Raw genomic sequence first — 115,343 nt, 5'->3', positions numbered from 1 at the left:
TCCAACCTCCCCGGCAAATGGCTTCATGTAAGCAGGAAAGCCTACTTCGTTAAAAATCCCATCCCAATCCAACGGGTAAGCAAGATTGCTAAATGAATCAGCGCTTGTATCATCTGGCTTTTCATTAGATGGCAAAATAGCTGTCTTTGGTACCGGCACTCCTATCTGCGTCATCAGACAATTATTAAAATATTTATCATCGGCGCTCCACCAAAACGGATTATTAATCACTGCGGTGCCAGTAACGGCTGCATTCTTCAACCATGTTCTGTAAAAAGGGACGTCTTGCGAAATACGATCAATGATAACCGCATAACCACTGTGTACGCCCTGAATAGCCTTATCTATATGCACAGGCTCGGCCATTATGCCATCAATATTTTTACTATTTACTCTTTCAACGAAAGCTTGCGGGAACGACCTTTCCTTTCCATGTAGAATACCGATTTTTTCATCAGTTTGTTTTTATGTTTTTAATAGATCAAATGGAGCCATGATGTAGGCTTCATGTTTACTATTTATTAAGCAATACTTTAGTGCAGTTTGATCGATGTTTTTCAAGTGCGTATTTAATAATACTTTCTATCCAAATATATTTTTTAAACGATATAAACAAAAATTGTTTCTGTCCAATTTTAATATATCCTGAATTAATAATTAAATAATATTAAAAGCACATTTCATTATTTTTGGTTGAATGGAAACCACAGGGGAACTACAATTAGTACTAGATGCAATTACCTTACCATCAAAGCAATTAAAAAGGGATGTCGAATTACGGCTTTATCTTCCTAAAAATGTTGCTGATACCGCAAGCATGAGTTTATTGCTCATCAATGACGGACAGGACATGGCGGCAATGGGATTTGATAAAATACTAAACGAATTATACACAAACAAAGCGATAGAGCCTGTGTTGGCCGTTGCTATCACTGCCGGTAAGGATAGAATGCAGGAGTATGGCGTTGCAAAGAAAAAAGATTATCTGGGCCGGGGTGCGAAAGCAGGTGCATTTACTAAATTCATTTTGAACGAACTTATCCCTTTTGTAAAAAAACATATAACGTTCCGACATTTAAGGAAACAGCGTTTGCGGGTTTTTCTTTAGGCGGTTTAAGTGCTTTGGATATAGTGTGGAACCATCCAGACATCTTTTCAAAAGTTGGTGTTTTTTCAGGCTCTTTGTGGTGGCGAAGTCTGGACCAATCTGATAAAAAATATGATGACAATAAACATCGTATTATGCAACAGCAAATAAGAAAAGGAAATTTCTCACCTGATTTAAAATTCTTTTTCGAATGTGGTAAACTTGACGAAAGCGGCGACAGAAACAATAACGGCATTATCGATTCAATCGATGATACGCTGGATCATATTAAAGAACTATTTGACAAGGGTTACAAACCTACAGACATTACTTATCTTGAATTGGATGAAGGCCGCCACGATGTACAAACCTGGGGCAAAGCCATGCCCGTATTTTTAAAATGGGGATGGGGAAGAAATGAATGATAAAATGATGAATAATGAATTTATAGAATCCAGATTTTATTAACCCGGCTGAAGAATAGATGGCATCAGTCTTGCGTCGCACAGCTTCATCTTTAGTACATGTGGCATCCTACATATTCGTCGCTATCGTTACACATAAAGTTTAAAACTGATTGCAGAAAACTTCGTCCGATCTTTGTAGCTACATACATCAAACAAATTAAAGGTCAGATATGCCCAACGCACTTATACACGAATCAAGTCCCTATCTTTTACAACATGCACACAACCCGGTAAACTGGTTTCCCTGGGGCGAAGAAGCATTGCAAAAAGCAATTGATGAAGACAAGCCGATATTGGTGAGTATCGGCTATGCGGCCTGCCATTGGTGCCATGTAATGGAGCACGAAAGCTTTGAAGACGAAGCCACAGCAGCCATCATGAATGAACATTTTATCAATATAAAAATTGATCGCGAAGAGCGGCCTGACTTGGATCATATTTATATGGATGCGGTGCAGGCTATGGCCGGTAGTGGCGGCTGGCCATTGAATGTATTTCTTACACCCCATAAAAAACCTTTTTATGGCGGCACCTATTTTCCTCCAAAAGCGGTAATGAATCGCGCATCCTGGAAAGATGTGCTTGCTGCTGTAGCTGACGCATTTAAAAACAAAAGAAATGAGATTGAAGAGCAGGCAAACGGACTGACAGAACATTTGACGCAATCAAACAATTTTGGAATCAGTTCAACGCCGTTGGATTTTTCGTTACAACAAATTGATATAGCGTGCGACAATCTTTTAAAACAAGCCGACACACAATGGGGAGGCTTTGGCGCTGCACCTAAATTTCCACAAACATTTTCTATACAATTTCTTTTAAAATATTATCATCTCTCAACGTCTCCAATCAATTCGAGTCAAAACTCCCCTTCCTCCGGAGGGTTGGGGGAGGCTGCCTTAAAGCAGGCTTTGCTAAGTCTCGATAAAATGATCGAAGGCGGCATTTATGATCAATTAGGCGGCGGATTTGCACGATATTCAACCGATGCTGAATGGCTGGCACCTCACTTTGAAAAAATGTTGTATGATAATGCCTTGCTTGTTTCAACATTAAGCGAGGCTTATCAAATAACACAAAATGAAAAATATAAAACAACAATCGATCACACGCTTGAATTTATTGAAAGAGAATTGCTCGACAAATCAGGCGGTTTCTATGCCGCTCTGGATGCAGACAGCGAAGGTGTTGAAGGCAAATATTATGTGTGGCAAAAAGAAGAAATAGAAGCTATTTTTGGGTAGCGATGCTGAAGTATATTGTGATTATTACAACATATCTCAAAATGGAAATTGGGAACATACAAATATCCTCCGCATTTTAGAGCCGTTGCCCGTTTTCGCAGCAAACAGGCAATACAAAGTGGCAGATCTTCAGCAATTGCTTGATAAATGCAATAAAAAATTATTGGCAATTCGTGAACAACGCATACGACCAGCTTTGGATGATAAAATTATTTTGGGATGGAATGCTTTAATGAACACGGCTTATAGCAAGGCTTATGCAGCAACCGGTAATGAAGCCTATAAACAGCGAGCCATTTCCAACATGCAATTTATGATGAAGGCGTTTTCCGATAACACAGTTAATCTTAAACATGTTTGGAAAAATGGCGTCGCAAAATTCCCTGCTTTTTTAGATGATTATGCTTACCTGATACAAGCCTTGCTACAACTGCATCGCATTACAGCAAACACAGATTACTTAGCTAAAGCAAACGCATTCTGTGAAAAGGTATAACTGATTTCTCAGAGCCAGACGGTTATTTTTACTACACGCCACAAGAACAGCAAGATGTTATTGTTCGTAAAAAAGAAGTATATGATGGCGCTACGCCAAGTGGCAATTCTGTAATGGCCCAAAACCTGATGGAGCTTGGGCTTTTATTTGACAATACCGAATGGAAAGAACGTTCATATAACATGATAAATGGCTTGAGTACGGTTGCGGTAAAATACCCCACTTCATTTGGCGTATGGTTATCCTGCTTTTATCAGCAAATAACCGGAACAAAAGAAATTGTGTTGATTGGCGACTACGAAACTGCTTTTAAAGAATTACTGCAACAACCCTCATCACATTCTGTTATTATGGCTGCAAAAGAAGGGAATGACCAATTTCCATTGTTGAAAAATAAATTTTCGGATGAGTCTTTATCGATTTTTTTATGTGAGAATTACTCATGTAAAAAGCCGGTATATAACATAGTAGATCTATTCGCTACAATGTAGCTTTATCCAATAAATTTATGCGTACTCTTCTTTTTACACTCGCCTTAATCTCCTCAAGCTTAGTATATTCTCAGCATGTTAAAATAACTCTTGTAGATAGCCTGGGGAGAGAGCTACCCATTGACACAAGCAGATGGATGCCAAAATACCATCAAAATATACTTGCATCAATGCGGCTTGTCTACAAAAAAAGCGATCTTTTTAAAGAAGTGCCTGGTGTAGAATGTTTCAAAAACAATCCAAAATTAAACTCAATATTAAGTTGTGCAGGTAATCAGTTGCATTCAGCAGACGAGGAATTTATGGCATTTATTCCGGTGTACAAAACTCATACAGTAGTAGACTCTATCTCCCTAAAGAGGACATTTCCAGGAATGCAGATTGGCAATTTGAATAATCAGCATTGCGGTCAAATTAGAGCAAAGATTTTACTCGCATTAGATAAAGATGCGTCAATAAAAGGAGAGAATGCGAATTTTAATTGGAAGGTGTATGTGAATTACTATTCGCAAGATGATGCGAAGTTTAAATTCAATGCCGATACTGCAATTAGTTTCCCAATCCATCTTAAAGAAACCGAATATTATAAAGGGAAATACAAATATTTAAAAGCGTTATTTCTTCAAAAAAAGACCGGGGTTTTATTCACTTCTATTGTTTCTACACAGAGAAAGGAAAAAAGATTTACCCAAATATTGGAAAGAGATTGAAGGTATATTTAAATATGAAAACTAAAGTAAATCATCAATTCTTATTAAAATAATCCCAAACTACTTTTGCTTTAGCATTACCAACAACGCCGATATCTCCTGCAAAGTTTTTTCCCGGATATTTTTAACGGAACGAAATTGCTGCAAAAGCTGATCAGCAGTAGATTTGCCAATACCTTTGATATCTTCCAACTCATTCTTAAATGTGCCCTTGCTTCTTTTTTGGCGGTGAAAAGTAATCCCAAAACGATGCACCTGGTCGCGTATAAAACGTATAAATTTTAAACTGCTGCCGTTATATGGAAGTTTTAAAGATTCCTGATCGCCGGTAAAAAATAATTCTTCAATATTTTTTGCAAGTCCCACTAATGTGATCATTCCGTGTAACTCCAACTCTTCAATGGCTTCCATTGCAGCACTTAATTGTCCCTTTCCCCCATCAATAATAACCAGTTGCGGAAAATCTTCCTGTTCTTCCTTCAATCGCTTGTAACGCCGGTACACGGCTTCTTTCATCGAGGCAAAATCATTAATACCTTCAACCGTTTTCACGTTAAAATGCCTGTAATCTTTTTTGCTTGGCACCCCGTTTTTGAAACAAACCATCGCACTTACCGGATAGCTTCCCTGGAAATTGGAGTTATCAAAACATTCAATATGTACGGGCAAATCCTGCAATTGCAAATCAGTTTGTAATTGCTCTAAAATCTTTACCTGATCTACGTTCCGGTTAATCTTTAATCTTTCTTTGTTCTTTATTTCTTCGATAAAATACCCGGCATTTTTTTCAGAAAGCTCGATCAGTTTTTTACGATCGCCGCCTTTAGGAACAATCACTTCTGTATTTTCTTCGGGATAGTCTATTGGAAAAGGAACAACTATTTCAACTGCGTCGCTGTTAAAAGTGCTACGAAGATGCTGAATAGCATATACCAATATTTCTTCCACAGGTTCGTCTAAATGCGTCTCTACTTTATTCGTCTGCGTTTGTACAATGGTACCACTTCGAACCATTAAATAATTTACATAAGCAATGTCTTTTTCTTTTATAATACTGAACACGTCCTTATCGCCTCCTTTCATACCTGTCACAACTGATCTGGATTGATAGTAATCTTCCAGGTATTCAATTTTCTTTCTAATATATTCAGCTTTTTCAAATTGAAGAGCGGCTGCAAAGGTTTTCATTTCTTCTTTAAAATGACGGATTACCGGCGACAAATTCCCTTTTAGCAAATCCCTTACCTGACGAATATTGTCATCATAATCTTCTTTAGATTGGTAATTTTCGCAAGGTCCTTTACAATTACCTAAGTGATATTCAAGGCACACTTTAAACTTACCTTTTTCAATATTATTCTTTGTAAGATTGAGTCCACAAGTACGCAACGGAATCGCCCTTCTGATAAATTCCAGCAACTCTCTTACCCGAAACACTGAAGTGTACGGGCCCAGGTATTCAGAACCATCATTAACCGGCTGTCGTGTTAAATAAACACGTGGAAAGTTTTCATTTTTGATTACAATGTAAGGATAGCTTTTATCATCTTTTAAATTAATATTATAACGAGGCTGAAATTGCTTTATAAGCGAGTTCTCCAAAAAGAAAGCATCCTGTTCACTATTTACAATTGCAAACTCAATTCTGTCGATCCGTTGAACCAGCTCATGGGTTTTATAATTAGTAAATGTTTTATTGAAATAAGAGCTTACGCGCTTCCTTAAACTTTTGGCCTTCCCTACATAAATGATCTTATCCGTTGCATCAAAGTATTTATAAATACCTGGTTGCAATGGTATCGTGGGCGCTATTTTAGAGAAATCTTCCTGGTTCATATTAATCTTCCGTCATAATTAAATTATAAGCCACTTGTTTAAATTTAATATAGGGTTAATAGTAGGCTTATACTTTTGCCGCAATTCCACGCTAAAATTACAATCCATATCAACAGCAACTAAAAATAATTCATCATGTTAAAGCATCTTTTACTAACAGCATCATTGTTATATTGTTTAGCAGCCGCCGCCCAAAGCAAATTATCTGGTTATATTTATTTAGATGAAAACAACAATGCTCAGTTCGACAAAAAAGAAGCCGGACTGTCAGGTGTTTCAGTATCAAACGGAAAAGATGTTGCGGTAACTGACGCAAAGGGCCATTATGAGCTTTCGGTGGGTAATGACAACATCATTTTTGTTGTAAAACCTACAGGTTACCATTTCAAAAATAACAAATATAACCTGCCTGAATTTTACTATATCCACAAACCGCAAGGTTCGCCAGCGTCTTTAAAACACCAAGGTGTTAGCCCAACAGCACCGCTTTCAAAAGATCTTAATTTTGCCTTGTACAAACAGGATGAGCCAACCAATTTTTCGGTACTTGTGTTTGGCGATCCGCAGCCATATAACGAACAGGAACTGAGCTATTTTGCAAAAAGCATTGTTGATGATGTAAATACCACTAAACAAGTCAAGTTTGGTATTAGCCTTGGTGATATTGTAGGCGACGATTTAAGCCTGCACACACCTTACAAGGAAATCATGACCAAGCTAAACCTTTCCTGGTATAATGTAATGGGCAATCATGATATGAATTATGATGTAAAGACTGACTCATTATCAGACGAAACATTTGAGAAAAACTTTGGCCCGAATAATTTTTCGTGGAATTATGCTAATACGCATTTTATTATCCTGGACAATATTTTATATCCGGACCCGCGCGATGGACAAGGCTACTGGGGCGGCTTAAGAGCTGATCAAATTGAATTTATAAAAAACGATCTGGCACAGGTTGATAAAAACAAACTAGTCGTTGTGTCTTTCCACATACCTTTTTCTAATGAAGGTGGTGATGCTATCAGATTGGAAGACAGACAAGCTTTTTTGATCTGTTGAAAGATTTTGATAATTGTCTGCTACTATCAGCTCACACCCATTTTCAAAAGCAGATATATTATAAAGCAACAGACGGCTGGCATGGCAAAAACTCGGCATTGCATGAATATAATGTTGGTACAACCTCCGGGGACTGGTACTCTGGTGAACTTAATGCAGCAGGTATTCCTGACGGAACGATGAGAGACGGCACACCACGCGGTTATGCATTTTTGCAAATCAGTAATAACGATTATAAGCTTCGTTATAAAGTTGCAGGGAAAGACAGCAACTACCAGATAAAAATTTATGCGCCTAATATAGTTGAACACAATAGCAGAGGCGGCGCACCATTTTATGCTAATTTCTTTATGGGCTCAGAAAGCGATAAAGTGCAATACAAAATAGACAATGGCAAATGGAGTGACATGAAATATGAGCCGACATTTGATTATAGTTATTTGAAATTAGTTACAAAATGGGATGATACTAAAACGCTGTTAGAAGGGCGCAGGCCTTCAGCACCTGTGGCTTCAGAGCACATTTGGTCTGCCGCGGTGAATAAAAGACTATCGCCGGGAGAACATACCATTTATGTGAAAGTACAGGATAAATATGGCAATGTGCATGAACAAACACACACTTATAAAATCCAATAAATAGACAATAAAAATATTTTATAAATGAACCCGGCGCTATACGAAAGTTGCCGGGTTCATTTTTTATATTTATCAGTATGATTTTACAAATTGATGAAAACCTAAAGTTATTATTAAGCCATGCGAGCCATGCAGAACAGCTATTTGCTGCCGTCGATGCTAACAGAACACATCTTTCCGTTTTTCTTCCGTGGGTACCTGATATGAAATCAGTTGCCGATTTTAGTAATTACCTGCAAAACTGCGAAACGCTTAATGCGCAAGGTCTGGAATATAGTTTCAACATCTTTGAGAACAACAATCTCATCGGTCGTGTGGGCCTTAGTTTTATTAATAAAACAAACAGATCCGCAAATATTGGTTATTGGTTAGCGTCAGATGCGCAGGGCAAAGGAATCATGACCAAAGCTGTTAAAAGAATCATGGAGTTTGGTTTTGAAGAACTGAAACTAAATCGGTTAGAAATCAAAGCAGCGACAGGTAATAAACGGAGCAGCGCTATCCCTGAAAAACTTGGATTTACAAAGGAAGGAACTTTACGACAAGCCGAACGAGTGAACGAAGCATTTCTCGACCTGATACTTTATTCGTTACTTAAAGAGGAATACAAAAAATAAAACCTTCGAGGTTTTTAAAACTTCGAAGGCTTATATCCGTTTATGCAGGATGCCAAATGCAACACAATTGAACTGAGCGTAGCAATTTCGACGCCATATATTCAACTGCTGGCAGCATCATTCTTATGCAATTGTTGCTTTATCTACCAATACTTCGCCAGTCATTTGCGCAGGTATCGGCAATTTCATAAAGCTGAGTATTGTTGGGGCTATATCGCCCAGTTTCCCTTCTTTAATAGTACCGTTCCAATTATTATCAATAATGAACAATGGCACCAGGTTCAATGTATGGGCGGTATTGGGACTTCCGTCATCATTGATCATAAAGTCGGAGTTGCCATGATCCGCCGTCAGAAACACCACATAATCCTGCGCCAATGCTTCTGTTACAACACGCTCTACACAATGATCAACCGTTTCAACCGCTTTAATGGCCGCAGAAAAAACGCCTGTATGGCCCACCATATCTGCATTTGCAAAGTTCAGGCAAATAAAATCGGCTGATTGATTTTTAATTTCAGGCAGTAATGCTTCAGTAAGTTCATTGGCACTCATTTCGGGCTGCAGGTCGTAAGTTGCAACTTTTGGTGAAGGTTTTAAAATCCTGTTCTCTCCTTCAAAAGGCAACTCGCGGCCACCATTGAAAAAGAAAGTAACGTGCGGATATTTTTCTGTTTCTGCAATGCGTATCTGCTTCAACCCATTCGTGGCAACAACTTCGCCTAATGTGTTTGTAAGGTCTTCATTTCTGAAAATAGAATACACTGCTGTGTATTTGTGATCGTAAACCGTCATAGTTGTATAATCAAGATTCAAACGTTTCATGTTAAAATCTGAATTATCAGCCTGTGTCAACACTTCGGTTATTTCACGACAACGATCTGTACGGAAATTGAAACATAACACATGATCGCCTTCTTTTATAGTGGCAACAGGTTTATTTTGAGCATCAACTATTACGGTCGGATTAATAAATTCATCTGTGATATTTTCTTCATAGCTCTGTTTCACCGCGTCAACCGCAGTTGCCGCCGTATCGCCTACGCCATTTACCAAAACATCATAAGCCTTGTACACACGTTCCCATCTTTTATCACGATCCATTGCATAATAACGACCACTTACTGTTGCTATTTTACCAAGACCTATTTTGTCAATATGATTTTGCAGATCTTCTATAAAGTGTAAGCCACTTTTCGGATCCGTATCACGGCCATCGGTAAAAGCATGAATATATACCTCCTTTACGCCCGCATCTTTGCAAATATCAAGCAATGCCTTTAGGTGGTTGATATGTGAGTGGACACCGCCATCGCTTACCAATCCCATCAAATGCATCGGTTTATTATTTGCCTTTGCAGAATCGAGCGTTCTGATCAGTTCTGGATTTTTTGCCAATTCACCAGTTCTGATCGCCACATTAATTCTTTGCAATTCCTGGTAAACAATGCGCCCGGCACCTAAATTAAGGTGGCCCACTTCCGAATTACCCATTTGTCCTTCAGGCAAACCAACCTGTTCGCCAAAAGTAATTAAGGTTGTATGCGGATATTTTCCATATAAAGATTTGGTAAACGGTGTGTTAGAGTTCTGTATAGCATCAGCAGATGCAACTTTTCCTAAACCCCAACCGTCCATTATATATAAAATAGCTTTCTTTTGTTGTAACGACATTTTTTTTGACTATTGATTATCAGTGAATTAATATATTTAATCAAACTTTTTGATACCCGTAAAGGTAAAGAATGATATCTTAACAGAATGTTCGATTTGGCATATTTTTAGCACTTTTGAATAAATAAAAACAAACAGGAATGAAAAAGTTAATTGGTATCGCGCTCGTCACCGCTTCTATTTTCATTACATCCGCGTTATACGCTCAAAATATTGATGGCGTTGTTGCCGGAATAAAAAAGGCGATGCGGCGCAAATAACGAATAATGCCGGCCAAAGTTTTTCGCTTACTATAATGGACAAAAGCAACAATTATGACAAGGCGGAAGCGCTGACTGCCATTAAGAGTTTTTTCGCCAAAAATGCCGTTAAAGGATTCGATGTAAAACACAAAGGAAATTCTCCAAACGGGCAATATGCAATTGGCACATTGAGTACTGCGGGAGGTAATTTTCGTGTAAATATTTTTATGAAAAAGAAGGTGGCAAAGAAGTAATTAAAGAATTACGCTTTCAATTGATTGAATAAAATAAATATTTGTTATAGCAAAATGCCTCTCGTAACGGGAGGCTTTTTATTTTTACACAATTAATTTTTTGAACCAGCAATAAATATGATTCAACAGAATTGCGACGCTCCATTCATCAGTAGTACATGGATCATCTTATATATTCTTCGATTATGTCTGAATCATGATTTATAGGATTTATTTGTTTAACAATATTTATAAATATACGATGTACACAGATTTACTTGCGTAAACGTGAAACCTTGAACTTTCAAACTTCAAACCATTATCACATCATCACATTAGCTAATTTCTCAACCACATTCAACAATGAATAACGAGTTTCAACAAAAGCTACAACATTTAATAGACGAAGCGCTGAAAGAGGATATTGGCAGTGGCGATCATTCGACACTTTCAAGCATTAGCAGTGAAGAAGAGGGGCGTGCTGTTTTAAAAATTAAGCAGGATGGTATTTTAGCCGGTGTTGATGTGGCAAAAGCCATTTTTGAATATAAAGAGCCGGGCTGCAGTTTTGAGGCATTTAAAAATGATGGCGAACCCATGTACGCGGGTGAAAAAGCTTTTGAAGTGGCCGCTCACGAACATACCATCTTACAATGCGAAAGGCTGGTGCTAAACTGCATGCAGCGCATGAGCGGCATTGCCACATTAACCCGTCAATACACCGATAAATTAAAAGGTTATAAAACCCGCCTGCTTGATACCCGTAAAACAACGCCCAATTTTCGACTGTTAGAAAAAGAAGCCGTGCGTATTGGCGGCGGCGTCAATCACAGGTTTGGTTTATATGATATGATCATGCTTAAGGACAATCATATTGATTATGCAGGCGGTATTGAAAATGCCATCAACAAAGCATACGATTATGTTCAGCAAAATCAACTGGATATTAAAATTGAGGTAGAAACCAGAAGTATTGAAGATGTCAAAAAAGTATTGGAAATCGGTGTAGGAAAAGTTTTCCGTGTAATGCTTGATAATTATACGCCGGCTCAGATAACAGAAGCGCTACAATTGCTCGATGGTAAGTTTGAAACAGAAGCAAGCGGTGGCATTAATTTAGGTACTATTGAAAGTTATGCTGCCACAGGCGTAGATTATGTAAGCGTAGGCGGTTTAATACATCAGGCAAGAAGTTTAGATTTAAGCCTGAAAGCGGTGCTGTAAAGAATATTTAAAGTATCTTTACTCCGTGCAACGACAACAAATTATTACTGCCTTAAGCAGCTACAAACATAATGCAACGCAATACCCAATAGCAAGATTGGGTGTGTTTGGATCCTATGCGCGCAACGAAAATAAAGCTGATAGTGATATTGATATATTGGTTGAGTTAAATGGTGATATAGGCTGGGAATGTTTTGATTTGGCTTCAGATTTGAAAAATATATTTTCAGGGTACAAGGTTGATGTTGTAAGCCGAAACGCCATACCCGATTTATATTGGAACGAAATTAAAAATGAGGTGATGTATGCCTAAACGTTCTGACTTCATACTGTTAGCCGATATTATACAAAACATACAGCTTGCAATACACTTTTCCGAAGGTCTGAAACTTGAAATGTTCAAAAATGATTTAAAGACACAGCTTGCTACTGACCGTTGTTTTGAAATTGTTGGAGAAGCTGCACGAAACTTATCAACCGACTTTATCAATAATCACACGAATATAGAATGGCACAAACTCATTGCGTTTAGAAATGTATTGATTCATGAATACTTTCGGGTAGATAGAAATATTCAATGGAATATTTTAAAAACCGCTCTGCCTCCGCTTTTGAAAAACTAGAGGCCATTCAATTATAATTTTTCATCTGTTTGTTTTTCAGGTTTAAAGTTTGAAGAACGTTTCCTTTTGAACTTTCCAACCATTCAACTAATCAACTATTCAACTAAACCCACCATGTCTAAAAATAAATCAAGCAGCCCATTTGTTTGCAGCACTAATCCTGATTTTAAGCCAGATGACGGTGCAAGCGAATCGGTAACGCTTACACCGGCTGAACAGCGTTTACGCCTACAGCTCGAAACAAAGCAACGTGGTGGTAAAACAGCCACGGTTATTCTCGGTTTCATCGGTATTGATAAAGATTTGGAAGATCTTTCAAAAAAATTAAAATCTTTTTGTGGTACAGGCGGCTCTGCAAAAGATGGGGAAATCATTATCCAGGGCGATCATCGTGACAAATTGCTACAATGGTTTCTGAAAAACGGATATAAAAACGTAAAAAAAGTGGCGGTTAAGAAATAAATCCTGGCACGGATTTTCCATTGATATTTTAATTAAGTATTTTTACGAAAACGCACTTTCATGAGCAGCATGATATCAGCAGGCATAATGGTTAATGTTGAGGTTTTCTATCAACCAGAATACAGTAACCCGCTGCAAAACGAATATATGTTTGCTTATCGCATTACGCTTGAAAATTACAATGCTCACCCTGTTAAACTATTGCGACGCCACTGGAATATTTTTGACAGTAATGGCGTATACAGAGAGGTAGAGGGCGAAGGTGTGGTTGGTGTGCAGCCTGTATTACAAGCCGGAGAAAGCTATCAATATATGAGTGGCTGCAATCTTAGCACCGACATGGGTAAAATGAAAGGCGTATATGAAATGGAAAACCTTGACCTCCATAAAAAATTTCAAGTACTTATCCCGGAGTTTGAAATGATCGTACCATCTAAAGCTAACTAAGCAAGCCTCTCTTTCTAAATTCTCACTTGTTTTTCAATAACATATTGTCATCAAGTATCATTTTTTACTGAAGTGTAAAAATTTTACAGAAATACTAATATATTTAGTAATATTGTACTAATTATATTAGTAAATAAATTTTATGCTTTCTTCAAACACCATTCAAACACCGGCGTTGCTGAATACCTATTATTAATTGAACCCCGCAAAGACCTTAGCGATGCTATACGTGAGGTAAAGCAAACATTTTACGACAAATACAAAGCTCCTGAAGCCCTAAAGGGCAAACCTCATCTCACGCTTGTTAAATACGCACAGTATACAAGCTTTGAATCGCGTATCTGTCAAAGGATACGCAATGTAGCCATCCAAATGTCACCAATCGCTATCGATTTAAACGACTATGGATCTTTCCCTTCTCACACCATATTCATCAATGTTGTTTCCAAAACAGCCATCCAAACCCTTGTAAAAAATATCAGAACGCAATTGCAAAGTCATATGAAGCTCGACAAAGACAATAAACCTCATTTTATTTTAGAACCGCATATAACTGTAGCACGCAGGCTTAAGCCATGGCAATATGAACAGGGCTGGTTGGAGTACAGCAATAAAAGCTTTTCAGGAAGATTCATCGCCAGCTCAATGATTTTACTTCGTAAGGAAGAAGATGCGAAACGTTATGACTTAGTGGAAAGATTTGAATTTCAAAATTTAAATATCCATGCTTCGCAATCAGCGCTCTTTTGACCTCACCCCAACCCTCTCCTAAAGGTGAGGGAGTTAAACCCAATCATCATACTAATCATGGAAAAGAAATTGAAACAGGATCACTTTAAAGTTGCTATTTCAAAAAAGAAGAACAACAACAATATCTTCAAGGCCGCGGGGCTCAAATTAACACACCAAACAGGTTTTTAAAAAACCAAAAGGTAAAAGAACATATTGAAGGAATTGATGACTGGGACGAACCGAATTCATCTACAAACTATATAGAACAAGAAGCAAAGACAATTGTGAATAAAGTAGATAGCCCGGATGTTGGCATGGCTTATAGTATGAATGCTTATGCAGGCTGCGAACATGGCTGTATCTATTGCTATGCCCGAAACGTGCATGAATACTGGGGTTACAGTGCCGGGCTTGATTTTGAGAGAAAGATCATTGTAAAGAAAAACGCACCGCAATTGTTGCGCAAACAATTGATGCATCCCAAATGGGAAGTAATGCCCATCATGTTAAGTGGCAATACAGACTGTTATCAACCAGCCGAAAGAAAATACAGGTTGACGCGTGGATTGCTGGAAGTATGTAATGAGTTTAATCAGCCTGTTGGCATACTTACAAAAAATTCATGTATACTAAATGACAAAGATGTATTGCAGGAAATGGCAGGAAAAAACCTTGTAAGAGCGATGGTTTCGATCACATCCTTTAATGAAGACTTGCGCCGTGTGATGGAACCGCGCACCACTACAGCGTTGCAGCGTTTAAAAGTAATTGAAGAACTAAGCAAAGCTGGTGTAACAATGGGCATCATGATGGGACCTATGATTCCCGGACTAAATGATCATGAAATGCAACGCATCATGAAAGCCGCATCTGACGCGGGTGCTACGTTTACAGCATACACTTTTATCAGGCTTAATGGTGCTATCAAACTTTTATTTCACGACTGGCTGTACAAAAATTTTCCAGACCGTGCTGATAAGATCTGGCATTTGATAGAACAAAGCCACAACGGAAAAGTAAATGATAGCCGGTGGGGACTGCGCATGCGTGGCGAAGGTAGCATTGCAGAAATAGTAGCACAGCAATATGCCAAATACGGAAAATTATATAACATGAACGAAGGCCGTAGCGGCCTTAATCTTAGCAGTTTTAAAAGGCCGGGACAACAAACAACTTTATTTTAATATTATATAAATCAAATTCAAATAACAATAAATTAAACTTCGATTATAGCACAGCTTTCATAACTTAGAATAATAAACATAAGAACCAGGCTTCATTCACATACTGTGCATAAGTTTTTTTGTATTATGTCTATATAAAAAATAATGTTGTGAAACGCTAATTCCCATGCAATATCAAACAAAACAATGGAGGAAGTTGACGGGCGAGTACCTCAAAAGCTACATTGAAGATGAGGTGCAGGGCGCCATACTCCGAGAAAAAGAATTAGGCCATACGCTGAAAGTGTGTATTGGCACCGACAGCCAGGTTAAAGGCTCTCAAACAGAATTTGCAACAGTCATCGTATTTGTTCGAAAAGGGCGTGGCGGTTTTATGTTTTTAAACAATGAAACCACACGCGAAAAAATGAGCATTAAGCAACGCATGATGACTGAAGTTTCCAAAAGCATTGAAATTGCTTATCATTTAAGCAGTGTATTTACCAATCACAATGTTGACATGGAAGTTCATGTAGACATTAACACAAGTCCGCTTTACAAAAGTAACACTGCACTTAAAGAAGCCATTGGCTACATTACCGGAATGGGCTTTTCGTTTAAAGCAAAACCAGAAGCATTTGCAAGTTCGAGCTGTGCTAATAAAGTGGTGCAGTAGAACTGGGTTGACTGGTTAAAATGTTGATAAGTTGACAGGGAGATGCATCCATATCAACTTATTAACTTTTCAACTAACCTTGCGAAATTCCATACCAATCAATTTTTCTTGAGAAATACATCAATATTGCTATGATAACAAACAAGCCTATGCTGCCAAATAACAAAGCGTAATCCTGAAGTTGTATCAATATGAAGATGTAAGCATATAAGCCTCCAAGCGCTGTTGTAAATCCAAGCGCCACTTTTCCTTTTTAAAAATGCTCCAAACATATAAGCCTATTAGTATTACGGTTGCTGAAGCCGCTATAAAGTAAGCCGGGTTGAAGCCAAGATATTCTGAAATGGAAAGAAGCAACGTATAAAAAACGCACAATGAAAAACCAACCAGCAAATATTGCAGCGGATGTATTTGCTTTTTTGAAAGATCTCCAGAAAAAAGAAAACTGTAAATGTAAGTGCGATAAATAGTATGGCATACTTTACCGAACGTTCTGTTTTCGCATAGTTATCGGTAGGTTGAACAAGGCGAACACCAAAGGCTGAATTTTTCAAATTGTATTCGCCGCTAATCCAGGCCTGTGGATAGTTTCGTGACACTTGCAACACTTTCCATTGTGCCGAAAAACCGCTGTCCAAAACGGTATGAGCAGTAGGTAAATACTGGCCGTCAAAAGCCGGATGTTTCCATTTAGAAGAAATATCTACAAAGGATGTTTTGCCTACTGGTGTAAAATATAGACTTTCTGAACCTTTCAGTTTAAGCTCAATTTCAAATTGATTTGTAGATTCAGGCTTAAAAGCGATGGCAGAACCAAGGCCTTCGTTAACAATATTGTTAGACGGAATGCCGGCATCCATTGAGATAGCGCTCGTATTCCATTTCAGCGTAACAGCCTCTTCCAATCCTCTGGCATCATCTAAACCTAAAACGAGTTTGGCTTCATTCCACATTATGTTTTCACGTACCAATTGCAGCAACTTCAAATCTTTATCGCTAAACTCGCCACTGAGTTTTACAGAAGATCTATAAAGCGTTACATCATACAAACTTCTATGACGTACTTCAGGCAACAATGATCCGTTAACCTTTAACGTGCCGGGCAATAGAAAAATATTCTTTACAGCTTCGAGGCGTTGGCCATCTTTGGTTTTACTAAACTCTTTATACGGTATCATTAAAACAGGACCAACAATGGTTTGAGCCGAAGCCCATTTAGAACTGATTTCATGAATGACTTCGCTTTGGCGCTGTTCCCTTTCCCGTACCAAACCTTGCAGCAGCATTGCTGGAATAAGCATGAGTAGTATTAAAAAGCCAATAAGAAAACCTTTGATGATGGTTTTGTTTCTTTCGAAAAAGCTTTGCGGCATTTTTGTGTTTGATTGTGTATGTTCCATATTGTATATTTTAGAAAGCGCTTTGTGTTACAAAGCAATTAAACAAAAAATTTTTATCCTTTTAACAGTTTTTCCAGGGCATTAATATGCGCTTCAAAAGCCTGCCTTCCAGGCTTCGTAACTTTATAAGATGTTTTTGTTTTTTACCGACAAATTCCTTTTTCACTTCAATATATTTTTTCTGTTCCAAAGCATTAATATGACTGGCCAGATTACCATCAGTCACTTGCAAATGTTCTTTCATCTCCAAAAATTCAACCCACGTATTTACCACCAGCACAGACATAATACCCAGCCGCACCCTACTTTCGAAATCTTTATTTAACTGATTAATCAGGCTCATTATTAATAATCAATTTCACGCTATTCATACTTCCGATACATTACAAGACCATAGATAATATGCAAAAGACCAAAACCTACAGCCCAAAACAATAACCCATAACCCGGCAGGAATAATACAATAATTCCCAGCAAAATTTCACAATACCCTAAATTCTGAATATCAGAATAAGTGTATTTGGCTGCATTCACTAACGCCAAGCCGTAGAACACAAGCGTTGCAGGTGCGATTATTATAAAATAATATTGATATAAAGATGCTACGCAAAATAAGCCGCCCGCTATCAATGGCACGCCTAAAGCCATCAGAAGATGACGTGTTGTACTTGTCCAAATTTTCAAGCCCTTTCTCCTGCTTTTTCTTACTGTAAAAAATATTCCGGCTCCCACTGCGGCAACTAACACAATGATCGCTAAAACAAACAACTTTAAAATCATTTCGGGATTGTATATCTCAGGACGTCCATCAAAGTAATTGCTGCCATCCGCATCATAAATAAAATAAGCAGCCCCAGCTCCTAAAAGTGCAATAATCCCGGCTATTACACCCGATAATCCGCTTAGTGAAATAAACCGGGAAGACTGTTCCATCATCTTCCTGATATGTTGCAAATCATCTTTTACATTCTCATTCATAAAAAGCGCTTTGAATAACAAAGTAAAAATAAATTATTCATATTGCAAAAAATAAAAAGCCCTCTTAGGATGGCTTTAACTTAAATCAAAACATTTATTCATTACCTGCGACCTCTTCTTCCGCGATCGTGATCCCGATCATGCTTATCATGTCCTCTTCCCTTCCATTCTTTATGATTAGGATGATACCTGCTTTCATAATATCTATAATCCCTGCTGTCACGAATGACTACCTGATTATGCGAACTCCTGTATCTTCCGTAATTCATTACATCCCTTCTATTATCTCTATACGGTGCATAGCTTCTGTTTACTACAACTTTATGCGTATTATATAAATTGATCCTTCCATAAGATGATGGTAATTGTCTCGCTGTTACCCATCGATTTCTTTGCAAATACATAAACCTCGCGGCGCTAACATCGTAATATGCATTGGCCTCAGGTAAATAATAGTAACGGGCATAATCATATCCTACCGGGCCCCAGGCGGGTTGGCTTCCAATATTTATATTGACACTAACCTGTGCCATTGCATTTTGGGCGAAACCGAAACTTGCGATAATCACTGCGGCAATAATAAACTTCTTCATGGTTCTAAGTTTTTGACTGTATTAATAATTTAGAAGCGCTTTGTTTATAGACGAAAGATTATTTCCAAGTGGTTGCTATATTTTTCATTTTATCAAATTATTAGGAATTGGGGTTGAGAATAAGTTAATAGGCTAGTATGTTGAAAAATTAACAAGGGCAAACTACCTTATCAACATATAAACTTACTGTCTTCCCGGTTTCAGACTTCCCGACTTATAACTTACATTTGCTACTATGGCAAAAGCAAAGAAAGACAAACCGGTTATTCTTATAACTAATGATGATGGCATTACAGCGCCGGGTATAAAAGCATTGTATGAGGCCGTTAAAGATTTAGGGCAAATCGTGATCGTAGCCCCGGATAAACCTCAATCTGGAATGGGTCATGCGATAACAATTGGTCATCCTTTAAGATTACAAAAAACAGATTTATTTCCTGAAATAGAGTCCTACTCTTGTTCCGGCACACCAGTAGATTGCGTTAAACTTGCAGTTGATAAAGTATTACATCGTAAACCAGACCTGTGTTTAAGTGGCATTAATCATGGGCCTAATCATAGCATTAATGTTATTTATTCCGGCACTATGTCTGCGGCGATGGAAGCTGCAATTGAAAGCATCCCGGCTGTAGGATTCAGTTTAATGAGTTATAGCGCAAATGCAGATTTTTCTGCAGCACAACATTACGCACGTCTTGTTACTGAAAAAATGTTAAAAGATAAATTGACCAAACACGTATTACTCAATGTAAACATTCCCGACTATCCCTTATCAGAAATTAAGGGCTATAAAATTTGCAAACAGGCTTATGCCAAATATAAAGAGAGCTTTTTAGAACGCAAAGACCCCAGTGGTAAAAAATATTATTGGCTTACGGGTGAATTCATCAACTTTGATAATGCACGCGACAGTGATGTATGGGCACTTGCGAATAGCTATGTAAGTGTTGTTCCCGTTGAGTTTGATTTAACAGATTATGCCTTAAAGAAAAAACTCGAAAAGCAGTGGAAAGATAAAACTGATCGTAGTGTTAAGAAACCGATCAAGAAAATTGTGAAGAAATCGATGCGGAAATCGGAGTGAGAAAGTAGTGTTATGTTAAATAAAAACTGGCGTGTCAATGTCACCCTGAGCTTGTCGAAGGGGCGTTGAACGCTCGCCCAGATGATCGATCGGGGGCTTCGGCAAGCTCAGCCTGACAGTCATATTATGCTTAACATAACAGTAGTTGACGAGTTGAAAGATTGATGAAGAGTTCTTGTTAACATATCAACTTCAATATCGTTTATATAGGATGAGCAATGTACAAGTGTTGAATAGTGCGACGCAACGATGATCACCTTTATTCAAAGATGACATAATAAAAACTTTACTTATTAATAAGAAATACTACATAATAGCAGGCGAAGCGTCCGGAGATTTGCATGGAGGCAATCTAATTGCAGCCATTAAAAAGAAAGATGCTGGCGCTGATATTCGCGGCTGGGGCGGTGATAAAATGGAAGACGCAGGGATGAAGCTGGTAAAGCATTACAGGGATCTTGCCTTTATGGGCTTTATTGAAGTGGTAAAAAACCTGGGAACGATTTTAAAAAACTTAAAATATTGCAAGCAGAATATTTTAGATTTTAAACCAGATGTTTTGGTGTTGATAGATTATCCGGGTTTTAATCTTCGTATTGCCAAATGGGCCAAAGAGCAGGGCATAAAAGTGGTGTATTATATTTCTCCTCAGGTTTGGGCCTGGAAGGAAAACCGTGTGAAAATGATGAAACAATGCATTGATGAAATGCTTGTGATATTACCTTTTGAAAAAGATTATTTCAAGAACAAATGGAACTGGGATGTGACTTATGTTGGGCATCCGCTGATAGAAGAAATTGCTAAAAAACAAAACAGTATAACCGATTTATTAATCAAAGACTCGAAAGGTGAAATCAATCAGAAGCCAGTTATAGCAATGCTTCCAGGCAGCCGTAAACAGGAAATAGAAAAGAAACTTCCGGTAATGCTCGCAGTAAGCAAAGCTTTTCCTGATTATCAATTTGCAGTTGCGCAGGCACCTTCATTAGAAACGTCTTTTTACGAAACATTTACCAATCAATATCCTAATGTAAGTATTGTAAACAACCGGACTTATGATTTATTGATGCAATCGAGCGCGGCATTAGTAACATCGGGCACGGCGACTTTGGAAACGGCACTTTTTGGTGTGCCGGAAGTAGTTTGTTATAAAGGTTCTGAAATCAGTTACCAGATTGCGAAGAGAGTGATCAGCATTAAATATATTTCTTTGGTAAACCTGATTATGGATAAAGAAGTAGTAAAGGAGCTGATTCAAAATGAAATGAATGTAAAAAATCTTACAAGAGAGTTAGATCAATTGCTTAATGATCCGGAAAGGCAACGGCAGATCAGTGAAGATTATAAACAGCTAAAAAATAAGCTAAGCGCAGAAGGAACTGCTTCAGAAAAAGCGGCAGAAATTATTATCGCGTCAGCTTCGCAATAATTTAATCGCCAAAATAATCAGGCAGATGATAAAAAGAAAAAGGCTAATGCGATTGATATTGTGCATGTAGCCAACCCAACTGCTTTTGGGCCTGTCTGGATCTTTCTTTTTAAGAAATAAATATTCTGCTAATTGTTTTAGAACTCCCATGTCTGAACTATGATTTATGTGATTATAGGTTTAACAGGAACTCTCTTGATACCCCTTTCAACATATCAACTTTTAAACTTGCCAACCGCCGTCCTCTCAATACTCATCATCATACACTCCATATCTTTTCTGAAACAACCCAATATTTACACCTGCTCTTAATACAGGAACAATCCTGATGCGTTGGGCACCATTATCCGGATCAAAATCAACGTCAACATATGGGCTGTTTCTATCTTTTAACACATCTGCCAAAACCGAGAAATAAAAGAAAGTAGTGCTGCCTTTGGTTCTACCGGTAGAAAGTCCACCACCTAACAATAAGGATGTTGCACCAGCCCTGTATTTTTCATCAGGCCGTGCCGAACCCGAACCAGTATAATTTACATTTGTGAAATTATGCTCCAACTGAGCCTGCACAAACAAAAACGGTACAGGAAAAGCTCTGGCAAAAACACCGGGGCCAAATACATGTTGGCGATACTTATCATTGTATTCGTCAACATCTCTTGAACCATTATACACGTAATTTAAAACCACACCAGCATCCACATAATCGTTGAGCTTATAGCCCAACACAGGGCTTGCACCTAATACAGAACCTCCGGTAAAAAATGACGCAGTAACACCACCACCGGTAAATAAGTTATGTTTTTTAAAGCCTTTCTCTTCGATTGGTTCAGGATCTTCATTTGCGTTTCGTACTTTAACTTCCTCATCCTGCGCAAAGACAGTATTTGTAATGGTTAAAGCAAACAAAGCGTTCAATACGTAAAATAGTTTATGCATCTAAATCTGTTTAATAATTTTCTGTTGTGTAAAATTAGGAGATATTTTTTCAAACATATAAGGCAACAATTAATCAAATATTTTACCCATGTTTAAAATGCCATTAGGGTCAAATACTTTTTTATATCACGCATAATTTGCAACTGTCGCTCTTCAAACATAATATCCATAAATCCCTTCTGAATAAGTCCTATACCATGTTCACCACTTATAGTACCGCCTAAATTTTTTACCAGCACAAACAATTCGCGCACAATGCTATCCATCTCCGGGTTTTGATAGCTATCTGGTATGCCTTCCTTTTTTATTCTTATATGTAAATTGCCATCCCCTGCGTGGCCATAAGCAACCACATCAAAATCATGCTCTTTCCCTAAAGCTTTAAGCCCTTTGATCAACTTTGGTAATTCAGCTCTTGGCACTACTGCGTCTTCCTCAATGGTATACCCCACCATCTTTACATATTCGGCCACCTTGCGGCGCAGTTTCCACAACTCTTCTTTTTGGTGTGCATCTTCTGCAAACAGCAGTTCGCCAGCTTCATATTGCTCAAGTACGCCGGCTATTTGTTCCATTTCTTTTAATAAAACTTCGGTATCGTTGCCATCTACTTCAATTAATAAATGCGCTTCGATATCGTCATTAACCGGAACGGTATGGCTGTCAACCATGCTGCTTACTATTTTCAGCGCATCAATTTCCATTAGTTCCAAAGCACTTGGTGTATAGCCCGCCCTGAAAATAGCGCTTACCGCTTCACAAGCTTTTTCTAAACTTGCAAATGGCGCTAATATCAACAAATCATATTTGGGTAATGGAATAAGTTTTAATACGATTTTGGTTACAATACCTAAAGTTCCCTCGCTGCCTACAATCAATTGTGTAATATTATACCCCGTCGAATTTTTCAACACATTTGCACCTGTCCAAATAATTTCGCCGGTTGGCAACACCACTTCCAGGTTCAGCACATAATCTTTAACCACGCCATATTTAACAGCGCGTGGTCCGCCGCTGTTTTCAGCAATATTGCCACCAATAAAACAGGACCCTTTACTTGCAGGATCTGGCGGATAAAAAGTCCTTTCTCAGCAACAGTAGTTTGCAACACTTCCGTGATAACACCAGGCTCGGTTGTTACCTGTAGGTTGCGTTCATCAATGTCCAGTATTTTATTGAATTTTTCAGTTGAGATAACAACTCCGCCTAAATGCGGCAATGCCCCACCGCTTAGCCCAGTACCAGCGCCACGCGGCGTTACAGGAATTTTATACTCATTGCATATTTTTAAGACTTCACTGACTTGCTGCGCACTGCCGGGCTTTAATACCACATGAGGTTTAAAACTCAATGTTTCTGTTTCATCATGCGCATAATGCAATAATGATTCTTCATCTGCAAAAAAATTATCAATTCCGACAATATTTTTGAACGATTGTACTATATCTTCTGTTATGTTATTCTGTAGCTGTTCCATCGCTGTAAATATAATGAATAGTCAATAGTGAATGGTCGATGGATAAATTGTCGTTTATATAGGCTGAGTCATATTCATCAGTACAAGCGAGCGTGGCAAGATTGATGAAATATATTCATTGCTGACACAATAATTTATTAAACAACATTAGTCGATAAAATTAACATACTTATCTTTGAACGATCTTAAAAAAGCAAAATAATGGCCGGAATACTTGATCAGATAGGCAACACGCCCTTGGTAGAACTAAACAAAATCTCCGTAAACAAGAACGTAAAAATATATGCCAAGCTTGAAGGTAATAACCCTGGCGGAAGTGTTAAAGATCGCGCAGCTTATGGAATGATTAAAGGCGCATTAGATCGTGGAGAAATCAAACCCGGCACCAAACTTATTGAAGCCACCAGCGGTAATACAGGTATAGCGCTTGCTATGATCGCCAATTTGTTTGGCATTGACATAGAATTGGTAATGCCCGAAAGTGCTACCCGCGAACGCGTACTTACTATGGAGGCTTTTGGCGCTAAAGTAACGCTTACTTCTAAAGACAAAGGCATGGAAGGTTCGATAGATTATGCTAACGATAAACTAAAGAATGATGGTTACCTGATGCTGAACCAGTTTGGCAACCCTGATAACCCGGGCATGCATTATAAAACAACCGGGCCGGAAATATGGCGAGATACACAAGGTCAGATCACGCATTTTGTTTCGTCGATGGGAACTACCGGTACGATCATGGGCGTGTCTAAATATTTGAAAGAAGTAAATCCCGATATACAGATTGTAGGTTGCCAGCCAACGGATAATTCAAGTATACCGGGCATTCGCAAATGGCCGGAAGCTTATCTTCCAAAAATATTTGACAAAAGCCGTGTGGATAAGGTGATTGAACTTGACGAGCAGGATGCACGCATTATGGCGAATCGTCTTGCAAGGGAAGAGGCTATTTTTGCGGGAATGAGCAGCGGTGGCGCTGTACATGCTGCAATTGAGTTGTCCAAACAACTTGATTCAGGAGTTATTGTTTGCATTATTTGCGACCGTGGCGACAGGTATTTGTCTTCTGATTTATTTCAGCCTCTCCCCTGACCCCCTCTTCTGTTCTTCAAAAGTTATAACGCAAAGGCGCCAAGGAAATGCCTGTTCTTCGTAATAAGTTCGCAAAGGTTGCCTTCAGCAAATGTTTTGCAGAAACAAAAATTTGTGTCTTCGAGCCTTTGTGAGTAATAGATTGTATTAATGGAGTGCGCAACGCTCCTGTCTTTTAGAGAGAATTGGGTGGAGTGTTCAAACTCACTTTTTCTGTCTGCTCTTTTTACATACTAATTCATATGAATGGTCAATCCATTCTTTCAATTGTTTAAATGGAACAGAACCATCAACCGTTACAGTGTTCCAATGCGTTTTATTCATGTGGTAACCGGGAGCAACGCTGGGATAAGTTTCTCTTAATTCCAAAGCCTTATCTGGATTGCATTTTACATTGAACGAAAGCGGGTCGCTGTCCATTCCCATTAATAAAAAAATCTTTCCTCCAACCTTATAAACAAGTGTATCGGGGCCGAAAGGCAGCGTTTCTTCAACATCTGGTTTAGCCAAACAATAATTTCGAATATTTTCTATATCCATCAGAAATAAATTTAAAGCTATTAATATGCAAACGGTTGCGCTTGAAGCATATACATAAAAATACTAACTTGATAGCTTTTAACCAGGGTTATAATTTACTTAATCAAAATTCACTTCAATGCATGCCTTATATATTGTAACCAAATAAACCTTCAATGCCGATCATTCAAAAAATACTCATTTTCCTAATCGCCTCTGGCTTCTGTTCTGGCCAATTATCTGCACAACGCTACTTATATGTTTCTTTAAAAGGCAATGATAAGAATAACGGAAGCACTACTGCTCCTTTTCATTCTATTGAACGTGCTGCAACTTATGCCAGCACTTTATCGGGCGATATTGTTATACATATTGAAGGTGGCACATACTACTTAAACAAAACAATAGAAATTAACTCAGCAAATTTTAAGGCAAAATCGCTCACACTACAGCCTTCATCAAAAGGTAAAGTAATCATTAGTGCCGGTAAAAAACTGAGCTTAAAATGGACACCGTTTAAAAATGGCATTTATGTTGCCAAAGTGGATACTAAACTATCCTTTGAAAGATTGTTTTGCGATGATGCGTTGCAGGTTTTAGCGCGTTATCCAAACTATGATTCTACGGCTCGTGTATTCCACGGCACCGCTGCCGATGCTATTTCACCAGAAAGGGTGAAGAATTGGTCAAATCCAAAAGGAGGTTATATACATGCGTTACATCCTGGAGAATGGGGAGGCTTTCATTATCAGTTTACAGGAATTGATAAAGATGGCAACCTGCAAATGGAAGGCGGCTGGCAAAATAACCGGCCTAATAAAATGCACAAAGATTTAAGATTTGTGGAGAACATTTTTGAAGAACTTGATGCACCAGGCGAATGGTATTTTGACAAAGGAAAAAAACTCCTTTACTTCTACCCGCCCCAAAACGTAAACGTACAAACAGCTACTATTGAAGTTGCGCATTTAAAAGAAAGTTTTGTAATACAAGGTTCGCTTAATACGCCAATACAAAATATCATTTTTTCGGGCCTGCATTTTACCCATAACAAACGAACTTTCATGGAAACGAAGGAGCCATTACTTAGAAGCGACTGGACATTCTACCGTGGAGGCGCTTTACTTTTTGATGGAACCGAAAATTGCAAAGTCTCAGATTGTGTATTTGAAGGTTTAGGAGGCAATGCAATAGTGTTCAGTAATTATAATAAAAATAATGTAGTAACTGGCTGCCATATCTACCAAATTGGAGCTAATGCCATTTCTTTTGTTGGTGATATAAAAGCAGTAAGAAGTCCATCTTTTGGTTATGAAAATTATATTCCTTACTCAGAACTTGATAAAACGCCGGGGCCGCAAAACAATAATTTTCCCCAACAATGTATAGTAGATAATAATTTGCTCCATGATTTGGGCCAAATTGAAAAACAAGCGACAGGTGTTCAGATAGAAGTAGCATCGGAAATAACCGTTAGCAGAAACAGTATTTATAACGTGCCCCGTGCCGGTATTAATATTGGCGACGGATGTTTTGGAGGCCACATTATCGAATACAATGATGTGTTTAACACAGTATTGGAGACAGGAGATCACGGGTCTTTTAACTCATGGGGAAGGGATAGGTATTGGTCGCCGAACAGAAAATATATGGACAGCCTTGTAGCCGTACACCCTGAAATAATTTTACTGGATGCTCAAAAGACAACGGTAATACGCAACAACCGCTGGCGTTGCGATCATGGCTGGGATGTAGATCTGGATGATGGCTCTTCTAATTATCATATATATAACAACATCTTTTTAAATGGTGGCCTAAAATTTCGGGAAGGATTTTATAGAAAGGCGGAGAATAATATTATGGTAAATAATAGCTTTCATCCACATGTATGGTTTAAAAACAGCGGCGATGTATTCAGACATAATATTGTTATGAAAGGATATGCGCCAATTGGAGTGAATGATTGGGGTAACGCTATTGATCAAAATTTTTTCCAGATGCAATAGCTTTACAGGCAGCTCAAAAAAATGGAACGGATAAAAACAGCCTGGCCGGAGATCCTTTATTTATTGATCCGTCACATGGAAACTTTAATGTAGATCAAAATTCTCCCGCACTAAAGATCGGATTCAAAAATTTTAATATGGATAGCTTTGGTGTGCAAAAACCATCATTAAAAAAACTAGCACATCAACCTGCAATACCTGCCTTAACAATTATGACCGGAGATGTTTCAAATATTAAACCAGTTGATTTTCTGGGTGGTTTGATCAAGTCAGTCGACGGACTTGGGGATCGTTCGGCGTATGGCTTGCCAGATGAAAATGGTGTAATTGTTATTAACGAAGGCAAAGGCTTATTGGAGCAATCGAAGCTCCATGCAAAAGATGTAATACTTATGGCTGATGGGAAAAAGATCGAAAGTGTTAAAGAGCTTTTGGACATTTATCATACTTTAAAAAACTTCAACAGTATCATAAACTTGTCCATTATTCGTGGGCAGCAGCAAATGGAAATTAAACTAAAAATTAAATAAAAGAAGTTCTTACTGAAATAAGGAATACTGTTGTACAATAATAGATTTAAAATCTTAATAGAATAATCCATTAAAATTAAAGTTTAGTCTATTGCTTATGAGTATATGCTTACCTAATTTCATTATGTGACGAGCATCTTGCATTCGAAAGGAAGATAATTGTTGAAACAGGAACTAAAATAGAGCACTCTAATTCTCATGGCTCGCTCCTATTACATTAAGTCGAAAAAAAAATAAAAATTTAAACAAGATCCATATAAAAATGCTTAAATCATCTGTATTAGTATTATTGCTTGTAGCCGCAAGTGTAACGACGGCCAAAGCACAGTTAAACGCTACTCATAATTTAAACTTTAATCATTTAGCACAAAAGTGGGATGAAGCCATTCCCTTGGGAAATGGCATGCTGGGTGCACTAATCTGGCAAAAGAAAGGCCAGTTAAGACTTTCGTTAGACAGGGCTGATCTTTGGGATGAAAGGAAAGCATTAGATCTCAGTAAATTTACTTTTAAAGATGTTGAACGCTGGGTTCTTAATAAGACATATGATTCTGCACATAAATATGGCGATGCACCATATGATCAAACGCCTTACCCAACCAAACTTCCAGCTGCAGCGATGGAATTTAATATAAACACACTTGGCAATGTTGTCTCGAATGTATTAGATATTAAAACGGCTTTAAACACAGTTACTTTCGAAAACGGCGCAATGTTTAAATGCTACATACATTCCACTCAAAATATCGGCTATTTTTCGTTCGAAAATTTACCTGCAGCTAAACTGAACGATGCTGTAAAATCGTTATCGCCACAATTAATAGTACACAATTACGCCAATACTAATGCCAATGCGACAAATGATAATAGCCACGCAGGACAGGGCCTACAAAAATTAGGTTATATGAAGGGAACGGTAAATCAAACGTCAAACAGCATTTCTTACAAACAACCTACTTACGATGATCATTACTACGAAGTAAAAATTCAATGGAAAAAATTTCCTGGCAATAAAATAATCGGAAGCTGGGTTATCGAAAGCGATAAACCCGGTGTTCAGCCTGTGCTAAATACTGCAAAAGAAACAACAGCGTGGGCTTCGCATATTTCCCGGTGGAAAAACTTTTTGGTCTAAATCTTCTGTCAATCTTCCTGACAGCATCATCGAAAAACAATATTACTTAGAGATGTATAAACTGGCGGCAACATCGCGCCCCAATGCACCTGCCATAACATTGCAAGCAGTATGGACAGCCGATAACGGCAGCCTACCACCATGGAAAGGCGATTTTCACAACGATCTTAATACACAATTAAGTTATTGGCCTACCTATACCGGAAACAGGTTGACCGAAGGGGAAAGTTTTATTAACTGGCTGTGGAATCAACGCGTGAAAAATAAACAGTATACAAAACAATATTTTGGTGTAGAGGGCTTAAATACTCCTGGTGTAGCCACTCTTAGTGGCGATCCAATGGGAGGCTGGATACAATATTCTTTGGCTCCGACTGTAAGTGCCTGGTGCGCACAACATTTTTACTGGCAATGGAAATATTCAATGGATGAAAACTTTCTTAAAACAAGAGCTTATCCATATATACACGATGCTGCAGTCTTCCTGAAAAATATTACAAGATTAAAAAATGGTAAAAGAATGTTGCCGCTAAGTTCCAGTCCTGAATATAACGACAATAGCATCTCCGCTTGGTTTTTGAACTGGACTAACTATGATTTGTCTTTGGCTAAATTTCTTTTTACTGCCGCCGCCGAAGTAGCTAATGCAAGCAATAAACCTACCGAAGCAGCTCAATGGCAGGCAGTATTAAAACAGTTGCCGGATTATGACACCAACGAAACCGGATTAACCATTGCACCGGGGCAAAACCTTGACGGATCGCATCGCCATATTGCACAAGCGATGGCTATCTATCCCCTTGCATTGTTAGATGTTAATAAAAAAGACGATGCTACTATTATAAAAAATTCATTGCGCCGTATTGAAGAAAAAGGAACGCGCGCCTGGTGCGGTTATTCGTTTAGCTGGATGGCATCAATTTATGCAAGGGCTTATGAAGCTGATAGCGCTGCCAAGCAATTAAAAATTTTCGCAACAAATTTTTGTTCGCCCAACAGTTTTCACTTAAACGGAGACCAAAAGGGAGGACAATATTCCAACTTTACATACCGACCATTTACACTAGAAGGAAACTTTGCATTTGCACAAGGCGTACACGAATTGCTATTACAAAGCAGGGAAGGTTATATTGAAGTTTTTCCGGCTGTGCCAAGAAGCTGGAGCGAAGTTTCTTTTACAAATCTCAGAACCGAAGGCGCTTTTATTGTTTCTGCAAAAAAGAAAACGGCGTTCCAACAACTATTAAAATTGTTGCAGAGAATGGCGGAACTTTAAATATCAAATTGCCATTTAAAACATGGCTTACTAAAAGCATTCCTATGTCATCTTTTAAAAGAAATGATAACGGAATCGTTTCAGTTAAACTAAAAAAGGGGCAAACAATAGTTATTGAAAACGGGTATGAGTAAACCCCCACCCCCTGAAGGGGAGTACGGGTTTTAAGTTCCAGGTTTCATGTTGTAATAAGCAACCTGAAACAAAATATAAAGTACATACAAATGAAATCTTATATAAAAAATATGGCGCTGGTTATGTTGTTGATAACAGCAACCGCGGCAAAAGCGCAAACCATTACGCAGGCTAATCGTGCGGACTGGTTTAAGGAGGCGAAGTTTGGCATGTTCATTCATTGGGGGCTTTACAGCGTTTTGGGCGGAACTTATAATGGACATACTTTACCCGACAAAAGTTTTAAAAATGGCGAAAGCTGGTATGCCGAATGGATACAACAAAGGCTGGAAGTGCCAGAAAAAGAATACCGTGCATTGGTAAAGCAATTTAACCATGTGAACTTTGATGCAGATGCGTGGATCAAAGAAGCGAAAAATGCGGGCATGAAATATTTTGTCATCACATCCAAACATCATGATGGTTTTGCGTTGTGGGACTCAAAAGTTTCTACCTACGATATTGCCAGCACGCCCTATAAAAAAGATATTTTGGGTGAACTGGCAAAAGCCTGTAAAAAATATGGTTTGAAATATGGTTTCTATTATTCGCATTGTGAAGATTGGGAACATCCGGGAGGAGCCACGCCGCATTGGACTCCGCAAAAAACAGATGCGCAATTTGAAAAATACTGGAGAGAAAAATGTTTGCCGCAGGTTACAGAATTGATACAACGATACAGCCCTGATTTGTTTTGGTTTGACACATGGGGAGATGAGCAGGAAAAGATTTTTATATCGGATAAACGCAGAGACGAGTTGATCGCACTTATCAGAAAACAAAGCCCGAAGACCTTAATCAACGGGCGTATATCCTGGCTTAATCCCGGAAATGATATTGACTTTTTAGAAATGATGGATAATGATTATCCTTCGGAACTGCAACATCGTCCCTGGCAAACACCAGCAACAATGGTGCATTCATGGGGTTGGCATGCTAAAGATTATAACTGGAAAACTGCAGCTGAGATGATTGGCTATTTGGTAAACAATGTTTCAAAAGGGGGTAATTATTTATTGAATATCGGGCCAAAACCAGACGGTACTTTTCCGCCAATGGCGATCAGGCGGCTTAGAGAAATGGGGGCTTGGATGGTAACCAACAGCGATGCGGTTTATGGCGCAAAGCCTTTAGTATTAAAGGTTCCAAAAGAAATTTGCCTGACTCAAAAAACTATAAACGGCAAACAAATAATATATGCCAGCATTATAAATCCTTTGGCAGGAAACAAATTGTCTTTGCCTTTAGATTTTAGTAAGATCGCTTCTTGCAGCATGTTTGATACACAGATGCCTTTAAAATATGAAGGTGCAGCCAGTGACGTTACAATTTCATTACCTGAAAACATAGCTGCTATGCGGGATGAGGTTCAGGTGATACAAATTGAGATGAAATGATTTACTTGGGAAGCAGAGAATAGCAAGTGGCGAGTAGGAAAACAACGCATCGTCATTGTGATCGTAACGCAGTAAAGTGGAGCCATCTTCGTGTTGTGCAAGAGATTCCTTCACTCGTTTTGCTTGAGGCAAAACTTAGGCCGGAACGAGGACAAAATCTCAGCTTCGCCACAAAATGACGAACTACTTTACAAATTTTTAAAATAACAATTAAATGAGCTTCAACAAGTTTATTATCTATAGCTTTATATTTGCTGCAATCCTTACCAGTACTGCATTTGCGGAAATCCGATTACCGAATATTATAGGTAGCAATATGGTGTTGCAGCAAAAAAGCGAAGCCTCAATTTGGGGTTGGTCTGATCCATCAGAAAAAATATATATTACCACTTCGTGGGATGATAAGAAAGATTCAGTTGTGGCTGATGGAAATGCGAAATGGAAAATAAAGGTCAATACTCCGGCAGCCGGCGGTCCTTACACGATTACATTGAAAGGGACCAATACGATCGTTCTCGACAATATTATGATTGGTGAAGTGTGGGTGTGTTCAGGACAGTCAAATATGGAATGGAGCAGCGATCAAAAGCTAAAACAAATATTGGATGAAATGCCCAATAGCAGCAATAATAATCTGCGATTGTTTCAGGTTCCAAAAACAACAGCCGTTTATCCGCAAGACAATCTTGAAGGAAGTTGGAAGGTATCGGGCCCGGATGCTTTAAAAGGATTTAGTGCGGTAGGTTATTTCTTTGCTAAAGAGTTGCAGAAAAAATTAAACGTTCCTGTTGGTATTGTCAACTCAAGTTGGGGCGGCACGCCGGCGAAACCTGGACGCCAGCTGATGTTTTGCAACAAGAGCCTGATTTACTAAAAGCTGCGGCTGCACAAAACCCCACGCCATGGTGGCCCGTAAAAACAAGCTATGCTTACAACGCCATGATAGCACCACTTACCAATTTTAGCATTGCAGGTGCCATTTGGTACCAAGGCGAGAGTAACGTAATGACGTACGGAACGTATAGCAATCTTTTTACAACAATGATAAAAGCATGGCGCAATATCTGGCAAAAAGATTTTCCTTTTTATTTTGTTCAGATAGCTCCTTTTAATTATGGGAATTATAATGTAGGCAACCTCGTTCGAGAGCAGCAAACACAATCGCTAAACCTTGAAAACACAGGAATGGTGGTGATTACAGATTTGGTTGATGATGTAAAAATATTCATCCTACCAATAAAATTGATGTTGCTTTACGATTAGCTAAATATGCATTAGCCGAAACCTATAAACAGGATGTTGGCATTTATAAAAGTCCGATGTTTAAGCGTATGGAAGTGAATGGCAGCAAAGTGAATTTGTATTTTGATAACGCACCAAACGGATTTAAATTAAACAACGGTAAATCCGCAACAGAATTTTACATTGCCGGTGCTGATAAAAACTTTTTACCAGCAACCGTTAAAATAGAAAAAGAGAAACTTGTTGTTTTTAATTCAAAAATAAAAGATCCAGTTGCAGTGCGCTTTTCATTTAGCAACACCGCCATGTCAAATATTTTTAGCAAAGAAGGACTGCCTGTTGCGCCTTTCAGGACAGATGATTGGGGGTGGATACGAGTAAAGTGAAGTAGGAAAGACAATAATCCATCGACTATCAACCATCGACTTTCCTCCCCCTACACCCCATCCACATCAGGAATTACCACAACAGATTTGTATCTTTTTTCCTGGTGCAATATTGCGATTTGATCTAAAATATCTTTTTTGCATTGCGCTAAAATGCTTCCGCTTCGCGGCAGCTTTAATAAAAGTTCCATCAGGTAATTATTTCTTACCCGATTTACAACAGGTTCGGCGGGGCCGGTAATATTGTTTACATAACGATTTGATAAAGCATTCGCAAAAATTTTTGCAGCATCATGCACCACGTCTTTTATCTTATTTCTGAAAGTGAGTTTTATAATTCTTGAAAATGGCGGATAAAAAAATTGTTCGCGCCTTATTTTCTCTTCATTGTATAAGGCATCATAATCATGTTGTTGCACCTGCATCAAAACCGGATGTGTTGGCTGAGCGGTTTGTACCAATACTTTTCCTCTTCCGTGTTTTCTACCAGCACGGCCACTTACCTGTTCCATCAATTGATACGCTCTTTCGTTTACCCTAAAATCTGCAAAGGATAAAATACCATCGGCATCTAAAATGCCCACCAGATCTACATGTTCAAAATCCAGGCCCTTAACAACCATTTGCGTTCCAACTAATATTTCAATCTTTTGTTGTTCAAATGTTTGTATTAACTGATCATGTGCGTTTTTGCCTCGCACCGTATCCATATCCATCCTACCCGTTTTGGCCTCTGGAAAAAATTCCTGTAAAGCTTCTTCTATACGTTCTGTCCCAAACTGTCGGTGTACAAAATCATGGCTGCCACATGCGGCGCAGGTATGCATAGGTGGATAAGTAGTGCCGCAATAATGACAAGCCAATTGGTTTCTGAACTTATGAAAAGTAAGCGATACATCGCAATACTTGCATTGTGGCACCCAACCGCAAACATTGCATCGCTGATAAGGTGTATAACCGCGTCTGTTCTGAAAAAGAATTACTTGCTTTTTATTATCTAAAGATTGCTGAATGGCATCACGCAAGGGTTGCGTAAGAATAGTTTCATTCTCAGTTTTAAAACGAAACTTGCGCGTATCAATCATTTCAAGCGATGGCATTTCAATGTCTCCGTATCGTTGTGTTAATTTTACCAGTCCGTATTTTTCTTTTTTAGCATTATGATAAGACTCTAAAGAAGGCGTGGCACTTCCTAATAAAACTTTGCAACCATCAAACAATGAAGACATATAAATGGCAGCATCCCGCGCATGGTAACGTGGCGCAGGTTCCATTTGTTTGTAAGAAGTATCATGTTCTTCATCGCAAATAATAAAACCAAGGCTTTCAAAAGGTAGAAACATGGCGGAACGTGCTCCCAATACGATCTTCAGCTCCCCGTCTTTTACCTTATTCCATATTTCGATTCTTTCATTCTGTGAAAACTTAGAATGATATACTCCGATATGTCCGCCAAAATGTTTTTGTAACCTTCTGATAGTTTGAGATGTGAGTGCAATTTCCGGCAACATATATAACACCTGCTTTCCCCCTTCAGATATTCTTCAATAAGCCGTATATATATTTCCGTCTTCCCGCTCGACGTAACACCATGTAATAAACAGATTTCTTTCTCTATAAAAGATGATCGTATTTCCCTTAAAGCCGCGTCCTGCGCCGATGACAGCTCAAAATTAATATCAATGCTTTTTGCCGACTGTTTGATGCGATCAACCGTTCGTTTTTCTGTAAGTAAAATACCTTTGTCAACAAGGCCTTTTAACTGCGCATCAGAGGCTCCGGACTTTTTAAGCAATGCGGATTTGGTTATCTCGCCTTCTGTTTTTTGAAAATGCAAATACGCAAGTAATAATTCCATTTGTTTTTCGGCGCGTTGCAAGCGCTTGTCCTCGTTCAGTAACTGTTCCAAAGACGCTTCAGTAGTGTATTCCGGACCGAGCTGAATATACGTTTCCTTTTTAGGCGAATAGGTTTCCTTCAACGCTTCCCACACATAACAAACCTGTTTTTTTATCAATGAATTGATTACAGGATACACATGTGACGAATCCAAAATCTGCTGCACTTCGGCCAGCTTTAATTCTTTTTTATAAGCAAGGCTTCGGCCACCAGGTATTCTTCATTGCCCAAATCCGTAAAATCTTCGCCAGCCTCTTCGTTAAAAACCAAAATGGTTTCGCTACTTAATTTGAAATGAGCCGGTAAAGCTGCCGCCATTACTTCCCCTTCGGTACACATGTAATATGCCGCTATCCATTGCCACAAGTCCAATTGTTGCTGATATACAACCGGCTCAACATCCAATATGTTTAAAATTTCTTTTGGCTCGAAAAGATCTGGTGCATTTTTATGTAAGCGCTTAATGACTCCAGCATATCTTTTACTTTTTCCCAGGTTCACCTCTACCCTGCATCCCACTTTAACTGTATCTAATAAATGTGGAGGCACCACCCAGGTATAGTTTAGCGGTAATGCAAGTGGCACAATCACTTCAGCAAAAACGAACGCATCTTGAGCTGAATTATATAGATCCTGTTGGTGTGGCATGTGTTGCAATATAGTTACTGTTTTGAAATCCAGGACGCATTATGCGCTATGAGGGCCTTTTCCATTTCCGAAAACACCTTATCTCGCAATGCTGAAACATCATGCATGGTTAATCCGTCCACAGATATTTCTTTTAAATATACTACTCTGCTTTTACCAGGGTTTAATGAAAAGACAGTACCATAATGCATCCTGTCAAAAGTATCTAAAAACAGAACCGGCTTAACAGGAGTTTGTGTTTCAATAGCCAACTTAAAAGCACCATTATAAAATTCCTTCAACGCCTGGCCGGTTTCATTAAATGTGCCTTCCGGAAAAACAAATATTGAAATGCCTTTGTTTAGAATAGATCGCATCAATCTTAAACTAAGCGCACGGTGTTGAGCGTCGCTTCGATCAACGGTTACAATAGCGTATTTATAAATAAAACCGAATACAGGGATTTTCGTCATCTCTATTTTTCCCAATGGGCGCAAAGGCTTCCTGAAAACTTTTACCAGCATGGGTATATCGAGATAAGAAATATGATTGGCGACAATGATATATTTTTTGGTATCCTCAAACGGCGCTTCATAAATTCGCCTAACAAAAATAAAAGTCAATGCAAACCAAATGTCGGACCATAAAGTGCACAAACGATAAATAGCATTACCACCCTTTATTCTGCCAAAAAAACTGGCGACGATTACAAAAGGAAAAATAAGCAGCATTGACGCAACAAATATGATGGCGGCGTATATACTATATAAAAATCGTAGCACTTTCATTCCAGAAGCAAATGTAATTGATATGTTGAAAGGATAAACTAATGAAACTTCTGCCACGAATGCACGAATATGCGTTAAAGGCATATTTGTGTATAATTTTGGTATCACACTGTCTATATTTTTTCAACTCAAGAGTTATTTCTAATAGAAAAACGATTGACACAGAACCATTTTCTATATTTCTATGCGATCAATAAGCGATTTATTTCAGCATCAAATCATTTATATATTCGTGCATTTTGTGGCAAAAAATTGATGTATTTTACGTCGTATATTACATGCCGTTTATGTAGGATGAAATATAGTCGGGACGATAAACTGAGCGTAGCAATACCGATGCTCTATATTCAAATGCTGGATTCATAACATATTTTATTATGAGAAAAATTTTTACCTCAAGCTTGATTTTATTATCTGTGTTTGCGATTGCACAAAACCAACAATCTCAAAAGCCCAATATTCTTTTTGCCTTGCCGACGACTGGGGCTGGCCGCATGCGGGTGTTTATGGAGATAAAGTGGTAAAAACACCCAATTTTGATAGGGTTGCTACAGAAGGGGTGTTGTTCAACCATGCATTTGTTTCAAGCCCTTCTTGTACGCCAAGCAGAAATGCCTTTATTACTGGAAAATATTTTTGGGGGCTTGGTTCGGGCGCGAATTTGTGGAGCACACTTCCCGAAAAACATCAAAGTTTTATTCATCTTCTAGCTGATGATGGATACGTAACCGGAAGAACCGTAGCCAAAACCTGGGGGCCGGGAAACTTAGATAACTGGATGGCGCATCATGGCGCGCATCCTTCGGGCAAAGCGTATAAAACTTTTGATCAGTTTCTTGACAGTACGGACGCTAAACAAAAACCTTTCTTTTTCTGGCTGGGGACAGCCGATCCGCATAGACCTTATGAAAAAGGAACGGGAGCAAAAAGTGGTATGGATATTTCAAAAGTTCATCTTTTTGAGCATTATCCAAAGTCGGATGTAGTACGCAGTGATGTTGCCGATTACTACTTTGAAGTGCAGCGTTGGGACAGGCTCGTTGGATCAGCAATTGCACAACTGGAAAAACATGGTTTGCTGGAGAATACCATTATTATTATAACCGGTGATCATGGAATGCCGTTTCCACGCGGCAAGGGCAATTTGTACGACTCGGGCGTTCGGGTTCCATTTGCTATTCGCTGGGGAAGAGAAGTGAAATCGGGAAGGATCGTTGAAGACTATATTTCATTTGCGGATATTGCTCCCACCTTGCTGGAGACCGCCGCTGTAAAGATCCCGAATGACATGAATGGCAAAAGTTTTGCAGCTGTGTTGAAGTCAGAGAAGTCGGGCTTTGTAGATCCTGAAAACCGTTCTGATATTGTTTTTGGTAGAGAGCGCCACACTATTGCTCAGGATAAACCAAGCAGAAGTGGCTACCCATCGCGCGGATACAGGAATTCAGATTTCCTGTATATCCGGAATTACCAACCTGAATTGTGGCCTGCAGGTACAGACAAACGTGATTCCAACCGCAAACTAACACCGTTTTCTGATTGTGATGGCGGGCCTACCAAAAATTTTATTGTCACTAATAAGGATAAAAATGATGAGCTGCTACGGACATTTCAGCTTGCCTTTGCTAAAAGACCGGCTGAAGAACTTTATGATTTAAAGAAAGATCCCGGACAGGTAAATAATATTGCGAATGATAAAGCCTATGCAAAGGTTTTAAAAACGATGAAAGATAAATTACAAAGAAGGTTAACGGTTCTTAATGATCCCAGGGCAAAAAACCCTGACTATGACGGGTTTTACCAATATCCTTATTTTGGAGAGTGAGTTTAGCAAGTGGTAAATGGCAAATAGTGAGTAGCCAAAAGATGTAACAATAAGCGCGTGCTTGCTACCTACTTCCTATGACCTACTTACTACTCGCTATTAGCTTTTCACCATTCAATCAAAAAAACTACCTTTGCAGCCTTATGCAGGGCGCAAAATCAGTAGCTTTTCACACATTGGGATGTAAATTAAATTATTCCGAAACCTCTTCCATTTCACGGCTGATGGAAAATGAAGGGTTTGTGAAAAAGGAATTTACTGAGGCCGCCGATGTTTACGTGATCAACACCTGCTCTGTTACCGAAAATGCGGACAAAGAATGCCGCCAATTGGTGCGCCGTATTCAAAGGAAAACACCCGAAAGCATTGTGGTAATTACCGGCTGTTATGCACAGCTAAAACCTAAAGAAATAGCTGAAATTCCCGGAGTAGATTTGGTATTAGGCGCTGCGGAAAAGTTCAATATCACAAAACATATCAAAGAAATATCGAAAGGAGATTCGGCTAAAATATGCAGTTGCGATATTGAGGAAGTTACAGGTTTTAATACATCATTTTCAATAAACGACAGAACACGTACTTTTTGAAAGTACAGGATGGTTGTGATTACAACTGCTCATTTTGTACAATACCAATGGCACGTGGTAAAAGCCGAAGCGACAGCATTGCCAATGTGGTTAAAAGTGCTGAAAATATTGCTGCAAGCGGCGCTAAGGAAATTGTACTTACAGGAATTAACTTGGGCGATTTTGGCAAAGGCCCGGATGGAAATGCGCCTGTTTCTTTTATGAACAGGGAAGAAAATTTTTTCTCTTTAATAAAAGAATTAGATCAGATCGATGGCATCGAACGATTTCGGATATCATCTATCGAGCCCAATTTACTTACTAACGAAATTGTTGAATTTGTAGCAAACAGCAGGAAATTTATGCCGCATTTTCACATCCCATTGCAAAGCGGAAGCAACAAAGTTTTGGGTATGATGCGACGTAGATATAAAAGGGAATTATATGCAGAACGCGTTGGTTTAATAAAAACGCTAATGCCGCATTGCTCCATTGGTGTTGATGTGATTGTTGGTTTTCCCGGAGAAACAGAAACCGAGTTTAAAGAAACCTATGATTTTTTACACGCATTGGATATTTCTTACCTGCATGTTTTTACTTATTCCGAAAGAGATAATACGCATGCTCTTTCTTTAGGCCCTGTGGTACCAATACATACGCGTCATGAAAGAAACAAAGCGCTTCGCAATCTATCTTACATGAAAATGCAATACTTCGAAGCGCAACATGCAGGGCAAACACGCAAAGTGCTTTTTGAAAATCATAACAAAAACGGAATGATGGAAGGTTATACAGATAATTATATCCGTGTAAGTGTTCCTTATAAAACTGATTGGGAGAACAGTATTATTGAATGGGCTTTGTAGGCTATTCTTTTTTACTGGATGAGCTGTATTGTTGATTTAGACCTTTAAGTACTTCACTGGTTATATCATTAGCCGGATTGCTGTAATAGAAAAAGCCTGGTTCATAAGAAAAGATGAATGAATAGGTACCATCTGCATTAAACTTCTTCAGATAATCTTGTATGTCCTTCATCAAGCTTAAGTTTTTAGAACTCGCCCATTGCCCGAATTCTTGATCTAACGCCTGCCTTTTCTCCATCATAGTTCTTTGCGTTGACTCCATATCCTCTCTTGCGGCTATAGCCTGCTCTTCGGTCATTGTTGCAGCTCTTTGCTGATATCCGTTTAGTTTTGAATTATACGCAGCCTGCATTTTATCAGCCTCGTTGTTAATGGCGTCCCGCCTTTTTTCTACTTCCGAAGTTACTTTCTTTGCAAGCTCATACTTGTTCTGAATCGAATCCATATTAGTAAGCGATAAGCGTTGTCTTAACAGAAGTCGAATCGTTACTTTTTAAATTTCTGCCCGCAATAACAGCCGAATCGGAACTGTTTGTAAACTGCTTATATAACAAATACGAAACCGCAATCACCAATAAAGCATTTACAACTAATAACGCTTGCTTCATAAATCACAAATAGTTTTAAACTGCAATATAATAATCAAATAAAGAAAAAAACCTTGTTAACCTCTTTCTTATGAAAGGCTTAACGGAATAAGAGCCAAAAGTTAAGTGTTAATAAATAAATCTCCAACTTTATTAAACAAAAAAGGAGCAGTAATACTGCTCCTTGCGTTTCTTGTTATAAATAAAACTAGTTATTCTTCTTCGTCGAAAGCCATTGCTTCCCGTGTTGTTTGCAACAACTCGTACTCTTCTTTGCTTCCTACGATCATATTTTCAAACTCACGAAGACCTGTACCTGCTGGTATGTGGTGACCGGTAATAACGTTCTCTTTCAAGCCCAGCATATCATCTGACTTACCGTGTATAGCGGCGGAAGACAATACCTTGGTTGTTTCCTGAAACGATGCAGCCGAGATCCAACTTTGTACACCCAACGACGCTTTGGTAATACCCAGCAATGTTGGAGCTGAAGTTGCAGGTTGTGCATCTCTAAACTCAACAGGTTTTTTATCATTGCGGCGCAATACAGAGTTTTCTTCTCTTAAATCACGCAAGCTGATAATTTGTCCTGCACGAAGTTTGGTAGAATCTCCTGGTTCGGTAACTACTTTCTTCTCGTACACATAATCGTTCTCGTCTACAAATTCAAATTTATCTACCAAGTCATCTTCAAGGAAACGAGTATCTCCTGGATCAACAATGCTTACTTTACGCATCATCTGGCGAACGATCACCTCAATGTGCTTGTCATTGATTCTTACACCTTGTAAACGATACACTTCCTGAATCTCGTTCACTACATACTGTTGTACAGCGAAAGGACCTTGAATAGAAAGAATATCCTGAGGAGAAACCTGGCCATCACTTAACGAAGTACCGGCTTTTACGAAGTCGCCATCCTGAGCCAGTATTTGTCTTGTAAGAGGTACCAGGTATTTTCTGGTTACACCATCTTTAGCTTCAATAATGATCTCGCGGTTACCACGTTTGATAGCACCCATTGTTACCACACCGTCGATTTCAGAAACTACAGCAGGGTTACTTGGATTACGTGCTTCAAACAATTCTGTTACACGAGGCAGACCACCCGTGATATCTTTCAGTTTACCTAAAATACGTGGAATCTTCACTAACACCTTACCAGCTTTCACTTCAGATCCTTCATCCAACATGATATGGCTACCAGTAGGTAAGTTGTAAGACTTCTCTGTTTTTCCTTCTAAAAGAATGGAAGGTATTTTAGTTTTATCTCTTGTTTCAATTACCACTTTCTCACGGTGACCCGTTTGCTCGTCAGACTCTTCACGGTAAGTTACACCTTCAATTACATTATCAAACTTAAGAATACCATCTACCTCTGCAACGATAACGTTGTTATATGGATCCCATGAACAGATCGCATCCCCTTTAGAAACTTTCTGTCCGTCTTTCACCAACAAGGTAGAACCGTAAGGAATATTATTTGTAATTAATAACCTGTCGGCTTTAGTATCAATGATACGTGCTTCACCTGTACGGCCAATTACCACTTTTACATCATCGCCTTCTGCATTTGTTGTTACAACAGAACGTACGCCATCAAACTGAATGGTACCATCAAATTTTGCAACAAGCTTAGATTCTACCGAAGCAGAACCGGCAACACCACCTACGTGGAAGGTACGAAGTGTAAGCTGTGTACCAGGCTCACCAATCGACTGTGCAGCAATGATACCAACGGCATCACCTCTTTGTGCCAATATGCCTGAAGCCAGGTTTTTACCATAACACCTAACGCAACATCCGCGCTTGCTTTCGCAGGTTAATACAGAACGTATTTCTATTGACTCGATACCAGAATCTTCTATTTTTTAGCAACAGAAGCAGAAATCTCTGTACCAGCTTCGATGATCAATTCTTCTGTTAAAGGATTATATACATCATGCAATGAGGTACGGCCTTCGATCCTGTCTGATAATGGTTCAATAATGTCTTCATTATCTTTTAATGCTGAAATATTGATGCCACGTAATGTACCGCAATCTTCTTCGTTAATAACCACATCCTGCGATACATCCACCAAACGACGTGTTAAGTAACCTGCATCAGCCGTTTTTAACGCTGTATCTGCAAGACCTTTACGTGCACCGTGTGTTGAGATAAAGTAATCCAATACATTCAAACCATTTTTAAAGTTAGAAAGGATCGGGTTCTCAATGATCTCAGAACCTGTAGAGCCTGATTTTCTTGGCTTCGCCATCAAACCTCTGATACCAGCCAACTGTTTGATCTGCTGTTTGGAACCACGCGCTCCAGAATCCAACATCATATAAACAGAGTTGAACCCTTGTTTGTCAGTCGCCAATTCACGGATCAAAGTTTCTGTAAGCCTTGTATCTACACGGCTCCAGATATCAACGATCTGGTTATAACGCTCGTTATTGGTGATAAGACCCATGTTATAGTTCTCCCAAACCTCATCAACTTCAACTTTCGCATTATCCAGTAATTCCTGTTTGATTTCTGGGATGATCAAATCGTTAATACTAAACGATAAACCACCCTGGAAGGCTGTGCGGAAACCTAATTGCTTAATATCATCTAAGAACTTAGCAGTTTTAGGTACATTGGTAATTTCAATGATATCACCAATAATTTCACGCAGGGCCTTTTTTGTTAATAGCGCATTTACAAACCCTACTTCTTTTGGTACGTGCTGATTAAAAATCACACGGCCAACGGTAGTTTCAATCAGCTTATTTTCTATTTCACCAGTATCGTTGTTACGTACATTAGCTTTCACTTTAATATAAGCGTGAAGATCAACACGCTTTTCATTATAAGCAATAACTACTTCTTCCGCAGAATAAAAAGCTTTGCCTTCGCCACGTACAGGTTCTTCTTCAGTAGATTTTTTACCTTTTGTAATATAGTATAAACCAAGTACCATGTCCTGAGAAGGAAGGGTGATTGGTGTACCATTTTGTGGGTTCAAAATGTTGTGAGAAGCCAGCATTAATAACTGTGCTTCCAAAACTGCAGCATTGCTTAAAGGCACGTGAACCGCCATTTGGTCACCATCGAAATCGGCGTTGAACGCTGCAGTAACCAATGGGTGAAGCTGAATCGCTTTTCCCTCGATCAATTTAGGCTGGAAGGCCTGAATTGATAAACGGTGCAGTGTTGGGGCACGGTTTAACATGATCGGGTGGCCTTTCAAAATATTTTCAAGGATATCCCAAATAACAGCTTCTTTTTTATCTACCAGTTTCCTTGCAGATTTTACTGTTTTTACGATACCTCTTTCAATTAATTTACGAATGATAAATGGCTTGAACAGTTCCGCAGCCATATCTTTTGGTAAACCACATTCGTGCATTTTCATTTCAGGACCTACCACGATAACCGAACGACCAGAATAGTCTACACGTTTACCTAATAAGTTCTGACGGAAACGACCTTGTTTACCTTTTAATACATCGCTCAAAGATTTTAATGCACGCCCGCCTTCTGCTTTTACAGCATTAGACTTACGGCTATTATCAAACAATGAGTCGATCGCTTCCTGAAGCATGCGTTTTTCATTACGTAAGATCACTTCCGGTGCTTTAATTTCCATCAAACGTTTCAAACGGTTGTTACGGATGATAACGCGACGGTATAAATCGTTCAGATCAGAAGATGCAAAACGGCCACCGTCCAATGGAACTAAAGGACGAAGTTCTGGAGGAATTACAGGAATATATTGCATTACCATCCACTCTGGGCGGTTCGTAATACGTGTATTCGCATCGCGGAAAGCTTCCACAACACTCAAACGTTTTAAGGCGTCTGCTTTACGCTGCTGAGAAGTTTCAGTAGCCGCAGAGTTTCTTAAATCGAATGACAACTGATCCAGATCAATTCTTTGCAACAAATCATGAACCGCTTCAGCACCCATCTTAGCAATGAATTTTTGCGGATCATCATCAGGCAAATACTGGTTGTCTTTTGGTAAGGCGTCCAGTATATCTAAGTATTCTTCTTCTGTAAGTAAATCACCGTAACCCTGGCCTTTGTCTTCGCGCACACCGGCTTGTATTACCACATAACGTTCGTAGTAAATGATGGTTTCTAATTTCTTAGAACTCATTCCTAACAAGTAACCGATTTTATTAGGCAAAGATTTAAAGTACCATATATGCACCACCGGAACCACTAATTTAATGTGGCCCATTCTTTCGCGACGCACTTTCTTTTCAGTTACTTCAACACCACAACGGTCGCACACAATGCCTTTGTAACGAATACGCTTGTACTTGCCACAAGCACATTCATAGTCCTTTACAGGACCAAATATTCTTTCGCAAAACAAACCATCACGTTCGGGTTTGTAAGTACGATAGTTAATTGTTTCTGGCTTCAATACTTCACCAAAACTTCTTTCTAAGATTGTATCTGGTGATGCAAGGCCAATGGTTATTTTCGAAAACGCTGCTTTTGGACGATTTTCTTTTTTGTAGCCATCTTTTTATTTCTGATTTAAGATGTAGGACTCTTGCTGCTGCTCAAATCCTACATCTCGTTTTAAAAAGTTTTTATTTAGTCAACTTTTGTGCTTCTATCATCTTCGTTCCGCCAACTGGCGGACTCTTCAACACTTGAATATAAATCCTCTGTCTTTCGGTCTTACCGACTTTCTGACTTCCCGACTTACTCAAACGTAAGATCTAAACCTAAGCCTCTCAACTCATGTACTAACACATTGAATGATTCAGGAACACCGGCGCGAGGTACATTTTCACCTTTTACAATACTTTCGTATGTTTTAGCGCGACCAATGATATCATCAGACTTGATTGTTAACAACTCCTGAAGAATGTTAGATGCACCATAAGCTTCCAATGCCCAAACCTCCATCTCACCAAAACGCTGACCACCGAACTGAGCTTTACCACCCAGTGGTTGCTGTGTAATTAATGAGTATGGTCCGATAGAACGTGCGTGCATTTTATCATCCACCATGTGGTGAAGTTTGATCATATAAATAACACCTACAGTTGCTTTCTGGTGGAAGCGATCTCCGGTTTCTCCGTCATACAGGTAAGTGTGTCCAAACTTAGGTATACCTGCATCGGCACAATATCCTTCAATTTCTTCGGTAGATGCGCCATCAAAAATTGGCGTAGCGAATTTCACACCCAGTTCTTTACCAGCCCATCCTAAAACAGTTTCGTAAATCTGTCCAAGGTTCATACGAGAAGGTACACCAAGTGGATTCAATACAATGTCAACAGGAGAACCATCTTCTAAGAAAGGCATGTCTTCCTGACGAACAATTTTTGCTACGATACCTTTATTACCGTGGCGACCCGCCATTTTATCACCCACTTTCAGCTTACGCTTAACAGCAAGGTAAACTTTAGCCAGCTTCAACACACCTGCAGGCAATTCATCACCTATAGAAATATTGAACTTCTCTCTTTTATAACGGCCCAATTCTTCGTTGAACTTGATGTTATAGTTGTGCAATAAAGTATTTACCTGATGGTTGATCTTTTCATCAGAAGTCCAGTTTAGCGGATTGATGTTTGCGTAATCAAGAGAAGCAAGATTTTTAGCGTTGAATTTTGAGCCTTTACCAATCACCACTTCATCGAAACTGTTCAATACACCTACAGAGTTTTGATTCTCTAATAAAGTACCCAGTTTTTCCAAAAGCACATTTAATATATCCTGCTCATTCTTCTCGTGAATTCTATCTAACTTTTCAATAGCTGCTTTTTCTCTAACCTTGCCGTTTTTATCTTTCTTAGCGCGTTGAAACAATTTCTTGCCAATTACCACGCCTTCTACTCCGTTCGGCGCTTTTAAAGAAGCGTCTTTTGCATCACCGGCTTTATCACCAAAGATGGCGCGAAGTAATTTCTCTTCCGGAGTTGGATCGCTTTCTCCTTTTGGAGTGATCTTTCCGATTAAGATATCGCCTTCTTTAATTTGCGCACCAATGCGAATGATACCGTGCTCGTCAAGGTCTTTGGTAGCTTCTTCCGAAACGTTAGGAATATCAGCAGTTAATTCTTCTTCACCTAATTTAGTATCGCGTACTTCCAATTCATATTCAGAAATATGGATAGAAGTAAACATATCTTCTTTTACTACACGCTCGCTAATTACGATCGCATCCTCAAAATTGTAACCTTTCCAAGGCATGAACGCTACTTTTAGGTTTTTACCTAAAGCCAGTTCACCATTTTGAGTTGCATAACCCTGAGTAAGAAAATCTCCTGTTTTTACTTTTTGCCCTTTTTTCACAGTTGGCATCAGGTTAATACAAGACTCCTGGTTGGTTTTGATGAATTTAGTCATCTTATAAACCTTCAGGTCTTCCTCAAAGCTTACCAGCTTTTCATTTACATCTCTATCGTAACGAACATGGATTTCATTTGCATCTACAAATTCAACCACACCATTTCCTTCTGCATGAAGTTGGATCCTTGAATCGCGAGCTGCTTTTCCTTCAAGGCCTGTGCCCACAATCGGAGCATCGGGACGCAATAACGGAACTGCCTGACGTTGCATGTTTGATCCCATCAACGCACGGTTGGCATCATCATGCTCCAGGAAAGGAATCAGGGAAGCACTCAAACCTACAATCTGGTTTGGCGCTACGTCCATATATTCAACTTCGTTTTTATCAAGTATCGGGAAATCGCCCGTTTCGCGACTTGCTACCCTATCATTTACAAAACTTCCGCTATCATCCAGCGGCGCGTTTGCCTGTGCAATTTTCGCTTCATCTTCTTCTTCCGCGCTTAAGAAATTAAGCTTTTTCATATTCACTTTACCATTTTCTACTTTATGGTAAGGTGTTTCAATAAAGCCCATCTCATTAATCGTTGCATGAACGCAAAGAGTAGAGATCAAACCAATGTTTGGACCTTCGGGCGTTTCAATTGTACACAAACGACCATAGTGCGAATAGTGTACGTCACGAACCTCAAAGCCCGCACGCTCGCGGCTTAGACCACCTGGCCCGAGCGCTGAAATACGACGTTTGTGTGTGATTTCAGATAACGGATTGGTTTGATCAAGGAACTGAGATAATTGAGAAGTACCAAAGAAAGAGTTGATCACTGAAGAAAGTGTTCTTGCATTGATCAAATCTACAGGGGTAAATACCTCATTATCGCGAACGTTCATTCTTTCACGAATGGTACGGGCCATACGAGCCAGACCTACACCAAACTGAGCATACAACTGCTCTCCTACTGTACGTACACGACGGTTGCTTAAGTGATCAATATCATCGATCTCTGCTTTACCATTTGTTAGGCGAACCAGGTATTTGATGATCTCAATGATATCTAACTTAGTTAAGGTTTTTTGTACCAAAGGCGCATCAATATTCAACTTTCGGTTGATTTTGTAGCGACCTACTTCTCCAAGATCGTAACGTTTATCACTAAAGAATAATTTATCGATAATACCACGAGCCGTTTCGTTATCAGGAGCATCAGCACCGCGTAATTGGCGATAGATAAACTGAACCGCTTCCAGCTCGCTGTTAGATGTATCCTTATTTAACGTATTATATATAATAGCGTAATCTCCACCCACATCTTCCCGTTGAACGAAAACGCTCTTCACTTCCATATCGGCGATAGTGTCGATCGCTTCTTCGTCCAACACGGTATCCCGCTCCATCACAATTTCGTTACGCTCGATAGAAACAACTTCCCCAGTATCTTCATCCACAAAGTCTTCAACCCAGGTACGTAACACACGAGCAGCCAATCTTTTTCCGATGTATTTTTCCAAAGCCTTTCTTTCGCCTGCTACTTCATCTGCCATACCAAACAGCTCAAGAATATCCTTGTCCGTTTCGTAACCAATAGAACGCAATAATGTAGTAACCGGGAATTTTTTCTTACGATCAATATACGCATACATTACATTATTAATGTCTGTAGCGAACTCCATCCATGCACCTTTAAAAGGAATGACACGCGCAGAGTAGATTTTGGTACCATTCGGGTGAACCGACTGGCCAAAGAATACGCCAGGAGAACGGTGTAACTGAGAAACCACCACACGCTCAGCACCATTGATCACAAAGGTACCACGAGGTGTCATGTAAGGAATATTACCCAGGAACACATCCTGAACGATTGTTTGGAAGTCGACATGCTCTTCATCGTTACAGCTTAAGCGTAATTTAGCTTTAAGCGGAACGGCATAGGTTAAGCCACGCTCCATACATTCGTCGATAGAATAACGGGGCGGATCGATAAAGTAATCTAAGAACTCCAGCACAAAGATGTTCCTTGTATCCGTAATCGGAAAGTTATCCTTGAACACACGGAATAAGCCTTCAATGTCGCGCTTATCGGGTGTGGTTTCCAATTGGAAAAACTCTTTGAAAGACTGGATTTGAATTTCGAGCAAATCGGGTGTTTCAGCTAAGTGCTTGATTTTACCGAAATTAACTCTTGATTTTACGCTTGTAGCAGACATAAATATTACACCGGTTTTAATGATTGAACCATAGAAATGCCAAAAAGGAAGACTTTTATCTCTAAAAGAAATCCCGTTGAAATTCAATTACTTGAATACATTTCGTAAGTAAAAATTTTATTGGCCAAAATAAAAAGGACTGCAAAGTTAGTGGAAAAATAATTAGGAAAAAAGTTATTAGCAATAATTTTGCCAAATTTAGTTTTGAAAGGAGGTTGTATAAATCGTAAATTTATGAAAACTGCTAACTATGGGACTGAAACACACCATAAAAGAGTTATCCACTTTTTCAAAAAAGGAACGTATTGCCATTATAATCATACTATTTATCGTTTTGATTGTGGCTCTTTTGCCTTTTTACAATTTCGGCTCGCAGCGTTCAAACGAAACAGTTTTGGACTCCTCATTGGTTGCTGAAAGTCATAAACTGAAAGAACCGTCGAATGAGAATGATTCAATTTTAGAACCAGGGGTGAGCCCCACCAATTATCAAATTGATAAAGCGGAAGATGCTGACGGCAACTCATCAAAAATTGTTCTTTTTACTTTTGATCCTAACATCTTAGATTCAGATGGATTTAAGAAACTCGGGCTTCGGGACAGAACCATAAAAACAATTTTAAATTACCGGAACAAGGGAGGAAACTTTCGTAAACCTGATGATTTTAAGAAGATATATAACCTACGGCAAGATGAATTTGAGAGATTGAAGCCCTATATTTCTATCGAAAGTGCAAACCATTCAAAATCGAATAGTAATGTAAAATATCAGAAATTATCAACTACAAATGCTGTCATTTCGGAAAACAAACCGAAATACCAGCGTAAAATAATCGAAATTAATATGGCCGATGCTGCGGCATATGAATCTTTATATGGCATAGGCAATAAGCTTGCTTTGCGGATTATCAATTTTCGTGAAAAACTCGGTGGCTTCTATTCAATAGATCAAGTTGGCGAAACTTACGGAGTACCTGATTCCACTTTTCAAAAAATAAAATCGCAATTGAAGCTAAGCTCAACTTCAATAAGAAAGATAAATATTAACTCCACCAACTATGACGAATTGAATGGCCATCCGTATATTAATAAGCGGACAGCCTACCTTATTTTAAAGCAAAGAAAAGAGAAGGGCAACTTTCAATCTATCGAGGAGGTCAGAAATATAGTTTCCCAAACAAATGACAGTTTTGAAAAAATTGCGCCTTATATTAAAATTGATTAACGGTTTATTACTTTCACAACCTTGCTGTAAGTTTGAGATCCATCTTTATCTACTTGTTTTATCCTTATAAAAAGTTGACTATTTTCAGTTTCCTGCAAACCGGCTTCGCCCTTAGTGCAGGACGCAGTTCCTACTGAACTAATAACCATAACAGCGAGGAGAAATGATGGCCATGATTTCCTGCGCCATGAGAAAAATAATAAGATGACCAAAAATGGTATTCCAAGCAAAATGGTTGTCCCGCTCATAGAAATAGTCGTATCATAATGTTGAGGCATTTCACTGTTGCCGTTTTTAGACTGGACGGTTTTTATAGTTTCAAAACGAACACCATTGCGGGATAACTGAACTTCGAAGTAATCATTGTTCGTTTCTTTAAAAGTTGTCCATCCAATGTTCATTTCTCCATGTTGCTGAACAGCCTGAATTTCTCCAAAATTTATGGGCAAAGGAGTATCAGATATTAAAACAATATCGTCTATCCCAAAACTCCCTGAGTTGGGGTTAACACTGGAATTTAAAAACTCAATGTTCATAGCGCTTCCCGTCGGAATGGTAATCGTTGATTGAAAATAATACCAGCCAGTAGTTCCGCTGCCAGAAGGCAGAATGGGAGAAAAGGTTACTGTATTTCCATCGACGGTTACGTTTACTATTAAAGAGCTACCGTCTTCCATAGTTCTCGCTTTCCTAACGCCAAAAGCAAGCTTGATATTCGTTGCTCCGCGAATATAGATTTGATTAATCCGTAAATAAGACGCACTGTTACCACTAATGTTAACATAATTACCGCCAGATGCGCTTGGATAGCCGGACGAAGTACTAGAATTGTCTTTGATTCTAGTAGTGCTGCCTGTTGGTGCTTCAATTTGAATATCCCTTACTCCATAGTTTTGAAATCCGGTATAAGTGCGCGCAGTTGGCTCGGAAGTGCCGACCGAAGTTTCACCTATATTTTCCATAAAAACAGTTTGCTGCGAATTAGCGTGTAATACTGACAAAAACACGAAGGCACCTGATAATGCCAAGGAGGTTAGCTTTTTCATAAGTGTTAGCGTTTGGTATCCTAAATATAAAAAAATCCATAAAATTTTTATGGATTTTTTTAGCTGATTGGAAATCTTATTTGTAAATAATCTTTTCAACTTTTGAATAGTGAACTGTATTATCGGCATCAATCTGGCCAATACGAATGAACTTTATCATCTCCTTGCTAACATCTACCTGGACATCAGTTTTTTTGCAGGAAATGATTGTAATACCGATTAGTACAATCACTAGCCGCAGCATTGAGAATGTTTTCTTTCTCTTTATTGTCGGAAACAAGGCCAAAAAGACAATAGCTAATGCGAAAAAAGACAATAATGAAAATCCAGCCATAGCAACGTTTTCGAACATTTTTTCAAAACTATATTCAAGTGGTTTATCCGAATTGCCATTCCTGGCGCCGGACATCACGGTGCCAATTTCCATCCAGCTTTTTCCGTCAGCAGAACCTTCAATTACAAACTCTTTGTTATTTGTTTCGAAGAGCGTCATCCAATTTACTTTCAAAATATTATGCTGCATCATTGCGCTTATAGGTCCATAATTAACAGGTAGCGCATCGTTTGATGCAACAAATGCTTCAAATACCTGCAATTCATTTCCAACACCTGTAAAATTACCAACCGTCAGCTTCACTTCATCAAAATCTTCGGTGGTAGCGAAACCAATAATACTCATAGTTCCGGTCGAGGTCATTCCAGATAGCAACTCTGAACTTAAAGCGCTTAGATTTATCAAATCACTATTTGATATAGTTTCGACCAATACACCATTATTATATGTAGCTATTTCAATTCCAGTAAGTGCTCCGATATCAATCAGGCCATTGTCTCCTTTTACAATAAACCCCACGTATTCATCGTTCGTGAATGTATGAGCAGGAGTCACAACTGCCAACGAAGCAGAACTTGCTGCACTTGCACTAATTACAGAATTATTGATCGCCACATAATTAGTATGATCGCCATCAATTAGATTATCCATCGATTGAGAATACTCTAAAATACTGGCACCAATCAAACCGGTATTATCTCCGCTAACGGCAACACCCATATCATTGCCATGGTCATTGGCCAAATGAGTATATTCTGTCAGTACAGGATTTGGTGCGCAAAAGCCCTTAACTACTGCATTATAAATTAGAACTGAGCCAATATTGGCCTCAAGGAAACCTTCGCTAAAGTCAATTTTAATTTCATCAAATACTGTCCCCGCTGTTACTAAAAAACCAATTGTTTGCTTTGCGGTACCTGAAATCACAGCAGTCTCAATCAGATCAAGACCTGACTTCGCTTGAACTAATGTTCCATTATTCAGTACCGATATTGTAATATTATTAAGTATACCAAGATTAATTAATGACACGCTTTCCATTTCAAAACCAGCAAAATAGCCTTTAGGCAAACTTCCTTCTGATAGGCTAACAGAAAGATATGCGCCCCCGACAACATTCAGCGATGTGTTTATAGTTGCAAAATCGGAAGCGATGCTGTTTACAATATTTTCTGAATTTGATACTGAAATTAAACCTACACTACCCGTTGTGCCAAAACTTACATTAGCCGGATAGTTATTTTGGACTAAAGGTGTCATTACATTACATGTAACTGTTTGCGCATAGACGATTGTGTTGGTAATAAAAAATAACAAGCCAAACAACAGCTTCAATGCAGGGCTTCTTAACTGAAAGATAGAACCAATTTTCTTTACATAGAATAATGGTGGTACGATGAGGTAGGTGCTTTTCATAAAAAAATTTTAGAGGTGATGAAATAAGTGTCTTTACATTAGTGTGTGATTTAGCTGAGAAAGGTGTTTCCGAAAGTTCCTCAGAGTTTGGACAACGTTGCTTGAAAAGGAGTGGTGTTTTTTACAAAAGGGTGCTTTCAATGGTTAGCAACGGCTGTTCGTGAGATACAGTAGAAATAAATTGATACACAACTAAGTAAAATCTAATAGCGAGACAGACTTTGCCTGATACCGCTACTCTTTTTAAGAGTGGTTTAAAAAACAGGGATTTCTGCTATAAAATTGATCTTAATAATCCGCTCTATTGCGAAAATGATCTTAGCGCAATATAAGAGAGTAGAAAAAGATAATGGTAAAAATGAGGTTAGCATTTTTACAATAAGTATGGCATATACATTTCATAAGCTATGCATTTATCCTCTAGGCTAAGAAGCGCAAGAAGTATTAAAAAATAAGCCGGTATTAGCCGCAGAGGTTATTTGTTATGCACAATAGGTTAGAAGTTTTAGTATCGCTTATCAGCCAACTCAAACGCTAATAAACAGCTTCATTTGTAAACATCTGCCTTTTAACAAGGGTAATTATAGGCTTGCAACAATTCCTTATAAATATAATACATTTTTTTCAAATAAACAATATGTTGTATTTATTTTTATCATACTTTTAATTGTCAGTTAGTCAATTAATTGCATTGATAAAAAGGAATTATCAATTGATAGGATATTTTAATATTTTCTCGAATCAACCTACTTCAACCAGATAATAATTTTTCTTTCCCTTCTGCAGTAAAAGATATTTTTCGTGTAACAGAAAACCAAAGTCAATTGATTGTTGTATGTCATCCATTTTTTTACGATTAAGTTGTATGCCTCCCCCTTGGATTAACTTGCGCGCCTCTCCCTTGCTGGATGCTACATTGGTCTCGGCTAATAGGCTTACGATATCAATACCTGCCTCTATCTTTTCCTTTTCAATGTTTGATTTGATCACGCCAGCCATGCTTTCCAGATCGTCAATGCTCATTTCATCTGCAGGTTTGGATTGATTCGCAAAAAGCTTCTCTGTAGTTTCAATTGCTTTTTCATATTCAGACTGGCCGTGAACAAACAGAGTTATTTCTTTGGCCAGTGTTTTTTGCAACAATCTTTTTGAAGCATCGTTTCGATGATCTTCAATTAGCCTGGCTATGGATGATTCATCTAAAAATGTAAAAATTTTGATCCAGCTTTCTGCATCAACATCGCTGGCGTTTAGCCAAAACTGGTAGAACTGAAAAGGGGTGGTTTTCTCAGGGTCTAACCACACATTGCCTTGTTCTGTTTTTCCAAATTTGGTGCCGTCCGCTTTTTTAATAAGCGGACAGGTAAAAGCAAAAGCCTCACCATGCGCTTTGCGACGCACAAATTCTGTTCCTGTAGTAATATTGCCCCATTGGTCGCTGCCGCCCATCTGAAGCTTACAATTGTTCTCTTTGAATAAATGATAGAAATCATAGCCTTGCATTAGCTGATAAGCAAATTCTGTATAGCTGATACCCACTTCTCCGTCAAACCTTTTTTCACACTGTCCTTCGCCATCATATAATTCACAGTAATGTGCTTGCCCGCATCCCTCAAAAAGTCAATAAATGAAATCTCTTTAAACCATTCATAGTTGTTGACCATCAATGCTCCATTAGGTTTTGACTGATCAAAATCCAGATATTTTGCAAGCTGGGCTTTAATGCCAGCAACATTTTCGGCTAATTGATTTTCATTAAGCAGGTTCCGCTCTTCACTTTTGCCGCTCGGATCTCCTATCATTCCGGTGGCACCGCCAACAAGCGCTATTGGCCTGTGCCCTGCCCTTTGCATATGTACCAGAAGTAAAATAGGGACAAGGCTTCCGATATGCAGGCTCGTTGCCGTTGGATCAAACCCTATATATCCAGAAGTAATTTCCTTTTTCAATTGCTCCTCAGTGCCAGGCATTATATCCTGCACCATTCCGCGCCATTTTAATTCTTTTATCAAATCCATGGGCGCAAAAATAAGTTTTTACGGCGTTGATCGAATATTCTGGCGTATTTGTCTAATTCTATTGCAACTTTCATCGATATTGTTAATTTTGTCAAAACGTTTTGTATTTGTCTCGTGACGGGAGGCAGAAAGTTGAATTGATTATATCCCTAAAAACTTTTCAACAGAAGGAATTAATTTTAACTGCCCCAATGGCTGACCAACTTTAATAATAACTGTTTAGTGAAAATAAAAAGCTACATACCTTTTGCTAGTATATTTATAATGCTGCAACTTGGGCATCAAGCGTCCAACGCTCAATTTCGAAAATATTCTAATGAATTCCTGAACATTGGTGCAGGAGCGCGCGGCCTTGCCATGGGAAGCGCCCAGGTTGCATCGGTAGCAGATGGGACAGCAGGCTATTGGAATCCAGCAGGGCTTGTAAATGTACAAGGCCACACGCAGGTGAACCTGATGCATTCGGAATATTTTGCAGGTATTGGGAAATATGATTTTGCAAACGTTGCGCTTCCTACAACGAACGAAAAACGTGTTTTAGGTTTAACAGCCATGCGATTTGCAGTTGATGATATCGCGAACACATTATTTTTGGTTAATCCGGATGGCTCGCTTAATTATAATAATATCCAAACCTTTTCTTCAGCAGATTATGCCTTCCTTTTATCATACGGGCAAAACCTAAAGAAAACAGAAAACACTACAATCAATTTTGGCGCAAATGCTAAAGTTATTTATCGCAACGTTGGGAAATTTGCCCAGGCATGGGGTTTTGGTTTGGATGCAGGTTTACAGATTTATAAAGACAAGTGGCGGTTTGGTATAGTTGCAAAAGATGTCACAAGCACATTCAATACATGGACTTTTAATTTTTCAGATAAGGAAAAGGAAGTATTATATCTAACTAATAATGATATACCAGTAAGATCGACCGAGCTTACATCTCCAAGATTGACCATTGGCGCGTCAAGGCTTTTCAATATCGGCAAAACATCTACAATCTTAGCCGAAACAGATTTCGATCTGACTTTTGACGGCAGGCGTAATACTGTTGTAAGTAGCGACCCTATCAGCATTGACCCAAAGGTTGGACTGGAATATAGTTATAAAAATATTTTTTTGTAAGAGGCGGTATCAATAATTTTCAACAAGGTCTGGCAGATGGGGATACACTAAACCAAAAACGAGTGTGGATCTATCAGCCCAGTGTTGGCGTGGGATTCAGGGTAAAATCTGTTGTGATAGATTATGCATTTGCAAACCTGGCTAATCAGTCAAATCCTTTATTTACGCATGTCTTTTCGTTAAGACTTGATATTGATCGCAAGAAGAAATTGTTACCTTTTGAAGTTGTAAAACCATGATAAAACGGCTGTTTTTTTTATTGTCAATTTTTTGCACGCTGTCCGCTGCTGCACAACAGTTCAATAACGAGTGGATCGACTACAGCAAAACTTATTATAAGTTTAAAGTAGGTTCTAACGGACTTTATCGAATACCGCAATCTGTTTTGGCAGCAGCGAATCTATCTAACACCAATGTTGCTGCTTTTCAATTGTGGCGCAATGGGCAGGAAATTCCTATATACACGTCAAGCCAAACAGGAACTTTACCCGCTGCAGGTTATATTGAATTTTGGGGAGAGGCCAATGATGGTAAGCCGGACCAGATTTTGTATCGCAACCCTAACGATCAGATCAACAATAGCAAAAGCTTGTTTACAGATAGCGCTGCCTATTTCTTAACTGTAAATCTTAACGGTGGCAATAAGAGACTGACACCTGCAGAAAACAATATACCAACAGGTGTTGCAGCGGAGCCTTATTTCATGCATAAAGAAGGAATTTATCTTAACGAAACAATTCATCTTGGCCCTTATTCCGGAGCAGTTTCCGAAGCGGCGTATTCGGCATCTTACGAAGTTGGAGAGGTTGGACTTCCAATGAAATAAAAGAAAATACAACAAGAAGCTTATCAAAAACAAATCTTTTTCCATTTCAAGGCAGCGGAGCTCCGCAAATGCAGGTAAACATGAACATAGTTGGCAATAGCCCCAACAACAGAAATGTTCGTATGCAACTCAACAATGTGGAGGTATTTAATAATGCATTAAATAGATTTGAATATGCAAAATTAACAGCTAATTTACCTACGTCAAATTTAACAGGAACCACAGAAAGTATTACCGTTACTAACACTTCAACAACTGCCAATAACAGAATAAAAATTGGGTTGATTGAACTTACTTATCCACGTGCGTTTAATTTTGGCGGAGCCAATAATTTTCGCTTTACGCTGAGCGGTAGTGCCTCTCAAGGGAAATATCTTGAAATTTCTGGATTTACCTACTCAGGAATACCGGTTTTGTATGACTTAACAAGCGGACGCCGTTACGAGGCAAATGTTTCAAACCCTTCTTTAATTAAAATATATGTGCAGCCATCTACCACATCTCACGATGTAGTTTTAGTTAACACAGCAACTGCTAATATCAAAACTATCGCCGGTTTAGAATCAAGAAATTTCATCAATTATTCGTTGCAGGAAAATCAGGGGAATTATTTAATAGTAACTCACCCGGCAATAATAAATGGTGCCAATGGCGCACAGCCCGTAGAAGAATATCGCGCATACAGAAGTTCTGCCCAAGGTGGTGGCTACAACGCAAAAGTGTACCTGATTGACCAACTCACAGATCAGTTTGCTTTTGGTATAAAGCATAACCCGCTGGCTGTAAGAAATTTTTGCGCATGGCTAGGAGTAAGTTTTCGGCTCCTCTGAAAAGCGTATTTTTAGCTGGGAAGGGTGTTTCTTATACTTCGTCACGTACCAACGAATCTTCTCCGGTAACTGATCGCCTAAACCTTATTCCGACTTTTGGAGAGCCAACTTCTGATATGTTGTTAGCAGCAGAAGGCAACAGTTCCATTCCTTTAACACCTATCGGTCGAATTGCAGCTGTAAATGGAAATGAATTAGCCATTTACCTGGAAAAAATTAAACAATATGAACAGCAATTTACGCCAGCAGCAGGAATTGAAGCAAGTGCGTGGAAGAAGAACGTGATACACATGGTAGGTGCAAACGATCAATATTTGAAAGACTTATTATACGGTTACCTGAACGCACACAAGGCTTTTATAAAAGATACTTTTTATGGAGCAGAAGTATCAGACTTTGTAAAAAGTTCTTCGGCGGGAGGAGAACAATCAGCAGCAGATCGGATAAAAATCCTCCTGAACGGCGGTGTGAATCTGTTAACTTATTTCGGGCATTCATCTGCCCAAACATTGGGATTCAATATGGAGGATCCTGTTAATTATTCTAACCAGGGAAAATATCCCGTTTTTCACATGATGGGTTGTAACGTGGGTAATATTTTTATCTGGGATGCAAACCGATTGTCGACTATAAGCACAATATCTGATAAATATGTATTCGCAAAAGAGCGGGGCTCTATCGGTATGATGGCAGGAACAAGTTTTGGCTACGTTTATCCGTTGCAACAATACAATGGCGCGCTATACAAACTAATGGCAAACGAAGGTTACAGGCTTACGCTGGGTGAACTCATGCAAAAAGCTATCATTAATTCATTTGCCATCGCTGGAGGCGAAACAGACTTATTTGTAAGGGCCCAAGCTGAGGAGTATTTATTGCATGGCGATCCGGCTGTTAAATTATATCAATTTGAAAAACCTGATTATGCCGTGGAAGATGAACTGGTATCGATAGATCCGGGGTTTGTCTCCGTAGCCGAAAATGATTTCAAAGTAAATGTGAAAATGATGAATCTTGGGAAAGCGATAAGCAGAAAACTGATCGTTCAGCTTACAAGAACTTTCCCCGACCTTACCACGCAAGTAATACAACGCGATACTATTGAGGGTATAAGATATGCAGATTCTATCACCTACACTGTTTCTATTGATCCTATAAAAGACAAAGGGCTTAATAAGATAACGGTAACTATAGATCCTGAAAACAACATAGATGAGCTGTTTAAATCTAATAACAGCGTTGTAAAAGAGGTGTATATTTTTGAGGATGAGTTGCGGCCCGTTTATCCTTATAACTACGCCATTGTCAATAAAGCATCAATAACTTTTAAAGCGTCTACAGCTAATGCCTTAGCCGCTACGAAGAATTATATGATAGAAGTAGATACAACCACGTTATTTAACTCTTCACTAAAAGTAACACAAACAAAAACCTCACCAGGAGGCATAGTAGAGTTTAATCCGGTTGTTAATTTTAAGGATAGTGTAGTGTATTACTGGCGCGTAGCCAGCGCTCCTGCACAAAACGAAGAGCCGCGATGGAACACCGCTTCGTTCGTTTATATCAATGGCGATGAAACAGGATTTAACCAATCCAACTATTATCAAATGTTGAATAATACTTATGATAATATAAATTTAGATGCGGCTCGTAGTTATAACTTTAATGAGTTTAACTCAACAATTAATATAACATCTACAATTCATAGAAGTGGCATAGGAGCATCGCAAACTCAATTAACTGTTGGTGATGTTGTTTCTCAAAGAGGGATGTCAAAAGCTAGTTACTGGAGGAATTCTTTACGCTTTTATGTTATTAACAACAAAACAATGAAACCAGTTGCCAATATAGACTTAGGCAGCTCAGGACTATATGGAAGTTATCGGCCTCTTCCCTGGGAAGGATTTGCAACCAATAATTATGCATTCTTTACTTTTGATATTTCTACAACAGCTGCCAGGCAAACGGTGATGAAATTTTTAGATTCTATTCCTTCTGACTTTTATTTTGCAGTAACTAACGGAGGCACTATGACGGCGTTTCCCGAAACATGGCAGGGAGATACCGCTACTTTAGGAACTAATAATTCACTTTACCATAAACTGAAACAAATGGGATTCAGCTATCTGGATTCTGTCAAGTCCGTTGTTCCTTTTGTTTTTATCGGTGAAAAGGGAAGTTCTACCGCACTATCTCAAAGTGTAGCAAATAGCCTTGCTGAAACCATAAATCTTAATGCGACTGTAAAAACACATGGCAATAGCGGGTATATTACATCCCCCATTTTGGGCCCTGCAACAAAGTGGAACCATTTAAGATGGGACGGAAAGAAGCTGGAAACGCCCGATGGCGACAACCCAACACTTGATATAATAGGCATAAAAACAGATGGTTCGCAAACCACCGTTTTGAGTAATATCCAACCAAGTGTAGGAAATATAGACGTATCTGGTATCGACGCCAAATTATATCCAAGCCTAATATTGCGGATGCGTAATGTAGATTCTACAAATTACACACCCTATCAGCTTAAATACTGGCGTTTATTTTATACTCCGGCTCCTGAAGGGGCAATAGCTCCCAATACCTTCTTCCAGTTTAAGGACACATTGGATGCAGGTGAACCGCTTGACGTGGGAATAGCATTTAAAAATATCAGCGAAAATGCTTTTGACAGCGTAAAAGTAAAACTAACGATACGGGATAAAAATAACAGAGAGACAACCCTTGCTGTATCCCGTCAGAAACCTATTATCGCAAACGATACGATCAGGCTACAGATTCCAGTAAGCACTGTCTCGTTCACAGGAACTAACCAGTTATACCTGGAGTTTAATCCTGATAAAGACCAACCGGAACAGTATAATTTTAATAATTTTCTTTATAAAAATTTCTACGTACGGGCAGATAGTCTTAACCCTTTCATGGATGTCACTTTTGATGGGCTACATATTCTCAATCGCGATATTGTATCCAGTAAACCTGATATACTAATTAAGTTAACGGATGAAGCTAAATATCTGTTATTAAATAATTCCGATCTGATAAAAGTACAGCTAAGGCATCCAAATGGTTCCGTTAGGGATTATCAGTTTAATAGTGATACGCTAATATTAACTCCACCCGGACAAGGAGGTAATGATGAGAATACGGCAGCTGTAAAATTCAAACCACATCTTTTGGAAGATGGAGAATACGAGCTTATTGTTAGTGGGAAAGATCAAAGCGGAAATACAGCAGGCAGCATTGATTACCGGATAGCTTTTCAGGTAATTAACAAGCCAATGATCTCCAATTTATTGAATTATCCAAATCCTTTTACAACATCAACAGCATTTGTTTTCACATTAACAGGTTCAGACGTTCCACAGAATATCCGTATTCAAATACTAACTATTACCGGCAAAATTGTGCGTGAAATTACTAAGTCTGAGTTAGGGCCATTACGCATAGGCAGAAATATAACTGAATTCAAATGGGATGGAACGGATCAATATGGACAAAAACTCGCAAACGGCGTTTATCTATACCGTGTATTAACTAACTTAAACGGAAAGAGCCTGGATAAATATAAAGCGGCTGACGATAATACCGACAAGTATTTCAATAAAGGTTATGGAAAAATGGTATTGATAAGATAACTTGCGCGAAGCCTTAAAAATCTATATGTGAATAAGCGCATCGTATTTACTATTACTGGTGATATGCTATACGATCAGCGCATGCAAAAGGTTTGTGGCACTTTAGCAGATAGTGGCTATGATGTGTTGTTATTGGGTTTTAAAAAAACAGGCCATTACAGCCACTTACCGAACGAAAATTTCAACAGGTAAGGTTGCCACTTTTATTCTATCGCGGACCGCTATTTTTTATAGAGACTAATCTGCGTATCTTACTTTATTTACTGTTCAGAAAATTTGATGCAATATGTGCCATTGATCTGGACACTATTATTCCCGGTTATCTGCTCTCCGTTCTAAAAAGGAAGACAAGAATATTTGATGCGCATGAGCTTTTTTGCGAAACACACGATCTGGTATTAAAACCCGGAATCAGAAAAGTATGGCTATTTATTGAACGCTTTTTTTACCAAAATTTAAACGTGGTTATACAGTTAATGAAAGCCTTGCGGCTGAATACAAAATTCTATATGGGCTAGATTATGAAGTTGTAAGGAACTTGCCTGTTACGCAAAATACACAAGAAGCAAATGTGACCAAGCAAAATAAAAATATACTTTATCAAGGTGTGGTAAGCCGCGGCAGAGGAGTTGAATATTTTATACCCGCCATGCGTCATGTTAATAGCCAATTGATCATTTGCGGTGAAGGTGATTTTTTTGATGAAGCAAAAGAGCTTGTAAAAAATACAATTTAAAAGACAAGGTAGAATTAAAGGGGCTCGTATCTCCTGACCAGCTAAAAAAAATTACCGCATCCTCTTATATAGGATTAAATACCATTGAAAATAAGGGCAGAAGTTATTTTCTTTCACTATCAAACAGAACGTTTGATTATATGAATGCGGTAACTCCACAAATTGCTATGAATTATCCTGAATATGCTGCTATTAATAAACGATATAAAATAGCCGAACTTATTGATCAACTTGATGAACATTCGATAGCTATTGCTATTAATAAATTACTTGATGACGAAAGTTATTTTCAACAACTACAACAAAATTGTTTAAGAGCCCGACAAGAATTGAATTGGGAAAATGAAAGACTTAAGCTAATTGAATTTTACAAAAAGCTATTTATTACTATTTAGTAAAATTCGAAAAACCTCGTCCCATCCATTTGCCGTAGTCATTAGTGTTGCTGGAGTCTTCGACTTCTTTTGATACGCTAATTGTTTTTTAATGGCATCTTCCATTAACGTAGCTAACTTTCTATAATCAGAAGGAGGAAAATACGCAACTTTATTATAATCCCCAATCGTTTCATTTGCATACAAAACATCTGCGGCTAATATTGATTTATTAAAGGCCTGAAATTCACGTAGTGGTAAGCCCCAACTTTCTGCCAGAGAAGGGAACAATAAACAGTCACTCCTTTCATACAACTCATACATTTCTTTTTTAGAAACAAAATTTATAAAAGTAATTTTTAAGCCCTCGGCTTTTGCTCGTAAAGAGCGCGCGTATTTGTTTTCATTGCCAGAAATAGTAAACAAAATTTCAATATTGTTTATGCCTTTGTTTGCTAATAATCTAACAGCTTTTATAACGGTATCATGATTTTTGTAAACAAACGCTGTTGCCGGATATAGAAATAGAAACGTATCAGATGTTTTATTTTCAACCAAAGGGGAATAATCTGTATTTGACAATTCTGGTGGCGCAATAATAAATTTATCGTGGCTTACTTTATATTTTTTTGCCAGAAAATTACCCAGCATCGCTTGCTGAACAATTATATGATTGTTTTTTCGAATGAATAAGGGATAGATATATTTAGCTAAAGTATGATAAGCAAAGTACGACGGTTGCCTAAAAAGGTATTTGAGTTTTAGTTTACCCATTAAGGCCGGATTGTGAATATAGACAGCCCTGATCGCCGCATTTACAGAAGGTGTACTATCTTGTAATGATAGCCAAAGATATGGATGGTACTTTGTTGATACTTTTTTGAATTGAAAATACTCGTAATAAAGTCTTAATAAAAAATGCCGCCTTGCATTTGGATATTCAATGAACGTGACATTTTTAATATCAGGATATAGTTCTTTTTTAAAAACCAGAGCTTTGATTTCAAATTGCTGAGATAGATTTTCCGAAAGAAATTTAAGACAGTCATTTACTAAAATCAATGCGCCGCTTTTCATAAATAACCTTTCAGCGGAAATGACGATTACAGGTTTCAAATGATATTTTTTAGTTTAGGCCTATTTCCCCGCTCCTCTCACTTTCATCTTCAGCGTATAAATGCTTTTTCCGGCTGTAATAAAAATAAAATTCCTTTTCTTTCCCGCAAAACATATATTGCCCGTCCACTTTTCCGGTACAGGAATATGTGCAACTTTAACACCATTCCTGTTATATACTGTCACACCATGTCCGGTAAGATAAAGATTGCCATTTTCATCCAGCGTCATCCCGTCCGATCCTTGTTGCACAAACAAGGCTTTATTGCTCAGGCTGCCATTTTTGTTGATTGTGTACTTATATGTTTTATTATCACCAATATCAGCAACAAATAAATTGTTACCATGGCCGATGATACCATTTGGTTTTACTATTGTTGAATCCACAACAACTGGTTGGGTACTGCCCGCCGCAAGATAATAGACTTTCTGTCCCACAATTTCAGGCTTTTGCCGCGTCCAGTAATCCCGCTGATAATAAGGATCGGTGAAATAAATTCCTTCTTTTGCATCTATCCAAAGGTCATTAGGTCCATTCAGCCTTTTTCCATCAACAGCCCCTAACAATATTTTTACTTCGCCATTTTTATCAATACTCCACAATTCGTTGTTTTCGTCGGCACAGGCTATAATATTTCCCTCTTTGTCAATAAAAAGGCCATTTGCTCTGCCCGCATATTTTTTAAACTCGCGCAGCTTTTCGGTTTTTGCATTAAAAAACCATATTTTATTATTCGGCTGATCGGTAAAATATACATTCCCGCGTTTATCAGCCGCCGGGCCTTCCGTAAAACTAAATTGGCTGCTGATTTTCTTTACCTGCTGATTTTCACTAATAATTCCCAGAGAATCAAAAAATTGCGTGGACTGGGCGAAGCCGATAATGCAGAAACCAGACAATAAAACAAGCAATAGAAATTTCATTCGCTAAATTTAACAACTAAGTTTTTAAATCATACGTTGCTCCTAAAGAAACGAATCAAATTTTTACATTCAAAATTTAATATTCAATATTTTCCATTTCCCCTTACCTTTGCACCCCCAATTAGTTCTTTTAGATGTTGGTTTCACACAAGAATACGGCGACAACAACGTTATGTTCTTTGTATTCGTTGTTCGCTTTGTGTGAAATAACAGAGGAATTTGGGAGCTCGACCCGAAAAAATCGGAAGAGCGTTTGAACCAATAAATCATTTAAAAAATGGCAAAAGAAATCTCCGGCTATGTAAAGCTGCAGTGCAAGGGTGGCCAGGCCAATCCTGCACCTCCAATCGGTCCGGCGCTAGGTTCCAAAGGTGTTAACATCATGGAATTCTGTAAGCAATTCAATGCGCGCACACAGGACAAACCAGGAAAAGTACTTCCTGTATTGATCACAGTTTATTCTGACAAAAGTTTTGAATTTATAATTAAAACGCCTCCCGCTGCTGTGCAGTTAATGGAAGCCGCTAAAATTCAAAAAGGTTCTAAAGAAAGCAATCGTGTTAAAGTTGGTAAAGTATCATGGGATCAGGTAGAAGCTATCGCAAAAGATAAAATGCCCGATCTAAACTGCTTCACTACCGAAAGCGCTATGAAAATGGTTGCCGGTACAGCACGCAGCATGGGATTAACTGTAGAAGGTAAAGCCCCTTGGGAAAACTAATCCATTAAAGAACTTTTAAAAGAATTACAATGGCAATTACAAAGAAAAGAAAAGTTGTAAACTCCAAGGTGGATGCCAACAAAGCTTATACGCTTAACGAAGCCTCTACATTGGTTAAAGAAATAAATGTCGCAAAATTTGATGCCTCAGTTGATTTACACGTACGTTTAGGTGTAGATCCTAAAAAAGCTGATCAGGCCATCCGCGGCACCGTTACCTTACCACACGGTACCGGTAAAACAAAAGAGTATTGGTGCTTTGCACTCCCGACAAAGAAGCAGCTGCAACAGAAGCAGGAGCCGATCATGTAGGTTTAGACGAGTTTATCCAAAAAATTGAAGGCGGTTGGACAGACGTTGATGTAATCATCGCAACCCCTGCTGTTATGCCTAAAATTGGTAAGTTAGGTAAAGTATTAGGTCCACGTAACTTAATGCCAAACCCCAAAACAGGTACTGTAACCAACGATGTTGCAGCAGCAGTAAACGAAGTAAAAGGTGGTAAAATCGCGTTCAAGGTAGATAAAGCTGGTATCATCCATGCTTCTATTGGCCGTGTAAGTTTCGCTCCTGATAAATTAGCCGCCAACGGACAAGAGTTCATCAACGCTATTATCAAGGCAAAACCATCTACCTCAAAAGGTACCTATTTAAAAGGCATCAGCATGGCAAGCTCAATGAGCCCCGGCATTGCTTTAGACACTAAAGGTTTTGTTCATTAATAGTTGTTTGATACCAGCTGCAGAATAGATGGCATCGATCTTGCGTCGCAATCACTTTATCTGTAGAATATATGGCATCAGCAACCGGCAACAATTTTAAACACAGTCAAATCGAAATAAAATGACTAAAGATCAAAAAAACGAAGTAATTGAAGTATTGAAGGGCAAATTCTCTCAGTACGACAATTTCTACATAACCGACACAGAATCGCTTACTGTAGCCCAGTTAAGCAAATTACGCAGCGCTTGTTTCAACAAACAAGTAGAAATGAAAGTTGCTAAAAACACGCTTATTAAAAAAGCATTAGAATCAATTGATGCTGAAAAATATGCAGGTGTTTACGATTCTTTACACAAAGTAACAGCTTTAATGTTCTCCGAAAATCCGAAAGAACCAGCTGTTATCCTTAGCTCTTTCCGCAGCGAAGCAAAATCAGAAAAACCAGCGTTGAAATTAGCTTTCATCAATGGTGACCTGTATGCAGGAGACAACCAATTAAAAGCGTTAACTCAAATCAAAACTAAAAACGAATTGATTGGTGAAGTTATCGGCTTGTTGCTTTCTCCAATTCAAAGAGTTATTGGTGCGTTGCAAAACAAAGAAGCAGCAACAGGTGCAGAAGAAGTTGCAGAGGCTCCGGCCACTGATGCTCCGGCAGCAGCAGCAACTCCTGAAACTCCGGCTACGCCTGAGGCCCCAGCGGCAGAAGACAAACCTGCAGCTGAGTAAGTTTAGTCGCAGCATCGTCATTGCGAGCGTAACGAAGTGAAGTCGAGCAACCTCCATGTTATTTAAGAGATTCCTCCACTCACGGCTTTCAGCCGCTCGGTCGGAATGACGATGGAAACAACTTAGGATTTAGTTCTTTACATAAATCACCCTTATATTTCCGCTTACAGCGGATTAAAGGATTAAACAAATTTTTTTAAACCGCCGTCGGATCCTACATTTTAAAATGGAAATGAAGACGGTAAAAATTAAAACAAACAAAATGGCAGACATTAAAAATTTAGCAGAAAGCCTGGTAGGTTTAACTGTAAAAGAAGTTCAGGAATTAGCTGATTTCTTAAAAACTGAATACGGTATCGAACCAGCTGCTGCTGCGGTAGTAGTTTCTGGTGGTGGCGATGGCGCAGGCGCGGCTGCTGAAGAAAAAACAGCATTCGACGTTATCTTGAAAAGCGGTGGTGCTTCTAAATTAAACGTTGTTAAAATCGTTAAAGACTTAACAGGTTTAGGTTTGAAAGAAGCTAAAGAATTAGTTGATGGCGCTCCAAAACCAATTAAAGAAGGTGTGAGCAAAGCTGAAGCTGATGAAATCGCAGCTAAATTGAAAGAAGCTGGTGCTGATGTAGAAGTAGCTTAATTCAGTAAGCGAATAAATTTTAAGAAGCCGCCTCAAATTATTTTGAGGCGGCTTCTTCTCTTTAAAAGCAACATGCCGTCAGATGTTATCTTTTCAAAAAGATAAATATGGCGCCAACAAATGTCATTGCTATAATCAATTTTCTATAGCTATTATCTTTTATTAAAGAAACCACCTTTACCCCAATCAGGAAACCGATCAACAAAGCAGGTAAAAGCACCGCGTCTGTTTTTAGCGTTTGAAACGTAATATTCTTCCAATAAAAAATCTGAAACGGCAGCTTAAAATAATTAATAGCTAAAAACACCCAGGCGGCAGTTCCTATAAAATTATTCTTTGGCATGCGCATAGCCAGAAAGTAAATATTCGCAAATGCCCCGGCCAGATTTCCAATCATCGTTGTAAAGCCCGACACCAGCCCCATTCCCGATACGAACAATTTATTATCAGGAACGATTATCGTTTTTCTGATTTCAAGATAAAGCATAATCACAACTGTAATAACAATAATCGTAGCCATAACTCTTCTGAACAAAATCTCATCCATTTCCTGTCCGGCAAAAACACCCACAATAACGCCCACAACCATCCATGGAATTAATTTCCAGAAATGCTTCCACTCAGCATGACGATGATAATATTTAACGGCCAGCAAATCGGCCACACACAGCAAAGGCAAAACCACACCTGTAGAAGCTTTTCCACCGAGAACGATAGCCATTATCGTGACGTTGAGCATATCAATACCTTTAAGACCGGCCTTCGAAAGACCGATAAAAAAAGCTGCCAACATCAGAAGGATCCAGTTAGTTATAGAAAAGTCTTCAAAAAAGCTTGCAAAAAAATCTATTTAATTTTTTTCACCGCGGTCCACATATCCTGCGCTACCAGCAGGTTTCCGGCATTGTTCAAATGCACCCGATCGGTAGTAAGAATACCCTTTTCTTCATTTTGTGGATTATTTTTATCCAGGTAATCCATAAAAGATTTTCGAAGATCGATCAATGGAATATTATTTTTAGTAGCATATTCACGAATCCATTTAGCATAAAAATTAAGATCACCGTCCTGCAAATTAGTATCATCATTAAACTCGCCAATTACCGACGGCGTACACATAACAGGTTGTATGCCACGCTCCTTCATCTTGTTGATCATTTTATCATAAAAAGCCCCAAACTTTTTATACTCGGTTCCTGTTCCGCTAGTTGTTTTATGCCATACGTCATTTATTCCAATATACACCACTACAATATCAGGGTTTTGATCTAACACATCTTCCTGAAAGCGATAGAACAGGTCATATACCCTGTTTCCGCCAACGCCTTTACCTACAAATTCAAAATCATTTTGCATCTTATCCGACCTGCATAAGCTATCAACCTTAGAAATATAGCCATTGGGCCCGGCGCCTTGCTGAGTTATAGAATCTCCGAAAAAAATTACTTTCTTTTTCTTAATGGGCTGAAAGGCAAAAAGAGCAAGGACTGCAATCGTTACAAAGTATTTCATTAATTATGTTTTTGGTAATTAGAGAGTGCAAGTTTAATCAAAAAATGTAGCATTCATTTATTGAACTATTGACTTATTGTATTTTTATTAATCAGCAATAAACAAAAGGAATCGAAATTGCTACGCCCGCCTGAATGAATTCTTTCGGGCAGGCTCAGTTCAATTGTGGTGCATCATTCATCATCCGTATTCTTCGCAAGCCGAACGCTACGCATCCGTTATTATAATTCAGCCCTTCAGGTTGCCCGCCATTCACCATTCATCACTGATTATTTACTATTGATTATTCACTATTCACTATTCACTATTCTCCATTCACAAACAGCTTCACCTTAGCCGGATATCGTTTTGCATAGTTAAAAAGCATGTTAGTTATAACACTGTTCTCTTTATAAGGAGTTACCAGGTCCTTAAATGTCTCCGCATGTTCTACCGTAATATCAGTAGGAATAAAACCCATACCATAAAATTTCCCTTGCCAAACTAATATACATGAATGTTCTTCACGTGTAATTCCATTGTCAATAATAGCAAAAGATGGAAGGTTTCTTAATTTCTCCAAAGCCTTTGCTACGCGTGCATTGTAACCAATTTCAGGCTCTTTTTTATCGCAAGCCCCTTTACACAAAATAGCATGTAATTTCTCTTCATACAATTTCTCGTTTATAAAACACATACGTGGACATAAATCAAATTCATGTACCAGTTGCCGCAACGCTGCATTAGCATTTTCCAGATGATGAAAAGAACTTACAATTTCGTACCTGCTATTTACTTTATCAACCGCTAATCGCAAGTATCCGTTTTGATCGTGATAACAAATAATGCCATACACATCTTCCCTTCTTTTTTGCGCTGCATTAAACTTAGGCCACAATCTTTTTATTTCAGAAGATTCTTTAACAGCGGCCATGAGTTCTGTACCACATTCTTCAAAACTTATGCGATGCACATACCGCATAAAATTTTGCTTTTGCCTGGTAGTAGCATTATTACTAAAATGGCTGCTCACCCGATAGCGCATATTTTTTGCTTTACCAACATATACCACTTTTCCTTTTTCATCATGAAAGTAATAAACGCCAGCCGTGTAAGGCAACTTTTCAAAATCAGTTTTGGGAACATTGGGCGGCAGCACATGTTCTTTCGAAGTACGCTTAAGGCTTTTAATAATATGTCCATCAGAATCGTTAGCCAGCAGCATTTGGAAAAGAGCAGCTGTAGCATCCGTATCGCCACCTGCACGGTGGTGATTAATATGTTTTATACCTAAAGCATAACAAAGCTTTCCAAGGCTATACGACTGATGGCCCGGAAGTATTTTCCGACTGAGCCTAACCGTACATAATTTATGAGCATCATACTCATAACCGAAATGACGCAATTGGCTATGAATAAACGAATAGTCAAAATTTACATTATGGGCTACAAAAATCTTATCCTTAAGTATCTCAAAAATTTCTTCTGCTACGTCTTCGAATACAGGCGCTTCGGCTACCATTTCATTGGTAATGCCCGTCATTGCCTGTATATATGGCGGTATGCGGTGCAACGGGTTGATTAATGTTTCGTAGCGTTGAACAATTTTCTCGCCATCAAACACAAGAATGCAAATTTCCGTTATACCATTTGCTGCAGCGTAAGAGCCCGTTGTTTCTATATCTACAATTGCGTAGTTGATTTTTGAAAAGTTGAAAGTTGACCGTTGAAAGTTGACAGGCTAAAAGGAAAAAGAAGCTCAACGTCTTGTAAATTTTTCAACCTTTCAACTTGCGCAAGCGCTAATTTCGTGAAAAATATTGTATTGATGAATGGATCAGATAAATTCGAAATGTTTAAAAACCGTTTGACAAAGGTTTTCAGGCATTTACAAAAAACAGCACGAAAACAAAATATAAGTTCTTACCGGATTTATGATCATGATCTTCCTGAATTCCCGCTTATCATCGAAAAATACGAAGACAAGCTTCATGTATCAGAATATAAAAGAAATCACAGCATGGACGATGAGGCACATCAATATTGGCTTCGACAAAGTCGTGATGCTATGTCGGAGGTTTTAGAAGTGCTGCCAGATAATATCTTTATCAAACTCAGAAAAAGAAAAGCCGGACGTGAAGATCAATATCAGAAAACTGATAATGCCAAAAGCGAATCTATCATTGAAGAAAATGGGTTAAAGTTTATTGTAAATCTTACAGATTATTTGGATACAGGCCTTTTTTTAGATCATCGCATCACAAGAAAAATGGTAATGGAACAAGCAGCTGATAAACGGGTACTAAATCTTTTTGCTTACACCGGCTCCTTTTCAGTTTATGCCGCTGCGGGCAGCGCCAGCCAGGTTACAACAGTTGATTTATCGAACACTTATATCAATTGGGCAAGGAAAAATATAGAAACTAATGGATTTAACGATGCTGAAAAATATCAATTCTTAGTAGCAGATGTATTGCAATATTTAGGCACCCTGTCAAAGAATTCGTTTGATATTATTGTTATGGATCCGCCTACTTTTAGTAATAGTAAAAAAATGAACGATATTCTGGATATTCAAAGAGACCATGTTAAATTAGTCAATCAATGTCTTGATGCGTTGTCCGAAAACGGCTCACTTTACTTTAGTAATAATTATACCAAATTCAAACTGGATGAAAGTTCCATAAAGGCGTCTTCCATTAAAGATATTACAAGATCCACCACTCCTTTCGATTTTGAAGGGAAGTTAAACAGAAGTTGCTTTTTGATTGGTAAATAATTTTGGTATTGAGATATTAGTACGTAGATACTCTTGCGAAAGTCTCAAGATTAATATCTAAGTACTAAATTCTAAACATCTTAAATCTTACCTTCGCCCCATGTTTAAAAATGATGACCTGCAGATACGCTGGTGGAACCTGGAAGCAAAGCTGGTAGAACGTTTCGGCAAAAAGCCAGATATGGAAGCTATACTGTTTTTGATTGGTATACAGGAATTGGGAACGCCAGCAGAAAAATTTACAAAAGAACAAAAACAAGATCTGATGCATATCGCTGTTTGTCGTTTATTAACGCCCAGCGGCTATTACGAACTGGAAGATAAAGACCCCGATGGATGGCCACATTACAAGCAGTTAAAACCTATGCCCGATTTCAACCCAATAGAACAGGAAAATTTCCTGAAAGACCATGTACTGCTGTATTTTGAAGAAAACGGAATTTAAACCATTAAAATAAGACCAGCCGATAAAGGTGTGGTAATTAAAAAGCCAAGCTAATTAAGCGGAAATCCTTAGCCAAAAATAATTTAAGAATATTCCCGATTTCGTAAACACCACATCTCAAAGTGAAAATAACTTCGCCGCCTAATAATTTTTTAGGTATGAAGCATATAAAATCCTCTAAGTACTTTTTTTATCATTCTTTTTTCTATTTACCAGTTTCGCAATATTTGCCCAAAATACCGGCAGCATAAAAGGTAAGGTAACCACGTCTGACGGGCAGCCTGCTGAATCGGTTTCTATCACATTAAAAGGAACGGCCAAAGGCGCTGTAGCCAATAAAAACGGAGCTTTCGAAATAAAAAACATTGCTCCGGGCACCTACACTTTGTCTACTTCATTTGTTGGATTAGTTAATCAGCAACAGGAGGTTGAAGTAACTAACCAAACCACTACAGAAGTTTATTTTGTTTTGAATGAAAATAAAGAGCAACTGGAAGAAGTTATTATTTCTGGTCATAAAAGCAAAAATGCAACTACAACAACGGTTGCAAAAATGCCTCTCAAAAATTTGGAAAACCCGCAGATATATTCCAGCATATCAGCAGAGCTGATGAAAGAGCAGGTGATTAGCAACTATGATGATGCATTAAGGAACGTTCCGGGATTAGCGAGGAGCTGGGAGTCTACCGGCCGGGGTGGTGATGGCGGCGCGTATTTTTCTTTAAGAGGCTTTGAAGCTCAGCCAGCTTTGGTTAACGGGCTGCCCGGATTGGTAAGTGGCAACCTTGACCCTGCTAATGTTGAAGAAATACAAGTTATAAAAGGGCCATCAGGAACATTGTTTGGAGCAAGCTTCTACGGTTATGGTGGCATAATCAATACCGTTACCAAAAAACCTTATTATGATTTTGGTGGTGAAGTGGCTTACAACATTGGTAGTTTTGATTTACACAGATTAGCTGTTGATATCAATACACCGTTAAGTAAAACAAAAAAATTGCACTTCGATTAAATACCGCCTTACATACTGAAAATAGCTTTCAGGATGCGGGATTCAAAAAGTCATTTTTTATAGCACCGACTTTGGCCTACGAGGTAAACGACAGGCTTTCGTTGTCTTTACTGGCAGAAATTTTAGAAGAAAAACGTGCAGTTCCTCCGGTGTTTTTTAACACAGACAGGGCAAGCGCCTTAGACTTTAAAACTATAGAGGAATTAAACCTTAATCCTAAATTATCTTTTACCAATAATGACCTGACAATTAAAAATCCAAGAAAAAACTTACAGGCACAAGCATTATACAAAATTAATAACAACTGGAGTTCTCAAACGGTAGTTTCGGCAAGTAATATAAAGTCTGACGGAATTTATACCTATATATATGGCGTGGATCCGGAAGAACCTACACAGCGAAATTATTTTTTCCAGGAATTCAGCAATCAGGATTACAACACTACCACTTTTGATGCACAACAAAATTTTAATGGCGATTTCAAAATCGGTAATCTTAGGAACAGGGTGCTTTTTGGACTAGATTATTTTACACGAACAGTAAAAAACAATAGCTCCGGCAGCCTTGTTACAAGAAGAGTAAACCCTCAGGGTGATGTTATTTCCGCTGACCCATCAAACCCCGATGGTTTGGATCAATCATTCATTGAAAATGGGCTGGCTGCTACTGAACATTCGGATACCAAAATTACAAACAGCGCATACAGTGCTTATGCGTCTGATGTAATAAATATTACTCCTGCTTTGTCTGCATTGGTTGGCTTAAGGCTGGATTATTTTGAAAATAAGGCCAATGTAGAAACTGACGACTATGATCAGCTGACATTCTCACCAAAATTTGGCTTAGTATATCAACCCATTATTGATAAGCTCTCTCTTTTTGCAAATTACATGAATACATTTTATAATGTGGCACCATCAGAGATCTTTGATGAAGATGGAACTAGTCTGGGTGTAAAATCATTTAAACCCGAACAAGCTAATCAAATTGAGGTGGGGGCCAAAGCTAATTTATTGGCGAACAAACTTTTTGCAACTCTTTCTTTTTATAACACTAAAGTTGCGAATAGGGTTTATTATTTGCCAGACGGCAACGGCATGCAGGGTGGAAAAACGCAAAGCAAAGGCTTCGAGTTGGAACTCACTGCTAATCCTTTACCGCAGCTGAATTTTATCGCAGGATTTAGTCATGGGAAAATCAAAGTAATAGAGGGTAATACAGGAACTCCAAATGATTTTTACAACGAAATCGGCAGAAGCCCTGGGGGCCAGGGTCCGCAAACATTAGCCAATTTTTGGGGAACTTATAAATTCAATTCCGGTAAGCTCAGGAATTTCGGATTAGGATTCGGCGGTAACTACGCTGGTGTATATAAAGTAATTGACAACAGCGTTACCGGAGTATTTAACTTACCCAGCTATACACTTTTAAATGGATCTTTATTTTATAATGGCGAGAGGTTCAGAATTTCTGCCAATGTAAATAATCTTACAAACGAATCCTATTATATTGGATACTGGTCGGTAAATCCTCAAAAGCCAAGAAATTTTACAGCCAGTGTAGCTTACAAATTTTAGGTACATTTTTAAAACTTACATTAAGAGCAGCGGTCCATTTGGATCGCTTTTTGCATAATACCTTGCAAGCTATTTCTCAACCAGATTTGTCGCTTTTTAGTCCTTAATTGTCGCATACACACTGCAACTAACATTATAATGTTGCCGAGATTTGTATTGTAACAAACCACATTGTAATGAATAAGCATCTTTTTACCAGGTTCTATTTTGCACTTTTAATTATGGCTGTATCCTGCCAATCAAGCTCAAAGGAAAACAGCAATGATTCAGCTTCGTCAAATGACTCAACTAATGGCCAGTCTATAAAGCCAATTGAAAGTAGCTATGCAGATGTAAACGGGCTGAAAATGTATTATGAAGTTTATGGCAAAGGCAAACCTATTGTTTTGCTACACGGCTCGTTTATGACCATTCCCTTAAATTGGTCGCATATTATTCCACTTTTTGCCAAACATCGAAAAGTAATAGTAGCAGAAATGCAAGGCCATGGCCGCACCAGAGAAATAGACCGCCCATATAGTTACGAAGGTATGGCCGATGATGTATCTGGGCTACTTAAACATCTCAAAATAGATAGCGCAGATATTCTGGGTTATAGTATGGGCGGTGGAATTGCCTTCCAAATGGCGGTACGCCATCCTGAACAGGTACGCAGGCTTGTGGTACTATCAGGCAGCTATAAACACGATGGTTGGTGGCCTGATGTAGAAGCCAGTTTTGCAACGATCAATGCAGATATGTTCAAAGGTTCTCCTATAGAAAAGCAATACGATAGTCTTGGAAATGATCCTAACCATTTCCAAGAATTTGTAAAGAAAGTTATGAGTATTGATTTGAAGCCGTATGATTGGTCAAAGGAAGTGATAAACATTAAGGCTCCGATGTTTATAGCAATTGGCGATGCCGACGGAATAAAGTATGAACATGCGCTTGAGTTATTTCGTGCTAAGGGAGGCGGAAAAATGGGTGATATACATGGTATGCCTAAATCCCGCCTGGCCATTATACCTGGCACAACCCACATTGGGATGATGTATCGAACCGATTGGCTGATCCCGATGATCACCGATTTTCTGGATTCAGATCTCAATACAACTCCTCCAACATTTTAATGGTTTCGACTGCAATTACATGACAAGTTCTGGAGATTGCATTTTAAAGAACTCAAAATTAAAGCGGCCTTGTTGAGGCCGCTTCGCAATTATTTTATTTCTTTGAGAAATCAATTTTCAACAAAGATCCTTATTTATAAACCTGTAACTGATCAACATTTTACTAAGTATATCTTCTGTTCCCGATGCCATTTCAACAATAGCATATTGAAGCCCGGCGTTTTCCTTTTCAGTAAAAATAGATTTAAAAGCTACAAGGCCATTACCAATGGTGGTTGATTGTTTGGTTTTATCAATATCTCGCAAATGCCATAATGGAAAGCGTTGCGGGTGCTTCGTAAAATAATCAACAGGATTTGCATCTGCATAAATCATCCAGCCCAGATCGGGTTGGAAGGCTACAAGATCGGGTACTGTATTTTCAATCAAAACATCGAAAGGTATTTTTCCGTTGAGATTTTCAAATTCGTGTGCATGATTATGATACGCCAATTGAAGCCCATAACTTTTTGCTACTTCCCCCATTCTATTTAATTGTTCAGCGGCTTTCTGGTACGATTCTATATTCTGGTCTATCTGATCTTTAAAGTAAGAATGCACGATGTATTTCATGCCAAGCTCTGAAGCAACTTCACAAGCTATTGTTGCATTACCCAGGTCAAAATAAAAATGGCCACTTACAATATCAAGGCCATAAGCATTGGCCAATTTTTTCAATTTGGAAGGAGTAAAATTTTGTACGGTACGGTTTTGAACATCAAACCCAGCAGGTTCAATAAACGAATATCCGGCGGTTGCAAGCTTCTCTAATGTTGCATCTGCATTTTCCTGCAGTAAATTTCGTAATGCCCAGACTTGCGCGCCCGTTTTAATTTGCATATTGGAAATTCTTATGAGGTAACAATTTACTGATGATTGGTGATATACTTTTTACTAGCTAATATGTAGGCTGAATTATATACTGCTGTTGAACGGAGCGTCGCAATTCCGATGCCATATATTTATTGATGGGTCAATAAATATATCATGTATTTTAAACTTGAGAAATTAAACCGTGGGTTTTAACTGTTGCAACAATTGTTCAAGTTCCTGTATTCGTTTTTCGAGTTCAGGCAACTTGCGGCTCAGCGCCTGGCTCCTCAATGCAGATGTATATTCGTGTGCGGGCGATCCGGTAACCGCTTTGCCTGGTTCAAGGTTTTTACTAACGCCGCTTTGTGCGTTTATTTTAGCGCCATCGCCAATATGCAAGTGACCAACTATACCAGCCTGCCCGCCGATCATTACGCCATTGCCGATTTTTGTGCTGCCACTAATACCAGCCTGGGCGGCAACCACCGAACTATAACCTATTTCTACATTGTGAGCAATTTGAATAAGATTGTCAAGCTTGGCTCCTTTTTTAATAATGGTAGAACCAATTGTAGCGCGGTCGATGGTAGCATTAGCGCCAATTTCTACATCGTCTTCTACAATTACATTTCCAATTTGCGGCACTTTGGAAAAACTTCCATCAGCCTGAGGAGCAAAACCAAAGCCATCGCTACCAATTACAGTACCAGCATGTACAGTTACATTATTTCCGATTTGACAACTGTGCAATATTTTTACACCTGGATGCAAAGTTGTATTGTTTCCAACCACAACATTATCGCCCAAATACACGCCAGGATAGACTTTCGAGCCGTTGCCTATTTTCACATTTTCACCAAGGTAAGCAAAGGCGCCTATATAAACATTGTCACCATAAGTGGCAGATGCTGAAATATGAACTGGTTGCTGAACACCTTTTAACTGTTGTTGCTTTAACTCCTGGTATTTACCGAGTAATGTGGCAAAAGCACTATATGCATCTTGAACACGTATCAATGTAGCTTCAACGGGTTGCTTTAATTCAAGCGACTCGTTTACGATAATGATACTTGCTTTGGTTGTATATAAGTATTCCTCGTATTTGGGATTAGCTAAAAAACTTAAATGGCCCTCGCCTGCTTCTTCAATTTTACCAAAAGACTTAACAGCGGCTTCGGGATTTCCATCCACTTTGCCATTAATTAAAAGTGCGATTTGCGATGCAGAAAAAACCATTTTAAGGATCTTTAAATTTTTAGTTAGGAGTCGAAAGTATACAAGTAAAAAATATTAAAAGTTAAACTTTTGAACTTTAGACCCTCAAATAGCAAAAGTAGTATTTTTTAACAGGCTCGCTAATTTTTACATCAATTAGCGGATTATCAACCTGAGAAATATCTTTTAATGAGCCGTCTTTGTGCAATATATTAATGCTTTCATTATTAATATTATAAAGCAGGTTGGTTGCTTCTCCACCAAAAGCAAGATAGCTGGCATCAGCCTCATCAATACCTACAATGCCTGCAACCTCTTTTTTCTTTTGCTCCTGAAAATCCATATCAATAGGTGTGGACTGCAATTTAATATGCATTACTTTTCGATGAATGATGGCTTTGCATAATACCGACAGTATTTTATCGGGGTGATGGCACCAATTCTTTACGGTTGCCATTACATCATGATCATCCATATCGCAAAAATCATCTAATAAAGATTCTATAGTAACTTCAGAACCGCTACTTTGTAAAAATTTATCAATTGCGCTGGTTGCACCAATTGTTTCTATGCCCGATGCAATCAAAGCTTTTGCCCTACGCAGTATCATGATCAGCATTTTTTCAGCGGCTACCACCGTTTTATGGAGGTACACTTGCCAATACATTAATCTGCGGCTCAATAAAAATTTTTCTATAGAATAAATAGCTTTTTCTTCTACCACCAAATTTCCGTCTTTTACAGCCAGCATTTTTATAATACGATCGTAGCCAATAACACCTTCTGCCACTCCTGTAAAAAAACTGTCGCGGTTCAAATAATCCATTCGGTCAACATCCAACTGTCCGGAAACCAGCTGATGCAAAAATTTTTTCGGGTGTTGGTCAGTAAAAATATCAATAGCTGTTTGCAGTTGTCCGCCAAACTCTTCATTCAGCTTTTGCATGATCAGCAATGAAATGCTTTCGTGATGCGCATCTTTTATTAATTCATGTTCGAGTGCGTGTGAGAATGGACCATGTCCAATATCGTGCAGTAAAATCGCCAATTTAGCACCTAATTCTTCGGCTTCCGTTATGTCGGTTCCTTTTCCTTTCAGTTCGTTAAGTGCAGTGCACATCAAATGATAAGCGCCTAACGAATGATGCAGCCTGCTATGCACAGCACCGGGATACACCAAATGTGCAAAAGCCATCTGGTGAATATTTCGTAATCTTTGATAGCAAGGATGGGAAATGATCTGTAAAAGTAGCGGATGGTCGATTGTTATAAACCCATAAACAGGGTCATTAATAATTTTGCGTGCTTTGGGCATAGATACAAATGTAGGAATTATGGTCGATGGACAATGGACAATGGTCGATGCGCAATGAACCATTATCTTTGCAATAGCTTTTATATTATGATTAAGTACACGCAAAATACATTAGATAAACTTGAGGCGATACCCGAACAATGTGGCTATATTTTAAGATACGAACGGGGAAATTTTCAGAGTGGTTATTGCATACTTGACGACAGGAAAGTTGTGGTGCTAAATAAGTTTTTACAAATTGAGGGGCGTATTAACACGCTTATCGAAATTATACCACAATTAAATATTGAAGTAGCGCTGTTAGATGATAACTCGAAAAAGCTATTTGCCGAAATATCAGAAAATAGTGAGCGTAAATCAGAAGAGAGCGAATAATAACACATTACTCTAAATTCTTCATTCTATATTTTACATTTAATTTGCCTTACCCACCTTTACAAATAACTTTTTTAGGAACCGGAACCAGCTCTGGCGTGCCAATGGTAGGCTGCACTTGCGGAGTATGCGCCTCAACAAATAATAAAGATAAAAGGCTGAGATCAAGTATTCTGCTACAGTCTCCTGAAACTACGATTGTAATAGATTCCGGTCCGGATTTTAGGCAACAGATGCTTACGCATAATGTAAATAAGCTGGATGCTATTTTGCTAACCCACTCTCATAAAGATCATATCGCAGGGCTGGATGATGTAAGAGCATACAATTACTTTCAGAAAAAACCGATGGATGTTTTTGCAACGGAGGCAACGTTAAATCGTGTAAAAGTAGAATTTGATTATGCTTTCGCTGCCGTAAAATACGCAGGAGTGCCGTCCATTCAACTTCATACAATCAATAGCGATGATGAGTTTAAGATTGCTGATCTGAATATTATTCCTATTCCTGTTTGGCATATGTACATGCCCGTTCTGGGTTTTAGATTAGGTGATTTTACCTATATCACGGATGCTAATCGAATTGATGATATCATCAAAGAAAAAATAAAAGGCTCAAAAGTGCTTGTTTTAAACGCATTGAGAAGAGAAAAACATATTTCCCATTTTACTTTGCAGGAAGCATTGGACCTGGCCGATGAGCTTGAGGCGCCAGAAGCTTATTTCATTCACTTATCACATCAAATGGGCTTGCACGACAAAGTATCTGAAGAACTACCACCAAACAGGTATTTAGCTTTTGACGGATTACAGATAAAAATTCCCTAACATTTGTTAGTTCATTTAAATCACAAATCTTATTTTTACAAAGACATCTTTCTTTAGCTTGTCAGAATATATATCATGAAGTTTTTCCGCCGTGCCCATCGCATGGCGGTTTTTTTAAAGAAAAAGCGGCAAAAAATGCCGCTTAATCATTTAAATATTTTCTTGAGGCTTTTGAGGAGCAACTGTGTCTTTTATATTTTGGGGCACTTTCTCCCAAATATTTTTGCCCGCTTCAGAAACTTTACTCTTAACGTTTTCCTTTTGCTGCGGAGTCATCTTATATTTCCAATAAGCCCAGGCCGCAAGGCCTAATGCTATCAATCCAGAACCTTTTTTCATAGCAATTTTTTTAGATTTTACTTAATTATATAAGTGTAATCACTAAAAACGTGCCATACGAAAAAAGAATACGTTAAAAGGTCGACAAGTAACAAACTTATTTTTCTTATGTGGCAAGATTTAAACCCTAACAGCTTCACTTACAATCTCTCCAATCTGTTCAATAGAAATTCTTTCCTGCTTCATCGTATCGCGATAACGTATGGTAACCGTATTATCTTCTTTAGTTTGATGGTCGATCGTTACACAAAACGGAACACCCAAGGCATCCATCCGGCGATAACGCTTACCAATAGCATCTTTCTCTTCATAAAAGCACTTAAACTCGCTGCGATATTTTGCCATTATTGCTGCCGCTATTTCAGGTAAGCCATCTTTCTTTAACAGCGGGAAAACCGCCAGTTTTATAGGAGCCAGTTTTGCAGGGAACTTCAACACCACACGGCTGTCTTGCTTTTCCGTAGTACTTAAATCTTCTTCCGTATAAGCTGCGCAAACCATTGACAGGAACATACGGTCTAAGCCAATAGATGTTTCAATAACGTATGGAATGTAGTTCCCATAAGGCTTTCCAGTTTCAGGATCAACATCATTATCAAAATACTGCATCTTCTTTCTGCTGTATTCCTGATGACTGCGCAGGTCAAAATCAGTGCGGCTGTGAATGCCTTCCAGTTCTTTAAAGCCTATCGGAAAATTATATTCTATATCACAAGCTGCATCAGCATAATGCGCCAACTTTACGTGATCGTGAAAGCGATATTCCGAATCGGGAACACCTAATTCTAAATGCCATTTTAAACGAGCTTGTTTCCAGTATTCATACCATTCTTTTTGAGTGCCAGGCCTGATGAAAAACTGCATTTCCATTTGCTCAAACTCTCGCATCCGAAAAATAAACTGACGTGCTACAATTTCGTTGCGAAATGCTTTACCAATCTGTGCAATACCAAACGGAATTTTCATACGCCCCGTTTTTTGTACGTTCAAAAAGTTTACAAAAATTCCTTGCGCTGTTTCCGGGCGCAGATATACTTTATTATTTTCATCTTCTGATGAAACTGTTGAGCCAAACTCGGTCGAAAACATCAGGTTAAATTGACGGATATCTGTCCAATTGGCTGTGCCGCTTACCGGACACTTGATTTTATTATCGTCAATAATTTTTTTCAGTCCCGGCAAATCGCCCGCTGCATCGGCCTTTTCCATTTCGCTGATAATAGCCGCGGCTTCATCTTCTTTACCCTCGGCTTTTAGCTGATCGGTAAACGTTTCAATTAAATGATCAACGCGGTAACGCTTTTTGCTATCCTTATTATCAATCATCGGATCATTAAAACCGTCCACGTGGCCACTGGCTTTCCATGTAGTAGGATGCATAAAAATAGCCGCATCGATACCAACAATATTGTCTTGCATCTGCGTCATCCATTTCCACCAATAATCTTTGATATTTTTTTCAGCTCTGCTCCCCACTGACCGTAATCGTACACAGCCTGCAAGCCATCGTATATTTCGCTACTCGGGAAAATAAAACCGTATTCTTTACAATGCGATATAATCGCCTGAAACCTTGTTGTCTCTGTTGCCATAGGGCGCAAAAATAAGGCAGGAATTTCGATTTCTGATTTAGGATTTCTGATTTGAAGTTTTTTATGAGCCCAGCTTAGAATATGTAGCAACTTTGTTGCGTCGCACTCTTGTTTTGTGGTACATAAATCATCCTACATATTCTTCGCCAAATACCCACAAGCTTTGCATCGGCTTATTTCAATTCAATCCTTTGGGCTGCCAACTTTCATCCGTCAACTTTCATCACAATCTCACACTTTCCCTTTGTGAAAACGTATCATTTGCCCGTAATCCATCTTATTAGTAAGTCCAAAAATGGCTTGTGCTATACGCTTCACTTTTGTCTGGTCGGTTTTGGCTTCGTCAATCCATTTACTAAAATAGTTTTGATGAGACGGGGTTAATGTTTCAAAAAAACTTTTGCCGCCGGGTCGTCAGCGAGGCAGGCCATAAATTCTTCATTCAATTTATATTTATTTTCATCAGCAGAAATAGTTAAGGTTACCATGGCACCTTGCTTTTTAGCAATCCCTTTTCTCATCGCTGCATTTATTGCCAATAAAAAATCACCAGCTCCCATTGGCAACAATGTCACTCCAAAAATTGGATGCTTGTCTATTTTACCTTTTATACGAAATGCTTTTTTATTATTTGGTTTTAGTTGTTGCGCCAGTTCAGCCGGCACTTCAATATAAGTCCAACCAGTTTTATCGCCGTTTGATGCGAACTTCTTCAAAGTAGCAGTGAAGCTGATTGCAGCCATTTCGATTGATTTTGAAGTTTCCGTTTTCAAGTAACCTGCAACCAGTAACTTGTAACCTGTATTTCCCTACTTACAACTACGGCGTTTCAACCTTTCCAAAAATCTCTACAGGTTTAATTCTGATGCCAAAATTGTAGGGCCTTATATCCAGGCCGCGCAGATACATGCCTTTAAATGCATACGAGCCGTATAACCTTATAACGCCCAGGTTCACTTCTGCTATGTACGACAACTTCCAGGGGCGCATGTCGAAATCACCGCGTGTTTTTATTTTGCCATCGTCAGAATTGACAAATTTATTTCTGGCCGAGTAAAGATAACCGGCACTGATACCAGCACTTATTTCGAAAGGGTATAGCCGATAAGGAGTCAGGTTAAAATTGAGCATTACCGGTGCCGTAATATAATCTGCTGCCAGTTTGTTTTTCTTATAAGTTCTGTTCAGTGTTTCATCTAAATAAATAACAGGTGCATTTTCAACAGCCGGTGTTTGAGCCTCATAACGTATAGGTTGGTTATAATGATAATTATTGAGCTCAATACCAAGCCCGTACTGGAAATTTACATAATGATTAATGAGATTGAACTGCTGCGTTACCAGCCATATATTCACATTACGTGATTTGAAAGGCTTTAATTCCAACCATTCGTCATTAGCTTCAGGTGCATAATTCTGCGCATCAACGCTGGTATAATTGGTGTTATCTACATAGTTGGATACGCCAATATCCACAATAGCCCATTGTGTTTTTATTTTCTTAGGATTGGTTTGCTGCTCAGTTTTTTCAGGAAGCCTTTCTTTTTAGTATTTGTGTAAGCACCTTGATCATTGTCGCGAATAATGGTAATGCCGCCAATTTCAAGTGTGTCAGGCTTGGGGTGATCCTGGGCCATGCACCACATAGTACAGACCGAAAGGAGTACGGAAAGCAATAATTTCATCATTCCGTAAAGATACATTTTAGCTTAAATTGAAAATCAAAACTGTGTTATTATTGCTATTAACATTTTAGAACCTGATACCAACATTGTAAGGTGTTATATCCAATCCATCCTTAAACATACCCTTCATAGCGTATGAACCATATAAACTAAAATATCCGAGATTGATCTCTGCCACGTAAGATAACTTCCATGGATTAAGATTAAAATTATCTTTCAATTTTTGTTTGCCTTCATCTGATGTAATAGTTTTATTACGCGCGCTGTATAAATAACCTGCGCTGATACCTGCGCTGAAGCCCCATTCGCGTGAAAAGCTATTGTATTTTATTTTTGATTTATTTCCACCAATTCGCCGTTTTACTGATTGTCCTTTTCCAAAATCAAAATTCAGCATAACAGGAATGGTTACGTAATCTGCCGCCAGCTTATTTTTGGTATACACGCGGTTTCCCGTGTTATCCCATCTTACGTAAGGAGCATTTTCATCAAAACGAATTGGGTTTTTAAACCGGTAGTTGTTTAGTTCTAGGCCCAGCGCATATTTCAGGTTAACATTATGATTGATCAGATTAACTTTCTGGCTAAAAATCCAAAGATTAAAATTTATTGATTTGCCATTTCTAAGGTCAAAAGATGCAGCGTCTGCGCCTGGAGCAAAAGCCTGTGCGCTCGCCGATGCATAGTCGGTATTGTCTACAAAATTGGCAAATCCTAAATCGAAGCCACCAATCCAACTGGTACTAACATTTTTGCGTTTCGTTGTTTTTTGCCACACATCTCCGTCAGCATCAACTATTACTTTTTTATTGTCTTTATCAGTTATAACCTGCACGGTTACAGAACTCGTATCATCTTGTCCGTAAGCAGCCGCAGTCATAACAACACATAAAGCGGTTGGTAAAATTTTGCGTAACATATGTATCTGTTTTTCTTGTAAATTTTATGTTTGTTAGTTGATACAGAAAGACTTTTCGATAAAAATCACCTGTCAACATTAATAGCGAAGCCAGCAACATTGATCTTATCAGTTCCGTCTGACAATATATCCAGTGCCTGGTCACCGATCTTTTTTCAATTTTTTTAAAGAAGGATTTCTTTTTTTCTTTCGCAGGCGCATTTTCAAAAGCAGTCTGAGTTTTAGATTCAGCTACAGGTATTTTTTCTATACCCTGTTTAGCTACAACACCTTTATTATTTGTATTAATAGATTCGTTTGGCTTAATCTCATCGCCGATTTTGTCTACAACTTGTCTGTTTATTACAGTTTCTGCTTTCTCAATCTCATTTTTACTAACCTCTTTATTTTGAGGTTGAACAACTCCCTTATCCTTCTTAATAACATTCGTTACACTTATTTCAGGTTCATCCAACAAGCCAGGTGTTGTCACGGTTTCTTCGGAAGATTGCGGCATTACGCTATCTGTTTTTATCAATGGTTTTGCCTCCATTTGTTGTTGAGTCGTATCTATCTTCGCAATCGGAACGTACACATCTTCCTCGCCTTTATATAAAAACAACCAGGCACTTACACAAATTAATAAGGATGCTGCTATGGCCATCTTCCTCCAGTCCATTCTTCTTACCGGAACATGCTTATATAAATCATTTTTGCGCGGATATACATATTCGTCATCGCCAGACAGATATAATTTTTCAAGCTTGCTTATTTGTTGTTTTAGCGCATCGTCATGTTGAAGGCTGGTTTCAATTTTACCTGCCATCTGTGCATCAGCCTCACCGTTTAAATAGGTAAGCAGGTCTTCCTCGGTAAATGATATACTCTTCATCAACTTTTCTTTGTTCCTAAATTGAATCGTCTCATCAGCGCCCGATACTGTTTGCTTCAGCATTTCCAACTCTTTAGCCAGTTTAGGATTTTGCCTAACAAACGCATCTACCATTTCCTGTTGCTGTAGCGATAACTCATTATCTACATACATCAAAAAGAACGCTTCATAATTATGTTGGTTAATTTGCATTTACTTTTTTAACTATACCAAATTCTCAATTTTTACCAGATACGCTTTCAACTGTAATCTTGATCGATGCAGGTAAACTTTTACCTGCGATGGATTAAGCCCGGTTATTTCTCCTATTTCTTCATAATTATAACCTTCATAATCCTTTAATAATACAAGCGACCTGTTTTGTTCTGACAACCGACCCAAAGCTTCTTCCAAAATGGATTTCAGGTTGTCTCTTTTTTCTTCTACTCCTTTGTCAAGGTATTCCAATGTTTCGTACAGTTCTGTCCGGTTGCTCTTTCTAAAATGATCGATCATTTTATGATAAGCCACTTTAAATAAATACGATTTAGCCGTTTCAAATTTTATTTCAAGCCTGTTCTGCCACAAAACCTCGTAAGCGCTTTGTACCATATCTTCCGCATCTGCGCTATGTTTCAAAGACTTAATCATGAACCGATACAATGCATCGGCATGGTTTGTTACACAGTCATTATATTCTTTCTCCGTCATAAACAGCCGAGGACTTAGTGATAAATCGCTATTATTATTATTATTGAATCAGCTATTGAACATTACCCATCGATCTTGTGTCACTCCCTTCATTTGTGGTACAAATCTCATCTTACAAGTACACAATAGCATTCATCCATATTTGTTATACGGACGTGAAAACGAAAAGTTACAATAATTTGAAAAAAATTTAACGCAATACCATTTGCCGGTCAGCATCCAGCCTGATCAGTATAAAAAGCATTATTGTGAAAGTAAGCAAAGAGGTTCCGCCATAACTTATAAGCGGCAGCGGGATACCAATTACAGGTGCTAGCCCAATGGTCATTCCCAAATTTATAGATATATGAAAAAGAAAACAGATGCTACGCCGTAAGCATAACATCGGCTAAAGGCACTTCTTTGTCGTTCAGCAATGGTTACTATTCTAAACAAAAGCAGCAAATACAGGCCTAACAGCACAAAACTGCCTACAAAACCAAACCCCTCACCAATTGTGTCGAAAATAAAATCGGTACGTTGCTCTGGCACAAAACCATACCGGGTTTGAGTGCCGCTTAGCAAACCCTTACCAATAATGCCTCCGCTTCCTACGGCAATCTTTGATTGTTTTACGTTATAATCGGCAGTGTTCTTTTGTTTGCCTTTTGAATCAAGCTTTATTTCTCCTTCTATGTATTCTTCGGGAATGTCTTTTCCAATGGTGCTGAAAATACGCTCTACCTGATGTTTTTCAAAAACATGTGTGAATAAAAAGGCACGCCAAACCGCTGTACACCAACGCATAGCAGCCAGATTAAAATAATTTTGACAAGCAGCCCTTTATCTCTTTTGATCTGCCTTTGGCTAAAAAATATTACAATGGCCGTTATAACGGTCAAAATAATAGCCAGAATATTTTTATCAACCAGTAATGTGGTAATTACCAATGCAGCTGCTACAAAGCCAATTACAATGTATATGGGAGGCAGCCCTTCCCTGAACATCACTAAAAAGAACGCAAAAAACACTAATGCTAAACCTGTTTCTTTTTGCAATACGGTTAGTACCGCCGGCACAAGAGTTATGATTGCAGCAATTAGCTGAGATTTTGGTTTACTAAAATCCATTTCGGGCAATGAAAGATATTTTGCAAGTGCGAGCGCCACGCTTATTTTGCAAAACTCAGCCGGTTGAAACTGAAACCCACCTAAACGGATAATAGACTCTGTTCCTTTTACTGCTGAGTGAAACGGGAATACAAGCAATAAAAGTAATATACCTCCAGCATACCACAGATTAGCAGTTGCAGGAAAGAACTTACTATCTGTAAGTATAATGAACAGTCCCAAAATCATGGCTACACAAGCATAATAAAACTGCTTGCTATAATCTGTTTTATATCCTATAAAGCTTTGCAGCACCGGATCTCCATCCTTATAGGTAACAGCAAAAATGGCTAGCAGGCCAATTGCCAGTAAAATAAAATAGACGATTATCAGAATATAATCGACGCCTTTTGAGATTTCTGTTTTACGCTGGTTCATGCTAAATATTCGCTGCTTTGGGGATATTCTTTTTATTATCAGTTATTGCCCAGTACTCTTTTCGTTCGTTAACCTTTTTATTAGCTGGTATCTTAGTAGTCTTTAAAGGTGTCACAACTTTACTACTATCTTTTTTAACCGGTTTATCTCCTCTTAAGTACTTCCAATAATTAGTGCTGTCTTTTCTTAAATTGGCATAAAACGCGGCACTTGTTGAGTCCATTATATACTGTTCGCGAGGTATAAAGGCAGGAATAATTTTCGTTTTTGAAATAGATTCGAGATCTGCCTTGCTCTTGTCTGTTAAGCTGTCTAATAAATATTGTTCCATCAATATCCTCGACATCCTCCCTGCCCATGTTGCTCCATAACCTCCATTTTGAACAACGATGGCAATGGCAATTTTAGGATTTTCCTTTGGAGCAAAACAAACAAAAACAGAATGCTCTTTTTGTTCTTTACCTCTGTGAAAATTTTGTGCAGTACCTGTTTTAGCACATACATTTATACCGGGTATTTGTGCAGTTCTTGCAGTACCTATCAACACCACATCTTCCATTCCTCTGATAATAGCATTATACGCAGTATCTGAAATATGGGTTAACACTGAGTGTTTCTTTCTATATCGTGATAAAAAAGCTGTATCAGCAATAGTTTCATTTTCTATACTATCTACAAAATGTGGTGTATAATAGTAGCCTTTGTTGGCTATAATGCAAACAGAATTAGCTAATTGTAACGGTGTGGCTAACATCTGATCCTGACCAATACCCAATGTCAGATTGGTACAAGAGTTCCAGCTATTTTTATATATTTTGTCATATCGGGCAACTGTGGTTACATTGCCATTATCCTCGCTGGGCAGATCGACACCCAAACGCACACCAAAACCGAAGTTGTGCATGTATTCTTCCCAAACGGCATAACCTTTCTTTACACTACCGTATTTGGGATTGTCAACAACCTTGCGATAAATATCAGTAAAATAGGAGTTACAGGAATTGGCTGTTGCCAATCTCAAATTAGCTGCATGCCCCGCGTTAGAATGCGTACAAGCTGGTTTGCCACCTCCACAACCATAATAGCGGCCTCCGCACGCGTATCCGTAAGAGGGTGTAATAACGCCTTGGTCTAAAGCAATTAAACCCCCGATAGGTTTAAAAGTGGAGCCCGGCGGATATTCTCCCTTTATAGCTCTGTTAAGTAAGGGTCTTGTCGCAAGCATCTGTAGTTCGCCATAATTCTTCCTAAAATCAGGACCTGTGAGATCGTTAGGATTAAATGTAGGTCCGGAAGCCATCGCCAGTATTCCCCCTGTTTTAGGATCAATTGCTACAACCCCACCTAATTTATCAGTAAATAATTTTTCAGCAAGTTGCTGTAACTCCACGTCTATAAAGGTTTTCAAACCTCTTCCGGCTGTGGCAGTTGTATCAAATTCACCATTTTCGTAATGACCAACCAATCTGTTTTTATTGTCCTTGATCATATATTCAACACCACGTTGTCCCATCAATACACTTTCGTAGGTTCGCTCCAATCCATTCTTGCCAATGTAGTCGCCCATGCGATAATACTTTGACGAACGTTCAATTTCAGTCGGGCTTACTTCGCCAATATACCCCAATACCTGTGCACCGACGTTAGAAGGATAGGTTCTTACTGGCCTGGCTTGTAAATTAAAGCCGCTAAATCGCCAGTTGTTTTCCTCAAACCTGGCCTGCATTTGGGGCGTAAGCAGTGAAATAAAAATGGAAGGCCGTACGCGCGAGTTCTTAATGATTGCTTCGATGATCCTTTCTCTAAATTCTGTCGTATCAATATTCATCAATTTACAAAAAGCTACAGTATCGATGTTTTTAACTTCTGCAGGTGTTACCATTAAATCAAACATAATGGTATTATTAAGAATAGGCTTTCCGTTCCTGTCGAAAATGATTCCTCTTTCCGGATATACTATTTTTGCAAAAACAGCATTATCTCTCGCCAATTCATGGTATTTTCTGCTAAATATTTGCAGATTCACCAATTGCCCCAGTATTACTAAAAATACTGCGAGGAAGATGGCGCGTATGATATAACTTCTCGATTGATTAAATACGGACATTTGAAAAGGGAAACTTTTTTGGTGTAATTACTTTGATATGTAAAAGTACAAACAAGTAAGTGTGACCCATTAAATTTTTGAAAGAAATTTTACTACTGAGCTTGTTGAAGGGTTGTTGAATATGGTTTAATGATTGTTGATTGATTTCATAAATGTTCAACTACGTTCATCAATACTCAACTATCTTCATCCGCATTCAGCTATGCTGTGTTAGATCTAAACTTAAGTTTACGCGGAAATATAAGTTCAGCAATTACGATCATTAACATACTGATTGCTGTTGTTATAATGATCTTCATAAGAAAGTGAATAAATGAACCGAACGATATCCATTCTAACAATAACAGGTAGGCATTGTGGCAAAAGGAAAGTATCAATGCATATAACAAGTAGGCTGTCCATCCCATTGCTTTTGGTGAAGGCTCTTTGTAACTAAGTTCTGTGGCGTCTTTGGGTGCAAAAAGATTAATGACAATTGGCCGTAGAAAAGCAACCAACACACTTGCCGCCGCATGAAGGCCCGGTGTCATTGTGTAGTAGTCTATCGACATACCCAGTAAAAAGCCAAGGATAAGCACCCAGCCCTTTTTTATGTAAAACGGCAACCACAAAATGAAAAGAAAATAAATATATGGCGTTATAAGTTGATGTAAATGGGGCATTACATTGAGCACATATACCTGCAAAAAAACAATCAGGAAAAAACGAATGATATTTCTTACAAGATCACTCATTTAGAGCCTCCTTTTTTTCAACCATATCCTGTGTTTGTTTGTCAAGTTCCTTTTGTACCTGTTGGTTAACATTTTCAACAATAAAAACCTGTTGTAGGTTAGTTAGATTAGCTGTGGGTTTTATTTTTAGAATAAAAAAGTTACTTGCCTTATCTCTCAAAACTTTAGAAACAGTACCCACCAAACGTCCCGGAGGATAGCTTAATGAGTAATTACCTGTAACGATCGTATCACCTCTTTTTACAGAATCTGTTTTCGGTATATTTTTTAACGTAAGTTCCTGCGGCGATTTTCCTTCCCAACTCAACATACCAGCGCTTCCGGTACGTTTTAGCTGAACACTCATTTTGTTGACTACGTTAAGCAGGCTTATTACTTCGCTGAAATTTTCGCCAGTATTAATCACTTTTCCTACCAGGCCTCCGTTTGAACTAAACACCCCCATATCATCGCCAATACCAGTGCTGCTACCGCGGTTGAGTTGTAGATAATTTTTGTCGCTGCTAGCAGTGCTGTATAAAACCTGGGCGCTGCGCCAAACAAACCTACGCATGTGCCCGGATGTATCTTTGTTAAGTGTGTCCAGCGCCATTGTAGCACCAGAATCTACTATAACGAAGTTTGTATTTAATAAATTCATCAACGAGTCGTTAAGCTTATGTACCCGCCTGTTTTCTTCCTGCATCGTTAAAAAATTTTCCAGCAGGTTATATTTACTATTAAAGTAAGAAGTTATTCCACCCGCAAAGCCCAACCCTTTTGCCCGATGGGAACGATTATAAGTAAAAAGAAAGTACAGGGAAACGATCTGTAAAATAAGAAACAGAATAAAAACAGAGAATCGCCGGATGAACAAAAATATATTACGCACTTGGAATAATAAATAACGAATATTGAATAACGAATATTGAATATTGAACATTTAATATTCTACATTCAACACTCAACCGCTTTATCTCATAACAAATGGATATCTGTTATAATTCTGCAGGGCTATACCAGTTCCTCTTACCACACTTTTAAGCGGGTCATCAGCTATATGAACAGGAAGCTTTATTTTTTGGCTTAACCTTTTATCCAGCCCTCTCAATAATGCGCCACCACCTGTTAAATAAAGGCCGCGTCGATAAATATCACTTGCCAATTCTGGAGGTGTTTGTTCCAGCGCTTTCAATATAGCTTCTTCAATTTTGAAAATACTTTTATCCAGCGCCTCAGCTACTTCCTGATAGCTTACTAATATTTGTTTAGGAATACCTGTAACAAGATCGCGCCCATTAACAGGAATATCATCTGGTGGATTATCCAGATCTTTCATAGCAGCGCCAATTTGTATTTTGATCTGCTCGGCAGTACGTTCACCAATTAAAAGGCTATGATACCTTCTTAGCGCTTCCATAATATCGGCGTAAATTCATCCCCTGCAATGCGTATACTTTGGTCGCAAACAATCCCCGCCAGTGCGATCACGGTAATGCCAGTTGTTCCACCACCAATATCGATAATCATATTACCAACGGGCTCTTCTACATCAATACCAATACCCAAAGCCGCAGCCATTGGTTCATGAATCAGATAAACTTCCTTAGCACCTGCTTGTTCTGCACTATCTCTAACTGCACGCTTTTCCACTTCTGTAATGGAAGAGGGAATACATATCATCATTCTCCAGCTTGGTGGAAAAAGAGGTTTTTTGGGATATACTAATTTGATCAGTTCCCTGATCATTAATTCGGCAGCGTTAAAGTCGGCAATTACACCATCTTTCAACGGTCTTACCGTTCGGATGCTTTCATGTGTCTTCTCATGCATCATCAATGCACGTTTACCCACCGCAAGAACCTCCTTTGGGTTGTTACGGTTTAAGGCTACTATACTTGGCTCGTTTACAGCCACTTCATCATTATGTATAATGAGGGTATTTGCGGTACCCAAATCCATTGCTATTTCCTGAGTAAACCAGTTAAAAAGTCCCATTCTCTATATATTCAAAATTGTGTTGGCAAAGGTGAAGAAATTACCCGAAAGTAACAAAGCAAATGCATAAATACGGCTATTTTTAGGCTTTAGGCTATTATTAACAGATTTTATATCAAATATCTTTTTATCAATATTAGCTTTTGAAAGAACACAGACTATATCTATGATTTCTTGACTATTGGCCATTGACTTTTTTCAGTACGTTTGCCGGATAACAAAATTTTAAACCAAAAGAAATGGCTTTAAAAGACATTCAATCAACAGGAAGTAAAGATACCCGAAGCGGTTTCGGCGATGGTATTGTAGAAGCTGCACGTAAAAATGAAAATGTTGTTGCACTTAGCGCTGACTTGCTCGGCTCGATGAAGTTGAACAGCTTTATTAAAGAATTCCCAGAACGTTTTGTACAATGCGGTATTGGTGAAGCCAATATGATGGGTATAGCCTCTGGTCTTTCTATTGGAGGTAAAATACCCTTCACAACAACGTTTGCCAATTTTAGCACTGGCCGTGTTTATGATCAGATTCGGCAGTCTATTGCATATAGCGGTAAAAATGTAAAAATTTGCGCTTCACATGCTGGTGTTACTTTGGGTGAAGATGGAGCTACACACCAAATTCTTGAAGATATTGGTTTAATGAAAATGTTACCGGGCATGACCGTTGTTGTGCCTTGCGATTATACACAAACAAAAGCTGCAACGCAGGCCATTGCTGAATATGAAGGCCCCGTATACTTGCGTTTTGGCCGACCAAGCTGGCCTATTTTTACAAAAGAAGAAGATTTTCAAATAGGTAAAGCGCAGTATTTTTCTGAAGGGACCGATGTAACCATATTTGCTTGCGGCCACTTAGTTTGGAATGCAATACAGGCTGGTGTTGAACTTGAGGCTAAAGGAATAAGTGTGGAAGTGATCAATATTCACACTATTAAACCATTGGACGAAGAGGCTGTAATAAAATCAATTAAGAAAACAAAATGTGCTGTAACAGCTGAAGAGCACAATATAATTGGAGGATTGGGAGACGCCATTGGGCAATGTGCTGCTAAAAATTTCCCTATTCCTATTGAGTATGTTGGAACTAAAGATACTTTTGGCGAAAGCGGAACTCCAAAAGAACTGCTGAAAAAGTATGGTATGGATGTATCTGATATTATTGCAGCTGCAGAAAAAGTGATGAGCCGCAAGAGTTCTTAATTATTTACTTGAAAATAATAAAAAAATAGCCGACGGTAAACCGTCGGCTATTTTTTTCGGCGTTAAAGTGAGCTGCCACATATTCTACAGTTGAACCGAGCGTGGCAATACCGATGCCATATATTTACTGCTGGCTAAGTAAAATTGGTATTTATCATTTCAGTTAATTTTGGAGAAGAACCAGATTATTTTAATTAGTTTAAACCTCTAAACTATTTTTAAGTCATAATTATTGTTTGATGGAGCGCCCCGATATTTCTGATGAAGAACTCTTATTGCTTTTTCGTGCACCTGATACGAAGCAGCAGGCGTTTTCGCAAATCATCAACAAATACAAAGAAAAGCTTTACTGGCACATACGCCGGCTGGTGGTAGTACATGAAGATGCTGATGACGTGCTACAAAATGTTTTTATTAAAATGTGGAAGGGGCTTGACCGGTTTCGGGAGGAAAGCAAATTATACACATGGCTATACCGCATTGCCAGCAATGAAAGCATTACACATCTTGAAAAACAGAAAAAGATAAAGCGTGTTGAATCCAGCGGTGAAAGTGATGCTTATCTGGCCGAAAAGATAAAAGCTGATGACTATTTTGATTCATCAAAAATTGAATGGAAGCTGCAGCTAGCTATACAAACGCTTCCTGAACAACAAAAACTGGTATTCAGCCTTCGGTATTTCGATGAAATGCCTTATAATGAAATGAGTGAGGTTTTAGGTGTTTCAACAGGAGCGCTAAAGGCAAGTTATCACCATGCTGCCAAAAAATACATAGTTACCTTATTAACGAATTAAACTTTTAATTAATTTAATAGTCCGAGGAAGGTCATGAGCGACGACAAAAAATATTGCATACATTAAATGAGGACGATCACATCTCGAATCCGTATATCGTTCCTGAAAATTATTTCAATACGCTGGAGCAGCGCATAATAGATCAGATCGGGCAAGAACACTTTTTTGATTTGCCTGATGTGACGCAGGATGCAACATTTAGGGCTCCTGCCGGTTATTTCAATAAACTGGAGACCTCCATTTCTTATAAAATAGGACAAGGAAAAGCTACAAAAAGAAGAATATTAAGCTGGTATAAAGTAGCGGCAGCTGCTATTATAACAGGCATTATTGCTTTTAGCGCGCTGCGTTTATTAAATAACAATACACACTCACAACTAGCAGAAAAGACTATGTCGGCGAGCGACATACAAAAGGTAAATAGCAGCGAACTTGCTGAGTTTGCGGAAGTAGGGGAAGAAAATTTGGCCGGCACAACTGTTGGTAAAAAGTCCATTGATGCCAATCAACTTTTTAAGGGCGTTAGTAACCAGGAACTTCAAAATTTTTTAAATGAAAATGCTGCTAATGACAGCGATCTATTTTAAGTTATCCATGAGAATTAGCAGATACATATTACTCTTAATTTTAGCAGCGCTGGGTTTACAGATCAGCATGCATGCACAGCAAAAAAACCTTCAAAAATCAATGATATTTTCTTTCAATATGTAGCGCAAACGCTTAAGCTAAATCCTTCACAAGCAGCACAGATGCGGCCTTTGGTAAAAACGTATCTTACTGAAAGAAAAAAAATAACGGCCAGCACAAGCGATCCGCTTGAACGCGAAAAACAGGTGCTGGCTTTAAAAATGGCCTCCAGAAAGCAAATGGCAAAAGTGGTCGGTATGAAAAAGGCCAATTCCTTCTTTACAAGTGAGCAAACCTTTCGCCGAAAGGTTCGGGATGAACTCAAAAATCGAAAGCAGGAAGAGAAGAAAAATTGATGTTTAAACTTTTTTGTTTGTGATTTTTTTTTTTGTCTGAATCTATTCCCTATTTTTGCACTTGGTGTTTTTCATAGGTTAGCAACGGCCAGCTCTTTTTAGGGCAGGCCTTTTTTATGCTCCGGCTTCAGCTCCGAATTTTTTGACAGGGGTCTTTATATCGTGGTAAAATAGAAAATCCCACGCTTTGCCTTCTTCCAGCCATTGCTCGCGCAACTGCATGGCTTTCTTTCCATCATAATCATACTTAGCAGCAAACCTGGTTTTCATTTGTGACAACTGTGGCGCGTCATCCGCACCAAAGAATAGCGTGCCCTCTCCTTCTTTGATCCAGATAACCCTGTGATATTTAGAATGGGCGCCAGTAACCTGGTAAGTTATACCCTCTGCAATCGTTCCCTTTTCATCCTCAGAAAAGATTATGTTGTCGGCTGTTTGCAGTAATTCAAGCATATCGGCATTGTAAGATGAAGAGCCGACTTCGAGCGCATAATCCAGTTCTTGCTTCTGTACAAAATAAGTAGCGTTCTCAAAGCTTAAATGTTTCGTGAAAGGATTGATCAAACCGCCCGCATGATCTTTATGCAGATGGCTCATAATAACTTTTGTAATCTCGCTAGCATTGATGCCATGTTCGCGCAGATTTTTGTATAACTGAAACTGACCGTTTTCATCCATCAAACCAAGACCTGTGTCTAATAAAATAATATCGTCGTTTGTTATTACAACAAATGGCTGAATCTCTACTAAAAGACTACCTCGGTTCCGGTCGGACAATTCATCTTCGGTTGGTTTAAAAGGCACAAATTGTTTTGAGCCATCTACCGTGAAGCTGCCTTCGGATAGGGAATGATTTTCATAGGCACAAATGTAATTTTTATTATTGACCCAGCTGCTGAACATAACTCAACAAAATTGCGTCGCACTCTTGTACTGTTGTGTATGGCTCAACCTATTTATTCTTCGCCCCTTCCCGGAAGCTTCGCATCTGGCTATTTATATTCAGCTCCTTTGAAGCTTAACCTGAAACTTGTAACTTGTAACACGAAACCTGAAACTTTGAACCTCCACACTACATACTCCTTCTATACTGCCCACCTACCTCATATAAGGCATGCGTTATTTGCCCCAACGAACAATACTTTACGCAATCCATCAATTCAGTAAATAAATTTCCGTTTTGTAATGCAACAGCTTTTAGTTTTTGCAAAGCCTCTTCAGACGAATCTTTATTACGTTCATGAAACGCATTCAAATTTTTTATCTGTTGCTCCTTTTCATCATTCGTGCTGCGTATCACTTCCATCGGCAAAATCGTTGGGCTTCCTTGCTTATTTAAAAATGTATTGACGCCAATTAAAGGTAATGTGCCGTTGTTTTTCTGCATTTCATAATACATACTTTCTTCCTGAATTTTATTGCGCTGATACATTCTTTCCATGGCACCCAACACGCCGCCGCGATCGTTCATTCGCTCAAATTCAGCCAGCACAGCGGCTTCTACCAAACTAGTTAATTCTTCAACGGCAAAACTTCCCTGTAAAAAATTCTCCGATTTTGCACTACCTAATTCTCTATTAATAATCAACTGAATGGCCATTGCGCGGCGCACACTTTCTTCGGTTGGTGTCGTTATTGCTTCATCATAAGCATTGGTGTGTAAAGAATTGCAATTATCATAAATAGCATACAGGGCTTGCAAAGTGGTGCGTATATCATTAAAATCAATTTCCTGCGCATGCAAACTTCTTCCTGATGTTTGAATATGGTATTTTAGTTTTTGCGATCTTTCATTTGCTCCATATTTTTCTTTCATGGCTTTAGCCCAGATGCGGCGCGCCACACGCCGATTACACTATATTCAGGATCCATTCCATTGCTAAAAAAGAAAGAAAGATTGGGAGCAAAATCATCAATGCGCATACCGCGACTTAAATAATATTCAACATAGGTAAATCCGTTAGCCAAGGTAAAAGCCAGCTGTGTTATAGGATTGGCACCCGCTTCGGCAATATGATAACCGCTGATGCTAACGCTGTAAAAATTGCGCACATTATTGCTGATAAAATATTCCTGCACATCGCCCATTAATTTTAGAGCAAACTCGGTAGAAAAAATGCAAGTGTTTTGTGCCTGATCTTCTTTTAAAATATCGGCCTGCACCGTGCCGCGAACCTGCGCCAATGTTGACAATTTGATTTGTTCATATACATCTTTAGGCAATACTTCATCGCCACTTAAACCCAGCAATTTTAAACCTAAACCATCATTGCCTTTTGGTAAGTTGCCAAAATAGAAGGGCGTCGCTTTGTTTTTAAATTTCTCTTTAATTAGCCCATCAACCATTGTCCATTGACCATTGTCCGTTACCCACTTTTCACATTGCTGATCAATTGCTGCATTTAAGAAGAAGGCCAAAATAATTGGTGCTGGACCGTTGATCGTCATAGACACAGAAGTTGCTGCATCACAAAGATCGAAACCGCTGTACAATTTTTTAGCATCATCAACCGTGGCAATGCTTACACCACTGTTACCTACTTTTCCGTAAATATCTGCACGATGCGCCGGATCTTCTCCATACAACGTAACGCTGTCAAATGCAGTGCTGAGGCGCTTTGCAGGCTGATCTACACTTACATAATGAAAACGTTTGTTGGTTCTTTCCGGACTGCCTTCACCTGCAAACATTCTTGTAGGATCTTCCCCTTGGCGCTTTAATTCAAAGACGCCGGATGTATACGGAAATTTTCCGGGCAGGTTTTCCTGGAGCTGCCATTTTAAAATATCGCCCCAATCTTTATAAGAAGGCAGACTGATTTTTTTAATTTTTATTCCACTCAATGATTCGAAAACAAGTGGCTGTTTAATTATTTTATCACGAACCCTGTACTCAAAATAATCATTATTGTAAGCCTCTATTAAATTCTCCCAATTGTCTAATAACTTTTTATTGTTGCTATCCAATTGAGTTGAAAGCTCCTCTATCTTTTTATTGATTTCATTATGATTATCTATTAATAATTGTTTCGATCCATCTAATTGATATAGCTGTGATGCAATACCAGCCTGCGTTTCAACATGCTTATCATAAGCTTTGATACTTTCAACAATTTCAGATAAATACCTGACTTGTTTGGAAGGAATAATTTGAGATTTGTTAGTAGTGTCTTTTATATGCGGATGATGTATTACCGGTTCTCCAAATTCAATTCCGGTTTTCGATTCGATAACTTCCATAATGCGCTCGAATAATTCGTTCACGCCTGCGTCATTAAACTGCGCAGCAATAGTACCAATTACAGGAATATCATTATCGCTTGCCGTCCATAATTGATGATTGCGTTTGTATTGCTTCTTTACGTCTAATAAAGCGTCTAAAGCGCCGGGCTTGTCAAATTTATTAATGCAAACAATGTCGGCATAATCCAGCATATTAATTTTCTCCAGTTGAGATGCAGCACCATATTCAGGCGTCATCACATACATACTTACATCGCAATATTCAACAATCGAAGCATCGCTTTGGCCTACGCCTGCGCTTTCTAAAATAATTAAATCAAAGCCTGCGGACTTGCAAATATTAATGGCTTCGGTAGCGGTTTTGCTCAATGCCAGATTATCATTGCGCGTAGCCATGGAGCGCATATATGCTCGCGGATGCGAAATCGCATTCATGCGGATACGATCCCCCAACAATGCACCTCCCGTCTTTTTTCGGGAAGGATCAACAGAAATTACAGCAATAGTTTTATCATGATAAGTAGTTAAAAATCGTCTAACCACTTCATCGGTAACGGAAGATTTTCCTGCGCCGCCAGTGCCGGTGATGCCAAGGACAGACCCCACCCGGCCTCCCCGGTGGAGGAGGAGTATTTATTATTTTCTGCAAGAGTTATAGCCCGTGCGATTTTTCTAATATCCTTAACCTCTCCTAACGGTGGCTGGCTACCCCAACTTTCAGTAACTTTAAAATACTCAGCGTCTTGCCCTGTCCCTGCCCCGCCGGGGGAGGTTAGGTGGGGGCTACATCTTTCCAACAAATCATCAATCATTCCTTCCAAACCCAGGCTGCGCCCATCATCTGGCGAATAAATACGTTCAATTCCGTAAGTATGCAAAGCTTCAATTTCCGCAGGCAAAATAGTACCTCCACCGCCGCCAAATATTTTAATATGCGCACAACCCGCATCTTTCAACATATCAAACATGTATTTAAAAAACTCTGTGTGGCCACCCTGATAGCTGGTAATAGCAATAGCGTGCGCATCTTCTTCAATCGCACATTCCACAATTTCGTGTACGCTTCGGTTATGTCCCAGATGAACTACTTCTACGCCCTTGCTTTGCAAAATGCGGCGCATGATATTAATAGCGGCATCATGCCCGTCAAATAAAGAAGCGGCGGTAACAATTCGTATCGTTGTATTCTGTGCGTTATTCATATAGGCACTGATATAGACAAATGTAACTATTATTATGCACCCTTTTTTAGAGAGGAAAAAGCAATAATCTTGACAAGAAAATATTCAAAATCTTTGTGCGTAAGCCGGTCAAGATAAGTACGATTGCGGAGGTTTATTATGTATATTTAAGGCGCGTTTACTACTTTTTGAACACCTTTTTTAAAATAAAAAGTTTGACAAGCGTACATTAAAATACCTCCTCAATGTTTACCATATCACAAATCCAGGCAGCACACAGCAAAGTTAAATCAGGCGCAGATTTCCCGGCTTATATTCAGGATCTTAGAAAATTGGGAGTTATCTTCTACGAGACGTTTGTTATGGACGGACACACAATTTATTGCGGCGAAAATAATTACAAAACTATTTCACCTGCAAAGTATGAAGCTTTAATAATTGCTCAATCGTCTGATCAGGCTCAATTCAAAGCCGACTTGAAAGCACATCAACAGGGTAAAACGGATTATCTGACTTTTTGTAACGATGCAGCAAAGTCAGGAATAGAAAAATGGTCAGTTTCTATGGATGCGATGACGTGCACGTATTATGACATAGCAGGTAACGAAATTCTAATTGAGAAAATACCAAATTGAACCTTTAAATTTACCTGTTTACGGAAACAACGTTCAGGGTTAATGATAAAAAATCTATCTAAAAAGAATTCATCCCTGAAAATCCTCAATTTATTGACAGGAAGAATTGCCATATCCAAAAAAGTTATTTCAGTTATACTCTTTCTATTCTTACTTATCACCGTTTTATTTTTTAGCTGCGCAAACAAATCAGAAAATCAAGAACAAATCAACTCCCTAAAATCCATCGATTATATAAAACAAATACCTGGTAAAGATGATAGCATTCCTGTTAAAATAGCACAAAAAGGAAAAGTATTGATCAGCTATTCAGATTGCTTTACTTGTCACAAAGAAGATGAACGATCTGTAGGTCCGGCTTTTAAAGACATTGCCAAAAGATATCCTGCAAACAAGGCCTATATTGACTATTTAGCCAAAAAAATAATTACTGGAGGAAGCAGAAGCTGGGGTTACCCGGTAATGACGCCTCATTCCGAACTTTCGATGGATGATGCCAAAATGATGGTCACTTATATTCTTTCAATAAAATAAAACATCCGTCATTTCTTACCTTCGCGGCGATGAACCAACGTGAACTTTTTTTACGCCATGTAGCGCAAACTTCAACCGCACCTTTGGCGCTTGAAATTGTAAAAGCAGAAGCATGCACTTTGCAGGATGCGGATGGAAAAGAATATATTGATCTGATAGGAGGTATTAGTGTAGCTAATGTCGGCCATCGCCATCCAGAAGTATTGAGGGCCATTCACACACAACTGGATGCTTACATGCATGTAATGGTGTACGGCGAGTTTGTACAATCTCCGCAAGTGCAATATGCTCAGTATCTCGCGCAGCACTTACCAGCTTCACTCAATGCGGTTTACTTTACTAACTCCGGCGCAGAAGCCGTAGAAGGCGCTATGAAGTTGGCAAAGCGGGCCACCAGTCGCACCAAAATCATTGCCTGCAAAAATTTTATCATGGCTCTACACAAGGTGCGCTTAGTATAATTGGAAGTGAGTATTGGCGCAATGCATTCCGTCCTTTGCTTCCCGGCATTTTACACTTACAATACAACAGTCAGCAACTGATTGATGAAATTGATGGCAATACCGCCTGTGTTATTCTGGAAACTGTACAAGCTGAGGCGGGTATTCTCGCGCCCTCTGCGGAGTGGCTACGGGCCGTGAGAAAGAAATGTACCGAAACCGGAACGCTTTTGATACTTGATGAAATTCAAACAGGATTTGGACGCACGGGCAAGCTTTGGGGCTTTGAACATTTTAATGTAATTCCTGATATTTTGTTATTAGGAAAAGCATTGGGCGGCGGTATGCCTCTGGGTGCATTCATAGCAGATAAGAATTTGATGCTTCAACTGGCAGACAATCCGGTGCTGGGTCATATTACTACTTTTGGCGGCCACCCGGTTTGCTGTACCGCCGGGTTTGCAGCTATGAAAGCGCTGGTTGACGAAAAAATGTATGAGCAGGTTCAGCAAAAAGAGCAACTTTTTATTTCCCTGTTGCAACATGAGGCGATAAAAACTGTGCGGAGTTTCGGTTTGCTAATGGCAGTCGAGTTCGATAGTTTTGAGACGAACAAAAAAGTGATTGATGCGGTGATCGAAAAAGGAGCAATTACAGATTGGTTCTTGTTTGCATCCCATTGCCTGCGCATTTGTCCGCCGCTTACCATCAGCGAAGCAGAGATAAAAAAGGCTTGTAAAATTGTGTTGAATGTGTTGGAAGGTAGATAAATATCTTCTCAAAAATTTTATTATCCAGCAATAAATAGGTAGCATCGAAATTGCTACGCTCAGTTCAATTGTAGAATATGTGGCATCCTATTTAAACGATGCTTTTCATCTTTGAAAGTTAATGGTCAGACGGAGACCGTCAGACCAAGGTTTTATTGAACAGGCTCCACAGGATTAATACCTAATAAATTAAGGGCAGTATTTGCCGCAATTTGCGAAGCATCTTTTTTATTAAAGGCGCTGCCTTGTGAAATTGTTTCGCCATCTACAACAGCAGCAATGGTGAATAAGCGCCGCCCGCTTTCAATTTTTTCGCTTAAGGTCACAAACTCCAATGTTTTACCGTTTTTGTTGGCCCAACCGTATAATTTGTTTTTATGATTAATCTCCAGGGTTTCCAGTTCATCCATGAACATGTGAGGATTGATCAGATAATCCGTTACCCAGCGGCAGGTACGCTTATAGCCGTAATCGAGGTATATAGCGCCTACAAGCGCTTCTAAAGTATTACCAAAAATATGGCTGGTTTTAAGGCAGTTGTCTAGTTTGTTGAATTTTGATATCTTTTTAAGACCCATTCTTAAAGCCACCTCATTCAGTTGCTGGCGGTTCACCATTTTGCTGCGCATTTCTGTAAGAAACCCTTCACCATGATAAGGGTAACGTCTGAAAAGATAATCCGCAGTAATAGCACTCAGGATCGCATCGCCCAAATACTCCAGCCTTTCATTGTTTTCGTCTACACTTTCGCTTACGGAGCGATGGGTAAGGGCAGTTTTATAGAGTTCGAAATTATCAGGTGCAAATCCTAATATATTCCTCAACTCTTTTTTCAGAGAAGCGTCAGAATTTCTGGTAAAAAGGTCTCTAATGAAACTCACCAAATTATGTGTATTTCTTTACAATGACACAGGCGTTGTGCCCTCCAAAACCAAATGTGTTGCTTAAAGCAGCATTAACAACCCTGTGTTGGGCCTTATTAAAAGTAAAATTCAATTTTGGATCAAGCTCCGGATCATCAGTAAAATGATTGATAGTTGGCGGAACAATATCATGCATCACACTTTTGATGCACGCAATCGCTTCGATCACGCCTGCCGCGCCCAGGCAATGACCGGTCATGCTTTTTGTAGAGCTTATATTGAGTTTATAAGAATGTTCTCCAAAAACATCAAGAATAGCTTTTGTTTCAGCAATATCACCTAACGGCGTAGATGTGCCGTGTGTGTTAATATAATCAATATCAGTAACCTGCATACCGGCATCACTTAATGCAGCCAGCATCACATTTTTAGCTCCTAATCCCTGGGGGTGGGGTGCTGTAATATGATGTGCATCTGCGCTGGCGCCACCACCTACAACTTCGCAGTAAATTTTAGCGCCTCTTGCTTTTGCATGTTCTAATTCTTCAAATATCAAAATGCCTGCTGCTTCACCCATTACAAATCCATCTCTGTCCTTGTCATAAGGGCGGCTGGCAGTTGCAGGCTCATCGTTACGTTCGCTCATGGCCTTCATAGCATTGAAGCCGCCTACGCCTGCTTCACTTATCACCGCTTCGCTACCACCTGTTACAATAATATCAGCCTTGCCCAGTCTTAAAAGGTTTATAGCATCTATCATAGCATTGGTGCTGCTGGCGCAGGCACTGGTTACAGCATAATTGGGCCCACGTAAATTGTGCCTGATGCTTACTTGCCCGGCAGCAATATCCAAAATCATTTTAGGAATGAAGAAGGGATTGAAACGGGGTGTTCCATCGCCTTTGGCAAAATCCATTACTTCATTCTGGAAAGTAATAAGGCCGCCTATGCCGCTACCCAGAACAACACCAACCCTGTCGGGGTTAATATTTTCCTTGTTAAGACCAGCATCTGCAAAAGCCTGATCACTGGCGACTAAGGCAAGCTGTGAGTAACGATCAATTTTACGGGCTTCTTTCTTATCAAGAAAATCGGTGGGTTCAAAATTCTTAACTTCACAGGCAAAGCGGGTTCTGAACTTTGAAGCATCAAATTGAGTAATTGGGGCGGCGCCTGATACGCCATTAATTAAGCCGTTCCAATATTCATCAACTGAATTGCCCAAAGGTGTCAAAGCACCCATGCCAGTAATAACAACCCTTTTAAATTCCATAAGCTACGTAGCGATACGTTAAAAAAACCGCCTTTGTATGGTTAACCACTTCAAAGGCGGATATAAATTTAGCTAATTATTTGCCCAATTAAACAATCGGCAACTGAAGCATTTGTTTTTAAATTATTACTTAGCGTGCTCATCTAAGTATGATACAGCCTGACCAACAGTGGTAATTGTTTCAGCCTGCTCATCAGGAATAGAGATGTTGAATTCTTTTTCAAATTCCATAATCAACTCAACGGTATCCAGAGAATCCGCGCCCAAATCGTTGGTAAAAGATGCTTCGGTAGTTACTTCTGCTTCGTCAACGCCTAATTTGTCAACGATGATTTTTTTACTCTTGATGCAATGTCTGACATATCTGATTGTTTTTGTTTGTTGAGTGCAAAAATAGAGTTTTTGCCCAAATAACTATACTAAACAAAAAAAATGTAAAAATGTTGGTATGTCCTAAACTATTTGATTTTAAGACGAGAAAAATTGGTATTTTACGTTGCCCGTTTTAATACAAATTATCAGCGAAACTTGAACGTCCCATGGCCTTAAAAATAATAGACTACGGTACTATAGAATATCAGCAAATGATAGAATTGCGCAATGAAATATTGCGAAAACCCTTAGGTATGCTATTGGAAGGCAACGATATTGCTGCAGACCAGGAAAATATTTTAATAGGCGCCTTCGAAGACGAGAAAATGCTGGGCTGTTGTATGCTGGTGCGTGAAGGAGCCAGGGGCGTATTACTGAGACAAATGGCCGTAAGAAATCAATTACAAGGCAAAGGTATAGGCCGCGCTTTAATGGAGTTTGCCGAAACAATTGCCAGGGATATTGGCTATCGCGAAATATCAATGCACGCCCGAACAAGCGCTACCGGGTTTTACGAGAAGATGGGTTATGTCACTACCGGTGATGAGTTCCTGAAACTCTCCATTTCACATGTACTCATGGTAAAGCGAATCTCATAAGCTCATTTATATTTTATTCTTCAGCATTTCTCTAAGGCTTTGCATCTCCTCAAGATCTTTAAACGCATCTTTAGGGACCAGTAAAAAAGATCTTGTATCAAAGTACAGATGAAAAAAATTGGGTGTTTCTTTAAAACTTTGTAACGCTGAATAAGGCCAGCTTCTTTTCCCATGTTCATGTTCTAATGTAAAATCATCTGCATTAAAATGCATGGCAAAACTGTGTTTAAACGTTTCTGCTTTTTTGTAAACCACAGAAGGTAATATAAACCACAAACTGACCATTAATATGATCCACAAAAAAGAATAAGTAAGAAAAGCGGTAGGTGTTATCTTACCAATCGTGTATAATATCAACGACAATATAGCAAAGGCATTTACAAGAATCACCATGATCCTAAGCTCTGTCCTTGAAATAAAATGATAGCGTAACGCCTGTATTACCTGCTTTTTATTATAATCGAAAGTTATTGTCATCGTATCCTTTTTAACGAGAGCGCACTTATCTAATGTGTAACACAATAAAAAAGCGAAGCCTTTATTTAGCTTCGCTTTAAATATTTAACGGCTGCCAAGCAAGCCTTTTCTTTTACTTGTTCATCATCGATTTTGCTTCGATACTTAGCGTAGCATGAGGAACCGCACGTAAACGTGCCTTATCTATAAGATTACCTGTAACACGGCAAATACCATATGTTTTATTTTCAACCCGCATTAAAGCTTTTTCCAGGTGATCGATAAATGTAATCTGCCGACTTGCCAATTGGCTAAGTTGCTCGCGCTCCATACTTACGCTACCATCCTCCATGGTCATGTAACGTCCTTCGTCCATATCGCCACCTTCGTCACGACGGGTAATAAGCCCTTGCAAATAAGCCAGCTCTTTTTTTGCTGCGTCTAATTTTCTTAGGATAATTTCTTTGAACTCCTGTAAATCACTGTCCGAATATCTTACTACTGATTTCACTTTTTCGTTTTTAGGGGTGTCTAATATACTTTTTGTAAAATCCGGCTGGTACTTCACTGCACTTTTAGTAGAGAGTTTTGGTACAACCGGCGGTTTTGAAGGCTGTTCTTTTTTGGGGGTAACTTTAGCTGCAACTTTTTTACCAGCCTTAACTGGCGCAGGCGCTGCTTTTTTGCAGGAGCTTTAGCTGGAGCCGTAACTTTACTGGCTTCCACACGTGTTGCCTTAGGCGCAACCTTTGCAACGGTTTTAGCCGGTGCTGCTTTTTTAGGCGCTGCTTTTACGCTTTTTAAAGCGGCTTTTTGGGCGCCGCCTTAGCTTGTGCAGTTTTTTTAGGCGTTGCCTTCGCCGCTACTTTAGAAATTTTCTTTGCAGGCGCTGCTTTCTTAGGTGCAGCTTTTGCAGGCGTAGCTTTTTTGGCTGCCGCTTTGGGAGCCGGTTTTACGGCTGCTTTAGTTGGCTTTTTAGCCGGTGTTGCTTTTTTAGCTGGTGCGCTTTTTTTGTAGCCATTTAATTACCCTTTTTTAGAAACAATCGTTTGTAAAATGTTATCATTAACATCAATTTCTATACCACTACCTTCTGTAATCGCCTGAAAATATAAATTTTCTGCGAGAATTTCCGCGCAAATATAATCTTTATACGTTGTTAGCGAGTTTTTTAATGTCTCCGAAGTGTCAATTACAACATTTATCTTATCCGTAAGTTCAAAACCGCTGTCTTTTCTTATTTTTTGGATTCGGTTTACGAATTCACGGGCATCACCTTCCTGCTGTAATTCGGGAGTGATGGTAATATCCAAAGCCACCGTCAACGCACCTTTTGAAGCCACCGTCCAACCAGGAATATCTTCACTGCTGATGTCCACTTCATTCACTTCAATCGTAACGGATTCGCCATCTATATTTAACGAATAACTTCCTTCTTTTTCTAAATTGCTGATATCTTCCTGCGTAAATTGTGCTAATGCCGCCGAAACAGCCTTCATTTTCGAACCTAATTTTTTACCAAGTGCAACAAAATTAGGTTTGATTTTCTTCTTGATAAAACCTTCCGTGTCTATAAGATAAGAAATCTCTTTTACGTTAACTTCTGATTTTATTAGCTCTTCTACCTTTTCCAATTGATCTTTCATAGCCGGATTTAACACCGGAATCAATACTTTTTGTAAAGGCTGGCGCACTTTGATATTGACTTTTTTCTTAAAGAAAGAATCAAAGAAGAAGCGTCCTGCGCTAATTGCATCCTTTCTTCGAGCGACTGGTCAATCAACGCTTCATCTGCTTTAGGAAAGAAGGCATGATGAACAGACGCTACTTCATGACGCTGTGCGATATTATTTAAGTTTCTAAAAATAGCATCGCTAAAAAACGGAGCTATTGGGGCAATTAACTGGCAAATGGTTTCAATACATTCGTACAATGTTTGGTACGCTGAAATTTTATCTGCCTCGTACTCCCCTTCCAGAAACGACGGCGGCAAAGACGCACGTACCAGTTGCTCAGGTGCTCATCCACAAAATCTTCTATTAAACGGCCAGCCTGGGTTGGCTCGTAATCGTCCATCGCAGCTGAAACATTTTTTACCAATGTATTCAAGGAAGAAATAATCCACCGGTCAATTTCCGGCCTTTCGTTCATTTGCATGTATGGCTCCTTAAATGTAAAGCCATCAACATTGGCATACAAAGCAAAGAACTGGTAAGTGTTATATAATGTCCCAAAGAATTTACGTTGTACTTCTTTGATACCATCGATATCAAATTTCAGATTGTCCCACGGTGAAGCATTGGTAATAAGATACCAACGGGTAGCATCAGCGCCAAATTTGTCGATGGTATCAAACGGATCTACAACATTGCCTAAACGCTTACTCATTTTGTTGCCGTTTTTATCCAGCACCAAACCATTGCTCACAACTGTTTTATAAGCTACGTTTTCGTACAATAAAGACGCGATTGCGTGCAGCGTATAGAACCATCCTCGGGTTTGGTCAACACCTTCACAAATAAAATCGGCAGGAAAATTATTTTCAAATGGTTGATTGAATGGCATCGGATCGCCAGCTTTCAATTTCTCATGATCCAGGCCCCACTGTGCATAAGGCATAGCGCCGCTATCGAACCAAACATCGATCAGGTCTGGCTCTCGGTGCATGGGTTTTCCGGTATCACTAACCAATATAATCTCATCTACATAAGGCTTATGTAAACCTATTTCTGATTTCTGATTTCTGATTTCTGATTTGTTAAGATCCCCAGCCTTTTCTATTTCTTCTTTCAACTCTTCAATCGAACCAATGCATTTCCTTTCTTCACCATCATCTGTACTCCAAACAGGCAATGGCGTTCCCCAAAAGCGGCTGCGGCTCAGGTTCCAGTCTACCATATTTTCCAGCCAGTTGCCAAAGCGGCCTTCCCCAGTTGATTTGGGTTTCCAATGAATGGTTTTATTTAGCTCAACCATTTTATCGCGTAGCGCAGTGGTTTTAATAAACCAGGCATCCAGCGGATAATAAAGAATAGGTTTATCGGTACGCCAGCAATGTGGGTAATTGTGTTCGTATTTTTCTACTTTGAAAGTACGGCCTTTCAATTTCAGATCTACGGAGATGTCTACATTCACATCTACATAATCTTTTTCGTCTTTGTAATTTTTTACAAAGCGGCGCTGTATTCGCCAACACCGTCAATAAATTTTCCTTCTCGATCTACTAAGGTTACAATTCCCAGATTATTCTTTTGCCCAACTTTATAGTCATCGGCACCAAATGCGGGCGCAGTGTGTACAATACCGGTTCCATCTTCTGTAGTAACAAAATCGCCTACAACAATTTTAAACGGATCTGCATCGGGTGTAATAGCCCTGACAGCCTCTAAGCTATTTGCTTCGAAAGGCATTAATTGCTCATAGCGTAAACCTTCCAATTCTTTTCCTGAATAAGTAGTTAATACTTTCCAAGGTATTATTTTATCTTCCTTCTGATAAGATTCAAGATCTTTATCTCTGCCATCTTCTTTGAAATACTTATGTAATAATGCAGTAGCAATCATTACATTTTGAGCCTCATGCGTATAAGGATTGAATGTTTTTACCAGGCTATACTCAATATTTCCGCCTACCGTTAAACCCAGGTTGGAGGGTAAGGTCCAGGGAGTTGTTGTCCAGGCCATTAGAAAAACTTCTTCAGCAGTATCTTTTAAAACACCTTCATTAATAGCTTTGAACAAAACCGTAGCACTCGTATCTTTTACATCTTTATACGTTCCGGGTTGATTTAGTTCATGAGAACTTAAACCTGTTCCTGCCGCTGGCGAATAAGGCTGAATGCTAACGCTTTTATACAGCAACCCTTTATTAAACAACTGCTTCAATAAATACCAAAGCGTTTCAATGTATTCGTTTTTAAAAGTAATGTAAGGGTCATTCAGGTCAACCCAGTAACCCATTTTACGGGTCAGGTCGTCCCACTGACTTTTGAAGCGCAATACGGCTTCGCGGCATTTTTGATTGTATTCTTCAACAGTAATTTTCTTGCCTATATCTTCTTTAGTAATACCTAATTCCTTTTCAACGCCAAGCTCCACAGGCAGCCCATGCGTATCCCAGCCGCCTTTGCGTTTTACCTGAAAACCCTGCATGGTTTTATACCGACAAACCAGGTCTTTTAAAGTACGGGAAATAACATGGTGAATACCAGGCATACCATTGGCACTTGGCGGACCTTCATAAAACACGAACGGCTCAGCGCCTTCGCGAATGGAAACGCTTTTTTCAAACGCCTCGCTTTTTGTCCATTCCTTTAAAATCTCCTTTTCGATAGCGGGTAGATTCAAACCCGAAAACTCCTGATATTTTGCACTCATAATTCGCTAAAAAATGAGTGCAAAGGTAGGGAATATAGGGGGTTTTGTGTAAATGCTGTGGCATATTCAAAAATGTATCTTTAAAAATATTTATCTTCCCTGCTTAGCCAGCATAATTACATTTTATATATGATCAATCGTTTTCTTTTAGATTATCCGGTTTTTATGACGCTCCTATTTTGCCTGGGAATTAGCAACATGGCAAACGCTCAGGTCAAAGTAGAACATTTAACCTGTGAATTTCAGGTGCAACCATTGGGAATGGATGTGTCGCGACCTCGATTGGGCTGGCAGATAAATAGTGAAAAAGCAGAGAAACAAACCGGTTACAGGGTTTTAGTCGCCACCGATAAAAAAATCTGAAACCTGGAAAGGCAGACGTGTGGGATAGTAAACAACAGCAATCGGATCAACAACTCATTTATTTTAATGGCAATACATTGAGTTCGCATAAAAGATACTGGTGGTGTGTTGAGTTGCAAACAAATAATGGTACATATACATCGCAGCCAACCTGGTTTGAAACAGCCAAGATGCAGCCTGCCGATTGGGTGGGACAATGGATCACAGATGAATATGATATTGAGTTTGCGCCATCGCCAATGTTTAGAAAGTTATTCAAAGCAAAAAGCAATATCCAGTCAGCAAGGTGTTATATCAGCGGCTTAGGTTATTATGAGCTGCATGTTAATGGAAAGTCTGTCAATCCATTAACGCTTGATCCTGGATTTACTGATTATAGTAAAAGAATTCTTTATAAAACTTATGATGTTACTGATAAAATCAAAAAAGGAAGCAACTGCATCGGCATACAATTAGGTAATGGGTGGTTTAATGAACAAACGCCAACCGTATGGAATTTTCATCAAGCTCCGTGGCGCAAACGACCGCAAACAATTTGTGAGCTACATATTACATATACCAACGGAACATCGGAAATTATCAAAACCGATGAAAGCTGGTCAACGGCTATTGGCCCGCTACAATTTGATAATATCCACGCAGGTACCACTTATGATGCGCGCCTGGAACAACAAGGCTGGGCAACCCATTCTTTCGATGACAGCAAATGGAAGAAAGCGAAAACCACAAAGTCCACCGCAGATCTTTTAGAAACGCAGGCAATGCCTTCGGTAAAAGTGACGGATACTATTGATGCAATTGAGGTAAAAAAATAAACGACACCTGTTATGTGTTTGACATGGGTATCAATTTTGCCGGTGTACCACAATTAGAAATTTCAGGAGCGAGCGGAACTACCATTACATTACGTCATGCGGAAATGACGGATTCTTCAGGTCATATTGATCAGCGAAATATTAATATGCACCTGCGTCCAAGAAATGCGAGAGATGTAATTCAAACAGATGTTTACATTTTAAATGGGATGGGAAAAGAAGTTTTCGTCCCAGCATTTACTTATCATGGATTTAGATATATAGAAATGACATCGAACAAGTCGATAGATATTTCAAAAGTAAAGCTAAGTGGTTTAAGGATGCATAGTGATGTTGAACTTGCGGGAACTTTTAAAAGCTCGAATCAATTATTAAACGATATTTTTTCTATTTGCCAAAATTCTTATCTCAGTAATTTATTCGGCATTCCTACCGATTGTCCCACGCGCGAAAAAAACGGCTGGATGGCTGATGGATTTATGGTTCAGGAAGCAGGCATGTTAAATTATCATTCGGCAAGCGTTTATGCCAAATGGGTGAAAGACATGACCGATGCACAGGAAGCGAATGGCGATGTTCCGGGCATTGTACCTACTTCGTGGAAATGGGATTCTGACTGGGCGGGTCCTGTTTGGGATGCTGCGATATTTATCGTGCCATCGATGCTTTATAAATACAACAATGATCTGGAAAGCATTCGCAATGTATATCCCACCGCGGAGCGCTATCTGAAATATCTTACAACAATAGAAAATGAAAAAGGGCTTTTAACAGACGGCCTCGGCGACTGGTTGTATTACAAAGCCATTACACCAAAAGATTTCATGGTGTCTTGTTATTATTATTGGGATAATATATTGATGGAAAGAATGGCTAATCTTTTGAATAAGCCCGACGATGCAAAACTTTATGCGGCCAAAGCTGCTATTCTGAAAGAGAAAATCAATAACCATTACTTTGACGCAGCACAATTGAGCTACGCTAACAAAACCCAATTGTCGTATGCATTACCGTTATATATGAATATTGCGCCAGAGCATCAACGCGAATCCTTAGCAAAGAAACTGAATGAAATGATTGCAGCAAATAACTATAGCCTCGATTTTGGTTTTATCGGAAGCCTGATCGTACCTGAAGTGTTATCTCAATTTGGCTATACCGAAACTGTTTATAAAATGGTGACCAAAGAAACGCTGCCTTCCTGGGGTTATTGGATCAAAAATTATGAAGCAACCAGTCTTTTTGAAACCTGGGATGTAGGCAGAAATATTGGTGATGCATCGCGCAATCATCCATCAATGGGCGCTATTGCTGCGTGGATGTATAAAGCGCTTGCCGGAATACAGATGAATGAAACAGCACCTGCATTTAAGAAGATTATTATTAAACCTGCTTTTATAAAAGATCTTGATTTTGTTGAAGCCAGTCATCAGTCGTTATATGGCCTCATCAAATCTTCGTGGAAACGAATAGGCAAAACAGTTCAGTTAAATATTACTATTCCTTCGAGTTGTACCGCAACTGTAATATTGCCAAATCAACCAGCAAAGCAAGTTGGTGGCGGTATTCACAACTTTAGTTTTAATGAATAAAAAAGCTGCAGCCTTCCTTATTAATAAGACAAAAAATTAAAAGGTTGATAAGAGTATATTCCTTATCAACCTTTCAACATATCAACTTGTCAACTTTCCTTTACTGTACATGTTTTGTCAATAATGCTGCAACTTTTGTGTTAGCATCAGCGGCAGTAAGTGTTTTAGCTTTCCACTCATCGGCCATTTTGAAAAGTGTGTTCATTAACGCTGTGTCTTCTACCAGCTTTACAGTAGATTTTGCACTAAGCAGTTTATCCCATTCTTGCTGAACGGCTTCCCAAAAACCATGATGCTCTTGCCAGTATTTAGTTGCTGCTTCGCAGTCTTCATCCGAAACTTTTTCATAAGCGTTAAGGCCTTTTTCTTCTGCAATAATTTTGTCGGTTTCGTTTTCGCGAAGCACTTTTCTATTATCCTGAATATGCTCGTAACCATCTTTATTTACAACGATGCGGTTGGTACGATTCAGAATGTTATAGTCAGAACGTTGTGTGTATTCGCGGCGTGGAAGCGGCGCATCGGCTGTATTTTCCCACTGCGTCTTTCCGTTCACCACTTGCCATGCTGAAGAACCCTGATAACGCGGTGCATCAGAAACTTCCCATACAGACTGGCTCCATTTACCCTTTACATCAGCCGCAGGTAGCGTTATTTTTCCCAGGTTTTATCGCCTTTGTAATTCCACTGCACGGGGTTTTCATAAGTCCAGTCCTCACGCCAGTGTTTTACAATATGCCCGTTGCCCACAATCAGCAAGTGTTGTATTACTACGCGGTCTTTATTGTTAACTATGGGTATCGCTAATTCTGTAACACCCATTGTAATATCTCTGTCGTGATATTTATAATCCTTATCCGGCGAAAATGTTTCGGCATATTTAAAACTTATTTCAAAGCATCCGCAAAGTTTGTCGATGTTTTCTTTACCGCTTTGTGCCAAGGCCGGTACGGCAAAAGCAGTTGCCATAAAAAGTGTAGATAGTTTTTTCATGTGTTAATTGTATTTTATTTTTTAGTCACATGGAATTTTGCATAAAATTTTCATCGCTCTAAATTTGAATTTATTCGAAAATTTTCATGGTCGTTCCATTGTATTTTTTTAGTTTTAGATTTGCTTGAAATTATTTAATTAGTTCATATTTAATTTCTGGTTTGCCGCGCGTGCCACCGTCTTCAGTCGCAAAGCTTAAAAACTTTAGTTTATAAACATTACCGCTGGGATCTTTTACAACATAAAATCTGTCTTTTCTAGTAAATGGAGCTGGACTGGGTGGTGGGCCTCCTGTATAACGCCAGCTACTTCCTATTAACCATCTATTGTTACTAAACGAATATTTACTAAGGCTGTCTTTATTAAATTTCGTAAAAGCATCTGCAGCTACTTCGTTATTAGCATAAAGAGCCTGAAATGCCTGAACGTTGTTTAATACATTAAGTGCAACTAAGTCTGAAAACGGATACATTACATCCATTCCACCAAAATTGGTTTTATAGGCGGAATACGTCCATACAATATCCCAATCTTTTTTAGCTGGAAAGCTGCTCAAAG

Annotated in this window: 121 protein-coding genes and 9 pseudogenes (2 of these 130 running past the window's edge); 65 read left to right on the top strand and 65 right to left on the bottom strand. The window is 38.8% G+C overall.

Features of this window, described 5'->3' with window-relative positions:
* Positions 1-366, bottom strand: partial view of an ATP-grasp domain-containing protein gene (locus MKP09_RS23575; RefSeq protein ID WP_240833032.1) — the 5' portion only. Its footprint begins 18 nt before the window's first position; only the first 366 of its 384 coding nucleotides appear in the window; its start codon is at positions 364-366; its stop codon lies beyond the left edge, outside the window.
* A 331-nt stretch (positions 367-697) separates the two neighbouring features.
* On the opposite strand from MKP09_RS23575, the pseudogene MKP09_RS28480 reads away from it, so the two are divergent.
* The 5 genes and pseudogenes from MKP09_RS28480 to MKP09_RS23545 all read left to right on the top strand — a co-directional run bounded on the left by MKP09_RS28480 (position 698) and on the right by MKP09_RS23545 (position 4,495).
* A pseudogene (locus MKP09_RS28480) lies at positions 698-1,512 on the top strand (alpha/beta hydrolase).
* Between the two features lie 212 nt (positions 1,513-1,724).
* Positions 1,725-2,798: a thioredoxin domain-containing protein gene (locus MKP09_RS23560; RefSeq protein ID WP_240833029.1), complete on the top strand. Its 1,074-nt coding sequence runs from the start codon at positions 1,725-1,727 to the stop codon at positions 2,796-2,798.
* Positions 2,791-3,294 (top strand): YyaL domain-containing protein, encoded by a 504-nt coding sequence (locus MKP09_RS23555; RefSeq protein WP_240833028.1) that lies wholly within the window; start codon positions 2,791-2,793, stop codon positions 3,292-3,294. The genes MKP09_RS23560 and MKP09_RS23555 overlap by 8 nt, the downstream gene beginning before the upstream one ends.
* A 128-nt stretch (positions 3,295-3,422) precedes the next feature.
* The gene (locus MKP09_RS23550) at positions 3,423-3,785 is read left to right on the top strand and encodes a hypothetical protein (protein ID WP_240833027.1); all 363 of its coding nucleotides are present in this window, start codon (positions 3,423-3,425) and stop codon (positions 3,783-3,785) included.
* A gap of 17 nt (positions 3,786-3,802) precedes the next feature.
* Positions 3,803-4,495 carry a hypothetical protein gene (locus MKP09_RS23545; protein WP_240833026.1) on the top strand — a complete coding sequence of 231 codons (693 nt, stop codon included), beginning with the start codon at positions 3,803-3,805 and terminating at the stop codon, positions 4,493-4,495.
* Positions 4,496-4,555: 60 nt separating this feature from the next.
* On the opposite strand, the gene uvrC is transcribed toward MKP09_RS23545, so the two are convergent.
* Complete coding sequence (uvrC, locus tag MKP09_RS23540) at positions 4,556-6,331, bottom strand: excinuclease ABC subunit UvrC (RefSeq protein ID WP_240833025.1); 1,776 nt, start codon at positions 6,329-6,331, stop codon at positions 4,556-4,558.
* Positions 6,332-6,466: 135 nt separating this feature from the next.
* On the opposite strand from uvrC, the gene MKP09_RS23535 reads away from it, so the two are divergent.
* The 3 genes from MKP09_RS23535 to MKP09_RS23525 all read left to right on the top strand — a co-directional run bounded on the left by MKP09_RS23535 (position 6,467) and on the right by MKP09_RS23525 (position 8,651).
* Positions 6,467-7,396 (top strand): metallophosphoesterase N-terminal domain-containing protein, encoded by a 930-nt coding sequence (locus MKP09_RS23535; RefSeq protein WP_240833023.1) that lies wholly within the window; start codon positions 6,467-6,469, stop codon positions 7,394-7,396.
* Positions 7,393-8,034, top strand: a complete 642-nt coding sequence (locus tag MKP09_RS23530) for a calcineurin-like phosphoesterase C-terminal domain-containing protein (RefSeq protein ID WP_240833020.1) — start codon at positions 7,393-7,395, stop codon at positions 8,032-8,034. The genes MKP09_RS23535 and MKP09_RS23530 overlap by 4 nt, the downstream gene beginning before the upstream one ends.
* Before the next feature lie 77 nt (positions 8,035-8,111).
* On the top strand, positions 8,112-8,651 hold the full coding sequence (locus MKP09_RS23525; protein ID WP_240833018.1) for a GNAT family N-acetyltransferase: 540 nt from the start codon (positions 8,112-8,114) through the stop codon (positions 8,649-8,651).
* Positions 8,652-8,774: 123 nt separating this feature from the next.
* On the opposite strand, the gene gpmI is transcribed toward MKP09_RS23525, so the two are convergent.
* The gene (gene gpmI / locus MKP09_RS23520) at positions 8,775-10,325 is read right to left on the bottom strand and encodes a 2,3-bisphosphoglycerate-independent phosphoglycerate mutase (protein WP_240833016.1); all 1,551 of its coding nucleotides are present in this window, start codon (positions 10,323-10,325) and stop codon (positions 8,775-8,777) included.
* 295 nt (positions 10,326-10,620) lie between these two features.
* On the opposite strand from gpmI, the gene MKP09_RS23515 reads away from it, so the two are divergent.
* From MKP09_RS23515 to MKP09_RS23475, 9 genes are all read left to right on the top strand, one after another.
* Positions 10,621-10,821, top strand: a complete 201-nt coding sequence (locus MKP09_RS23515) for a DUF4783 domain-containing protein (protein ID WP_240833014.1) — start codon at positions 10,621-10,623, stop codon at positions 10,819-10,821.
* A 342-nt stretch (positions 10,822-11,163) separates the two neighbouring features.
* Positions 11,164-12,024, top strand: a complete 861-nt coding sequence (gene nadC, locus MKP09_RS23510) for a carboxylating nicotinate-nucleotide diphosphorylase (RefSeq protein WP_240833012.1) — start codon at positions 11,164-11,166, stop codon at positions 12,022-12,024.
* A 25-nt stretch (positions 12,025-12,049) separates the two neighbouring features.
* A complete protein-coding gene (locus tag MKP09_RS23505; RefSeq protein ID WP_240833010.1) occupies positions 12,050-12,337 on the top strand; it encodes a nucleotidyltransferase family protein in 288 nt (95 codons plus the stop codon).
* Positions 12,330-12,647, top strand: coding sequence for a HepT-like ribonuclease domain-containing protein (locus tag MKP09_RS23500; protein ID WP_240833008.1), 318 nt, complete (start codon positions 12,330-12,332; stop codon positions 12,645-12,647). Before MKP09_RS23505 ends, MKP09_RS23500 begins: the two co-directional genes overlap by 8 nt.
* A 114-nt stretch (positions 12,648-12,761) precedes the next feature.
* Complete coding sequence (locus tag MKP09_RS23495) at positions 12,762-13,109, top strand: translation initiation factor (RefSeq protein WP_240833006.1); 348 nt, start codon at positions 12,762-12,764, stop codon at positions 13,107-13,109.
* A gap of 60 nt (positions 13,110-13,169) precedes the next feature.
* Positions 13,170-13,556, top strand: coding sequence for a Co2+/Mg2+ efflux protein ApaG (gene apaG, locus MKP09_RS23490; RefSeq protein WP_240833004.1), 387 nt, complete (start codon positions 13,170-13,172; stop codon positions 13,554-13,556).
* 99 nt (positions 13,557-13,655) lie between these two features.
* Positions 13,656-14,306, top strand: a complete 651-nt coding sequence (locus MKP09_RS23485; RefSeq protein ID WP_317235481.1) for a 2'-5' RNA ligase family protein — start codon at positions 13,656-13,658, stop codon at positions 14,304-14,306.
* Positions 14,307-14,452: 146 nt separating this feature from the next.
* Positions 14,453-15,472 carry a PA0069 family radical SAM protein gene (locus MKP09_RS23480; protein WP_240833373.1) on the top strand — a complete coding sequence of 340 codons (1,020 nt, stop codon included), beginning with the start codon at positions 14,453-14,455 and terminating at the stop codon, positions 15,470-15,472.
* Positions 15,473-15,638: 166 nt separating this feature from the next.
* The gene (locus MKP09_RS23475) at positions 15,639-16,127 is read left to right on the top strand and encodes a ribonuclease H-like YkuK family protein (protein WP_240833002.1); all 489 of its coding nucleotides are present in this window, start codon (positions 15,639-15,641) and stop codon (positions 16,125-16,127) included.
* A gap of 73 nt (positions 16,128-16,200) precedes the next feature.
* Here MKP09_RS23475 and MKP09_RS27005 read toward each other — a convergent pair whose 3' ends face one another.
* The 5 genes from MKP09_RS27005 to MKP09_RS23455 all read right to left on the bottom strand — a co-directional run bounded on the left by MKP09_RS27005 (position 16,201) and on the right by MKP09_RS23455 (position 19,098).
* Positions 16,201-16,371, bottom strand: coding sequence for an inner membrane CreD family protein (locus MKP09_RS27005; RefSeq protein WP_262915594.1), 171 nt, complete (start codon positions 16,369-16,371; stop codon positions 16,201-16,203).
* Between the two features lie 61 nt (positions 16,372-16,432).
* Positions 16,433-17,527 (bottom strand): cell envelope integrity protein CreD, encoded by a 1,095-nt coding sequence (gene creD, locus MKP09_RS23470; RefSeq protein ID WP_262915593.1) that lies wholly within the window; start codon positions 17,525-17,527, stop codon positions 16,433-16,435.
* A 61-nt stretch (positions 17,528-17,588) separates the two neighbouring features.
* Positions 17,589-17,870: a transcriptional regulator gene (locus tag MKP09_RS23465; protein ID WP_240833000.1), complete on the bottom strand. Its 282-nt coding sequence runs from the start codon at positions 17,868-17,870 to the stop codon at positions 17,589-17,591.
* 20 nt (positions 17,871-17,890) lie between these two features.
* Positions 17,891-18,505 (bottom strand): hypothetical protein, encoded by a 615-nt coding sequence (locus tag MKP09_RS23460; protein WP_240832998.1) that lies wholly within the window; start codon positions 18,503-18,505, stop codon positions 17,891-17,893.
* A 101-nt stretch (positions 18,506-18,606) separates the two neighbouring features.
* Positions 18,607-19,098 carry a hypothetical protein gene (locus MKP09_RS23455; RefSeq protein WP_240832996.1) on the bottom strand — a complete coding sequence of 164 codons (492 nt, stop codon included), beginning with the start codon at positions 19,096-19,098 and terminating at the stop codon, positions 18,607-18,609.
* Positions 19,099-19,333: 235 nt separating this feature from the next.
* Here MKP09_RS23455 and surE point away from each other — a divergent pair, with 235 nt between their 5' ends.
* Entirely contained in the window at positions 19,334-20,182 is an 849-nt protein-coding gene (gene surE / locus MKP09_RS23450; protein WP_240832994.1) for a 5'/3'-nucleotidase SurE, read from the top strand.
* A 337-nt stretch (positions 20,183-20,519) separates the two neighbouring features.
* Positions 20,520-21,611, top strand: a complete 1,092-nt coding sequence (lpxB, locus tag MKP09_RS23445; protein ID WP_240832993.1) for a lipid-A-disaccharide synthase — start codon at positions 20,520-20,522, stop codon at positions 21,609-21,611.
* On the opposite strand, the gene MKP09_RS27665 is transcribed toward lpxB, so the two are convergent.
* The 4 genes and pseudogenes from MKP09_RS27665 to MKP09_RS23430 form a co-directional block, all read right to left on the bottom strand.
* Positions 21,597-21,761 carry a DUF6728 family protein gene (locus MKP09_RS27665; RefSeq protein WP_317235422.1) on the bottom strand — a complete coding sequence of 55 codons (165 nt, stop codon included), beginning with the start codon at positions 21,759-21,761 and terminating at the stop codon, positions 21,597-21,599. The two genes, lpxB and MKP09_RS27665, sit on opposite strands and share 15 nt — an antisense overlap.
* Positions 21,762-21,857: 96 nt before the next feature.
* Positions 21,858-22,550, bottom strand: a complete 693-nt coding sequence (locus MKP09_RS23440) for a hypothetical protein (protein WP_240832992.1) — start codon at positions 22,548-22,550, stop codon at positions 21,858-21,860.
* 92 nt (positions 22,551-22,642) lie between these two features.
* Positions 22,643-23,464 (bottom strand): FAD-binding oxidoreductase, encoded by an 822-nt coding sequence (locus MKP09_RS23435; RefSeq protein ID WP_240833372.1) that lies wholly within the window; start codon positions 23,462-23,464, stop codon positions 22,643-22,645.
* Between the two features lie 66 nt (positions 23,465-23,530).
* Positions 23,531-24,027: pseudogene (locus MKP09_RS23430) on the bottom strand (FAD-binding oxidoreductase); the annotation flags it as partial.
* A gap of 201 nt (positions 24,028-24,228) precedes the next feature.
* Between MKP09_RS23430 and cysM the strand changes: the two are divergent.
* A complete protein-coding gene (gene cysM / locus MKP09_RS23425) occupies positions 24,229-25,119 on the top strand; it encodes a cysteine synthase CysM (protein ID WP_240832991.1) in 891 nt (296 codons plus the stop codon).
* A 204-nt stretch (positions 25,120-25,323) separates the two neighbouring features.
* Here the strand turns inward: cysM and MKP09_RS23420 are convergent, their stop codons facing one another.
* The gene (locus tag MKP09_RS23420) at positions 25,324-25,659 is read right to left on the bottom strand and encodes an MmcQ/YjbR family DNA-binding protein (protein ID WP_240832990.1); all 336 of its coding nucleotides are present in this window, start codon (positions 25,657-25,659) and stop codon (positions 25,324-25,326) included.
* A 155-nt stretch (positions 25,660-25,814) separates the two neighbouring features.
* Between MKP09_RS23420 and MKP09_RS23415 the strand changes: the two genes are divergently transcribed.
* From MKP09_RS23415 to MKP09_RS23385, 8 genes are all read left to right on the top strand, one after another.
* Complete coding sequence (locus tag MKP09_RS23415; RefSeq protein ID WP_240832988.1) at positions 25,815-27,644, top strand: right-handed parallel beta-helix repeat-containing protein; 1,830 nt, start codon at positions 25,815-25,817, stop codon at positions 27,642-27,644.
* A 137-nt stretch (positions 27,645-27,781) separates the two neighbouring features.
* On the top strand, positions 27,782-28,174 hold the full coding sequence (locus MKP09_RS23410) for a PDZ domain-containing protein (protein ID WP_240832986.1): 393 nt from the start codon (positions 27,782-27,784) through the stop codon (positions 28,172-28,174).
* 262 nt (positions 28,175-28,436) lie between these two features.
* Positions 28,437-29,309, top strand: coding sequence for a glycoside hydrolase N-terminal domain-containing protein (locus MKP09_RS23405; RefSeq protein WP_240832985.1), 873 nt, complete (start codon positions 28,437-28,439; stop codon positions 29,307-29,309).
* A gap of 52 nt (positions 29,310-29,361) precedes the next feature.
* On the top strand, positions 29,362-30,585 hold the full coding sequence (locus tag MKP09_RS23400; protein WP_240832984.1) for a glycosyl hydrolase family 95 catalytic domain-containing protein: 1,224 nt from the start codon (positions 29,362-29,364) through the stop codon (positions 30,583-30,585).
* 224 nt (positions 30,586-30,809) lie between these two features.
* The gene (locus tag MKP09_RS23395; RefSeq protein ID WP_240832983.1) at positions 30,810-32,156 is read left to right on the top strand and encodes an alpha-L-fucosidase; all 1,347 of its coding nucleotides are present in this window, start codon (positions 30,810-30,812) and stop codon (positions 32,154-32,156) included.
* Positions 32,157-32,370: 214 nt separating this feature from the next.
* The gene (locus MKP09_RS27000; protein ID WP_262915592.1) at positions 32,371-33,030 is read left to right on the top strand and encodes a sialate O-acetylesterase; all 660 of its coding nucleotides are present in this window, start codon (positions 32,371-32,373) and stop codon (positions 33,028-33,030) included.
* Positions 33,006-33,419 (top strand): sialate O-acetylesterase, encoded by a 414-nt coding sequence (locus MKP09_RS26995; protein WP_262915591.1) that lies wholly within the window; start codon positions 33,006-33,008, stop codon positions 33,417-33,419. Before MKP09_RS27000 ends, MKP09_RS26995 begins: the two co-directional genes overlap by 25 nt.
* A 56-nt stretch (positions 33,420-33,475) precedes the next feature.
* Positions 33,476-33,784 (top strand): hypothetical protein, encoded by a 309-nt coding sequence (locus MKP09_RS23385; RefSeq protein ID WP_240832982.1) that lies wholly within the window; start codon positions 33,476-33,478, stop codon positions 33,782-33,784.
* Positions 33,785-33,834: 50 nt separating this feature from the next.
* Here the strand turns inward: MKP09_RS23385 and priA are convergent, their stop codons facing one another.
* Genes priA through MKP09_RS23365 form a run of 4 tightly spaced genes read right to left on the bottom strand, consistent with a single transcriptional unit; the run spans position 33,835 to position 37,206 of the window.
* Positions 33,835-35,262: a replication restart helicase PriA gene (priA, locus tag MKP09_RS23380; protein ID WP_240833371.1), complete on the bottom strand. Its 1,428-nt coding sequence runs from the start codon at positions 35,260-35,262 to the stop codon at positions 33,835-33,837.
* On the bottom strand, positions 35,169-35,849 hold the full coding sequence (locus tag MKP09_RS27660) for a DEAD/DEAH box helicase family protein (protein ID WP_240832980.1): 681 nt from the start codon (positions 35,847-35,849) through the stop codon (positions 35,169-35,171). Before MKP09_RS27660 ends, priA begins: the two co-directional genes overlap by 94 nt.
* Before the next feature lie 11 nt (positions 35,850-35,860).
* The gene (locus tag MKP09_RS23370; RefSeq protein ID WP_240832978.1) at positions 35,861-36,331 is read right to left on the bottom strand and encodes a primosomal protein N' family DNA-binding protein; all 471 of its coding nucleotides are present in this window, start codon (positions 36,329-36,331) and stop codon (positions 35,861-35,863) included.
* A 14-nt stretch (positions 36,332-36,345) separates the two neighbouring features.
* Positions 36,346-37,206: a lysophospholipid acyltransferase family protein gene (locus MKP09_RS23365; RefSeq protein WP_240832976.1), complete on the bottom strand. Its 861-nt coding sequence runs from the start codon at positions 37,204-37,206 to the stop codon at positions 36,346-36,348.
* 269 nt (positions 37,207-37,475) lie between these two features.
* Between MKP09_RS23365 and MKP09_RS23360 the strand changes: the two genes are divergently transcribed.
* From MKP09_RS23360 to MKP09_RS23345, 4 genes are all read left to right on the top strand, one after another.
* Positions 37,476-37,622 carry a hypothetical protein gene (locus MKP09_RS23360; RefSeq protein ID WP_240832973.1) on the top strand — a complete coding sequence of 49 codons (147 nt, stop codon included), beginning with the start codon at positions 37,476-37,478 and terminating at the stop codon, positions 37,620-37,622.
* Positions 37,616-38,923 (top strand): sulfatase family protein, encoded by a 1,308-nt coding sequence (locus MKP09_RS23355; RefSeq protein ID WP_240832971.1) that lies wholly within the window; start codon positions 37,616-37,618, stop codon positions 38,921-38,923. The genes MKP09_RS23360 and MKP09_RS23355 overlap by 7 nt, the downstream gene beginning before the upstream one ends.
* A gap of 143 nt (positions 38,924-39,066) precedes the next feature.
* Entirely contained in the window at positions 39,067-39,510 is a 444-nt protein-coding gene (locus MKP09_RS23350) for a hypothetical protein (protein WP_240832969.1), read from the top strand.
* Positions 39,507-40,355 carry a MiaB/RimO family radical SAM methylthiotransferase gene (locus tag MKP09_RS23345; protein WP_240832967.1) on the top strand — a complete coding sequence of 283 codons (849 nt, stop codon included), beginning with the start codon at positions 39,507-39,509 and terminating at the stop codon, positions 40,353-40,355. Before MKP09_RS23350 ends, MKP09_RS23345 begins: the two co-directional genes overlap by 4 nt.
* Position 40,356: 1 nt before the next feature.
* Here MKP09_RS23345 and MKP09_RS23340 read toward each other — a convergent pair whose 3' ends face one another.
* The 5 genes from MKP09_RS23340 to rpoB all read right to left on the bottom strand — a co-directional run bounded on the left by MKP09_RS23340 (position 40,357) and on the right by rpoB (position 49,438).
* Complete coding sequence (locus tag MKP09_RS23340; RefSeq protein WP_240832965.1) at positions 40,357-40,800, bottom strand: OmpH/Skp family outer membrane protein; 444 nt, start codon at positions 40,798-40,800, stop codon at positions 40,357-40,359.
* A gap of 1 nt (position 40,801) precedes the next feature.
* Positions 40,802-40,963: a hypothetical protein gene (locus MKP09_RS23335; RefSeq protein ID WP_240832963.1), complete on the bottom strand. Its 162-nt coding sequence runs from the start codon at positions 40,961-40,963 to the stop codon at positions 40,802-40,804.
* A 191-nt stretch (positions 40,964-41,154) separates the two neighbouring features.
* Positions 41,155-42,702 carry a hypothetical protein gene (locus MKP09_RS28745; RefSeq protein WP_240832961.1) on the bottom strand — a complete coding sequence of 516 codons (1,548 nt, stop codon included), beginning with the start codon at positions 42,700-42,702 and terminating at the stop codon, positions 41,155-41,157.
* 104 nt (positions 42,703-42,806) lie between these two features.
* Positions 42,807-45,374 carry a DNA-directed RNA polymerase subunit beta' gene (rpoC, locus tag MKP09_RS28740; protein WP_240833370.1) on the bottom strand — a complete coding sequence of 856 codons (2,568 nt, stop codon included), beginning with the start codon at positions 45,372-45,374 and terminating at the stop codon, positions 42,807-42,809.
* A 260-nt stretch (positions 45,375-45,634) separates the two neighbouring features.
* Entirely contained in the window at positions 45,635-49,438 is a 3,804-nt protein-coding gene (gene rpoB, locus MKP09_RS23320; protein WP_240832959.1) for a DNA-directed RNA polymerase subunit beta, read from the bottom strand.
* Positions 49,439-49,688: 250 nt separating this feature from the next.
* Between rpoB and MKP09_RS23315 the strand changes: the two genes are divergently transcribed.
* Positions 49,689-50,663, top strand: coding sequence for a ComEA family DNA-binding protein (locus MKP09_RS23315; protein WP_240832958.1), 975 nt, complete (start codon positions 49,689-49,691; stop codon positions 50,661-50,663).
* On the opposite strand, the gene MKP09_RS23310 is transcribed toward MKP09_RS23315, so the two are convergent.
* The 3 genes and pseudogenes from MKP09_RS23310 to tyrS form a co-directional block, all read right to left on the bottom strand.
* Positions 50,660-51,808, bottom strand: a complete 1,149-nt coding sequence (locus MKP09_RS23310; RefSeq protein WP_240832957.1) for a hypothetical protein — start codon at positions 51,806-51,808, stop codon at positions 50,660-50,662. The two genes, MKP09_RS23315 and MKP09_RS23310, sit on opposite strands and share 4 nt — an antisense overlap.
* Positions 51,786-53,459, bottom strand: a complete 1,674-nt coding sequence (locus tag MKP09_RS23305) for a hypothetical protein (RefSeq protein WP_240832956.1) — start codon at positions 53,457-53,459, stop codon at positions 51,786-51,788. Before MKP09_RS23305 ends, MKP09_RS23310 begins: the two co-directional genes overlap by 23 nt.
* A 741-nt stretch (positions 53,460-54,200) precedes the next feature.
* A pseudogene (gene tyrS, locus MKP09_RS23300) lies at positions 54,201-55,429 on the bottom strand (tyrosine--tRNA ligase).
* A gap of 312 nt (positions 55,430-55,741) precedes the next feature.
* On the opposite strand from tyrS, the gene MKP09_RS23295 reads away from it, so the two are divergent.
* From MKP09_RS23295 to MKP09_RS23260, 8 genes are all read left to right on the top strand, one after another.
* Positions 55,742-56,602 (top strand): putative type IX sorting system protein PorV2, encoded by an 861-nt coding sequence (locus MKP09_RS23295; protein WP_240832955.1) that lies wholly within the window; start codon positions 55,742-55,744, stop codon positions 56,600-56,602.
* Between the two features lie 62 nt (positions 56,603-56,664).
* A complete protein-coding gene (locus MKP09_RS23290; protein WP_240832954.1) occupies positions 56,665-56,841 on the top strand; it encodes a hypothetical protein in 177 nt (58 codons plus the stop codon).
* Between the two features lie 20 nt (positions 56,842-56,861).
* Positions 56,862-57,428, top strand: coding sequence for a hypothetical protein (locus tag MKP09_RS23285; protein WP_240832952.1), 567 nt, complete (start codon positions 56,862-56,864; stop codon positions 57,426-57,428).
* An 80-nt stretch (positions 57,429-57,508) separates the two neighbouring features.
* Entirely contained in the window at positions 57,509-58,258 is a 750-nt protein-coding gene (locus tag MKP09_RS23280; RefSeq protein ID WP_240832951.1) for a hypothetical protein, read from the top strand.
* The gene (locus MKP09_RS23275; protein WP_240832949.1) at positions 58,228-61,899 is read left to right on the top strand and encodes a C25 family cysteine peptidase; all 3,672 of its coding nucleotides are present in this window, start codon (positions 58,228-58,230) and stop codon (positions 61,897-61,899) included. Before MKP09_RS23280 ends, MKP09_RS23275 begins: the two co-directional genes overlap by 31 nt.
* Before the next feature lie 27 nt (positions 61,900-61,926).
* Entirely contained in the window at positions 61,927-62,091 is a 165-nt protein-coding gene (locus MKP09_RS23270) for a hypothetical protein (RefSeq protein ID WP_240832947.1), read from the top strand.
* A 379-nt stretch (positions 62,092-62,470) separates the two neighbouring features.
* Entirely contained in the window at positions 62,471-62,635 is a 165-nt protein-coding gene (locus MKP09_RS23265; RefSeq protein ID WP_240832945.1) for a glycosyltransferase, read from the top strand.
* Between the two features lie 140 nt (positions 62,636-62,775).
* On the top strand, positions 62,776-63,030 hold the full coding sequence (locus MKP09_RS23260; RefSeq protein WP_240832943.1) for a glycosyltransferase: 255 nt from the start codon (positions 62,776-62,778) through the stop codon (positions 63,028-63,030).
* Here MKP09_RS23260 and MKP09_RS23255 read toward each other — a convergent pair.
* Entirely contained in the window at positions 63,013-64,125 is a 1,113-nt protein-coding gene (locus MKP09_RS23255) for a glycosyltransferase (RefSeq protein ID WP_240832941.1), read from the bottom strand. The genes MKP09_RS23260 and MKP09_RS23255 overlap by 18 nt on opposite strands.
* A 21-nt stretch (positions 64,126-64,146) precedes the next feature.
* Positions 64,147-65,049, bottom strand: a complete 903-nt coding sequence (locus tag MKP09_RS23250) for an SMP-30/gluconolactonase/LRE family protein (protein ID WP_240832940.1) — start codon at positions 65,047-65,049, stop codon at positions 64,147-64,149.
* Positions 65,050-65,326: 277 nt separating this feature from the next.
* Here MKP09_RS23250 and rplK point away from each other — a divergent pair, with 277 nt between their 5' ends.
* From rplK to rplL, 4 genes and pseudogenes are all read left to right on the top strand, one after another.
* Positions 65,327-65,770, top strand: a complete 444-nt coding sequence (rplK, locus tag MKP09_RS23245; protein ID WP_240832939.1) for a 50S ribosomal protein L11 — start codon at positions 65,327-65,329, stop codon at positions 65,768-65,770.
* Positions 65,771-65,799: 29 nt separating this feature from the next.
* Positions 65,800-66,491: pseudogene (rplA, locus tag MKP09_RS23240) on the top strand (50S ribosomal protein L1).
* 121 nt (positions 66,492-66,612) lie between these two features.
* A complete protein-coding gene (rplJ, locus tag MKP09_RS23235; RefSeq protein ID WP_240832938.1) occupies positions 66,613-67,221 on the top strand; it encodes a 50S ribosomal protein L10 in 609 nt (202 codons plus the stop codon).
* A 262-nt stretch (positions 67,222-67,483) separates the two neighbouring features.
* Entirely contained in the window at positions 67,484-67,858 is a 375-nt protein-coding gene (gene rplL, locus MKP09_RS23230) for a 50S ribosomal protein L7/L12 (RefSeq protein WP_240832937.1), read from the top strand.
* An 85-nt stretch (positions 67,859-67,943) separates the two neighbouring features.
* On the opposite strand, the gene MKP09_RS23225 is transcribed toward rplL, so the two are convergent.
* From MKP09_RS23225 to MKP09_RS23215, 3 genes are all read right to left on the bottom strand, one after another.
* Positions 67,944-68,651 (bottom strand): sulfite exporter TauE/SafE family protein, encoded by a 708-nt coding sequence (locus MKP09_RS23225; RefSeq protein ID WP_240832936.1) that lies wholly within the window; start codon positions 68,649-68,651, stop codon positions 67,944-67,946.
* Positions 68,652-68,704: 53 nt separating this feature from the next.
* Complete coding sequence (locus tag MKP09_RS23220) at positions 68,705-69,370, bottom strand: SGNH/GDSL hydrolase family protein (protein ID WP_240832935.1); 666 nt, start codon at positions 69,368-69,370, stop codon at positions 68,705-68,707.
* Positions 69,371-69,674: 304 nt separating this feature from the next.
* Positions 69,675-71,039: an exonuclease domain-containing protein gene (locus MKP09_RS23215; protein ID WP_317235479.1), complete on the bottom strand. Its 1,365-nt coding sequence runs from the start codon at positions 71,037-71,039 to the stop codon at positions 69,675-69,677.
* Positions 71,040-71,177: 138 nt separating this feature from the next.
* Between MKP09_RS23215 and MKP09_RS23210 the strand changes: the two genes are divergently transcribed.
* Positions 71,178-72,128 carry a class I SAM-dependent methyltransferase gene (locus MKP09_RS23210; RefSeq protein WP_240832934.1) on the top strand — a complete coding sequence of 317 codons (951 nt, stop codon included), beginning with the start codon at positions 71,178-71,180 and terminating at the stop codon, positions 72,126-72,128.
* A gap of 100 nt (positions 72,129-72,228) precedes the next feature.
* On the top strand, positions 72,229-72,573 hold the full coding sequence (locus tag MKP09_RS23205) for a hypothetical protein (RefSeq protein ID WP_240832932.1): 345 nt from the start codon (positions 72,229-72,231) through the stop codon (positions 72,571-72,573).
* Between the two features lie 177 nt (positions 72,574-72,750).
* Here the strand turns inward: MKP09_RS23205 and MKP09_RS23200 are convergent, their stop codons facing one another.
* On the bottom strand, positions 72,751-72,939 hold the full coding sequence (locus tag MKP09_RS23200; RefSeq protein WP_240832930.1) for a hypothetical protein: 189 nt from the start codon (positions 72,937-72,939) through the stop codon (positions 72,751-72,753).
* On the opposite strand from MKP09_RS23200, the gene MKP09_RS27655 reads away from it, so the two are divergent.
* From MKP09_RS27655 to MKP09_RS23185, 3 genes are all read left to right on the top strand, one after another.
* Positions 72,872-73,585 carry a TonB-dependent siderophore receptor gene (locus tag MKP09_RS27655; protein ID WP_240833368.1) on the top strand — a complete coding sequence of 238 codons (714 nt, stop codon included), beginning with the start codon at positions 72,872-72,874 and terminating at the stop codon, positions 73,583-73,585. The genes MKP09_RS23200 and MKP09_RS27655 overlap by 68 nt on opposite strands.
* A 71-nt stretch (positions 73,586-73,656) precedes the next feature.
* Entirely contained in the window at positions 73,657-75,162 is a 1,506-nt protein-coding gene (locus MKP09_RS23190; RefSeq protein ID WP_240832928.1) for a TonB-dependent siderophore receptor, read from the top strand.
* 176 nt (positions 75,163-75,338) lie between these two features.
* Positions 75,339-76,274, top strand: a complete 936-nt coding sequence (locus MKP09_RS23185) for an alpha/beta fold hydrolase (protein ID WP_240832926.1) — start codon at positions 75,339-75,341, stop codon at positions 76,272-76,274.
* A gap of 117 nt (positions 76,275-76,391) precedes the next feature.
* On the opposite strand, the gene MKP09_RS23180 is transcribed toward MKP09_RS23185, so the two are convergent.
* The 3 genes from MKP09_RS23180 to MKP09_RS23170 form a co-directional block, all read right to left on the bottom strand.
* Positions 76,392-77,153, bottom strand: coding sequence for a sugar phosphate isomerase/epimerase family protein (locus MKP09_RS23180; protein ID WP_240832924.1), 762 nt, complete (start codon positions 77,151-77,153; stop codon positions 76,392-76,394).
* Positions 77,154-77,321: 168 nt separating this feature from the next.
* Positions 77,322-78,362 carry a UDP-3-O-(3-hydroxymyristoyl)glucosamine N-acyltransferase gene (gene lpxD / locus MKP09_RS23175; protein ID WP_240832922.1) on the bottom strand — a complete coding sequence of 347 codons (1,041 nt, stop codon included), beginning with the start codon at positions 78,360-78,362 and terminating at the stop codon, positions 77,322-77,324.
* A gap of 76 nt (positions 78,363-78,438) precedes the next feature.
* The gene (locus MKP09_RS23170; protein ID WP_240832920.1) at positions 78,439-79,656 is read right to left on the bottom strand and encodes an HD domain-containing protein; all 1,218 of its coding nucleotides are present in this window, start codon (positions 79,654-79,656) and stop codon (positions 78,439-78,441) included.
* 87 nt (positions 79,657-79,743) lie between these two features.
* Here MKP09_RS23170 and MKP09_RS23165 point away from each other — a divergent pair, with 87 nt between their 5' ends.
* Positions 79,744-80,031, top strand: coding sequence for a hypothetical protein (locus MKP09_RS23165; RefSeq protein ID WP_240832918.1), 288 nt, complete (start codon positions 79,744-79,746; stop codon positions 80,029-80,031).
* 44 nt (positions 80,032-80,075) lie between these two features.
* Positions 80,076-80,858, top strand: coding sequence for an MBL fold metallo-hydrolase (locus MKP09_RS23160; protein ID WP_240832915.1), 783 nt, complete (start codon positions 80,076-80,078; stop codon positions 80,856-80,858).
* Positions 80,859-81,008: 150 nt separating this feature from the next.
* Here the strand turns inward: MKP09_RS23160 and MKP09_RS23155 are convergent, their stop codons facing one another.
* The 17 genes and pseudogenes from MKP09_RS23155 to MKP09_RS28730 form a co-directional block, all read right to left on the bottom strand.
* Complete coding sequence (locus MKP09_RS23155) at positions 81,009-81,197, bottom strand: hypothetical protein (protein WP_240832913.1); 189 nt, start codon at positions 81,195-81,197, stop codon at positions 81,009-81,011.
* Between the two features lie 120 nt (positions 81,198-81,317).
* Entirely contained in the window at positions 81,318-82,673 is a 1,356-nt protein-coding gene (locus MKP09_RS23150; RefSeq protein WP_240832911.1) for a glycine--tRNA ligase, read from the bottom strand.
* The gene (locus MKP09_RS23145) at positions 82,622-82,879 is read right to left on the bottom strand and encodes a hypothetical protein (RefSeq protein ID WP_240832909.1); all 258 of its coding nucleotides are present in this window, start codon (positions 82,877-82,879) and stop codon (positions 82,622-82,624) included. Before MKP09_RS23145 ends, MKP09_RS23150 begins: the two co-directional genes overlap by 52 nt.
* Before the next feature lie 141 nt (positions 82,880-83,020).
* Positions 83,021-83,146 (bottom strand): annotated as a pseudogene (locus MKP09_RS23140) (hypothetical protein); the annotation flags it as partial.
* A 23-nt stretch (positions 83,147-83,169) separates the two neighbouring features.
* Positions 83,170-83,532 (bottom strand): DUF1905 domain-containing protein, encoded by a 363-nt coding sequence (locus MKP09_RS23135; RefSeq protein WP_240832907.1) that lies wholly within the window; start codon positions 83,530-83,532, stop codon positions 83,170-83,172.
* A 76-nt stretch (positions 83,533-83,608) separates the two neighbouring features.
* On the bottom strand, positions 83,609-84,265 hold the full coding sequence (locus MKP09_RS23130; protein ID WP_240832905.1) for an outer membrane beta-barrel protein: 657 nt from the start codon (positions 84,263-84,265) through the stop codon (positions 83,609-83,611).
* A 17-nt stretch (positions 84,266-84,282) separates the two neighbouring features.
* Positions 84,283-84,477 carry a hypothetical protein gene (locus MKP09_RS23125; protein ID WP_240832903.1) on the bottom strand — a complete coding sequence of 65 codons (195 nt, stop codon included), beginning with the start codon at positions 84,475-84,477 and terminating at the stop codon, positions 84,283-84,285.
* 64 nt (positions 84,478-84,541) lie between these two features.
* Positions 84,542-85,354 carry a PorT family protein gene (locus MKP09_RS23120; RefSeq protein ID WP_240832901.1) on the bottom strand — a complete coding sequence of 271 codons (813 nt, stop codon included), beginning with the start codon at positions 85,352-85,354 and terminating at the stop codon, positions 84,542-84,544.
* Positions 85,326-86,456 (bottom strand): anti-sigma factor, encoded by a 1,131-nt coding sequence (locus MKP09_RS23115; RefSeq protein WP_240832899.1) that lies wholly within the window; start codon positions 86,454-86,456, stop codon positions 85,326-85,328. The genes MKP09_RS23120 and MKP09_RS23115 overlap by 29 nt, the downstream gene beginning before the upstream one ends.
* A gap of 12 nt (positions 86,457-86,468) precedes the next feature.
* The gene (locus MKP09_RS23110) at positions 86,469-86,954 is read right to left on the bottom strand and encodes an RNA polymerase sigma factor (protein WP_240832897.1); all 486 of its coding nucleotides are present in this window, start codon (positions 86,952-86,954) and stop codon (positions 86,469-86,471) included.
* 190 nt (positions 86,955-87,144) lie between these two features.
* Positions 87,145-87,740 (bottom strand): annotated as a pseudogene (rodA, locus tag MKP09_RS23105) (rod shape-determining protein RodA).
* Positions 87,674-88,480 carry a rod shape-determining protein RodA gene (gene rodA, locus MKP09_RS23100; RefSeq protein ID WP_240832895.1) on the bottom strand — a complete coding sequence of 269 codons (807 nt, stop codon included), beginning with the start codon at positions 88,478-88,480 and terminating at the stop codon, positions 87,674-87,676. Before rodA (MKP09_RS23100) ends, rodA (MKP09_RS23105) begins: the two are co-directional and overlap by 67 nt.
* Position 88,481: 1 nt before the next feature.
* On the bottom strand, positions 88,482-90,587 hold the full coding sequence (gene mrdA, locus MKP09_RS23095; protein ID WP_240832893.1) for a penicillin-binding protein 2: 2,106 nt from the start codon (positions 90,585-90,587) through the stop codon (positions 88,482-88,484).
* A 200-nt stretch (positions 90,588-90,787) separates the two neighbouring features.
* Positions 90,788-91,321: a rod shape-determining protein MreD gene (locus MKP09_RS23090; protein WP_240832891.1), complete on the bottom strand. Its 534-nt coding sequence runs from the start codon at positions 91,319-91,321 to the stop codon at positions 90,788-90,790.
* Positions 91,314-92,243 carry a rod shape-determining protein MreC gene (mreC, locus tag MKP09_RS23085; protein WP_240832889.1) on the bottom strand — a complete coding sequence of 310 codons (930 nt, stop codon included), beginning with the start codon at positions 92,241-92,243 and terminating at the stop codon, positions 91,314-91,316. The genes MKP09_RS23090 and mreC overlap by 8 nt, the downstream gene beginning before the upstream one ends.
* A 30-nt stretch (positions 92,244-92,273) precedes the next feature.
* A complete protein-coding gene (locus MKP09_RS28735; RefSeq protein ID WP_262915589.1) occupies positions 92,274-92,720 on the bottom strand; it encodes a rod shape-determining protein in 447 nt (148 codons plus the stop codon).
* The gene (locus MKP09_RS28730) at positions 92,708-93,298 is read right to left on the bottom strand and encodes a rod shape-determining protein (protein WP_262915588.1); all 591 of its coding nucleotides are present in this window, start codon (positions 93,296-93,298) and stop codon (positions 92,708-92,710) included. The genes MKP09_RS28735 and MKP09_RS28730 overlap by 13 nt, the downstream gene beginning before the upstream one ends.
* A gap of 239 nt (positions 93,299-93,537) precedes the next feature.
* Here MKP09_RS28730 and MKP09_RS23075 point away from each other — a divergent pair, with 239 nt between their 5' ends.
* From MKP09_RS23075 to MKP09_RS23060, 4 genes are all read left to right on the top strand, one after another.
* Positions 93,538-94,500: a transketolase family protein gene (locus MKP09_RS23075; protein ID WP_240832887.1), complete on the top strand. Its 963-nt coding sequence runs from the start codon at positions 93,538-93,540 to the stop codon at positions 94,498-94,500.
* Positions 94,501-94,739: 239 nt separating this feature from the next.
* Positions 94,740-95,297 carry an RNA polymerase sigma factor gene (locus MKP09_RS23070; protein WP_240832885.1) on the top strand — a complete coding sequence of 186 codons (558 nt, stop codon included), beginning with the start codon at positions 94,740-94,742 and terminating at the stop codon, positions 95,295-95,297.
* A 53-nt stretch (positions 95,298-95,350) separates the two neighbouring features.
* Positions 95,351-95,884 (top strand): hypothetical protein, encoded by a 534-nt coding sequence (locus tag MKP09_RS23065; RefSeq protein ID WP_240832883.1) that lies wholly within the window; start codon positions 95,351-95,353, stop codon positions 95,882-95,884.
* 162 nt (positions 95,885-96,046) lie between these two features.
* The gene (locus MKP09_RS23060) at positions 96,047-96,280 is read left to right on the top strand and encodes a hypothetical protein (RefSeq protein WP_240832881.1); all 234 of its coding nucleotides are present in this window, start codon (positions 96,047-96,049) and stop codon (positions 96,278-96,280) included.
* 114 nt (positions 96,281-96,394) lie between these two features.
* Here the strand turns inward: MKP09_RS23060 and MKP09_RS23055 are convergent, their stop codons facing one another.
* The 3 genes and pseudogenes from MKP09_RS23055 to MKP09_RS28725 all read right to left on the bottom strand — a co-directional run bounded on the left by MKP09_RS23055 (position 96,395) and on the right by MKP09_RS28725 (position 100,644).
* The gene (locus MKP09_RS23055) at positions 96,395-97,084 is read right to left on the bottom strand and encodes an MBL fold metallo-hydrolase (protein WP_240832879.1); all 690 of its coding nucleotides are present in this window, start codon (positions 97,082-97,084) and stop codon (positions 96,395-96,397) included.
* A gap of 268 nt (positions 97,085-97,352) precedes the next feature.
* Positions 97,353-100,138 (bottom strand): annotated as a pseudogene (locus tag MKP09_RS23050) (methylmalonyl-CoA mutase family protein); the annotation flags it as partial.
* Complete coding sequence (locus MKP09_RS28725) at positions 100,048-100,644, bottom strand: cobalamin B12-binding domain-containing protein (protein ID WP_262915690.1); 597 nt, start codon at positions 100,642-100,644, stop codon at positions 100,048-100,050. The pseudogene MKP09_RS23050 and the gene MKP09_RS28725, both read right to left, overlap by 91 nt.
* Positions 100,645-100,949: 305 nt before the next feature.
* Between MKP09_RS28725 and MKP09_RS23040 the strand changes: the two genes are divergently transcribed.
* The 3 genes and pseudogenes from MKP09_RS23040 (at position 100,950) to MKP09_RS23025 (ending at position 103,083) form a co-directional block, all read left to right on the top strand.
* Positions 100,950-101,339, top strand: a complete 390-nt coding sequence (locus tag MKP09_RS23040; protein WP_240832875.1) for a DUF1398 domain-containing protein — start codon at positions 100,950-100,952, stop codon at positions 101,337-101,339.
* Between the two features lie 42 nt (positions 101,340-101,381).
* Entirely contained in the window at positions 101,382-101,873 is a 492-nt protein-coding gene (locus MKP09_RS23035) for a c-type cytochrome (RefSeq protein WP_240832873.1), read from the top strand.
* A 29-nt stretch (positions 101,874-101,902) separates the two neighbouring features.
* Positions 101,903-103,083: pseudogene (locus tag MKP09_RS23025) on the top strand (aspartate aminotransferase family protein).
* Positions 103,084-103,235: 152 nt separating this feature from the next.
* Here the strand turns inward: MKP09_RS23025 and rnc are convergent.
* From rnc to MKP09_RS23010, 3 genes are all read right to left on the bottom strand, one after another.
* Positions 103,236-103,964 carry a ribonuclease III gene (gene rnc, locus MKP09_RS23020; protein WP_240832869.1) on the bottom strand — a complete coding sequence of 243 codons (729 nt, stop codon included), beginning with the start codon at positions 103,962-103,964 and terminating at the stop codon, positions 103,236-103,238.
* A 4-nt stretch (positions 103,965-103,968) separates the two neighbouring features.
* Positions 103,969-105,219 (bottom strand): beta-ketoacyl-ACP synthase II, encoded by a 1,251-nt coding sequence (fabF, locus tag MKP09_RS23015; RefSeq protein WP_240832867.1) that lies wholly within the window; start codon positions 105,217-105,219, stop codon positions 103,969-103,971.
* A gap of 126 nt (positions 105,220-105,345) precedes the next feature.
* Positions 105,346-105,549: an acyl carrier protein gene (locus tag MKP09_RS23010; RefSeq protein WP_449587081.1), complete on the bottom strand. Its 204-nt coding sequence runs from the start codon at positions 105,547-105,549 to the stop codon at positions 105,346-105,348.
* 209 nt (positions 105,550-105,758) lie between these two features.
* Here MKP09_RS23010 and MKP09_RS23005 point away from each other — a divergent pair, with 209 nt between their 5' ends.
* Positions 105,759-106,190 (top strand): GNAT family N-acetyltransferase, encoded by a 432-nt coding sequence (locus MKP09_RS23005; RefSeq protein ID WP_240832865.1) that lies wholly within the window; start codon positions 105,759-105,761, stop codon positions 106,188-106,190.
* 6 nt (positions 106,191-106,196) lie between these two features.
* Here MKP09_RS23005 and MKP09_RS23000 read toward each other — a convergent pair whose 3' ends face one another.
* Positions 106,197-106,667 carry a YcxB family protein gene (locus tag MKP09_RS23000; protein ID WP_240832863.1) on the bottom strand — a complete coding sequence of 157 codons (471 nt, stop codon included), beginning with the start codon at positions 106,665-106,667 and terminating at the stop codon, positions 106,197-106,199.
* Positions 106,668-106,779: 112 nt separating this feature from the next.
* A complete protein-coding gene (locus tag MKP09_RS27650) occupies positions 106,780-107,157 on the bottom strand; it encodes a TraR/DksA family transcriptional regulator (RefSeq protein WP_240832861.1) in 378 nt (125 codons plus the stop codon).
* A gap of 16 nt (positions 107,158-107,173) precedes the next feature.
* Between MKP09_RS27650 and MKP09_RS22990 the strand changes: the two genes are divergently transcribed.
* Together MKP09_RS22990 and MKP09_RS22985 are read left to right on the top strand one after the other, a co-directional pair.
* Entirely contained in the window at positions 107,174-107,344 is a 171-nt protein-coding gene (locus MKP09_RS22990; RefSeq protein WP_240832859.1) for a hypothetical protein, read from the top strand.
* A 115-nt stretch (positions 107,345-107,459) separates the two neighbouring features.
* Positions 107,460-107,663 carry a hypothetical protein gene (locus tag MKP09_RS22985; RefSeq protein WP_240832857.1) on the top strand — a complete coding sequence of 68 codons (204 nt, stop codon included), beginning with the start codon at positions 107,460-107,462 and terminating at the stop codon, positions 107,661-107,663.
* An 8-nt stretch (positions 107,664-107,671) separates the two neighbouring features.
* On the opposite strand, the gene MKP09_RS22980 is transcribed toward MKP09_RS22985, so the two are convergent.
* From MKP09_RS22980 to MKP09_RS26950, 4 genes are read right to left on the bottom strand one after another with little or no spacing between them, the layout of a single operon-like run.
* The gene (locus tag MKP09_RS22980) at positions 107,672-108,340 is read right to left on the bottom strand and encodes a DUF5915 domain-containing protein (RefSeq protein WP_240832855.1); all 669 of its coding nucleotides are present in this window, start codon (positions 108,338-108,340) and stop codon (positions 107,672-107,674) included.
* The gene (locus MKP09_RS26960; protein ID WP_262915586.1) at positions 108,313-108,579 is read right to left on the bottom strand and encodes a class I tRNA ligase family protein; all 267 of its coding nucleotides are present in this window, start codon (positions 108,577-108,579) and stop codon (positions 108,313-108,315) included. Before MKP09_RS26960 ends, MKP09_RS22980 begins: the two co-directional genes overlap by 28 nt.
* Complete coding sequence (locus tag MKP09_RS26955) at positions 108,546-109,781, bottom strand: class I tRNA ligase family protein (protein ID WP_317235421.1); 1,236 nt, start codon at positions 109,779-109,781, stop codon at positions 108,546-108,548. Before MKP09_RS26955 ends, MKP09_RS26960 begins: the two co-directional genes overlap by 34 nt.
* Positions 109,782-109,813: 32 nt before the next feature.
* Positions 109,814-111,022, bottom strand: coding sequence for a class I tRNA ligase family protein (locus MKP09_RS26950; RefSeq protein WP_262915585.1), 1,209 nt, complete (start codon positions 111,020-111,022; stop codon positions 109,814-109,816).
* 129 nt (positions 111,023-111,151) lie between these two features.
* Between MKP09_RS26950 and MKP09_RS22970 the strand changes: the two genes are divergently transcribed.
* The 3 genes from MKP09_RS22970 to MKP09_RS22960 are packed head-to-tail and all read left to right on the top strand — an operon-like array spanning position 111,152 to position 113,792.
* On the top strand, positions 111,152-111,385 hold the full coding sequence (locus tag MKP09_RS22970) for a glycoside hydrolase family 78 protein (protein WP_240832853.1): 234 nt from the start codon (positions 111,152-111,154) through the stop codon (positions 111,383-111,385).
* Between the two features lie 17 nt (positions 111,386-111,402).
* Positions 111,403-112,200, top strand: coding sequence for an alpha-L-rhamnosidase N-terminal domain-containing protein (locus tag MKP09_RS22965; protein ID WP_240832851.1), 798 nt, complete (start codon positions 111,403-111,405; stop codon positions 112,198-112,200).
* A 23-nt stretch (positions 112,201-112,223) separates the two neighbouring features.
* Entirely contained in the window at positions 112,224-113,792 is a 1,569-nt protein-coding gene (locus tag MKP09_RS22960) for a family 78 glycoside hydrolase catalytic domain (protein ID WP_240833366.1), read from the top strand.
* 100 nt (positions 113,793-113,892) lie between these two features.
* Here MKP09_RS22960 and MKP09_RS27645 read toward each other — a convergent pair.
* Positions 113,893-114,761: pseudogene (locus MKP09_RS27645) on the bottom strand (DUF6607 family protein).
* 154 nt (positions 114,762-114,915) lie between these two features.
* Positions 114,916-115,343 carry the 3' portion of an HmuY family protein gene (locus MKP09_RS22945; RefSeq protein WP_240832845.1) on the bottom strand. It continues 646 nt past the right edge of the window, so the window shows 428 of its 1,074 coding nt (coding positions 647-1,074); its start codon lies off the right edge, out of view; it ends in the stop codon at positions 114,916-114,918.

It is taken from the genome of Paraniabella ginsengisoli, assembly GCF_022513635.1.
In the GTDB taxonomy this organism is placed as follows: Bacteria; Bacteroidota; Bacteroidia; order Chitinophagales; family Chitinophagaceae; genus Niabella; species Niabella ginsengisoli.
Note: the sequence above shows the minus strand (reverse complement) of the source record. Positions and strands in the feature narration are given on the sequence as shown.

What these genes read in the sequence shown, in the direction of transcription:
- MKP09_RS23535 (WP_240833023.1), top strand. Translation starts at nt 6,467, where the DNA reads ATGTTAAAGCATCTTTTACTAACAGCATCATTGTTATATTGTTTAGCA.
- MKP09_RS23525 (WP_240833018.1), top strand. Translation starts at nt 8,112, where the DNA reads ATGATTTTACAAATTGATGAAAACCTAAAGTTATTATTAAGCCATGCG.
- MKP09_RS23185 (WP_240832926.1), top strand. Translation starts at nt 75,339, where the DNA reads ATGAATAAGCATCTTTTTACCAGGTTCTATTTTGCACTTTTAATTATG.
- MKP09_RS27000 (WP_262915592.1), top strand. Translation starts at nt 32,371, where the DNA reads ATGAGCTTCAACAAGTTTATTATCTATAGCTTTATATTTGCTGCAATC.
- MKP09_RS23165 (WP_240832918.1), top strand. Translation starts at nt 79,744, where the DNA reads ATGATTAAGTACACGCAAAATACATTAGATAAACTTGAGGCGATACCC.
- rplL (WP_240832937.1), top strand. Translation starts at nt 67,484, where the DNA reads ATGGCAGACATTAAAAATTTAGCAGAAAGCCTGGTAGGTTTAACTGTA.
- MKP09_RS23560 (WP_240833029.1), top strand. Translation starts at nt 1,725, where the DNA reads ATGCCCAACGCACTTATACACGAATCAAGTCCCTATCTTTTACAACAT.
- fabF (WP_240832867.1), bottom strand. Translation starts at nt 105,219, where the DNA reads ATGGAATTTAAAAGGGTTGTTATTACTGGCATGGGTGCTTTGACACCT.
- MKP09_RS23120 (WP_240832901.1), bottom strand. Translation starts at nt 85,354, where the DNA reads ATGACTGCGGCTGCTTACGGACAAGATGATACGAGTTCTGTAACCGTG.
- MKP09_RS23405 (WP_240832985.1), top strand. Translation starts at nt 28,437, where the DNA reads ATGCTTAAATCATCTGTATTAGTATTATTGCTTGTAGCCGCAAGTGTA.
- MKP09_RS23075 (WP_240832887.1), top strand. Translation starts at nt 93,538, where the DNA reads ATGGCTTTAAAAGACATTCAATCAACAGGAAGTAAAGATACCCGAAGC.
- MKP09_RS23170 (WP_240832920.1), bottom strand. Translation starts at nt 79,656, where the DNA reads ATGCCCAAAGCACGCAAAATTATTAATGACCCTGTTTATGGGTTTATA.
- MKP09_RS23090 (WP_240832891.1), bottom strand. Translation starts at nt 91,321, where the DNA reads ATGAGTGATCTTGTAAGAAATATCATTCGTTTTTTCCTGATTGTTTTT.
- uvrC (WP_240833025.1), bottom strand. Translation starts at nt 6,331, where the DNA reads ATGAACCAGGAAGATTTCTCTAAAATAGCGCCCACGATACCATTGCAA.
- MKP09_RS23180 (WP_240832924.1), bottom strand. Translation starts at nt 77,153, where the DNA reads ATGCAAATTAAAACGGGCGCGCAAGTCTGGGCATTACGAAATTTACTG.
- MKP09_RS23550 (WP_240833027.1), top strand. Translation starts at nt 3,423, where the DNA reads ATGGAGCTTGGGCTTTTATTTGACAATACCGAATGGAAAGAACGTTCA.
- surE (WP_240832994.1), top strand. Translation starts at nt 19,334, where the DNA reads ATGGCAAAAGCAAAGAAAGACAAACCGGTTATTCTTATAACTAATGAT.
- MKP09_RS23070 (WP_240832885.1), top strand. Translation starts at nt 94,740, where the DNA reads ATGGAGCGCCCCGATATTTCTGATGAAGAACTCTTATTGCTTTTTCGT.
- MKP09_RS23005 (WP_240832865.1), top strand. Translation starts at nt 105,759, where the DNA reads ATGGCCTTAAAAATAATAGACTACGGTACTATAGAATATCAGCAAATG.
- MKP09_RS23305 (WP_240832956.1), bottom strand. Translation starts at nt 53,459, where the DNA reads ATGAAAAGCACCTACCTCATCGTACCACCATTATTCTATGTAAAGAAA.
- MKP09_RS23460 (WP_240832998.1), bottom strand. Translation starts at nt 18,505, where the DNA reads ATGAATGAGAATGTAAAAGATGATTTGCAACATATCAGGAAGATGATG.
- mreC (WP_240832889.1), bottom strand. Translation starts at nt 92,243, where the DNA reads ATGTTCAATATTCAATATTCGTTATTCAATATTCGTTATTTATTATTC.
- MKP09_RS27665 (WP_317235422.1), bottom strand. Translation starts at nt 21,761, where the DNA reads ATGGGAGTTCTAAAACAATTAGCAGAATATTTATTTCTTAAAAAGAAA.
- rplK (WP_240832939.1), top strand. Translation starts at nt 65,327, where the DNA reads ATGGCAAAAGAAATCTCCGGCTATGTAAAGCTGCAGTGCAAGGGTGGC.
- MKP09_RS23155 (WP_240832913.1), bottom strand. Translation starts at nt 81,197, where the DNA reads ATGAAAAAAGGTTCTGGATTGATAGCATTAGGCCTTGCGGCCTGGGCT.
- MKP09_RS23395 (WP_240832983.1), top strand. Translation starts at nt 30,810, where the DNA reads ATGAAATCTTATATAAAAAATATGGCGCTGGTTATGTTGTTGATAACA.
- MKP09_RS23385 (WP_240832982.1), top strand. Translation starts at nt 33,476, where the DNA reads ATGTTTAAGCGTATGGAAGTGAATGGCAGCAAAGTGAATTTGTATTTT.
- MKP09_RS23275 (WP_240832949.1), top strand. Translation starts at nt 58,228, where the DNA reads ATGGCTAGGAGTAAGTTTTCGGCTCCTCTGAAAAGCGTATTTTTAGCT.
- MKP09_RS23260 (WP_240832943.1), top strand. Translation starts at nt 62,776, where the DNA reads ATGAATGCGGTAACTCCACAAATTGCTATGAATTATCCTGAATATGCT.
- MKP09_RS23545 (WP_240833026.1), top strand. Translation starts at nt 3,803, where the DNA reads ATGCGTACTCTTCTTTTTACACTCGCCTTAATCTCCTCAAGCTTAGTA.
- nadC (WP_240833012.1), top strand. Translation starts at nt 11,164, where the DNA reads ATGAATAACGAGTTTCAACAAAAGCTACAACATTTAATAGACGAAGCG.
- MKP09_RS23295 (WP_240832955.1), top strand. Translation starts at nt 55,742, where the DNA reads ATGCTGCAACTTGGGCATCAAGCGTCCAACGCTCAATTTCGAAAATAT.
- MKP09_RS23110 (WP_240832897.1), bottom strand. Translation starts at nt 86,954, where the DNA reads ATGACGGAGAAAGAATATAATGACTGTGTAACAAACCATGCCGATGCA.
- MKP09_RS23410 (WP_240832986.1), top strand. Translation starts at nt 27,782, where the DNA reads ATGGATAGCTTTGGTGTGCAAAAACCATCATTAAAAAAACTAGCACAT.
- MKP09_RS23465 (WP_240833000.1), bottom strand. Translation starts at nt 17,870, where the DNA reads ATGAGCCTGATTAATCAGTTAAATAAAGATTTCGAAAGTAGGGTGCGG.
- MKP09_RS23370 (WP_240832978.1), bottom strand. Translation starts at nt 36,331, where the DNA reads ATGCCACACCAACAGGATCTATATAATTCAGCTCAAGATGCGTTCGTT.
- MKP09_RS23135 (WP_240832907.1), bottom strand. Translation starts at nt 83,532, where the DNA reads ATGGCTGCAATCAGCTTCACTGCTACTTTGAAGAAGTTCGCATCAAAC.
- MKP09_RS23455 (WP_240832996.1), bottom strand. Translation starts at nt 19,098, where the DNA reads ATGAAGAAGTTTATTATTGCCGCAGTGATTATCGCAAGTTTCGGTTTC.
- MKP09_RS23200 (WP_240832930.1), bottom strand. Translation starts at nt 72,939, where the DNA reads ATGTTTTTTATTTCGAAAGCTCCGTTTTTATTGGCTACAGCGCCTTTG.
- rplJ (WP_240832938.1), top strand. Translation starts at nt 66,613, where the DNA reads ATGACTAAAGATCAAAAAAACGAAGTAATTGAAGTATTGAAGGGCAAA.
- MKP09_RS23205 (WP_240832932.1), top strand. Translation starts at nt 72,229, where the DNA reads ATGTTTAAAAATGATGACCTGCAGATACGCTGGTGGAACCTGGAAGCA.
- MKP09_RS22960 (WP_240833366.1), top strand. Translation starts at nt 112,224, where the DNA reads ATGGGTATCAATTTTGCCGGTGTACCACAATTAGAAATTTCAGGAGCG.
- MKP09_RS23360 (WP_240832973.1), top strand. Translation starts at nt 37,476, where the DNA reads ATGAGAAAAATTTTTACCTCAAGCTTGATTTTATTATCTGTGTTTGCG.
- MKP09_RS23415 (WP_240832988.1), top strand. Translation starts at nt 25,815, where the DNA reads ATGCCGATCATTCAAAAAATACTCATTTTCCTAATCGCCTCTGGCTTC.
- MKP09_RS28725 (WP_262915690.1), bottom strand. Translation starts at nt 100,644, where the DNA reads ATGCGCCGCATTTTGCAAAGCAAGGGCGTAGAAGTAGTTCATCTGGGA.
- rodA (WP_240832895.1), bottom strand. Translation starts at nt 88,480, where the DNA reads ATGAACCAGCGTAAAACAGAAATCTCAAAAGGCGTCGATTATATTCTG.
- apaG (WP_240833004.1), top strand. Translation starts at nt 13,170, where the DNA reads ATGAGCAGCATGATATCAGCAGGCATAATGGTTAATGTTGAGGTTTTC.
- MKP09_RS23000 (WP_240832863.1), bottom strand. Translation starts at nt 106,667, where the DNA reads ATGACAATAACTTTCGATTATAATAAAAAGCAGGTAATACAGGCGTTA.
- MKP09_RS23400 (WP_240832984.1), top strand. Translation starts at nt 29,362, where the DNA reads ATGTATAAACTGGCGGCAACATCGCGCCCCAATGCACCTGCCATAACA.
- MKP09_RS23250 (WP_240832940.1), bottom strand. Translation starts at nt 65,049, where the DNA reads ATGAAATTTCTATTGCTTGTTTTATTGTCTGGTTTCTGCATTATCGGC.
- MKP09_RS23035 (WP_240832873.1), top strand. Translation starts at nt 101,382, where the DNA reads ATGATAAAAAATCTATCTAAAAAGAATTCATCCCTGAAAATCCTCAAT.
- MKP09_RS23440 (WP_240832992.1), bottom strand. Translation starts at nt 22,550, where the DNA reads ATGCATAAACTATTTTACGTATTGAACGCTTTGTTTGCTTTAACCATT.
- MKP09_RS23225 (WP_240832936.1), bottom strand. Translation starts at nt 68,651, where the DNA reads ATGTTGGCAGCTTTTTTTATCGGTCTTTCGAAGGCCGGTCTTAAAGGT.
- MKP09_RS23040 (WP_240832875.1), top strand. Translation starts at nt 100,950, where the DNA reads ATGTTTACCATATCACAAATCCAGGCAGCACACAGCAAAGTTAAATCA.
- lpxD (WP_240832922.1), bottom strand. Translation starts at nt 78,362, where the DNA reads ATGGTTTTTTCTGCATCGCAAATCGCACTTTTAATTAATGGCAAAGTG.
- MKP09_RS23125 (WP_240832903.1), bottom strand. Translation starts at nt 84,477, where the DNA reads ATGATGAAATTATTGCTTTCCGTACTCCTTTCGGTCTGTACTATGTGG.
- MKP09_RS23495 (WP_240833006.1), top strand. Translation starts at nt 12,762, where the DNA reads ATGTCTAAAAATAAATCAAGCAGCCCATTTGTTTGCAGCACTAATCCT.
- MKP09_RS23350 (WP_240832969.1), top strand. Translation starts at nt 39,067, where the DNA reads ATGCAGGGCGCAAAATCAGTAGCTTTTCACACATTGGGATGTAAATTA.
- MKP09_RS23500 (WP_240833008.1), top strand. Translation starts at nt 12,330, where the DNA reads ATGCCTAAACGTTCTGACTTCATACTGTTAGCCGATATTATACAAAAC.
- MKP09_RS26950 (WP_262915585.1), bottom strand. Translation starts at nt 111,022, where the DNA reads ATGAGTGCAAAATATCAGGAGTTTTCGGGTTTGAATCTACCCGCTATC.
- MKP09_RS23220 (WP_240832935.1), bottom strand. Translation starts at nt 69,370, where the DNA reads ATGAAATACTTTGTAACGATTGCAGTCCTTGCTCTTTTTGCCTTTCAG.
- mrdA (WP_240832893.1), bottom strand. Translation starts at nt 90,587, where the DNA reads ATGTCCGTATTTAATCAATCGAGAAGTTATATCATACGCGCCATCTTC.
- gpmI (WP_240833016.1), bottom strand. Translation starts at nt 10,325, where the DNA reads ATGTCGTTACAACAAAAGAAAGCTATTTTATATATAATGGACGGTTGG.
- rpoB (WP_240832959.1), bottom strand. Translation starts at nt 49,438, where the DNA reads ATGTCTGCTACAAGCGTAAAATCAAGAGTTAATTTCGGTAAAATCAAG.
- MKP09_RS28735 (WP_262915589.1), bottom strand. Translation starts at nt 92,720, where the DNA reads ATGGAAGCGCTAAGAAGGTATCATAGCCTTTTAATTGGTGAACGTACT.
- MKP09_RS23115 (WP_240832899.1), bottom strand. Translation starts at nt 86,456, where the DNA reads ATGCAAATTAACCAACATAATTATGAAGCGTTCTTTTTGATGTATGTA.
- MKP09_RS28730 (WP_262915588.1), bottom strand. Translation starts at nt 93,298, where the DNA reads ATGGGACTTTTTAACTGGTTTACTCAGGAAATAGCAATGGATTTGGGT.
- MKP09_RS23475 (WP_240833002.1), top strand. Translation starts at nt 15,639, where the DNA reads ATGCAATATCAAACAAAACAATGGAGGAAGTTGACGGGCGAGTACCTC.
- MKP09_RS23210 (WP_240832934.1), top strand. Translation starts at nt 71,178, where the DNA reads ATGAATGGATCAGATAAATTCGAAATGTTTAAAAACCGTTTGACAAAG.
- MKP09_RS23335 (WP_240832963.1), bottom strand. Translation starts at nt 40,963, where the DNA reads ATGAAGCAAGCGTTATTAGTTGTAAATGCTTTATTGGTGATTGCGGTT.
- MKP09_RS23420 (WP_240832990.1), bottom strand. Translation starts at nt 25,659, where the DNA reads ATGGATATAGAAAATATTCGAAATTATTGTTTGGCTAAACCAGATGTT.
- MKP09_RS23340 (WP_240832965.1), bottom strand. Translation starts at nt 40,800, where the DNA reads ATGGATTCGATTCAGAACAAGTATGAGCTTGCAAAGAAAGTAACTTCG.
- MKP09_RS23060 (WP_240832881.1), top strand. Translation starts at nt 96,047, where the DNA reads ATGCGGCCTTTGGTAAAAACGTATCTTACTGAAAGAAAAAAAATAACG.
- creD (WP_262915593.1), bottom strand. Translation starts at nt 17,527, where the DNA reads ATGGAACATACACAATCAAACACAAAAATGCCGCAAAGCTTTTTCGAA.
- MKP09_RS22970 (WP_240832853.1), top strand. Translation starts at nt 111,152, where the DNA reads ATGATCAATCGTTTTCTTTTAGATTATCCGGTTTTTATGACGCTCCTA.
- MKP09_RS23315 (WP_240832958.1), top strand. Translation starts at nt 49,689, where the DNA reads ATGGGACTGAAACACACCATAAAAGAGTTATCCACTTTTTCAAAAAAG.
- MKP09_RS23280 (WP_240832951.1), top strand. Translation starts at nt 57,509, where the DNA reads ATGAACATAGTTGGCAATAGCCCCAACAACAGAAATGTTCGTATGCAA.
- cysM (WP_240832991.1), top strand. Translation starts at nt 24,229, where the DNA reads ATGGCCGGAATACTTGATCAGATAGGCAACACGCCCTTGGTAGAACTA.
- MKP09_RS23515 (WP_240833014.1), top strand. Translation starts at nt 10,621, where the DNA reads ATGGACAAAAGCAACAATTATGACAAGGCGGAAGCGCTGACTGCCATT.